Below are 112714 nucleotides of genomic sequence, written 5' to 3' on the forward strand. Positions count from 1 at the left end.
CCAACTCGGCCTTCGGCCACCGCCACCCCTACCCCGAATATTAGAAGCGACGGTCTACTAGGGTCTCAACGGGATCTGTCGGTCGGCCGCAGCGGAGCCACAGCCTCAGCGGGCCAGAGCGCGGCATTAAGGCACTGGACATCACACCTAGGCTTTGACCTCGCCCCGGTAGCGCACCCAGCCCTCATCGAGGAGTCGAAACCCTGCATCGATGGTCGACTCCGATCGGTGTCCCGGGTCGCGTTGAGCTGTAGCTGGAGGGCGAACCGGACCTAGAAGCGGATCTCATCGCTCGGCTCGGTGAGCCCGTGCTCTTGGGTGATCGCCGCGATCAGGGCGGTCAAAGTCTCCGGTCCTGAGACGTTGAACTCCGGCAGGTGTCGTCGACTGAGCCGGAGGTCGCTGAGTGGCGTTTGTGAAAGACCAGTGGACCAAAGCCGTCAGGCAACCCGACGGACCAGATCGTGGAAGAGCGGGCGGTTGAGCTGACGGCCATCAAACGTCGCCGCGGTGCGCGTGGCTGGCTCGCCTCGGAGAGCTGGGAGATCGGCCCCGAGCGCCGGCTGATCGACCGAGGGCATTCACACCGAGTGGTCGAGAAGGTGTTCGGCGAGAACTTCGTGCGCTACGCCGAGCGCGTATGGCGCTGAAGTCACGCCACCGGGCCGGGCGGCGGGGGAAGACGGCCGGTCGCGAAGACCGCCTCGTGACCCGTAGAACCATCGTTCACGACACGGCCGCGGCCGGATCGTCGCCAGAAATGCACACGCGCCGGCCGCGGGAGGATTCATGACAGCTCGGTCCACGCTACAGGTCGCCGCGGCCCAGGTGCTGACCACGGCCGACCCAGTCACCAATCTGACCCTCTCAATCAACGCAATCCGGCACGCCGCATCCGCGGGCGCCGAGCTGATTGCCTTGCCCGAGGCGACGCTGGCGGCGTTCGGCAGTGATCTGCGGGCAGCGGCCGAGCCGCTCGACGGACCGTTCGCGACCGGGCTTCGAAGGGTCGCGAAGGAGACCGGCGTGGTCGTCGTCGCGGGACTGTTCGAGCCGGCGCCCGATGGGCGGGTCCACAACACACTGCTGGCGACCGGGCCGGGTGCCGAGGCGTCGTACCGAAAGATCCACCTGTACGACGCTTTCGGATCGCGGGAGTCGGAACTGGTCGCTCCGGGCGACGAGCTGGTGACGTTCGAGGTCAAGGGCATAACCGTAGGGTTGGCGACTTGCTACGACCTGCGGTTCGCGGACCAGTTCACCGCGCTGGGACGGCTGGGCGCGGAACTGGTCGTCGTACCGGCGTCATGGGGTGCTGGACCGGGCAAGGAAGAGCAGTGGGACCTGCTGACCAGGGCACGCGCGTCGGACGCGCAGGCCTGGCTGCTCGCGTGCGACCAGGCCCGGACGGCGCCGGTGGGATCTGTCCCGCTGGGGATCGGCCGGAGTGTGCTCGCCAACCCGCTGGGAAGCGTGGTCGTCCGACTGGGCTCTGAGAGCGGACTGCTGCTCGGCACGATCGACACCGACCTGGTGGCGACGACGAGGCAGCGCGTGCCCATCCTCTAGCAATACGCGACCAGCCCTATCAGGTTGCGACGGTCCGACGTCAGGTTGGTGCTTTGCCGGTTCCGTAGGCGGCCAGGAACACCCGGACCGCCTCGTCGGCGAAGTGGTGCAGTCGTTTGCGCCCGTAGGGCTTGTGTACGGCGAACATCGCCTCGTTCAGCGGCACCGACAAGATCAGGTAGTTGAGGTGTTGTGCGGCGAGGAGTGGGTCATCGATGCGCAGGACGCCTCGCTGTGCGAGCCGCTCGAGCTGCGCGGCCAGAGCGGCATGCCCGCGCTCGGGGCCGGCGCGATGCCAGGCGCGGGCGAGATCGGGGAAGCGGTCGGCCTCGGCGATGATCGTCCGGCGCATCCGGACGAGGTGTGGCTGGGTGACCAGGACCACGTGCCGGCGGGCGAAGGTCCGCATGTCGCGCTCGATGTCTCCGCTCTCACTGAAACCGTGCAGAAGCGACTGGGTACTCTCCTCGGCCTCCCGGATCGCATCGGTGAAGACAGCCACGAACAGGCTGTGCTTGTCGGAGAAGTGACTGTAGACGGTCACTTTCGACACGTCGGCGAGCGCGGCGATCTCGTCGACAGCGGCAGCGCGGTACCCGTGCTGTAAGAACACCTCCCGTGCGGCTTCGAGGATCGCGCGCTGTTTCCGGGCGGTGCGGCTCCCAGGGGCTTTCGGCTGCGCGGGTGTCGGCACCTTCAAGAGTGTACTGGACAGTTCAAATTCCTCAGCCTAGGATCCGTCGCATCAGTCTGTACTGTACTGTTCAGTTCAGAGATTGGAGACAGTCCCATGGCGGCAGAGGTGGAAGTGGTGACGTCGGCGGACGGCACGTCGATCGCGTACGAACGCACGGGGTCCGGGCCGGCCCTGATCCTGGTCGACGCCGCGCTGCACTACCGCGCGTTCAGCTCGTTCGAGGGTCTGATCGGCCTGCTGAAGCAGCATTTCACCGTCTTCCACTACGATCGCCGCGGCCGCGGGGACAGCGCCGACACCCCGCCTTACGCGGTCGCTCGCGAGGTCGAGGACCTGGCCGCGTTGATCGATCGAGCCGGTGGCTCGGCGTGCGTGTTCGGGTTCTCATCCGGCGGCCTGCTCGCTTTGCATGCCGCGGCCGGGGGGACGGCGATCACGCGGCTGGCACTCCTCGAACCACCGATCGCGACTGAGGACGAGCGACCTGCGCAGGCGGAGTTCACCGCCGCGATCACGCGGCTGCTGGCGGCCGGACAACGTTCGGATGCCGTCGACCACGTGCTGCGAAGCGTCGGCCTACCGGAGGAGATGCTGGCGGAGATGCGGGACGGCCCGGCCTGGTCCGCGATGGAGGCCGTTGCGCACACGCTGGTGTATGACAGCACGATCTCCGAACAGATGTCGTACAAGCTCCTTGCCTCGGTGGCGGTTCCGACGCTGGTCCTCGACAGCCGAGGTAGCGGAAGCGAGCTGACTGGGATGGCTGCGACCGTCGCGGCGCGGCTTCCAAACGCCGTCCACCAAAGCCTGCCCGGGCAGTGGCACGGCGTTGCCGACGACGTGCTCGCGCCCGCCCTGCGCGAGTTCCTTGCCGGGGCCTGACATGCCGAGTTCCGCGAGGCCGGCGGGCGGTGGCCACCATCTCGCGCTCCGGCTGGAGACCGTACGCGACCGACTCGTTCGCCTGACCCCCACCGAAGCTCCGCGGGCCCAGCAGACGGGCGCGTTCGTGGTGGACACCCGGCCTGAGTACCAACGACGCGCCGACGGCGACGTCCCCGGCGCCGTTGTGCGGTGAGCTACTCGACCGCGCCAAGCAGGCCGGCGGCATCAGCGATGAAATCACGGTCAACGACATCGCCGCCGCGGTCTGGGCCCTGCGCGGCATCATCGAGACCGGTCGAGTGGCTACTTGCGGACGCGGAAGCGGAGGTGGAGGACGCGGTCGCCTTGGACGACCTCGTCGGGGTTTTCGAGCAGGACCTGCTTGGCGAGCGGGCCGAAGTACCGCTTGCCGGTGCCGAAGACCACCGGCACCATGTCGAGCGCGACCTCGTCGACGAACCCGGCTTCGAAGATCTGTCCGCCGACGTCACCCGCCGCGATCGAAACGGTCCGGTCGCCTGCGAGTTCCTTGGCAAGACGGACGGCATCGGTCACGTTGTCGACGAAGTGGAACGGCGCGGCGGGGTCCCAGCCGTCGGGCGCCGGCCGATGCGAGACGACCACGCAGTGATCTCCGCCCGGCGGCTTGCCTCTCCAGCCGTCGGTCATGTCGAAGACATGCCGGCCGACGATCAGTGCGCCGATCGCCTCCAGCATCGGCCGGTAGTACGCATGGCTCTGCTTGGTGACGCGCGGCCCGTCGGCGTACAGCGGCGTGTCACCGGTCGCGAACCAGTCGAACAGCGGTCCCACCTGGTCGTCCTCGGTCGCGATGAATCCGTCGACCGACACGATCGTCTGCATGATCACCTTGCTCATGCGGGAGATCCTGACTGGTTGTCGCGCGGCTGGCTTGTAGAAAATCAAACCCGCGCTCAGCCGGGCGGCAGCAACCCGACGTCCAGAGCACTGCCGGGATGCTCGGCGGCGAACCGGCGCCGCAGGTCGAGGTACGCCGTGGGCGTCAGACCGGTGAACTGCCGCAACTCGTGGGTGAAGTGCGGCTGGTCGTGGTAGCCGGCCCGATGCGCGACCTCCGCCCAGTCGACTTCGCCGGCGGGGTTGATCGAACGAACCACCTCGGCGAAGCGGTACGTCCGCGCGAGCCGCTTCGGCGTGATCCCGACCAGGTGCTTGAACCGGGCGGCGAGATGGGTGTTGCTGACGCCGGCCGCCTCGGTCAGGTTGGCGATCGAGAGAGTGCCGGCGCTCCGGATGAGCTGGCTGCCGGTGTCCTGGACAAGTCCGAGCCCGGCCACTGGCTGGAGACGAGTCAGGAGCGCGGCTTCGAGGATGTCCAGCATGGCCGCAGGTGTCGCGGCGCTACCAAGCTGGTCGGCCAGATCCTTGGCATCGGCGCCCCAGACCGCCTCAACCGGAACCGGCAGCCCGAACATCGCCGCCGGTACGCCGGTGTGCGGCGCCAGCCCCCACGGCTTCAGATGTACTCCGACCGACCTCGTGTTCCGCGGATACTCGAAGACCGTCGGACAACTCGGCGTCGCCCAAACACACCCGTCCGCGAGGTCCTCGGTCCCACCCGGATGGGTGACTCGGAACGGGTCGGCGAGATTGATGATCACCAATGCCGAGGGCATCGGCGGAATCGTGAGCCGCGGGTAGGGCGGCGCACCGGCGAGGTAGTACAGATCGTCCACGATGCCCTCGAGCGCCGGCGCAGGCCCCCGGGCGAAGTACTCCATCCCCCAATATCACCACCTCCCTACCCACGCGACCAATGCCTTCGCGTCAGGCCGGACCAGAACGTTGGTCAGGGTCGGGCAGTCCCCTGATACTGGCGGGCCGGACGTAGCTCAACGAGAGGATCAGCGGTGCCGGGAGCCGCCGTCGACGTGGACCGTCTCGCCCGTCACCCATCCCGCACCCAGAAGCCACAGGGCGGTGTCGGTCACGTCCTCGAGCGTTCCGACCCTTCCTGCGAGGGAGGCCGTGGCGGCACTGTCGTACAAGGCACGGCGACGCTCGTTCGGAAGCCGGTCCCAGGTGCCAGAGTCGGTGATGCCGGGCGCGATGGCATTGACCCGCAGCGGTGCAAGCTCGACGGCCAGGTGGGTGACCAGCGCGGCCAGGGCAGCGTTCGCAGTACCTTTGACGACGGTGCCTGGCTTGGGCCGCCAGCCCACGATGCCGGAGAAGAACAGGAACGATCCGTCGGCAGGCATCTGTGGAGCGAAGTGCTTGGCCAGCAGCAGCGGCCCGACGACCTTGGCGGAGAACGCGGCCTGGATCTTGTCGTGTTCGAGATCGGGCACCGGCACGTCATGGTGAGCCGACGCGGTGGAGATCACGTGGTCGAAGGCGCCGAGCGACTCCGCGGCCCGGGCGATGGTTGTCTCGTCGGTGACGTCGATCCGGACGCCGGGGCCGGACCGGGTGGCGACGACGACGTCGGCGCCGGCCTGCCCGGTGCGCCGGACGATTTCGGCGCCGATACCGCGGGCCCCGCCGACGACCAGGATTCGCTTACCTCTCACGTTTTCGCTCATGACCGAGACGGTATAGATTTGCTACCGGTATCTTCAACGCTACCGGGAGGACCCCGTGGGCAAGGCGTACAACGTGATGGCGGCGACGTGCCCGAGTCGCACCGTGCTGCACCGCATCGGGGCGCGGTGGACGGTGTTCGCCGTCAACGCACTGGAGGACGGACCGATGCGGTTCACCGAGCTCAAAACGCACATCCGCGGGATCACCCCCAAGGCCCTCACCGAGACATTGCGGGCCATGGAGGCTGACGGCCTGCTCATCCGTACCGACCTGGGCGGCAACCCGCCGCACGTCGAATACGCCCTGACCGATCTCGGCCGTTCCCTGCTGGTTCCGCTGCGTGCCGTACGACAGTGGGCCGAGACGCACGTGCCGGACATCCTCGCCGCGCGCGAACGAGCCGGCGCCGAGGAGACCGCAGGCTGACGACGCCTGTTGCTGACGGATGGACCCGGTGGGAGGCAGGCCGGTCCTCCTGGCGTTGCTGGTGGCAACCGGTTGCCACCAGCAACGACACACCCCAAGCACTTGCCGCGGAATGAGAGCCTCCTGAGTCAGTTGGTGTAGGCCTCTAGTTCTATGAGTCGGGAGTAGCCGTGGTCGTTGGCGTCGTGGATGACGACCTGGACGGCGTCCGCGGGGACCGGGGTGAAGCTGACGCTGACGCGGCCCTGGATGTTGCCGCGGGTTTCGTTGATGGTGATCCAGTTGCCGGCCGTGCGGATTCGGAGGTCGAAGTCGCGGAGGCCCATCGCGGCGGCCGGGTAGCGGGCCGAGTCGAGGGTCTGGAGTTCGATCCGGCCGATGGTGGCCGGGCCGGTGAGGTCGACGCCGTACGTGTCGGGGAAGACGCCCTTGGTGGCGTCGTGCCAGCCGCTGGCGCCCCATTGCGCGGAGTCGCTGTTGCCGTCGACGCCGCCGCAGAGCTTCATGTTGCCGTGGGTCGACGAGGCGACGGCCTGCTCGCCGAGCAGGAGGTTGTCGCCCGGTCCCTTCGGCGGTGCCGGCTTCACCGTCACGGGGGCAGTGAGCCGGTCGCGGCCGGAGGTCAGGTCGACGTTGAAGGTGCCGGGTGCGGTACCGCGCGGCACCGTGACGTCGAGCGGAGCCGTGACGAGTTGGTCGACCGGGAGGTAGCTGGAGAACTGGCGACGCGACAGGATGAGCGGGCTCTCGCCGCTGATCCGCAGGTCGGCAATGACGGGTTTGCGGCCGGTGTTGGTCATTCCGAGCGTCAGCCGGCCGGATGGAAAGCACGGCAGCGGGACGACCTCGACCGGTCGCGGCGTGGCACTGATCGTCACCGACGGGTCCTTGCCGGTGGCAACGGTGGCCGTCGCCGGGACGATCAGCGCGAGCGGTACGGCGAGCAGGGCGGCGCGGTTCATGGTGCTCCGATCCGTTCAGGCCGGGTGGATTCCGGGGCGGTCGTGCTCGACGACCAGGGTGGCGTGGGTGCTGGGCGTACCGCCGGGCGTGGTGACGCGGTCGACGATGCGGAACTCCGACGTCCACCGGTCCGGGTCGAGGCGGCAGCTGAGATAGCCGCGCCGGCCGTTCTGGTACTTGACGTGCGGGTTCTCGGCGAGCAGCGCCCGGCCGGTGGCGTCCAGGTCGACGCCGTCCTTGCCCGACGAGATCGACGTGGTGACGAACTCGCTGCCGACGACCGGCGAGCCGGGGTCGGCGAAGTTCACCCGCAGGTCCGAGGCGACGCTGCGGTGCAGGTCGCCGGTCAGCACGACGAGATTGCGGACGCCGCGGTCCCGGACGCCGGACAGGACTCGTTCGCGGGAGGCGGCATAGCCGTTCCAGGTGTCCATCGGGACTTCCAGCGCCGGTCCGCTCTTGCGGTCCAGCTGGGCCATCGCCACCTGCTGGGCGACGACGTTCCATCGGCTGGCGGAACGGCCGAGATTGTCGAGCGGCCAGCGTTCCTGATCGGCGCCGGTGATCGTGCGGGCCGGGTCGAGGGACACCTCGTCCGGTGGCAGCCAGCCGCCGTCGCCGGGCTGGTCGGACCGGAACTGCCGGGTGTCGAGCACGCTCAGGTCGGCGGTCCGGCCGTACCGCAGGTGCCGGTGCAGGCGGATCGACGGGCCGTCGGCGGACTGGGTGAGGCGCAGTGGCATGTGTTCCCAGTACGCCCGGAAGCCGTTGGCCCGGCGTACCAGGAACTCGGCCTCGGACAACCCGTCCTCGGACAGGTAGCCGGCCCAGTTGCCCTCGACCTCGTGGTCGTCGAGCGTCACCACCCAGGCCGACGCGGCGTGCGCCGCCTGCAGGTCGGGGTCGGTCTTGTGCAGCGCGTACCGGGCGCGGTACTCGTCGAGGCTGAAGATCTCGCCGGCGAAGTCGACCGGCACCGCCTGGTTGCGGATGCCCGCGGTCGGACCGACGCCGACCTCGTAGATGTAGTCGCCGAGGAACAGCACCACGTCGTGATCGCGCCGGGCGACGTCCTGGTACGCGGTGTAGTAGCCGTCGTAGAAGGCCTGGCAGGACGCGACCGCCATCGTCACCGCGGGCTGGTCCCACGGCGCGGGCGCCGTGCGGGTGCGTCCGACCGGGCTGATCTGACCTGCGGCGCGGAACCGGTAGTGGTAGTGCCGCCAGGGCCGCAGGCCGCGGACGTCGACATGCACAGTGTGCGCGTACTCCGGCCGCGCGTGGGCGGTGCCGCGGCGGACGACCCGGCGGAACGCCTCGTCCTCGGCGACCTCCCACTCGACCTTGACCGGTCGGTCGTCGAGACCGCCGAACGGCTCCAGCGGGCCGGGGGCGAGGCGCGTCCAGATCACCACCGCGTCGGGCAGCGGATCGCCCGAGGCGACCCCGAGGGTGAACAGCGGGCGGTGACCGGAGGCGGGCGGTCGACCGGTCTTGTCGACTCCCGGCAGCGTGCCGGTCAGCGCGAGTGCGGCGGCGGCGCCGGTGGCGGTCAGGAAGTTGCGTCGGGTGGCCTTGACGGCGGCCAGGCCGCGAGCGGCGGGAAGCATGCGATGGAGTATTGCGCCGTCGCCGCAGAGGTGACCAGGTGCTCGTTTCACCTGCTGCAACAGGAGATTCCTGCTCGACGGCATGACGCCGGAGCGGGCCGCGCTGGTGCGCGACCCGCTCCGCTGGTCGACGGCTGATCCTCAGCTGCCGGACACCGTCACCTTGCTGAACAGGGGTCGCCCGCTCGGCGGCATCACGAAGTTCTGGACGCGGTTGCGATGGGCGCTGTTGCTGGCCAGGTCGGCGGGGAACACGCCCACCGCGTCGTCGAACAGGATCTGCCCGGCCTGCGTGTAGAGCTTGCTCCGCTCGGCCGGGTCAATGGTGGCCCGGGCGTCCAGCAGCAACTTGTCCAGCGCCGGGTTGCAGTACCCGTTGCGCTTGGCCGCGCAGAGATAGAGCCGGGCCAAGGTGTAGTCCGCGTCCCCGGTGCCGGTGACGTTGGTCTGCAGGTTCATGTCCCAGTTCAGCTTGCCGAAGTCCTCCAGCCACTGTGCCCGTTCCTTCTCCAGCGGCTGCACCTTGACGCCGATCTTCGCCCAGTCGGAGATCATCGCCTGGGCCAGTGCCCGGATGTTCGGTCCGCCTTCGAGCGGCCACTGCATCGAGGTGCTGAACCCGTTGGGGTAGCCGGCTTCGGCCAGCAGTTGCTTTGCCTTCGCCGGGTCGTGGCGGTACGGCGTCAGCTTGGGCGCGCCGATCACGTCCTGGGCCAGCGGAGCCTGGGCGACAGCGGCGAGATCACCGAAGAGGTCCTTGACCGTGCCTTCCAGGTTGAGCGCGTACCACAGCGCCTGCCGGACCCGCTTGTCGTCGAACGGCTTACGGTTGTGGTTGAACCAGTTGAAGTAGTACGTCCAGCTGGGCGTGGTCGCGTAGGTGATGCCTTCGCTGTCCTTGACCCCCGGGACCTGGTCCGGCGGGATCTGGGTCAGCACGTCGACCTCACCGTTCTCCAGCCCGGTGATCCGCCCGGCCACCTCCGGGATGCTGACGAACTCCAGCTTGTCCAGCTGTGGCGCGCCGTCCCAGTACTCCGGGTTGGCGGCCAGCTCCAGCCGCTCGTCCGGCAGGAACGCGGTGACGGTGAACGGCCCGGTGCCGATCGGCTTGCTGAAGAACCCCTCACTGTCGACCTTGCCGGCCGGGCCGATGAACAGCAGCGTCAGCGAGCTGAGCAGGGTGCCGAGTGGCTTGGCGGTCTTCACCGTGACAGTGGCGTCGTCGGTGGCCTCGAACGACTTCACGCTCGCGTACAGCGGGACCAGCGGTCCGTCCAGCTTCTGGTGTCGCTGGTACGACGCCACGACGTCCTTGGCGGTGAACGGCGTCCCGTCGGAGAACTTGACCCCGGAGCGGAGCTTGAACACCCAGGTGTTCGGGTCCAAGTTCTGCCAGGACTCGGCCAGCACCGGCACGATCTTGCCGTCGTCGACCCGGACCAGCGGCTCCATGATCTGCTGGATCGTGGTCTGCACCGCCTCCTCACCGGCGTACTTGTGGGTGTCCAGCGAGACCGGGAACATGGCCGGCGCGTAACGCAGCACCTGGTCGTCGCTGCCTGGTTCGCCGGCCGGCGAACAGGCGCTCAGGCCGGTGGCGAGCAGGGTCAGGGCGGCCAGCGACGCCACCAGCTTTCGCTTCGTCAACACAGTGGTTCTCCTTTGCGGGCAGGGGCCGTCACGCTGTGGGCCGCGTGAAGGTGTAGGTGGCGACGACCGGGTGATGGTCGGACGGCGCGCGGCCGTCGTGGAAGAAGTCGACGACCTCGCTGCAGCGCACCGCGAGCGGGCCGCGACCGAAGATCCAGTCGATCGCCTTGGGCGGTGAGGCGAGCGGTGACAGGCGGGTCCCGATCGGGCCCGGTGCCACCGTCGGCACCACTGGATGGGTGACCGGCGAGTGCCGCCCGAGCGCGGTGAAGCTGTCCAGGAAACCCGCGGTGCCGAGCTCCCACTGCGGTGGGCCGATGTCGTTGATGTCGACGGTGAACAGGCAGGCGCCGTCGCCGGCCAGCCGGTCCAGTTGGGTACCGATCGCCCGGGCCTGCCGGACCCGGCGGTTGCCGAGGTCCGCGCGCTCGTCCGGGTGGCCGGGCCAGGTGAGGTGCGCGGTCGCGAGGAGCAGGTCCGGGGCGGCCGGGTCGCGCGGCCGGAGCCGGACCCAGAACAGCCGGGCGTCGGCGGCGAGGATGCCGACGTCCTCGGCGCCGTGCTCCAGGGGCTCGAACAGGTCGCGCCGCCACCACAGGTTGCTCTGCGTCTCCCAGCCGGTCCCGCCGTCGACCCGGTCATGGGTCGGCAGCACGTCGTCGATCAGCTTGCGGGTGCTGCCGCGCAGTTCCTGGACCGCGAGCAGGTCGGGCGGCCGGGTCGTGAACAGCGCGGTCAGCGCATCGCGCCGCTGGTCCAGGAAGAAGTCGGCCCACAGGTTGTACGTCATGGCGGTGAAGCTGAAGGTGCCCAAGGCAACTGTCATGCCGGCTGCTCCTCGGCGGGCTCGGTGGTGGAGGTCGGGACGTTGTACGTCGTCAGGCTGGTCGCGGTGAGCCGCGGATCGACCCGCAGAGTGGTGAGCGAGCAGTTGACCGGTGGATCCAGCAACACCTGGCCGCCCGGTGGCAGCCGGAGCGCCGCGGCGGCCGCGACCCGGATCGGTCCGCCGTGCGTGCCGACCAGGACCCGGCGGGCGCCACCGGCCGCGAGGTCCGCGACCGCCGCCCAAACCCGGTCGCGGAGTTGGGCGAAGGTCTCGCCGCCGCCACGGGCGACGTCCTCGCCGCGGGCGAACGCGGCGACCACCTCGGGCTCCTCGGCGAGGACCTCGGCGAAGGTCCTGCCGCCCCAGGTCCCCACGTCGATCTCCCGCCAGCGCGGATCCACCCGCACCGGTGGGCAACCGCCGTCGACGTACGGTCGCAGCGTCTCGGTGACCCGCTGCAGATCGCTAGCGACGACGACGTCGAAGCTCGAACCGCGCAGATACTCGGCCGCCAGCTTGGCTTGGTGCCGGCCGAGCGGGCTGAGGCCGGTGCCCTGCTGACCCTGGTACCTGTCCTCGGCATTCCACCGCGACTCACCGTGCCGCAGCAGGACCAGTTCCACCGTCATCCGCCCACCACCTCGGCGACGTCCGCGGCGAAGTGGCAGGCGGCCGGGTGCCGCTCCAGCCGGATCTCCAGCGCGGGCTCCGTGGTGGCACAGCTGTCCTGGGCTTTCCAGCAACGGGTCCGGAACCGGCAGCCCGACGGCGGGTCGGCCGGCGAGGGGACATCGCCGCCGATGATGATCGGCCGGCGCGGCGGCCGGTCCCACGGTTTCGGATCCGGTACTGCGGACAGCAGCGCCTGCGTGTACGGATGCAGCGGCCGGGTGAACAGTTCGTCCCGGGAGGCGGTCTCGACGATCCGGCCGAGGTACATCACCGCGACCTGGTCCGAGATGTGCCGGACGACGGACAGGTCGTGCGCGATGAACAGGTAGGCCAGCCCGAGGTCGCGGCGCAGGTCCTCCAACAGGTTGAGCACCTGCGCCTGCACCGACACGTCGAGGGCGGACACTGCTTCGTCGCAGATCACCAGCTTCGGCCGCAGCGCCAGCGCCCGGGCAATGCCGATCCGCTGCCGCTGACCGCCGGAGAACTGATGCGGATACCGCCGGGCGTGATCGGGGTTCAGGCCGACCCGTTCGAGCAGCTCGCGAGCCTCGGCGCCGAACCGCTTCCGGGGTACGACGTCCGGGTGGATCTCCCAGGCCTCGGTGATGATCTGCTCGACCGTGGCGCGCGGGTTCAGCGACGCGTACGGGTCCTGGAAGATCATCTGCAACTGTCGGCGGACCCGGCGCATCGCGGCCGGGGCCAGCGTGGTCAGCTCCTCCCCCTCGAAGAGGATGTTGCCGGAGCGGGCTTTCTCGAGCCCGACGATGGTCCGCGCCACGGTGGACTTGCCGGAGCCGGACTCGCCGACCAGGCCGAGCGTGCCGCCGGCCGGGACGTCGAAGGAGACGCCGGCGACGGCCTGGACCTGCCCGACGGTACGCCGCAGCAGTGCCGAGCGGAGCGGGAACGACGTGTGCAGGTCGCGGACGGACAGCAGTGGTGTGTCAGGCATCGTGCAGCATCCCCTCAGCATCGAGCAGCACCCGCTCGGCGAAGTGGCAGGCCGACCGGTGGTCCACGGGCCGCCCGGGCGAAGGGACAAGTGGTGGTTCCTGTTCCGCACACAGGGGCTCGGCGTACTGGCAGCGGGGGCGGAACGAGCAGCCGGACGGCAGGTGCAGCAGGTCGGGCGGTGCGCCCTGGATGGGGGTCAGCCGCTCGCGCGGACCGTCGATCACCGGCACCGACCCCATCAAGCCGGCCGTGTACGGATGTGCGCTGTGCTCGTACACCTCACGGATCGAGCCGGTCTCGACCACCCGGCCGGCGTACATCAGCACCACCCGGTCGGCCACGTCGGCGACCACGCCGAGGTCGTGGGTGATCAGTACCAGCGACATGCCCTCCTCGGCCTGCAGCCTGGCCAGCAGGTCCATGATCTGCGCCTGGACGGTGACGTCGAGCGCGGTCGTCGGTTCGTCCGCGATCAGCAACCGCGGCGACAGCGCGAGGGCCATCGCGATCATCACCCGCTGCCGCATGCCGCCGGAGAACTGGTGCGGGTAGTCGTCCAGCCGCTTGTCCGCCGCCGGGATGCCGACCCGGCGCATCAGCTCCAGCGCCTCGGCCCGGGCCTCCTTGCGGGACGCGCCGCGGTGCCGCCGGAACATCTCCCCGATCTGGGCGCCGACCCGGAACACCGGGTTGAGCGAGCTCAGCGGGTCCTGGAAGACCATCGCGATCTCGCGGCCGCGCAACCGCCCCGCAGTACCGGGGGCGAGCAGGTCCTGGCCGTCGTACTCGACGGTGCCACCGGTGACTCGGCCGGCCGGCTTCGGCACGATGCCCAGCAGAGCCTGCGCGGTGACGCTCTTGCCGCTGCCGGACTCTCCCAGCAGCGCGACGGTCTCCCCCGGACGGACGTCGAAGGAGGCGCCGTCCACAGCGGTCACCGGGCCGGCCGAGGTGGCGAACTCGACCCGCAGATCCCGGACGGTCAGCAGGGCGGCGGGGTCGGTCGCGGCCATCACAGGCTCCTCAGTCGCGGGTCGTAGCGGTCCCGGAGCGCGTCGCCGAGGACGCCGAGCGAAACCACGAGGAAGGCGAGCCCGATGCCGGGCACGGTCGAGATCCACCAGGCGTCGGCCAGGTAGTTGCGGCCGTTGGCGATCGTCACGCCCCAGCTCGGCGTACTGGCCGGCGTACCCAGGCCGAGGAAGCTGAGCGACGCCTCGGCCAGGATCACGTGACCGATCTCGACCGTGGCGACCACCAGGACCGGCGCGATCGAGGCCGGCAGGATGCACCGGCGGATCAGCCGCCAGGTGCCGGCGCCGAGCGTGCGGGACGCGTCGACGAACTCGCGCCGCCGAGTGGTCAGCGCCTGTCCGCGGGCGACCCGGGCGAACGTCACCCAGTTGGACACCGCCAGCACGATCACCACGTTCACCACGCTCGGACCGAGCAGCGCGGCGATGAAGATGGCCAGCAGGATCGACGGGAACGCCAACTGGATGTCGGCCAGCCGCATCAGCACGCTGTCCAGCCAGCCGCCGAAGTACCCGGCGGCGATGCCGACGGTGACGCCGATGCTGCCGGCCAGCAGCAGCGTGGCCAGTCCGACCGCGATCGAGATCCTTGCCCCCTGCAACATCTGGGCGAGCAGGTCCTGGCCGACCTGGTCGGTGCCGAAGATCGCCAGCGAGCCGTCGGACAACCGGCTGCCCGGCGGTTTCAGCCGGTCCTGGGTCCTGGTCGCGACGGAGTCGTAGCCGACCAGCCACGGGCCGGCCACCGCCGCGACGACGTACAGGCCGATCACCGTCAGGCCGAACCGGATCCGCGCCGTCCCGGCCCGGCCCCGCCGGGTCCGGACGGCGGGCACCGGGTCCGCCGTGGTGGTCAGGTCGAGATCGGTCGTCGTCATCGGTCACCAGCCAGACGGACCCGCGGGTCCAGGAAGCCGTAGAGCAGGTCCACGAGCAGGTTGATCAGGACGAAGATGGCGGCCACCAGCAGGATCGAGGCCTGCACGACGCCGTAGTCACGCCGGCCGATCGAGTCGATCAGCAGGCGGCCGACGCCGGGCCAGGCGAAGACGGTCTCGACGATCACCGTGCCGCCGAGCAGGGCGCCGAACTGCAGGCCGACCACCGTGACGATCGGAATCAGCGCGTTGCGCAACGCGTGCACCAGGATCACCGCGGTCTCGGCCAGCCCCTTGGCCCGCGCGGTCTGCACGTAGCCCTCGTGCACCACCTCGAGCAGGCCGCTGCGGGTCAGCCGGACCAGGATCGCCAGGAACGGCAGTGCCAGCGTGACGGTCGGCAGCACCAGGTGCGCCCAGCTGCCGGAGCCGGCACTCGGCAGCAGGGTGAGGCCGCGGGCGAAGACCAGGATCATCACGATGCCGAGCCAGAACGACGGTGTCGACTGACCGAGCAGCGAGAAGACCGAGATGGTGCGGTCCACCCAGGTGTTGGCCCGCAGCGCGGCGACCACGCCCAGCGGCAGGCCGATGACCAGCGACAGGAGCAGCGCGCTGGTGGCCAGCTGGATGGTGGCCGGCACCCGTTGCAGGACCAGGCTCATCGAGTCCGCGTTGAGCCGGAACGACTGCCCGAAGTCCAGGTGCACGACGTTCACCAAGTACGTCGCGTACTGCTGCGCCAGCGAGTGGTCGAGCCCGAGTTGCGCGCGCAGAGCGTCGACCTGCGCCTGGTCCGCGTCCGGGCCGAGCATGATGTACGCCGGATCGCCGGGCACCAGCCGGAGGACGACGAAGATGATCGTGACGGCGCCCCACAGGACGAACACCGAGAAGAACAGCCGCCGGGCGACGTACGCCGCCATCAGGCGCCCCGCCGCTGTCCGGCCAGGGCCTTCACTCCTGTGGTCGGACGAACCGGCGCCAGTGGAGGTGCGGGCCGCGGTTCAGGTACTGCGAGCCGGCGGGCGTCCTGCCGCAGCGCCGGTACCAAGCGGCGGATCTCGTCCAGCGATCCCGGTGCGCCCAGTTCGGCGCCGAGCGCGCCGACGCACCGGTTGCCCGCGTCGCGGACCGGTACGGCGACCATCCGGGGAAGCGAGGCGACCTGGCGGGCGTTGTGGGCGAAACCGACCTCGCGGACTTTGCGCAACGCCTCAGCCAGCTCTGGGGTCGGGTCGACCTCGGCCGCCGGCAGCGCCGACAGGTAAGCCCTGCCCAGCGCGCTGGCGCGGAGCGACACGGCATCACCCGGCTGGACCGGACCATGACCCGCAACATCCGCCACTTCGAGCACTGGACCAGCGGTCTGGCGCAGCGGCCGGGCCAGCACGACCAGGCAGCCGAGTCGGTTGCTGAGCCCGGCCAGCACCCGCTCCGGAGCCGATGGGATCTCGGTGGTCCGCCGGTGCGCGATCAGGCCGTCGGCGGCGCAGTACAGGTGGTCGTCGACCCGGCGGGCCAGGCCGTGTTCGCAGAACGTCGTCAGGATCCGGTGCACGGTGCTCTTGTGCAGCCCGACCGCGACGGCCAGCTCGGTGACGCCGTACGCCCGGTCCTGCCGGTTCAGCTCGGCCAGAACGGTGAGGGCTCGGCTCAGCGACTGCATGGCGACCTCGTTTCAGACGGATGAGAGGGCCGCTACATGAACGTTAACGGTAGCGTTAATGCACCGTAGAAGTGTGATATTTGAGTGTCAATAGCCCCGCGTTGCTCAGGGCGGAACAGTCGATTGACGGCCAATTCCCGTGAACGTTAATGTCACCGACCATCCACTCCACCCACTCCTCTGGGAGGCATGCGTGACCATGCCCGCGACATCGCCCGACCTCCGGGCCGCGCTGCTGGCCGCCGATCCCCGCCTGTCCAAGTTCTCGCCGCTGCCGCGCATCCTGGCCTTCGACGACTTCGACAGCGGGACGCACGGCTGGTGCGAGCTGCTCGGCAACTACAACGGCCGGGGCGACCTCAGCACGGTCGACGCCCACATGCGCGACTTCCGGCCGCCGCAACTGTCGGCCTGCAACTTCTTCGATATCGGCACCCACGGTGCGCTGAGCGGAACCTACGCGCTCAAGCTGGCCACCCGTCCGTACAAGGGCCACACCGCGGTGGCCATCCGCCGGCTGACGATGAGCGGCCGCGGCCTGGTCCAGCTGGAGACGTACTTCGCCTTCAAGTCCGAGGCGACGCTCGGCGGCGGTGAGGAACTGGACCACTTCGGCGACGTGCGGTGGGACGGCAACACGCACCCGTCGGAGGCGCAGTTCGGAGCTTTCACCGTCGCCACCGACCTGTGTGGCGACGGCGGCCTGCGATACCACACGGTTGCGCGGTACCAGAACACCGACCTGGACAACCACTTCACCCGGCGCTGGATGGCACCGACCGTGCCCGAGCCGACGCCGCGGGAGCACTTCGAGGGCAAGGTGAAGCTCGAGTACGCCGCCGACTTCACCGCGCCCAACCCCGAGGACTGGCAGGCCTTCGGGGAGCCGCAGGAGCTCTGCTACAACGAGGTACCGACCAAGGTGAACTGGCACTACCTGCGCTGGCTGGTCGACACCGACGCCCGGCGGAACGTGGAGCTACAGGTCAACGACCGGGTGATGGACATGCGCGACGTCCCGGTCCCGCCGTACGAGGAGCGCTACGAGACGCTCGAGAACCTGCTGAACTTCTACTTCTCGGTCCGGACCCATTCGGCGGTGCGCAACTTCCTCTTCCTCGACTCCGTTCTCATCTCGGTTGATTGGTAGGCGACATGCGACAGTCCATGACGGCGGTGCTGGAACGCGACACCGAGTTCGCGGGCGGCTTCGCCACCGAGCCGTACGAGGTCGCCTGGGCCGGTGAGGCGCGCTGGTTCGTGCAGCACGTCGGCGGCGACGGTACGGCCGGCTACATCACCCAGGTCTCCCCCGACGGCATCACCTGGTGCGACCTGGACAGCAGCGAGCACGTCGCCGTACCGGGCAAGCTGGTCTCCTGGCCGGTCACCGGCTTCGGTCACTGGCTCCGGTTGCGCGCCGTGGTCGAGGGCACGGTGCGGGTGCGCATCCACCTCGCCGTGAAGGCTTAGTCTCGTCAGCCTGATGGTGGGTTCAGGGGAGGACCGATGACGGAGGCCCGGCGGCCGACCTTGCGCGACATCGCTGCTGCGCTCGGGCTGTCGATCAACACGGTGTCACGTGCACTGGGCGACAAGGACAGCGTCAGTGCGGCCACCCGGACCGCCGTTCAGGCCGAGGCGGCCCGGATCGGGTACGTGCCCAACTCGCTGGCACGGTCGCTGGTGCTCGGGTCGGCCATGACGCTGGGCCTCGTCATCACCAACCCGTCCAACCCGTTCTACGCCCAGCTGATCAGCAGCATCGAGCTCCGGGCCCGGGCCGAGGGGTACTCGTTGCTGCTGCTGGTCACCGACGAGAGCGCGGAGAACGAGCAGCGGGCCACCGACGCACTGCTGCGCTCGGCGGTCGACGGCGCCGTGGTGGTCCCGGTCCAGGCCGAGTGGGACCACTGGCGCCGGGTCCGCGACGCCGGTATCCCGATGGTGTTCGTCAACCGCGACGTGCCGGAACTGGATTGCGACATGGTCGGTGTCGACAACGAACGCGGCGGCTACGAGGCCACCACCCACCTGATCACCGGTGGTGCACGGAAACTGCTGGTACTGGAGGAGGACCTGCCGATCACCACCACCGCCGACCGGGTGGCCGGCTTCCACCGGGCGATGGCCGACGCCGGCCTGGAAGTCTCGGCGGAAAGTGTGCGTGCCGTTCCGACCAAGCGATACGACTCCCTCGCGCTGCCGTGGCAGCCGGAGGAGGCGTACCGGTTCGCCGCCACGCTGCTGGCCGGCGGCGAAAGGCCGGACGGGATCGTCACCGGCAACGACTACTTCGCGCTCGGCCTGCTGCGCGCGCTGGCCGAACTGGGGTTGTCAGTCCCCGGCGACGTGGCAGTGACCGGCTACGGCGACCACCCGTACGCCGGATACCTGCAGACGCCGCTGACCACCGTCCGCCTCCCCGCGACCGAGGTCGGCCGAACCGCGGTGGAGATGCTGGTCCGGCGGATCAAACAGGACAGCACCGAACGCCCCCGCAAGATCCTGATCCGCCCCGAACTCATGGTCCGCGCGTCAACGACTGGCTGACGAGCCGGAAACCGCCGGGTCGCGCAGACGTACGGCGTTTCGTGCGGACCGCTGGTGACCGGCCCGATGGACGCCGGGAAGCTCGGGTTGTCGCCAACCCATCCCGGACCGCCGAGCCCACGTACGGCATGGCCGACAAGCCATGGCTCGTCGCCGCGAACAGTCCGGACATCGCCGCCTGCGCCCGCCGCAGCGACCAGTTCGCCCTCTTCAGCGGAGCCAGGACGCTTCCCCGGGGCGGGGAAGGTCAGGACTTGAGGTTGGCGAACCAGGTGCGGGTGTTTTCGGGGGTTCGCGGCGAGGTCCGCTCGACGTCGGCGACGAGGTCGGCGATGGTTCGGGCCGCAAGTTCGCGACGGTAGGCCAGGTCAGCCCTGCGCATGGCTCCGGAGACCAGGCAGGTCTTGCGATAGTCCTCGCGCGGATCGCCGCCCGGGCCGGCTTTCAGGATCGCGGTACAGCGGAAGGCATCGTCCGGTCCGTCGATGGCGATCACGATGTCGAGCAGGGTGATCTTGTCCGGCCTCCGCGCGAGCTGGAAGCCGCCCTTCGGACCGGAGGTGGACGAGAGGATGCCGGCCCGGGCCAGGGCCTGGAGTTGCTTGTTCAGATAGGCGGTCGGCAGATCGTAGAAGGCGGCGAGGCGCTTGGCGGTCATCGGCTCACCGGGCACCCAGCACAGGTTCACGCAGCTGTGGATCGCCCACTCGACGCCCTCGTTCATCTTCACAATCTGGATATTAGGAATCCAGAACCTGCGAGTCAAGCCTGCCAGGGAGTGGCTCTCATTTGGCGTGCGCTGCCCGGACACCGCCGGGGCGGGAGAGGCGCCATCAGGTCTCGCCGGGGTCGTCCGATTGCGACCACCTCGCACGCGCCAGCACGGCCCGGGTCAGTTCGGGCGCGGTCCGGTGGCTCGCAATATCGTCGGGCCAGCCCTCCACCTCGGCCGCCGCCCACTCGGCCCACTGCGCCACCAGCGCGTAGAAGTCGGTCAGGAACGCGCCCACCAGCAGGGTGGTGGCGCGGCGCTCCTCGTAGCGGCCCTGGCCCTCGGCGAAGCGTTCACCCGCGGCGACGCTGTCGGCGTTCATCTCGACTGCCCAGGCCCTGGCCCGCGCGATGGTTTCGAGCGCGTCGGCCCGGCTGCCGTGTTCGGCGAACATGAGCTTGACCAGCCCCTCGAACTCGAGCACCGGCCCGTCGCCGGGTTCGGCGAGCCAGGCGGCCACGGCTCGTCGGCCGGCGGCTGTGATCGAGTAGATGGTCCGCGGGCGCCGCCCGACCGTATCCTCGCGCGCCCTGGCGTAGCCGTGCTCCACGAGCTTCTTGGGCTCTTCGAACAGCTTGCTCTCGGCGCGCGGCCACACCCGGCCGACGCTGAGCCCCATCGCCTTGGCCAGCTCGTAGGTCGAGTACGGACGGACCGCGAGCAGTCCGAGCACGCCGAATGTGGTCGTGGTGAGAACCCTTGACATAACCCTCCCTTTGGGAGTAAACCTACCATATACTCTCTTTGGGAGTATATGAGGCCAGGGAGATGACCCCGATGATCAAGGCCATGGCATTCGATGTCGACCCGAGCAACAGCCGCCAACTCCGCGACTGGGACGGCGAGCACGGCAGCTACTGGGCCGAATACGCCGACTTCTACGACCGCGGCGTGGCCGACTACCACCCTGCCCTCCTGGCCGCCGCCAACCCTGGTCCGGGAGACCGGATCCTGGACGTCGGCTGCGGGTCTGGTCAGGTCGCGATCGACCTGGTCCGCGCGTCACCGGGTTCGCGCGCCCTAGGGGTCGACCTCTCCACTGCACAACTCGAAGTGGCCCGCCAGCGCGGGGCCGGGCTGGCGGTGAAGTTCGCCCAGGCCGACGCGCAGGTGCACGACTTCGGGGCAGCGGCGTACGACCTGATTGTCAGCCGGACCGGGACGATGTTCTTCGGCGATGCGGCGGCAGCATTCGCCAACCTGGCCACAGCCACGAAGCCGGGCGGTCGGCTCGCGATCCTCGTGTGGCGCGGCCTGGCCGAGAACGAGTGGCTCCGCGAGATCTTCGAGGCGTTGCGAGTCGGCCGCGATCTGCCGATGCCGCCGCCGGGCGCACCCGGGCCGTTTGCCCAGAGCGACCCGGCCATGGTCGAGCCAATGCTGGCCGCCGCCGGCTGGTCCGACGTCGCCTTCGAGGCCCTCGACCAATCGATCTGGCTGGGCCGCGACGCCGATCAGGGAACCAGGTGGCAACTGGGCCAGTCAGCCTGGCTCCTGCTCGGTACCGACGAGGCGCAGCGCGCCGCGGCCACCGCGAACCTCTGGGCGCTGTTCGCAGCTCGCCAGACGCCCGATGGCGTCCGACTGGCCTCGGGGGCCTGGCTGATCACCGCCCGTCGAGCACGCTGAGCGGGTCGCTGCAGAGGGGACCCACAGGAAGCCCAGTCCTCGGCAGATCCGGTAGCCGGAGCGGCGTGTGTCACGCGAGTCTGAACATTGCCTTACCCAGTGGTCGGTTTGAGTGAAATAATGCGCGAGACCTGAGACCGACACGCTCGCGTAGGGGCATCCATGCGAATCGAGGCCGTGCTCCCCGACCTGGCTGTGGGCGACCCCCAGCACGTTGTCGAGCACGATGAGGTGCGAGCGCGGGCAGCGGCCGCGATGCACGCCCTGCGCGAACTGATCCCATGGAGCGGGTACGCCCTCTCGGCGTGGGATGCCGGATCGGGGACGCACCGCCACATCACGCTGGCCAGCGAGGGATACCCCGCCGCGGTGCAGGACCACATGAACGACGCCTTCGTGGAGCACAACCCCGGTTTCCGTCTGCTCCACACTCGCGTACCGCGTGCCCTGCGGTGGTCGGACCTGGATCGTGACTGGCTGGTCAAGTTCGCCCAGACGTACTCCGCCGAGGTCTTCTTGATCCCTGCCGGGTTCAAGGAGGGGGCCACGATGTGCCTCCGGCTCCCGGACGGGAGATACACGGGTGCCCTGCACGTCAGTTGGGCGAGGGCCAGGGACGCCAGCGACGGGACACGCGACATCATCGAGGGATTTCGTCCGTTGCTCGCGAACGCCTGTGACCTGCTGAGCCACGCCCGCCTCGGAGTGCATCGGATGGGTCCTGACGTGCACGCTGTGCTGGTCTCGGCTCAGGGAACGGTCTCGGAGATGCCGGGTCACCTCGCCGGTCCGCTGCTCCGCGACGGCGAGCACGTGAGGTCGTTGGTCGCTCGGCAAGGCAACTCGTTCGGCCGGCGACGTTACCTGTGGACAGGTCCGGAAGGTACGTGCCACCGGATCGAGATCGTGCCTTGCCACGGTGAGGCGAGCCTCGTCATCGAGCGGCAGATCTCCTGGCCGTTCGGCCTGAGCGGCCGTGAGGCGCAGATCCTGCACTGGGTGGCCATGGGCTACTCCAACCCGCAGATCGCCGCGCGGTTCTACATCAGTTCCAGAACTGTGTCGACGCACGTCGAGCACATCCTCGACAAGCTCGCCTGCGAGTCCCGTGCTCAGCTCGCGGCGCTCGCGGTGAACGCAGAGCTGTTGCTCATCGAGGAGATCGACGCCGGCGCGGCGTGAAGCGCGTTGCGCCAACACCAGCGGTAGAGGTCGACGAGTACCTCGAGGCCACCAACGTCGCCATGGACTGGTAGCGACTCCCGCCGTCCAGGACCCGGAGTTGCGGCGATGTCCGGCCCAAACCAGGGCTGAGCTCTACTCGACGCCGGTGTCGCTCAGAAGTTTGGCCGCGGCCAGCAGATTGGCCTCGGCGCCGGGTGGTCCGACGAGCTGGAGGCCGGCGGGCAACCCGTCAACGAGGCCTGCGGGAACCGAGACGGCCGGCAGGCCCAGGACGCTCCATGGGCTGGTGAGCGCGAGCAACGCCCCACGAACGTCGAAGGGTGCTCCATCGATGTCGGCCTCGCGGCAGTTCAGGGGTGGCGGAGGCAGCGGGATCGTCGGCAGGGCGAGGAGATCGTGGTGGCGCAGCAGGTTCGCCACGATCACGGGGGCACGGTCACATACGGCCAGGGCGCGGCCGTACTCCGAGTCGGTGACCTCGCCGCCCGCGCGGAGGCGGTCGCGGACCTCTGGGTCGTAGAGCTCGGGAGCGATGGCGAGCCGCTCGGCGTGCACGGCGTAGGACTCGCGGCCTTGGATGAACCGGTACGCCGTCCGGAGTTCCTCCGCCTCCGGGACGACGACCTCACCGGTGACAAGGTTTGCCACCAGCTCTCGCGCCGCGCGCGTGATAGCGGGGGTCGTGGGGTGGACGGAGTCCGGAGAAACCCAGCCGATGCGGGGCGTCTCCGAGGGCGTTCCCGGGTCAGCGGTCAGAGCCGTCCACAGGAGACGACAGTCGGCGGCGCTCCGGGCCAGAAGACCGACCGTGTCCAGGGAGGGAGCCAGCGGGAGGACGCCGTTCGTGCGGACAGAGCCCTGGGTCGGCCTGAGACCGACCACGCCGCAGCACGCGGCGGGGATGCGGGCAGAGCCTCCCGTGTCCGTGCCAAGCGCGAGCGGGACGATGCCGGCGGCGACCGCGGCCGCGGACCCGCTGCTCGAGCCCCCGGACATCCGTCCAAGCGCGTACGGGTTTCGTGTGGGGCCGGTCGCGGCACGATCCCCCGTCGGTCCGTTGGCGAACTCGTGCGTGGTGGTCTTGCCGAGCACGATCGCCCCGGCCGCTCGGAGTCGCCTGACGCACGCCGCGTCCTGCTGGGCGACGCGACCGGTGAGGTGATGGGAACCGGCGGTGGTCGGCATACCGCGGACGTCGATCATGTCCTTGACCGCGATCGGGACACCGTGCAGCGGCCCTCGGTCCACACCATCGGCCAACTCCCGCCCTGCCTGCTCGGCGGCGGCCCGTGCTCCCGTCTCGTCGAGGTGGACGAACGTGTTGAGAACCGGTTGCCACCGAGCGGCCTCGCCGAGTGCGATCTCGACCAGCTCAGCCGGCGACACCCGACCTGCGCGCAGATCGGTCGCAAGCTCGGCGACGCTGATGCGAGCGAAGTAGCTCGCGCCCGAGGGGACGAGTTCGGCCCCGGAGGAGGACGACACACCTGCTCCTTCTGTGCCTCTCTCGCGAAGCTGACCACAGCGCGGGCGCGGGGTCCTTCGCGGGGACGATGAGGCCTGTTGACGGCGGGACGAGAGCGACGCTTGCCAGCCTCACGCTGTGGGAAGCGCGCCCTCCAACACGTCGACAGCCTCGCGGAACGGCTCGACGGGAGCGACCAGCACACCGGCGCCGGCGTGGCCACCCTCGCGCAGGGCCGCGCCCATGTGAATGCTCGGGGCGATGCCGGTCGAGGCGACGCGCGCCGCGTCGATGCCGAAGGGAACGCCGCGGAACCCCAGGGAGGGAATCTTCCACAGCGGGTGCTCGACTTGGGTGATGCCGTACATCGCCTCGGTGGTCCGCACCATGTGCTGGGCCGACCCACCGCTGTAGTCCTGGAGGGAGAACGCGGCCGCGGCTGCGAGCCCACCGAGGCCGACGGTCTCGGTGATCAGGCTCTCGCCACCCATGAAGGCGGTGTCCTCGACTCCGATGTCGTCGAACAACTTCGCATCCAGCGCCGGGATCGGGGATCGGAACCAACGGTCACCAGTGCCGGCGGTTCGGATGGCGAACTGCTTCTCGTTCAGCGCCATGGCGGTGACGATGCTGCTGTGCGGTGTGCCGGCCGCCACGTCCGCGATGCACTTCCCGGTCGCCATCGCCACGTGCAGGAAGAACAGATCGTTCTGACTGAGGAAGGCGAGAACCTCCCGCGTAGATGTACTGAGCCCGTTCGCGTCGAGGACAGCTCCGTACAACTGCTGGAACAAGACGGCCGTCGCCGCGGTGTTCCGGCTGTGCAGGTCGTCACCCATGCCGAGAGCGCGCCGGATGATCGGGTTCACCCGCAGACCACCCGTGCTCCGCAGCGCAGCTGAGAGCTGTGGCGACAGCACGTCCCTGACCCAGACCAGGCGCTGATGGACTGTCTCGTTCCACACTCCGTAGGTGAGCCGCTGGCGCTCGCTGCCCTCGTAGAGCAGGCAGTGCCCGCGGCTCCCCGTCGAGGCATCTGCGACGACCCACACCGGCATCGAGGCCGAGGTCACCCCCGTCACCGAGCCGACACACGCGTAGTCGTGGCACGGGCGGACCAGGATCCGTCCCTCGTGGAGGAGACTGTCGGCCTCCTCCACCGATGCAGCGAGGCCTTCGTACACGGCTGCGCCGAGGATGGCACGGCGCTGGCCGCCCACGTACTCCGGCCACTCCATGGGTGCCCCGGATGTCAGGATCGTTTGGGGGGTCATCCCCGGCAGCGCGATCAGCGCCGGTACTACATCGGTGAGGACCGGATCGGTTCCCAGCATCGCCGTCACCGCGGTGTCGTTGGCCGTGGAACGCTGACCTGAGGTTCCTTCCACCATTCTCGTCCCATCGTTGAGTGAGTTGTCCGTACGTGGCAGCACGCGCACAGGGCGGGTCACGTCCAGCGACCTACGAACTCTGCCACCGCGGCATCGACCTCGATCGGCTTCGAGGCGCTCAGGAAGTGATGCCCGCCCTCGATGACCTGCAGACGCGCCTCGCATGAACGGGTGAACAGCTTGATCTCCTCTTCCGCGTTGGCCACGGAGTACACCTGGTCCGCCGTGCCATGCAGCCACAGGATCGGCGGGCTGACCTCGTCCAACCTCCCGTGCAGGCCGTCGCGGTCCCGCAGGTTGAGCGTGCAGAGGCGGAGCCGCTGGCGACCGGCGTCACCGGCGTAGTTGGCCCGATAGGTGGCAAGCCAGAACGCGCGTTCCTCATCCGACAAGCCGCCTAACGCCGCGTCGAAGGTGTCGTCCACGAACCCGTCGGGCACGGTCCAGTCGTCGCCGACCGGCTCGCCGAAAGCATCGATGAAAGGGCTGCAGAACCCGACCCCGTCCCAGCACCCCAGGTCCCGGCTGCGCTGGCTCTCGGTGTCCATCGACGTCCCAAGAGGGATCAGGCCCTTCACGACATCAGGAGCCAACAGGGCCATACGGACCGCGATCCAACCGCCCTGAGAGGTACCCAGCACGAAAGCCTCGCTGATGCCCAGGACGGAGAGGGCCTGCAGGTTCGCGGTCGCGCTGTCCCAGTAGCTGAAGTGCTGGTACGACGCTCGGGTGCGGCCGTGTCCGTAGGGCTCCAGCGCGAGCAGGTTCACCGCGTCGGTCAGCGCCGGGTCGGCGAACTGTGGTCGGTACAACTCGGCCGAGGTCGTATAGGAGTTGATCATCACCAACGTCGGGAGCGCGGGGTCGTAGGGTCTGCCGAAGGTGGCCCCGACGGACGACCCGCCCAGGTGCGGGATCTCGACGGTCTGCTCGATCTTGGTCATGGTGTTCCCTCTGGTTTGTGGCTGTAGGAAGGCTCGGAGGGTCGAAGTCGCCGGCCGGAGCCGCTCGTGCTCGCGTCACCGCGGCGCGAGCGCCGGGATGGCGACGGATGGTCAGACCGGGTCGGGGACCGGATCCGAGGCGCCTGCCGGGCTCTCCGGGGTGCCGGCCGACGAGATCCGGGTTCGCGCAGCACGGAAGAGTTGGTCAACTTGATCGAGTTCGGCGCGATCGCTGGCTCGGACCAGGCTCACGGCGACGAAGACGACCAGGTTCGCAACCAGACCCACCAGACCGGAACCGAGACCTGCGAGCCAGGGCACGGCACCGCCGATGTCCATGTAGGGCAACGTCAGCGTTAACGCCACCGCGGCGCCGACCAGGAGCCCGCTGATCGCGCCGGCCCGGTTGCCTCGACGCCAGATGAGGCCGCCGAAGATCGGGACGGCCAGCTGGATGATGGCTTGATAGGCGAGCTGGGTGACACCGGCCAGGTTCGGCGAGTCGTAGATCCGGTAGGCGACGACGGCGGCGATCACCGCGGAGACCGCCATCGCGCCCTTGGCCAGGTAGAGCTCTTGCTTGTCGCGCAGCGGACGGACCACGCCAACGATGTCGTTCGCGACCTGGGTGCCGATGGCCTGAGTGATGCCGTCGACGAAGCCCATGCCGGCCGCGAACACGATGACCAACGCGAACGCCAGCAACCAGGTCCCGCCGGCGTCCTGCGAGATCGCGAAGAAGGCGGAGCCGGGGTGCTGCGCGGCGAGCGGAAGCGGCGCGGAGCAGAACGCGACAGCCACCAGCAGCACGAAGAACACGAAACCGATGACCATCGTCTGCAGCGAACCCTTCTTGACCTCCTGCACGCTGGCAGCGGTGTAGATGCGGGTGAAGATCATCGGCCAGCACAAACTGCCGATGATGCCGGCCGCGACGATGCCGAAGTAGTACAGACCGCCGCTTTCGGACCCGAAGTCGGGCAGGCTCAGCTGGCTTTCGGTCAACCGCCCCAGGTTCGAGACTCCGCCGAAGTAGAAGAACAACAAACCCAGGCACAACAGCGCGGAACCGAGGTAGGCGACGATCCCCTGGACCATGTCGGTGATGATCAGGCCCCGCATGCCCATCTGAACGGTCCAGAACTGGCGGACCACGAGCACGACGATGCCGATCAGGATCGATTCCGCGACCGAGAGACGACCGAGGGATGCCCACTGGATGACCGCCCCCATGGCGACGAGTCCGAGGATGAGCCACGGCAGCAGAGCCACCACGCTGATGGCGCTGGCGACCAGCTTCAGTGGCGGGCTGTCGTAACGCAGCGACAACAGGTCGGCCTGGGTGCGCAGGTCGAACTGCTTTCCCCACTTCCACACCGGTCGGGCGATGAAGTACATCGCGACGACGCCCAGGACGGAGTACACGAGGAAGTAGAGGCCGATCACGCCGCCGGCGACCGCCAGGCCGAAGACCGCGGTGAACGTTGAGCCCGGCCACCAGGAGTTGGTGTAGGCCATCGACACGAACCAGCTGGAGAAGGAACGCTCGCCCACGGCGTAGTTGCTGAACGACGACGCGACGTCGCGGCGGTGCTTCGAGACGTGCAGCACGGAGACGATCACTACGAAGAAGGCGCCGAGAGCGCCGAAGGTGACGATCATCAGTCCAGGGCCCCCTTCCGGCGCTCCAGCCCGAAGGTCACCGCGATCGCGGCGGCCGAGACCAGGAGCAGGTACCAGATCGATGCCGGAACCGCCGCGATCAGGCCGTGCTGCCTGGAGAACGCGATGTAAGCCGGTGGCAACAGCGCGATCGCACAGACCAGCGCGAACAACGCCCCGAACACACCGTGGGCCGACGACCGCTGATCATCCTCTGCAAGTCCCATGGAACCCTCACCTCGCCGATATCTCTGTGAATTCCTTGCGCTGTAGGCGTTGAGAGTAGGTGTGGCGCTGGACCGGGGACATCGGTCAACTGACGTATCTGACTCAGGTGACCGCGACGAGGCTCGTCATCGCGGCCGTGCCGGCGCCGGTGGCGCGGGGCTTCAGAGTGCGGCTTTCAGTTGCTCGTGATGCTCGGCAAGCCAGTCTTCGAGGGTCTGGAGCCGGGGATTGATCGTGCGGATCAGGTCGCGATCACGATTGCCGACGAACGTCTCCGCCGCCTCCGTGAAGAACTGGAACATGTTGCCGAGTTCTTCGGCCTCCGGGAATCCGGCCGCACGCAACTGCTGGTGAGTCATCGGCCGGTAGACGACCGGCTCGCCGAGCACCTTGGCGAAGAGGTCGGCCAATTGCTTGCCTGTGGCATGGGTACCGGCAAGACCGACCGTACGGCCGACGAATCGAGCGCCGGCCTGGAAGATGCCGTACGCGGTACGCCCGATGTCCTCAGCGGCTACGAGCGCCATCACGCTGTCACCCATCGGCAGGGTCAGCGCCGCCGTGCCCGTCGAGTCGCGGCGCGGGCTCAGTCCGGCGGCGATGAACATCTCGTAGAAGAACGAGGTTTCCAGGAAGGTCGTGGGCACGCCCAGGGCGATGAAGCCGGCGTTCGCCTCGTGCTTGGCGTCGAAGTGCGGCACCTTGTAGCCGTCGCCGATGGTAGGGGGCTCGCTGCCGAGGAACTCGAAATGCGGGCGGGTGTCCTCCAACGTCGACCACACCACGTGCTTGAGTCCAGCGGCTTTGGCTGCCCGCGCGGCGTTGGCAGCGTGATCCAGTTCCATTCGCGCGCCGCCACGCAGCGCCTCCTGCTCGGGAGTGAGTTGCGCCCAGAAGTTGGTGACGACGAACGCGCCGTAAGCGCCCTCGAACGCGGTACCCAGGCCCTCCTCGTCATCAAGGTCCGCCTGGACGACCTCGGCACCGCGCGCGGCGAATTCCTTCGCCTTGACCGAACCCGGGTCTCGGGTCAGTACTCGCACCGAGAACGGCCCGTTCCAGTCATCCAGGATGGCGCGTACCAGGCCGCCACCCTGCGATCCGGTCCCGCCCACCACTGCGATGATCTTCTTGCTGGTCACGGTTTGTGTGTCCCTTCGTTGGTTGAATCGTCGATGCGTAAGACCGGCGCCTGAAGGCGCCTCAGCCGGCGCGGAACGCCATCACGTTCCGCCTGACCCAGTCGGTGAAATGGTGTGGAGACCGGCCGAGGAGGGCGTCGCCTCCGGCCCGGTGAGCACGTACACCTTGCCGCCATGTCCCGGTTGGCGAAGTACGACGGCCGCCGTCTCAGCGATGTCCTGCGGGTCGGACGGCGGGTCCGGAAGATCCACCCGAGCCACCCACGCGACACCGCGGTCACCTTTCACCGGCATCGGTCAGCACTTGCACCAGCGGGTGGCCGACGTTGCCTGTCGCTCCCGTCACAACAATCACGATCAAGCTCCGTTCGGTGTCTGCTTCGGCGCATGCGGCAGTAGAGATCGTGCTGATGTTTCCTTGCCTGGTAGCCGCTATTTGCTTGGCTAGTAGCCGACCGCGAGCCAGCCGCGATGGGTGCTCGGTTTGTCGAGTTCGTCGGCGAACGCGATGGCATAGTCCTCCACGCCGATCACCGAACGACCCTCTTCATCGGTGACCTGCGCAGTGGTGCTGGTGCGATAGGAACCCGTACGAACGCCGGGGTGGTGGGGACCGAAATCCGCCGCTGGAACGAAATAGCCAATCGACGCCGCCTGGTGCGGAGTTGAGCAACTCCAGCGTCCGTGCGTGAGCCTCGGCGCGCGGAACGAGCCAGGCGGGGAAGTCGGCTGTGTCGGCCTGACGAGGCCCACCTTCGACGACCGGGAGAATCGCCGAACCGCCGACAACCCCGAAGCGTGCTCCGATTGCCTCGGCGGACCGGAGGAGGACCGCCACGCCCGCTCCCGGCCCGTCGGCATCGTCAAGGGCAGGGAGCGCCGAGACAATGACCTTCGCACCGGAGGTCACCTCCTGGAGAAACGCGGGATCGTGCACGCTCCCGGTGACATTGCTGACCTCTTCCGGAAGATCGGTTCTGGGGCGCCGCGAGACAGCGATCACCTCGTACCGGCGGGCGGCAAACCCCCGCGCCAACGCACTGCCGACGAAACCAGCGCCGAATATGACGACCTTCATCTATGCCTCGTCTACTGCTCAGAAATCGAAAGGGACGGCGACGGTAGTTCCCCATAGTTACCCAGTTCTCGAAAAGAACCGTCGTGATCTATCCTGTGGGCGATCCATCAAGGCGTCAATCAGGCACATTCGCGTGACCAGGTCCCATGGAGGTAACCGTGAATACCCCAGATACCCGCACCGAGGCGGCCACCTGCGACGTTCGCGAAGTCCTGGATCTGGTGGCCGACAAGTGGTCGCTGTACATCGTTTCCAACCTCAGCGACGGTCCGTGGCGCTTCACCGAACTCAAACATGCTGTCGACGGCATCAGCCAGCGAATGCTGACCGTCACGCTGCGACGCCTCCAACGCGACGGCATCCTCACCTGCACCGTTCACGAGGTCATGCCGCCCAACGTCAGCTACCAACTCACCCCGCTCGGCGCCAGCCTTCTGCACGCTGCCGCCCCGCTCATCGCGTGGAGCAACGGCCATCTGACCCAGATCGCAGCCGCGCGCACGGAGTACGACCAAAGCCTCAGCCAGTCCAACCGAACGAACGGATAGATCGCGAGGATGAGGCCCTGCGTTCAGAAGGAACGAAAAGGCCCGCGGCCCGGGGTACGGGGGTTGTCGCGATCAGGCGCCGGGGCCGCCGTCGACCGGGACGATCGCGCCGGTCACCATCGCGCGATACTGACGAGCTCCTCGAAAAGCGGCGTCATCGTCGGCTCGAGACCAAGCGCCACGTTCAGCACGATGCTGATCTGAGGTCCCTTCGAATCCGAGGTATTCGGGTGAGCGAGTGCAGGTCGTCGTTCAGAGGGCGGTGCGATAGGCGCGGTTGGTGGCGATGAGCTCGTCGAGTGAGTCGCGGGTGCGGACCAGTTCGGCGATGTGCTCGCTCAGCCGATCGCGTTCCCGCAGCATCCGCTCCGCGGCCGAGTCGGCGGTGTCTTCGCCGGGGTAGTCGACGCACGGAAGCAGGTCGGCGATGGTGCGGCTGGTGAGGCCGGCGGCGAACATGCGCCGGATATAGCCGACGCGCTCGATCGCGTTCTTGGTGTAGTTCCGCTGCCCGCCGGTACTGCGGCTGCTGGTCAGCAGCCTTTGCTGCTCGTAGTAGCGCAGGGACCGGACGCTCACCCCGGTCCGGGCGGCCAGCTCGCCGATCCGCAACTTCGTCCTCCTGGTGTCATACGAGCCGTGATCGCGGCTCTTCTCCACGCCGGTGCCTCCCATGCACCCCGATAGCCGCGCCGACGGCTCACGACGCCGGCGGCACGGCCAGGAGGCACTGTTTCCGTTCAAGCGATTTGCGCGCCGTAGAATTCCCGCGGATCCCGGGCCAGCGCTGCTTTGACGTCGGCACTCCACTGGTCGACCAGTACTTCGATCTTGCCGGCTTCGAGTCCGTCGAGTGCTGTGCCGGCCACCATCGAGGTGGGTAGCTTCGGACCGTCGTAGTCCTTCGTCATGTCGGTGTCGACAACGCCGAGGTAGACACCGGTCACGGTGGTGCCCTGGGCGGCCAGCTCCAGCCGCACCCCGTTCGTCAAGCTCCATTCGGCGGCTTTCGACGCCGCGTACGCGTTCGCACCCTTGATGGAGAACCAGGACAGCGCGGACAGCACGTTCACGATGGCGCCACCTCCGTTGCTCTTCAGAACGGGCGCGAAGGCGCGAACCATGTTCAGCGTTCCGAAGAACTGCGTCTCCATCTCGAGGCGGATGGTGTCGAGGTCTCCGGTCACCAGGTCGCTGGCGGTCGACACGCCGGCGTTGTTGATCAAGATGTCGACGTCCGAGGCGGAGGAAGCGGCCTCGGCCGCGGACCGGGGGTCGGTGATGTCGAGGCGAAGGGGTGTGACGCCGTCGAGATCGACGGTGTCGGGATCGCGCGCACCGGCATAGACCTTCGTGGCGCCGCGGGCGAGCGCCGCATGCGCCAAGGCGCGTCCCAGACCACGGTTCGCGCCCGTGATCAGCACTGTGGATCCAGCGATTCTCATGTACTTCCCACCTTGTCGGATCGGTTACGCCGAGAAACGTAAAAGCTGACACCAGTGGCAGGAGCAAGCGCTTGTGGGCGACGTCACTCACCCGACGCCGCAACAGCCCGCCCCGGTCGCTGCTCTGGCGGAACAGGGCTGGTGTCGGCGGAGTGCGAAGTTCGTGGTGGCTGGGCTGCGCGGCGGCTGATCCGGCCGAGAGGTCAGGCAGGGTTTCCAGGGGTGTACAAGCGGAGCTCTGCTGCCGCGACTCGGACGAGTTGTTCCGCGCCGTCGTGGCCGAGGATGTCGGGAAGCGCCGTGGCGGTGAAGACTTGGTAGACGATGTTGCGCCCGTAGGGTCCAGTGGCGGCGAGCGGCTGGAGCAGTTCGGTAGCGGCGGCGTTGAGCGCCAACAGATCCAGACGGCCGTCATGCACGGTGACCGGCATCGTGTCCGCCAGGCCGCGCAGCATTCGCAGGAGCCCGGGACGGATAGTGGCCTCTGGCAACTCGAGTTCGGGAGGTGGCTCGCCGGCGAGCCGGAACAGGTGGTCTCGCTCGGCTTTCGAGAACTCGAATGCTTGCGCCAGCGCCGCAAGGACCTCGCGAGAGGGACGCGGCGCTTTGCCTTGTTCGAGGCGGGTGTAGTACTCGACGGAGATCCCTGCGATGTCGGCCAGTTCCTGACGTCGCAGGCCCGGAACCCGTCGCCGCGACGTACGCACCCTGAGGGGCGGTTCGGGCGGAGTCATTCCCGCCCGTCGACGGCGCAGGTACTCCCCGAACTCCGTCCGGTCGTCGCTGGGCACATCCACCATCGTGCCCGGCGCGGCCGACGGTGCCCGGCTGCGTTGCCTGGCCCTGCCGGTACCAGGCTCGACAAGGTCTTCCCGACCTGCGCGACGTCGCGCAGATTGGTGCGCGGCGACGCTCACACAGGAGGAAAGTCATGACCGAATCGACGTCGACCGCTGAATCCGAAGCGGCGCTGAAGCTGGCCCAGGACTTCATCGACGCGGTCCACGCGAAGGACCTTGATGCTGTTGCGGCGACTTTGGCGGCCGCCGCGCGGCAGTTGTTCATGCATTCGGCCGGGACCAAAACCGCTGACGGTGTCGTGGACATCATCGCCGGCAGACGAAGGGGATTCTGTGTTGCCGATGTCAAGGGAAAGGAGGAAATCCTTGCTTACACGAAGGCGCTGTTCGACAAATTCACCCCGCTGATCTGGCGCGACCCGGGATGGACCGTTTCAGCGCGCGGCAACGAGATCTTCTTCAGCGGGAAGGGGGACATGGTCGTCGCTCGAACGGGCAAACCGTATCGCAACAGCTACGTGACTCGATTCGCTATCGATGATGGCAAGATCGTCAGAATGGCGGAATACGCGGACGCGACCATGTACGCCCGCCTGGGAGTGCGGCCGAACGGGGCAGAATTTCGGGCCCTCCTTCGGGCCGTCGGGCGCTTGGTTTCTCCTGCGCGGTCTTCCCGGTCGGGCAGGTAGCCGAACCGTTCAGCCGCTCCCGGTGGTGCGCGAGTTCTAGCCGAGTACCGCCTGGATCTCCAGGCCGATCTCGATCCGGTCGCCGATCACCACGCCGCCGCCATCGAGGGGCAGGTCGAGGCTGATGCCGAAGGCCTTGCGGCTGAGTTCGCCGGTGGCGGTGAACGCGGCACGCCGGTCGCCGAACCGGCCGGTGCCGAAGCCGTTGACCGCCAGCCGCAGCGGTACTTCGGCGGTGACTCCGTGGCACGTGAGATCGCCGCGCAGCAGGAAGGCGTCGCCGTCGGGTTCCAGCGACGTCGAGTGGTAGGTCATCACCGGGAACGTCTCGATGTCGAAGAAGTTGCCCGAACTCAGGTCGGCGTCGCGCGCCGCGTTGTTCGTGTCGATGGAAGCCATGTCGATCTCTGCGCTCACCCGGGATTCGAGCGGGTTCGCCGCGGTGGTGAGCTGTCCGGAGAAGCGGCTGAACCGGCCACGGATGCGGGTCATCATGAGATGGCGGACGGTGAACGAGACCTCGGAGTGGCCGGGGTCGATGGTCCAGGTACCAGTGAGGTAGCCGGGAATCGTGGGCTGCTGTGTCATGCTGCCCAGGCTGCTGCCGGCCGGCGGAAAAGTGGAGAGGAGCGCTTATCGTGGGTGTGGCACCACCACCTTCGGCCGCCCGCCGCCGCGAGCTGGCCGATTTCCTGCGCACCCGCCGCGCCGCGGTCCGCCCGGCCGACCTGGGCCTTGCCGACGACGGGCGCCGCCGCCGGACCCCCGGGCTGCGGCGCGAGGAGGTCGCCCTGCACGCCGGGGTCGGGGTGTCCTGGTACACCTGGCTGGAGCAGGGCCGCGATGTCACGCCTTCGCCGCAGGTGCTGGACGCGCTCGCCCGGACACTGCGACTGGACCAGGCCGAGCACGTGCACCTGTTCCACCTCGCCGGCGTCACCCGCCCGGTCGGCGGTGGCGGCTACCCGCGCGAAGCACCGCAAGACCTGGCGGAGATCGTCGACGCACTGCGTCCGCATCCGGCGTACCTGCTGGGCCCGCGCCTGGACATCCTGGCGCACAACCCCGCCGCCGCCCTCGTACTGCACGACCTGGTCGCCGCGCCACCGGGTCGCCGCAACCTCCTGTGGTGGCTGTTCGGCACCGAGTGGTCCGAAGCACCCGGCTGGCGCGAGACGGCGCGGGCGAATCTGGCGGACTTCCGCGCGGAGTACGCCCGCCGCCCCGGCGAGCAGTCCTTTGTGGACCTGGTGACCGAACTGTCCACGACCAGCCCGGCTTTCCGCGAATGGTGGGCCGAACACGACGTACGCGCCTACGAGCCGACCCGCAAGACCATCAGGCACGCCCAGCTGGGCGCCTTGGCGTTGCACCAGCTGCAGACCGTTCCCACCGGCCACCCGGAACTGCGCCTGCGAATCCTGGTCCCGGCCGACGAAGCGACCCGCGCGGCGCCGAGGTAGCCGTCCTTGCTGCCGGGTGAGGATGAGACGCGGCCATCTCCGGGAATCGGAGACCGAACGTTCTATCCGGTAAGATGGTCGCATGACCCTAGGCGAACCCGAAACCCGACCCTCTGAGGCGCGGCTGCGGCTGCTCACCACGGCAACCAGGATCTTCTACGCCGAGGGCATCCATTCGGTCGGGGTCGACCGTCTCATCGCCGAGGCGAAGGTGACCCGGGCTACCTTCTACCGGCACTTCCCCGGCAAGGAAGACCTCGTGCTCACCTACCTGCGCGAAGTCCACCAGATGGAACGCGCCGCGGTCGAAACGGCAATCGCCGACAACCCATCAGCGGTTGACGCTCTGCTGGCAATTGCGGGCTCGATCGCTCACTCCATCCAGTCCCCCGGGTTCCGCGGCTGCGCCTTCCTGAACGCCGCGGCGGAGTATCCCGCCACCGACCAACCCGTCCACCAGGAGATCATCGCCCACCGTCAGTGGTTCCTCGACACACTGACCATGATGATGGCGCGGGTCCACGACCCAACGGCGCATGCGGCCGCCCGCCACTTCGTCATGCTGCGCGACGGCGCCATGGCAGCCGGCTGCCTTTTCGATCCCGCGTTGGTGTCCGAGACCTTCCTCCGCGGCATCGAAGGACTCCTTCGGATCAATGCCGAGCGCCAGTCGACCGAATCCGGCCGCTAGAACTACAACAGCGTTTCGTCGTCTTGCTCGGTCTGGCCATGGTGGAACGGATAGAACGTTCGGTCTTGACCCTGGCATGCACAGATGGTTAAGGTCTCTTGTAACAGAACGTTCGTTCCACCAACCTGGTGGTTCGTACGGCAAGCCGCAAGGAGAGCACCATGCCCACCAAGATCACGTTGATCATCGACAACCCCGCGGACCCGAACGAGTTCGAGCGCGCCTACGCGGAGGTGAAGCTGGCCGCAGCGAAGTTTCCGAAGTTGCTGCGGCTCGAATCCGCCAAGGTGTGGCCGAAGGAGGACGGCACTGCTACCCCCGCGTACCGCACGCTCGACCTCTACTTCGACAGCTACGAGGACGCCTCCGCCGCAGTCGCGACGTCCGCTGCCGCTGATCTCTTCGGCACGCTCGTGGGGACCACTGTTCCGTTCAAGGGGTTGTTCTCGGACATCGAGCAGGCGTAGAGATCATGAGATCTGCTGCCGGCGCGGTGGCCTGAGAAATCCGAAGACCTCCGGCGAGTTGTGAGCTGCTGACGCTCATACCCGACCGGAGGTCTTCGTCGCCCCGCAGACGCCGAACGTGATCGGCCGTGGTCATTCGCCGGGCCGGCCCACACCTGCGACCACTGACACCCTTCCAGGGAGCAACCATCTAGGGGCGACGAGATCGTTCTCGGTCCTCGGCGAAACCGCGGACCAGTGCGACGAACGCGGGCACGTGCGACACGTACGTCGTACCGTCGAAGCTGGTGGTCACGGACAGCCCGTCGGTCATCGCCCGGCCGAGCACCGCCAACTGCTCGACGAGCTCCGCGTCCTCCGGGGAGTCCACCGGCGCGAAGACCGGGGTGAGCGCCTCGACCCATGACGTGTGGGCGTAGTCGCGAATCCGGCGTACCGTTCCGCGCACGGTGTCGGCCTCCGCATGTGAACCGATGCTGACCGCCAGCAGCAGCCGGAGGTACTCCGGCCGCTGATCGAGAGCGGTGCAGGCCGCGGTGAACCAGAGCTCGAAGCGCTCGAGGGGCGGGCGGTCGTCGAAGGACGACGGGCTCGGGAACGAAGCGTGCAGGTCCTCGAACGTCCGCTCCAGGAGCGCGACGAGCACGCCCAGCTTGTTCCCGAAGTGGTAGTAGATCGAGCTCGGCGGCAGCCCGGACAGTTCGGACAGGTCGGAGATGACCATTCCGTCGTACCCCTGGCTCGAGATGAGAGTGCGAGCGGTGTTCAGGATGAGGTCGCGGCTGCTGAGCGCACCACTCCCATTCGGCACCGGGCCATCAGAGGTCTGGCGCGCGGCATCGCCGGGACGGCCCCCGGCCGGATGGCGCCGGCGCTCGTAGCGGGTCATCGGTTCCAGAGTGCTCTGAATCGGTCGGCGACGTCCGGGTACGCCGAGAACCCACGCGTGGGATCGAAGGTGATGTCCTCCGGGCGCAGGAACTGGTGCACCAGTGCGTCACCGTTGTCCACGTTCTCCTGCAACTTCTGGCCGACGATCAGGCGCGCCGCGGTGTCCATGGCAGTCCAGGCAAGGGTGTTGAGGTCCGTGCCCAGCTCGACCGTGGACTGCTTGTCCTTCAGGTACTGCAGGTTGGTCGGCAGCGGGTTCGCCCCCACGATCTGGACGTCTTTCAGCCCGGCGACCTTGAGCTTCGCAGGCAGTCCCGTCGCCGCCGCGGAGGACTGGAAGACGATCCCGCGGGTGTCCGGGTGCGCCTGCAGATCGCTGACGATCCGCTCCGGGGCCTTGTTGCCGATCTCTGTGATCGGGATCTGCACGACTCTGACCACGCAGTCGGGGCACAGTTCTTCCAGTTCACTCTCGAACCCCTTCTTGACCGCGGCGGCATAGGCGAGCTCGTTGTGTTCGTACAGCACCGCTTCGAACGACTTGTCGTTGTTGGCCACCAGCCAGGCCGCTTGGAGCCGGCCCTGTCGCTCGAACGCGGCCGCGCCGTTCGGCTGCACGAGCCCGTTGCTCGCGGCGGCCACGGTGCCGAGGGAGACGATCGGAATCTTCGCGGCGATGAGCTGCCGCCTCTGGTTGTCCCACAGCGCGGGGTCGATGGCGGTGTTGATCACCGCATCCGGGCGCTGCTGGACGACGGTGCTGAACGCGGCCTGTACGCCGCTGGCCGAAGTACCTGCCCGAACGGCGTACAGGTCGATGCCGAGTTCCGCGGCGGCCGGCTGCATGAGCCGGAAGATGAGCGAGACCAGCGCGTTCCCGTTGTCGATGTAGGCGATGCGCGTGCCGGCAGGCACCGGCGAACTGAGCTTTTCGGTGACCGGAAAGGCACCAGGCCGGCCTTCGTACGGCGTGACGATCTCCTTGGCCTTCGTCTGGACGTCCACTGCGATGGCGGACGCCGTTCCCGTCTTACTGCTCCCGCAGCCGGCAACCAGCGCCAGGCCAGCCAGCGTCGCGGTGGCGCCGAGGGCGAATCTACGTCTGTTCATGGGGTTCTCCTTGATGCGAAAGGTGGTGCATGAGGCCCGCTGAGAGTCGTTCGAGCGATTGCGCTCAGACGGCACGTTCGGCGGCGACGCGCGTCGCGGCCCTGGCCGAGCGGGCGCGGCGCGCCGAGCCCTGGCGTCGGTTCACCGCCACCGCGACCAGCAACGCGACGCCGTTGAAGAGCTCCGGGATCCAGACCGGAGCGCCGGCGAGCTGGAGTCCTTTGACCCCGGTCGCGAGGACGTAGACCGCGACTACTGTCCCGAGGACGTTGAACCGCCCGTTGCGGAACTGGGTCGAGCCGAGGAACGCCGCCGCGAACGCCGGCAACATGTAGCCGGGCCCGATCGTCGGGTCGCCGGTCGCGAGCGAAGAGCTGAGGAGGATGCCTGCCACCGAGGCGAGCAGAGAGCAGCTCACCAGGCACGACACCACAACCAGCCCGGTGCGGACCCCGGACAGTCGAGCCGCCTCGGCGTTCCCGCCGGTGGCGTATACCGCACGGCCCAGGTGGGTGTTGTCGAGGACGTACCAGACACAGACGGCGAGCACGACCATCACATAGACCGACAGCGGCACCCCGACGATCGGGTGGGTCGCGATCTCCTGGAAGTCCGCCCCGAGGTCGAGGATCTGGGCGTCGTGCGAAATCCACGAGATTCCGGCCAAGATGATGGAGCTCATGCCCAGGGTCGTGATGAACGAGCTGATTTTCGCCTTCACGATGAGCAGGCCGTTGATCAGCCCCACGGCCGCGCCGACCGCGAGGGTGCCCAGTACGGAGATCCACAGGCCCAGATCCTGGACCGACAGCATCCAGGCCACGACGATGGCGGCCAGGCCGAGTTGCGACCCGATCGAGAGATCGAAGGCCCCCGCCGCGAGCGGGAGCACCAGACCGATGGCCAGGATCGCGGTCAAGGCCTGGTCGGCGAGGACGATCCGGACGGTGTCCACCGTCGGGAACGTCTCGGGGACCAGAAGCGAGAACAGGACCACCATGGCGACCCAGATGTAGACCGCGCTGATGTTGTGAAAGGCGAGACTGTGGAGCAGGCCGTGCCACCCACGCTGCGTCTGGCCGGTGCTGTTGGCGGGCATCTGGGCGTGCTCTCCTGACGTCGTGGAACTCTCGTTCGGGGCCGCTTTCCGGCTGGTGTCCGCGGCGCTCATGCGGGCACGCTCGCGTGGAGTATCCGGGCCTCGGTCAGCTCCTGGCCCGCGACTTCGTCGACGACGACCCCGTCGGCCAGGACCAGGACGCGATCGCACAGCTGCGCGAGCTCCTTGGCCTCGGATGAGGCCACCAGCACCGCGGCGCCCTGGTTGGCGGTCCGCACGATCAACTGGTGGATCACCGCCTTGGCGCCGACGTCCACTCCCTGGGTGGGCTCCTCGAGGAGCAGCAGGTTCGGGTGGGTGCGCAGCCACTTGGCCAGCACCACTTTCTGCTGGTTGCCGCCGCTGAACTGGGACAGCTGCATCTCCGGCCGGGCGGGGACCACCCCACACGCGGCGAACCACTCGGCGACCTCGCGTGACTCGTGTGACTTCCGGACCCGCCGCCACCGGCCCTCGACTCCGGGCACGCGGACGGACGCGAGGTTCTCGGTCGCGGTCATCGTCATCACCGCGCCGTGCTGGTGCCGGTCACCGGGCACGAACGCGGCACCCCGCCGAATGGACTGGCGAAGATCTCCGGAGGCGAGGTCGTTGTCCCGGAGCCGCACCGTGCCGCGGGTCCTTCGACGCCCGCCGAAGATCGTGGCGCACAGCTCGTCGCGTCCCGAGCCCAGGATGCCGGCCACGCCGACGATCTCCCCCGCGTGCACGGTCACGTCGAAGTCCCGGATCACCCCGCCCTGCAGAGCATTGACGCGGAGTACCACGTCGCCGCGCTCGGCGGGACGGCGTTGCAGCTCCTCGACGACGCCGCCCGCTACCAGCTCCACCAATCCCGCGTAGTCGGTCTCGGAGCAGGGGAGGTTGCCGACCACGGCACCGTTCCGCAGCGCCACAACGGTGTCGGCGACGCCGAGGACCTCGTCGAGGCGATGCGAGATGAACAGGACCCCGGCTCCCCGCTCGGCCACCCGGCGGACAACGGCCATCAGCCGGTCGACCTCTGCCCCGTGCAGCGCGGCGGTCGGCTCGTCGAGGACGAGGACGACGTCCCGCTCCTCGTTCCAGCCCCGCAGGGCGCGGGCGATCGCCACGATCGTCTGCTCCGCCGGAGAGAGCTCTTGTACCAACGCGTCGACGTCGAAGTCCACCCCGAACTGTGCGACCAGTTGGTCGGCCTGAAGCCGCTCGGCCATCTTGCGGAGGCGCCGCCACGGCGGGCCGTCCGACGTCGAGCCGAGTCCGAGGTTCTCCACCGTGGACAGGGATCCGACCAACCCCAGGTCCTGATGGATGAACCGCAACTCGGTCTCGGGACCGGCTTCACCCTGGAGGCCGATGGTGCCGCCGTCGGGCGTGTGGAACCCGGCCAGCAGCTTGACCAAGGTCGATTTGCCGGACCCGTTGTGCCCGACCACGGCCAGCACCTCGCCGGCGTGAACCGTGAGGTCCACGCGATCCAGAGCACAGGTGTTGCCGAAGTACTTGGTCAGCTGATCGACGCGGACCAACGGCCGGCGCTGCTCGCTCGTCATGCGAAACTCCGGTAGACGTCATCGGGCAGCGGGTGGTCGACCGGCACCACGCGTGAATAGACCGCCGTCAGGCACCCCGGACAGAACAGCTGGCGGAACACGATCTCGGCGTCGACGTAGACCGACGGGTCGCTCCAGATGTGCGGCCCGGCCTCGGTCGGCAAGGAGTCCGTGCGTGCCAGCGCTGACACGAACGCTCCGTCCGCGACCGGTCCGATCACCGTGGCGCAGTGGACGCAGACAACCGAGCCTCCGCTCGCCGAGTCCACGACGGCGAGGTTGTCGTCGAGGCGACGGGCCTGCCTGAGGTCGGGCTCGCCGACCGTCTCCAGATCCACGGCGGAAAGGCCCGATCTCTGCGCACGGCGCTGCCGGATCTCTCGGCGCGCCTCATCGGTCGCGGCCGTATCCACCTCCCCGTCCTCTCCGAGGACGACGCCGTACACGTCCCGGGCTGCTCCCTGGGATACCCGGACCTGCAGCAGGTCCTCCCCCACGCCTGCGGCGGGCCGGAGCAGCGGATCACCGTACCCACCACCTGCCTGCCAGTGCAGGTAGAGCGCGTCGTTGGGGCCGAGCACGGACTCGCCCTCGCAGGGCAGCACCTCCGCCTCGCCGCCGAGCTGGTCCAAGTCGCCGGGGATGCTCTCCGCCCCCACGAGCTGAGGCACGGCGACGTCGCGCACCACGATGTCGAGTTGGGAATTGCCCGGGTATCCCCCGGCCAAGCCGACGTTCTGGTTCGCGGCCTTTCCGTTCCCGGACACGACGAGCGACATCGGGGTGTCCTGGTCCGGGTGCTGCACGTAGCAGACCGAGCCGCTCATACCGCCCCGCTGGCGACCTGGTCCCCCGGAATCGGTCTGCTCCCGACGCCAGAGCGCGACAAGTGGGTAGAGGTACTCGGTCATCTCGACGTCTGGTGCCCGCGCGGAGGGAATGATGAGGCGGCCTCCGGTGTCGACACCGTCGTAGTGGACCTGAGCTCCGTAGCCGCCGGCCATCACGTCGAAGATGGGCGAGACGAAACCCTTGCGGCCACCACCGCGTACGTCGACGCCGGACACGACGCAGAGGTCGGTCGTTCCGTTGCAGATCGACTGGACATCGCGGCGGTGGGCCGGCGCGGCGTCCAGCATCTTCGCGAGTACTTCGGCGACCAGATTGCCCGCTCCCCACGCCGGGCCGAACGGTCCCTTGCCGACGGCCGCCGGGAAGGAGGCGTTGGTGATCGTGTCCTCGTCGGTGATGATCTCGAAGCAGCGCATCAGGCCGCCGGCCGCCCAGGGAATGTCACCCGCCAGCAACGGGAGCACGGTGAAAACGACGCCGGCGCGCAGCCCCGGGTAGGGGCAGTTGATGATGCCGGTTTGTTCAGCCGTGCCGCGGAAGTCGAACACGAGCCGATCCCGTTGCTTGGTCAAAGCCACCTTGATGGCGTGCAGATTACGTTCACCGGTCCGGGACTGCTCCTGGTAGCCGACGGCCGTCCAGGTTCCGTCCGGCAGGTTCTCGAGCTTGGCCCGCAACCGGCTCTCCGCGTCGTTCATCATCCGGCGCATCACCGCCTTGACGGTGTCGGCGCCGTACTTGTCGATGAGCCGCAGGATGCGCTCGGCGGCGTTCTTGTTCGCAGCGATCTTGGCCCGCAGGTCGAGGCCGACCATGTGCGGCAGCCGCGATCTGCGCACCCACGCGTCGGCGACGTCTTGCTGCAGGACGCCGTCGCGAACGATCTTCAGTGGCGGAGTCGGGACCGCCTCGTCGAACACGTCCTTCGCCGAAGGACTGAACGAACCTGGGCGTGAACCCCCCAGGTCGACCTGGTGCGCGATCGCCGTCGTCCAGCCGAACAACCGTCCGTCATGGAAGATCGGAGCCAGAATGGCGGCGTCGTTCTGATGCAGCCCGCCGCCGATCCAGGGGTCGTTGCACAAGAACATGTCGCCATCGGCGATTCCGGGATTGTGACTGCGATGCTGCAGGGTCCAGTAGATCGCCAGGTCCATCGACCCGATCAAACCGATGTTGTACGTCCCGACCTGGACCTGCTCGCCGAGTTCGTCACAGATGGAGAAGTTGAAGTCGTTCGACTCGGTGACGACGTGCGAGCCCGACATCCTCCGCAGCGTCTCGCCCATCTCCTGGGTGATCGCCCACAGACGGTGCCGGACGACCTCGTAGGTCAGTGCGTCGACCTGACCGACCCGCTCGTCGTCGACGTGATGCAGGTGCAGGTCGGGTGAGATCCGGCTCAGCAGCTCTTCGGGGGAAATCGGCCGGCTGGTGAACTTGTCCGAACCGGGGATGGTGGTCTTCATGTCCGACGTCCTCACTGGTAGCTCAGAACGAGATTGCCGAGATGGTCGACACGACCCGTGACGCCGGCCGGCACCACCACCACGGTGGTCGGCACGTCGACCACCGCCGGGCCGACCAACTCGTGACCGGCGCGCAGAAGTGCGTAGTCGTACACGGGAGTGGGCTGAAAGCCGAGTTGGGAGTCCAGGCACACAGACCGCTCCTCGATGAGCGCCTCGGAGGGGTCGGTCCCGGCCGCGTCCCCGATGCGCGGAAGCTCGACCGGGAAGCCCAGGTTGGCCTTGGCCCGAACCCGGTAGGTGATGGCCTGGACGCCGGCCGCACGGTAGCCCGCCCCTGATCCGTTGATGCGCTCGTAGTGTTCTTCGAAACGCTCGAGGATCTCTTCGCCGGTCTCCGCGGTGAACCGGGTGGCAGGCACCGGCGTGGTGAGTTCGGAGACCTGCATCGAATAACGCAGGTCGATCTCACGCTGCAGCGTGACCGATTGGAATTTGACCTGCTGCCGGTCCAGTGCGCGCTGGAGGTCGCTCTCCAGCCGCTCGTAGTAGGACTCCAGCACCGTGTGGTCGATCGGGAACGCCGAGGGGTCGGAGAACTCGGCGCTGATGATCACGTCCGAGGCGGCCAGCCCGTACGCCGAGAAGGCGGACGCGACGGGGCCGAGCGGCACGATCACCTCGCTCACACCGAGGTCCTGGCAGTAGCCCGCGCAGTGGGCGGGGCCGGCACCGCCGAAGGCGTAGACGACGAAGTCGCGTGGGTCGTAGCCCGCCTGGACCACGGCCCGGCGGAGCAGGTCGCCGGCCTGGGCGTTCTGCACCTCGTGGATGGCGATGGCGGCCTCCTCGACGGTGAGGCCGAGCGGCTCGGCCACGTGCTGCCGGATCGCCAGCCGCGCGAGGTCGGCCCTGAGTGGCTTCTTCCCGCCGAGCAGGCCGCGCTCGCTCATGATCCCGAGGACCAGGTTGGCGTCGGTGTTGGTGGGTCGGGTGCCGCCGTTGCCGTAGCAGGCGGGGCCGGGAACAGCTTCGGCGCTCTGCGGGCCGAGCCGAAGGTTGCCTCCGGCATCCACCGACGCGAGCGCACCGCCGCCGGAGCCGATCGTGTGCACCTGGATGGTGGCGGCATTGATGGGGAACTGGTTCACGATCGAGCCGGCCGCCATCACCGGCTCGCCGTCGACGATGAGCCCCGCGAGGAAGGTGGTGCCGCCCACGTCGGTGGTGATCACGTTGTGATGCCCGAGCTGCTCGGCCAGGCGCATGCCACCGATGACACCGCCGGACAGCACCGATCCCACTGTCGTGATGGCGTGCTCCGGTGCCCGGTCGGCGGTGATGGTGCCGCCCTCGCTCTGCATGACCAGCAAAGGGCCCTTCAGACCGCCTTGCTCCAGTTTCTCCTGAAGCGGGGTGAGGTAGGTACGCAGCCGAGGACCGATCTGGGCGTTCATGATGGTGGTCGAGGTTCGTGCGAACTCCCGGATGCGAGGACTGACGTCCGAGGAGAGAGTCACGTACATGTCCGGGGCGATCTCGTGGATCAACTCGCGGATCCGGCGTTCGTGGACGCCGTTCTTGAACGACCACAGGAGGCACACCGCGATGGCCTCGACGTCCTGGTCCACCAGTTGCCGCGCGACCCGCCGCACCTCGTCTTCGTCGAGGGGGACCAGAATCTGACCTGCGTAGTCGATCCTCTCGGTGACTTCGAGCGCGCGGTACTTCGGGATCAGCGGTGCGGGCTTGCGCCCACGCAGGGTGTCCTGGATCTCGTGGGCCGACCGGCCGAGCGTCCGGCCCTCGGCGTTCATGATGTAGATCGCGTCGCGGTGCCCTCTGGTGGCGATGAGCCCGACGTCGGCCACCGACCCCTGGACGAGAGCGTTGATGGACGCCGTCGTGCCGTGAGCGATGTAGTCAGTCCGCGAGAGCAGTTCTCCGACGCCGATCCCGAGTTCGCCGGCCAACTCCTCGATCGCGCGCATGACGCCGACCTCGCGGCGGTCCGGGGTCGTCGGCGTCTTCGCCGAAACGATTCTGCCCGCGCCGTCCGATGCGACGGCGTCGGTGAAGGTGCCGCCGACGTCGATGCCGAGTGCGTATGGCATGTGCCTTCTCCTGGTGATCTCTTAAGACTGACGGGGCGCCGACGCGCCCAGTGACTGTGTGCAGCATCTCGCCGGGCCGAGGGAGGCGTCCGCTATCTCGGACTCCTGTATGTAACGTTCCCTAAGTAGATGTAACGTCCACTACACAGTAGAGCACTACGCTGCCGCTGTCACTCCTCAGATTTTCCGCTTGCCGCCCACCTTCGGGGGCAAGGTGCGCTGGTGTCTCGGCCCGGTGGGATCGGCCCGGTGGGATCGGCCCGGGGCGAGACATCAGCCGGACCAGTCAGCGGCCGTAGGCTTCCAGCAGCCGCAGCCACACTTCGCTGACGGTGGGGAAAGCCGGGACCGCGTGCCAGAGGCGGTCCAGCGGAACCTCGCCGACCACGGCGATCGTCGCCGCATGCAGCATCTCCGCGACGTCCGGGCCGACGAGGGTGAACCCGACGATCACCTTCCGTTCCTCGTCGACGACCATCCGGGCGTGACCGCGGTAGTCCTCGGCCTGCAAGGAAGATCCGGCGGTGGCGGCCAGGTCGTAGTCGATGACCCGGATCCGCAGCCCGGCGGCCTCGGCGGCGGCCGCGGTCAGTCCCACGGACGCGATCTCCGGATCGGTGAACACCACCTGCGGCACCGCGCGCTCGTCGGCGGTCGCCGCGTGCCGGCCCCACTGGCCGTCGTCGACCGCTTCACCCTTCGCGCGCGCCACGATGACGTCGCCCACCGCGCGGGCCTGGTACTTGCCTTGGTGCGTCAGCAAAACGCGCCGGTTCACGTCTCCGGCGGCGTACAGCCACCCGTCGCCGATCGGCGCGCCGTCGTCCCCGACGACCCGCATCGTGTCGTCGACCGTGAGCCACGCACCCGGCGTCAGGCCGACGGTGTCCAGTCCGACGTCCTGTGTGTTCGGAGTGCGGCCGATCGCGACGAGGAGTTCGTCGGCGTCGACCTGCTCGCCGTTGGTCAGCGTGATGGAGACCGTCCCGTCGTTGTTGCGTTTCACGGCACCGGCTTCGGCCCCGATGCGCACCGAGACGCCCTTGTCCCGCAACGACTCCGCGACTCGCTCTCCCACGAACGGTTCCGCCAGGTGCAGCACGCCGTCGCGAGCCAGCATCGTCACCGACGACCCCAGATCGGTGAACGCGGTCGCCATTTCCGAGGCCACGACCCCGCCACCGATGATGGCGAGCCGGCCCGGAATCTCCCTCGCCGCGACCGTTTCCCGGCTGGTCCACGGTGCAGCCTCGCGGAGGCCTTCGATGTCCGGAACCAGCGCGCCACTACCGGTAGCGACGACGACCGCGTGCCGTGCGGTCAGCGTCGTCGTGGTGCCGTCCTCGCCGGTCACCTCGACGACCCGATCAGAGCTGAACCGGCCGTGTCCGCGGTACAGCGGAACGCCCACCGATTCGAGCCAGGACACCTGTCCTTCGTCCTGCCAGTTCGAGGCGAAGGAGTCGCGACGGCGGAGCACCGCGGCCACGTCCAGGTCACCCGTCACCGCTTCACGTGCGCCGGGCACCTGCCGGGCCGTCCGGAGCGCCGCCGCGCTCCGCAGCAACGCCTTGGTCGGCATGCATGCCCAGTAGGAGCACTCGCCCCCTACCAGTTCCCGCTCGACGATGGCGGCGCTCAGGCCGCCCTGCACGAGTCGGTCGGCGACGTTCTCCCCGACCGGACCCGCGCCGATGATGACGACGTCGTAAGTGGTGGTCATGTCAGTTCCCCTTGGTAGCGCGGCCGAGACGGATCGCCGAGACAAGGAAGAAGATGCCGCCGAGGACTGCGTAGCCGCCCACGTTGGTCAGCGCCGGGTTCGACGCGGAGGCACCCGCGAAGAACGACCCGCCGGCCAGCACGGACAGACCCCCGCTGAGGATCATCGGCACCTGGCCACCCATCTTGCGACGGCTGACGGCCACGATCAGTTGGATCAGCCCGGCGACGATCGCCCAGGCGCCCCACACGCGCAGGACCGCCGGCACACCGGAGGCGCTGGCGATCGCCAGACCGACGGTGGCGAGCAGGCTGATCGCGATGTTCACGTACAGGCCACGAGCCGGCCCGTTGGCACCGGACGAACGAGCGTCCACGACGGCCGCGGCGACGTCGAACAGGGGATACAGGACGAGCAGAGTGACGGCGAGAGGCCCGAGGTGAGGCTTGGTGGTGAACAGCAGGACGGCCCAGACGATGGCGAACGCGAACCGCACGAAGTACAGCCGGCGCAGCGCCGCCGCGATTCCTCCGGCGGTAGGTGAGTCAACGGTGGTCACGATGATCCTTCCAAGTATTTGAAGAAGTGGATGCGCGATTCAGCAGGTAGACTGAACGTTCGTTCCACAGCATGACCGGTTCACTCGACGCTGTCAAGACAGAACGTTCTATCTGTCCATGGGCGCGGTGGTCCCCTGCCCGCCGACGCGACGCCGGCGGCCTGCGAGCTCAGGTGCGTATTGCGGTTTCCTGGTGATCTCTACCGCTGGTGGGCGGTGACGCGCCCGGTGACTGTGTGCAGGAGTTCGTCGGGACGAGCGTCCGCTCCGCCCATCCATGCGACGTGCTGGTCGGGGCGCACGAGCAGCAGTGCAGCGGGATAGCGGTCAGGCCACTGACCGGACAGGTCGACCACGGCGAGAGGAATCCCGAGCTCCCGCGCCGCCGAGGTCCAGTGCTTCACGCCGAGACTCGGGTCCGTCCGCAGCAGGGTGAAGCCGGGGCCGAGTACGTCGAGCACCGACAGGCCACCGCCGAGCCAGACGTGCGGCAACCGGAACCCCGGCTGCGCTCGATCCTGGAAGTCACCCATGGTGATCGCGGCCTGGTCCTCGCCGCCGACCACCAGGGGCGAGTCCGCGTAGTGGTAGCCGAAGCTGAAGCCGTCGGGGGAATACCGGTGCCGCTCCGTGGCCGCGAGTCGGTCGGCGAGCTCCGCACGAGCGCGCTCCCCCTCCGGTCCGGGCAGGTGGATGTCCGGCGAGACGTCCGCGAACGAGCCGCGCGCGGTCGAACCCACCGCGTTGGCGAACTGCTCACCCACCGGCTTGCGCTCCAGCTCGTACGCGTTGAGCAACTCCGGTGGCGACCACCCGTGGTGGACCGCCGCCAGCATCCAACCGAGGGTCGCCGCGTCCTGGATGCCGGCGTTCATGCCGAACCCGCCGACGGGGATCCAGACGTGGGCGGCGTCGCCGGCCAGGAACACCCGTCCCGCGCGATAGCGCTGGGCGACGAGCCGGCGTCCGGTCCAGCGCACCACGCCGAGCACCTCGTGCTCGACGGGACGCCCCACCGCCTCCCGCAGGAGTTCTTCGGGGTCTTCACCCTCGGTGTCGTGGTCGGGAGCGAAGGCGACGTGGTTGAGCCACAACGATTCGCCGTCGATCGCGATCAACGAAGCGATCCGGCGGCCGTAGGTCCAGTACGTCCAGGCTCGATCCCGTGCGGCCAGCCGCCCCAGCTCGGGCGATCGGACGAATGTCGACACGAACTGCTGGATCGCGTCGACACCCTCGTAGCGGATGCCGAGCCGGCGTCGGACCGCGCTATGGGCGCCGTCGCATCCGACCACGTAGGCGCAGTGCAGAGTACGACGCGCGCCGGCGGTCTCCACGACCGCCTCGACGTGGTCGTCGTACTGCTGAAATTCGACCAACCGGGTGCCGCGCTCGAGGGTCAGCCCGGGAAGCTTGCTCGCATGCCGCTCCAGGATGGGCTCGAGGAACAGCTGAGAGATCCGGTGCTGCGGCTCCGGCGTGGGCCAATCCTCCTTGCCGGCACCGGCCAGCACATCACGAGCCGAGGGCAGGTCGATGCGGAAGATCTCCTCACCGCTCAGGGTGGTCCGGTAGTGGATCGAGGTCGGGTAGTCCGGAGGTAGCCCGGCCCGTCGGATCTCGTCGGCGAGCCCGAGCCGCCGGAAGATCTCCATCGACCGCGCGGACGTGGTGTTGCACCGGGGATTGACGCCCCGTTCCTCGGTCGCCTCCACGACGTGACACGCCACGCCACGCCTGGCCAGGTCGATGGCGAGGGTCAGGCCGGCAGGGCCGGCGCCGACGACCAGGACGTCGACTCGGTTCGCACTGTTGCTGATGGGCTGTGTCATGCGCTCAGGAACTCTCCTACCAGTTTGCAGAACTCATCCGGCCGGTCGACGTGGATCCAGTGCCCCGCCCCAGCCACGACCGCGAGGCGGCCGTGGGGCAAAGCGTCGACGAGCCGCTCGGAAACCTCGACGGGCGAGACCCGGTCGAGTTCCCCGTGCAGCGCGAGGACCGGGTTGACGATGCTGATGAGATCGATGGGTGGGGGGCCGCCCTCGATGTCGGCGAACATCGACCGGAACGCCGACTCGGCGCCAGGGCGTAGGGCTTGCCGCATCCGGACATCGGCGAGTTCGTCGAGCAGTTCACCGTGGACGCTCTCGTCGGCCACCAGCCGGCCGAGCGTGGCCCGCATGGACTGCTTGGTCGGATCGTCGTAGAAGGGGACCGCCGGAGGCAGCGGTCCGGTACCTGCTCCCCCCATGACGACCGCGCGGTCGATCCGGCCAGGCGCCAACGACAGGAGAGCCAGCGCCGCAGCCCCGCCCGCGGCCGAGTTGCCGACCAAGTGCACGCGGTCGAGGCCGTGGCGGTCGAGAACGTTGAGGATCTGTCGTGCCCGGGCCATCGCCCAGGCCCGCGGCCCTTCGATCCCGCCGGTTCCGGCGATCCGCGTGCCGAACCCGAGGAGATCGGGAGCCAGGCAGCGGAACTCGCTGTCGAACCTGGAGCGCACGCTCGCCCAGTTGCTCACGGCATCGACGCCCGGCCCGCCGCCATGCAGCAGCACGAGCGCCGGGCCTGCGCTTGCCTCGGCGGCATTCTCCGGAGTGGCCAACACCTGGAGCCTCCTCGCTGGATCGTACGTCGGGTCGAAGTTCACGGCAGCCGGGAGAGCAACTCGTCGGTGCCGATCAACTGCGAAGAGGTCAGGGACATCACCCGCAACGCAGCCAGGTGCACTGAAGCGGCCGGTTATGGCCACCTCATCGTGTGTATGTAGCGCTCACTCTACAACTTCGCTGATGTCTTGACTACCGCCCGACCCGCTTGTTCAGGGAGACCGGCCGCCGATGCTTTCGCGAAGTTCGAGGTGTAGTCGGCGGAGATTTCGGCGGGAGCGGAGCGGTCGCCGTCCAGGCGGTTCAGGAGGCGCTCCAGCCTCCATCGAGGAGCAGTTCGGTGCCGGTGACGGATGTCGCCTCGGGCGAGCACAAGTACGCCACCGCGCCGGCGACCTCGTCGGGCTCGATCAGGCGTTTCACCGAAGATCGGGCCAGCAGTACCTCCGACAGCACGTCGTCGGTGGTCAGCCCGTGCGCCGCCGCTTGGTCCACCAGTTGGTTCTCGACCAACGGGGTACGAACGTACCCGGGGCACACGCAGTTGCTGGTGATCCCCTTGGCCGCACCCTCGAGCGCGATGACCTTCGACAGTCCCAGCAGTCCGTGCTTGGCGCTGACGTAGGCGGACTTGTAGGCGCTGGCCCTCAGGCCGTGGATGCTGGAGATGTGGACGATCCGTCCCCAACCGCGTTCGTACATGTGCGGGAGGACGGCACGGCTCAGCAGGAACGGCGCCTCCAGCATCAGCCGCAGCATGAACGCGAACCGTTCGGGCTCGAACCGCTCGATGGGCGCGACGTGCTGAACCCCGGCGTTGTTGACCAGAATGTCGGCTTCGAACTCCCGCTCGGCCAGGTCGGCGGTCTTGCTGAGATCGATGGCGAGGACCTCGCCACCGATCTGCTCGGCCGTTCGCTCTGCCCCCTCGGCGTCGATGTCGCACACCGAGACGTGGGCGCCGAGTCGGGCGAGCCGGGTCGCCACGGCAGCGCCGATCCCGCTCGCCGCGCCGGTGACGACGGCGCGGCGACCGGACAGATCGGGCCCGGAGACGGTCTTCGTCATGACTCGGGGGATGCGAAGGGGCTGGCGCCGGCGTGGTGGTGTCCCCACTCGTCCGAGCGGCCGAAGTCGTGCGGGACCCAGTCGTCGCCCACCTCGATGCCACCGCAGCCGATTTCCAGGTGGAACCCGCTGGGATTCCGGACGTAGAAGGAGATCGCCTTGTCGTTCATGTGCCGGCCGAGGCTGATCGAGATCGGCACATCATTGGCCTTCGCCCGGTCGTACGCTCGCCCGACGTCGTCGATCGAACCGTGTTCGAACTCGAGGTGGTGGATCGACGGCGTCTCCGCGTTCGCGAGCGCGATGCTGTGATGAGTCCGGTTGCAGCGGAAGAAGTACAGCCCAGGAGCGCGGTAGTCGGTCAGTTTGAACTCGAGTACCGACTCGTAAAGATCGCGAAGTTCCTGGAGCTTGGGGCTGGCCAGGACGAAGTGTCCCAAGCCGGTGACGCCGGGACCGCCGGCCGGGCGATCGGCGCCGAGGCGCACCTTGGCTTCGCCGACCGCCAACTCCACGCGGTAACCGACCGGATCGGTGAACCAGCGGAGGTGGGTTGCGCCGCGCAACTCCTTCTCCTCCACAAATCCGTCCTCGACGGCAAAGCCGGCGTCCGTCAAGCGCTGGGTGAGGCGATCGAGCTCCCATGGTGAGTCGACGATCCATCCGAGCTCGCGCGGAGTGTCCTCAGTGGACGGATACAGAGCCACGCGGTACTTGTACTCGTCGAGCTCGGCCAAGGTGACTTTGTCCGTGCCGGCCTTCGCGTGGTTGACACCGATTCCCAGCGTCTGTCCGAGCAGGTCGGTCCACGCCTCGACGTCGGTGACATTCAGTCCGACGTAGCCCAGCTTCCTGATACCCACGATGGGTCATTCCTCCGATGCGGCGGCTGCTCCGCCCTGCAGAAATTCGCGGACAATGTGGTTGAACTCGGGCGCGCGCTCGTACTGAACCCAGTGCCGGCAGTGCGGGAGCACGCGCAGCTCCGCGTTCGGGATCCCCTCGAGGATCTTGGGCGCCCAGGTCAGGGGAACGGTCTGGTCCTCCCGGCCCCACACGAGCAGCGTGGGGGCGCCGATGCCGGCCAGGTCGGGGGTCAGGTCGCCGAAGTTCGGGGGGATCGGCAGTTCGGGGTGGGCCCGAAGACTCGATGCGTACCGCTCGTCGATGAGCTCCTCGGTCGCCAGGGACTCGTCGAAGACCATCAGGCGTACGAACTCGGCCATGGCCTCGCGCGAAGGCTTTTCCGCGGCCATGTAAGCGAAAAGATGCTCGAGCCCGACGGGCCAGGGCGGCGCGTTCGCCGGGAGGACTCCGCCCGGCGCCATCAGGACCAGCCGGTCCACGTGGGCCGGGTAACGCATCGCGATCCGCATGGCCACAGCGCCCCCGTAGGAGTTGCCCACCAGGTGGGCTCGTTCGATCCCGAGCGCCGTCATCGCGCGGCGGACCCGGTCGGCGGCGTGGAAGATCAACGGCTCGTCCGTTTGGGGCCGCGGGGACTGGCCCCAGCCCGGCAGGTCGATCACGATGTTCCGGTAGTCCTCGAAAGCAGGCAGGTTCCCGCCGAAGTTGCTCATCCCCGTAGCGCCCGGTCCCGAGCCGTGCAGCCACACGACCGGGCTGCCCGAACCGGCATCGGTGTAGGCCAGTTGCGCGTCTCCGACATCCAAGATGCTCGTCACTGCGCCGCTCCTCACTCCGTGTATGTAGCGCTCACTATACAAGGAACGACGGTGTAAGCAAGGTCAGCCTGCGACCAGGCGATGATCCGGGTGCGGCTGGTCCGCCTTCAGCGTTTACGCTTTGCCGCGCCGCCTCGCTGCTCCGCCAAGCCGCGGATCAGGGAGACGAACGGGGCGACCTGCGAGCTGTAACTCATGCCGTCGAAGCTGTTGGTCACCGAAAGGCCGTCCGTCAGGGCGCGTCCGAGAACAGCCAACTGCTCGACGAGGGCTTCGTTGCTCTTGCCGCCGTTCGGCGCGAAGACCGGAGTGAGCGCCTCCACCCAGGACGCGTGGGCGTAGTCGCGGATGCGGCGCACGGTCTGCTGGACCGCCTCGGCATCTTTGTGCGGGCCGACGCTGATCGCGACCAGAAGCCGAAGGTAGTCGGGTCGCTGATCCAGGGAACGGCACGCCGCGGAGAACCACTCTTCAAGACGCTCGAGCGGAGCCAGGTCGTCGAACGACGACGGATTCGGGAACAAGGCGTGCATCTCCTCGAAGGTCCGTTCGAGGAGTGCTGCCAGGACACCGAACTTGTTCCCGAAGTGGTAGTAGATCGAACTCGGTGGCAACCCGGACTGCGCCGACAGGTCCGAGATGGCCATGCCGTCGTACCCTTTTTCGCCGATGAGGGTGCGAGCCGCGTTCAAAATGTTCTCTTGGCTGCTCAAGCCGGCAGCAGCCGGCGCAGAGCCGGATTCCCTCACCATGCGGTCATGATAGGTCCGCCTCGGCGTCCCTCCCCCACCGGGCGCGGGGCCGCCGGGGTTCTCAGTCGGCTACCTCAGCGTGCGGGACAAACCGAGCGCGGCTGTCCGCACTGCCGGGGCGAGGTGCGCCGGCCGGAACTGCTCGCGCGGGACCGCCACCGACACGGCTGCGACGGCCACCGCGCCGGAGAACACCGGGGCGGCGATGCAACTGACGCCGAGCGCCGCTTCCTGTTCTTCGTACGCGAGCCCGGACACCTGGGTTTGTTCCAGGGCGGTTCGCAACCGGACCGGGTCGGTGATCGAGAAGGAAGTCAGCCGCGGCAGCGGATCCGCGAGGATCGCCTCCGTCAGTTCGGGCAGGGAGAACGCGAGCAGCGCCTTTCCGATCGCCGTGCAGGTGAGTGGCAGCCTGCCGCCGATCCGGGACGGCAGCGGGATGGCATCGTGGCCGTGGATGCGCTCCAGGTACACGACATCGCGGTCGTCGCGAATTCCGAAGTGGACGGTTTGGCGGGTGCTTTCGAACAGGTCCTGGAGAAACGGCAGCGCGGTTTCGCGAAGGTCGTGTCGACGCGGCACGAGTGACCCCAACTCGAACAGGGCACCGCCCAGCCGGTACCGCTCACCTTCGCGTTCCAGCAGGCCGAGCCGGACTAGGTCGCCGACCAGGCGGAAGGCCGTGGTCTTGGTCAGCCCCGCCTTGGCAGCGAGTTCCGTAAGACGGAACGATCCACCGTCTGGCCGATAGGAACTCAGGATCGACATCGTCTTGTCGAGCATGTTGCCAGTCGGCCTGTTCCGTTCCACGGAACAAACTTTGGCATACCTCGACTCTCCGACCTATACCTGAGAAGTCCTGGAGAAGTCACAGTCACGCCTTCGGAGGTCCACTGATGTCCTCGATCCGGAATCGCGGAGAGTCATGATGAGCACTGCCGTGCACAAGGCCGCGGAGCTGCTCGCGACCGCGGCCGACACCGGCACACCGTGCCCGCCGGTTCGCGATCTCTTCGCCGACGGTGACATCGACGCCGCCTACGCCGTCCAGCGGCTTCACGCCGAGCGCGAGCTTGCGGCCGGGCATCGCCTGATCGGACGCAAGATCGGGCTGACATCGCCGGCTGTACAACGGCAGCTGGGGGTCGACCAGCCCGACTTCGGGGCGCTGTTCTCCACCATGGCTCTGGCCGACGACGGGTCGGTGCCGGCTGGGCGACTCCTGCAGCCCAAGATCGAAGCGGAGATCGCGCTCGTCCTCGGCGCCGACCTCACCGGTCGCGACTGCACCCCGGCCGACGTACGCGCCGCGACGGCGTCCGTCTCCCCGGCCCTGGAGATCGTGGACAGCCGGATCGCCGACTGGGACATCACGATCGTCGACACCGTGGCCGACAACGCCTCCTCGGGCCTGTTCGTCCTCGGGGATGCGCGCGTGTCCATCGGCGACGTCGAACCGGCCGCAGTCGAAATGCGGCTGTACCGTGGCGCCGAGCTCGTCTCGGAGGGCAGTGGCCGCGACTGCCTGGGCGACCCGCTCAACGCCGCGGCCTGGCTGGCCTCCACGCTGGCTCGGCGCGGGGAGCCGCTGCGCGCCGGCGACGTCGTCCTCACCGGAGCCTTGGGGCCGATGGTTCCCGCCGTAGCCGGCGACGTCTTCACCGCCCGGATCTCAGACCTGGGTTCCGTCCGGATCAGCTTCGCCCCGGACGGGAGCGCGTCATGAGCGGCCGCACGAAGGTGGCGATCATCGGTTCGGGCAACATCGGCACGGACCTCATGATCAAGGTGCTGCGGCTGTCGGAACACCTCGACATCGCCGCCATGGCCGGGATCGACCCCGACTCCGACGGCCTGGCCCGGGCCCGCCGGCTCAAGGTCGCTACGACGCACGAGGGCATCGACGGTCTCGTGCGGCTGGACGAGTTCGCCGACGTCGATTGCGTCTTCGACGCCACCTCGGCCGGTGTACACCGGCGCCACGACGAAGTCTTGCGCGCCCTGGGCCGCACCGTCGTCGACCTCACCCCCGCGGCGCTCGGGCCCTACGTCGTACCGCCGGTCAACCTCGACGAACACCTCGACGCCCCCAACGTCAACATGGTCACCTGCGGTGGGCAGGCCACCATCCCCATCGTGGCCGCGGTCGGCGCCGTCACCCCGGTGCACTACGGCGAGATCATCGCCTCGATCTCCTCGCGCTCGGCAGGTCCCGGTACGCGGGCCAACATCGACGAGTTCACCGAGACCACCGCGTCCGCGATCGAGCAGGTCGGTGGCGCCGCGCGCGGCAAGGCGATCATCGTTCTCAATCCGGCGGAACCTCCGCTGATCATGCGCGACACCGTCCACTGCCTCGTGTCCGGCGCCGACACCGAGGCCATCACTGCCTCGATCGAGGCGATGGTGGGGCGCGTGCAGGCCTACGTGCCCGGCTACCGGCTCAAGCAGAAGGTCCAGTTCGAACCCGTCAGCCCCGACGACCCGCTGCACCGGCTGATCCCAGTCGGCGCACCCGCCGACGCGGTCAAGGTATCGGTGTTCCTCGAGGTCGAAGGCGCCGCGCACTACCTGCCCGCCTATGCGGGCAACCTCGACATCATGACCTCGGCGGCCTTGCGAACCGCCGAGCGCATCGCCGCCCACCGGCAGGAGAGCCTCCGATGAACGACCTGTACATCCAGGACGTGACCCTGCGAGACGGCATGCACGCCGTCCGGCACCGCTACACCGTCGAGCAGGCGCGGACGATCGCCGGGGCACTGGACGCGGCGGGCGTAGCCGTGATCGAGATCGCCCACGGCGACGGATTGTCCGGCTCCAGCATCAACTACGGCGTCGGCGCGCACACCGACTGGGAATGGATCGAAGCGGTCTGCGACGTCACCCGCCAGGCCATCCCGACCACCTTGCTGCTGCCCGGCATCGGCACCCTGCACGATCTGCGGCAGGCGTACCGCCTCGGCGTCCGATCGGTCCGGGTCGCCACGCACTGCACCGAAGCCGACATCTCCGCTCAGCACATCAGCGCAGCCCGTGAAATGGGCATGGATGTCGCCGGGTTCCTGATGATGTCCCACCTGGCCGAGCCCGCCGAGCTCGCGCGGCAGGCCCGGCTCATGGAGTCCTACGGTGCCTGGTGCGTCTACGTGACCGACTCCGGCGGCCGCCTGACCATGGACGGCGTCCGGGACCGCGTACGCGCCTACCGGGACCTGCTGGAACCGGAGACCGAGATCGGCATCCACGCCCACCACAACCTGGGCCTGGGCGTCGCCAACAGTGTGGTCGCGGTCGAGAACGGCGCCGTTCGAGTGGACGCCTCCCTGGCCGGACAAGGCGCCGGAGCCGGCAACTGCCCGATCGAGGCGTTCATCGCCGTCGCCGACCTGATGGGCCTCGACCACGGCTGCGACCTGTTCCCGCTGATGGACGCCGCCGACGAGTTGGTGCGCCCGCTTCAGGACCGCGAAGTCCGGGTCGACCGCGAGACCCTGAGCCTCGGCTACGCGGGCGTCTACTCCAGCTTCCTCCGCCACGCCGAAGCCGCGGCAACGCGCTATGGCCTCGACACCCGCACGATCCTCGTCGAAGTCGGCCGGCGCGGCATGGTCGGCGGCCAGGAAGACATGATCACCGACATCGCTCTCGACCTCGCGGCCTCGGGGAACTGACTCACGTCAACACCACTTCCAACGCCCCGAACTCCGAGGCACCTTGGCTCGTGCCAACGTCCACGACCCGCAGCCCTGGACCGACAGCCCCGCAGGACGCCGGCCGGTTCGAGTGGGTCATTGCCTCGGTGCGTGCCGCCGAATCGGCTGTGCCTATTCATGCCCAGCGCCGTCAGGCCGGCCTCCACGATGACGTTGAGGTAGCGCCGGCGCGCGTTTCGCTGGTCGCGAGCGTCGCTGAAATCACTCTGCTCACTGGCCTCCACCACCCGAAACCTGGCTGGATCGCTGCCCGATCCGCTGCTCGGCCACCGGTCCACGTCACGGACCTTCGCCAACGCGTCCTCCATCGACGGCGCGTGCAGCTCGTGCACCCGTCGCACTCCCTCATCGGGGCCCTCCAGCTCGATCCGATACCGCGACAAATCGTCTTTCATCAGCACTCCTTGGGTAATGGGCCGCGGCGCGACCTCGCAGCTTGATGACCGTGCCGGCCTGGACCTACTCACCCGCTCGACCGCGTGAGCAGGTCCAGGCGGTTGCGGTTCAGCCGAGCTGGGCTCCAGTCGGAAAGTCGGTGCTGATGGTGAGCTTCTGCCACTGATCGATCTCGGCGTCGACGCTGCGCGGCCGGCCCGGACCAGTCGCAGGGCGTCGGAGCCGAGAACCAGGTGTGCGGGCGGCTCCGGGGAGTTGAAGACCTCCAGTACGGCGGCCGCCGCTTTGGCCGGGTCGCCCAACTGGTTTCCGCTGGCGGCTTGGCGGGCGGCTCGGATCGGCTCGAACAACTCGTCGTAGTCGGCGATCGTCCGCTCGGCGCGGACCATCGACCGGCCGGCCCAGTCGGTGCGGAACGAGCCCGGTTCGATCGCGGTCACGTGGATGCCGAAGCCGGCGACCTCCTTGCCGACGGCTTCCAGGATGCCCTCGACGGCGTACTTGCTGCCGCAGTAGTACGACAGCCCGGGCACGGTCATCAGTCCACCCATGGAGGAGACGGCGAAGATGTGCCCGGCGCGGCGGCGTCGCAGATATGGCAGGACGGCCTGCACGGTCGCGACCACTCCGAAGACGTTGACGGCGAACTGGTCGCGCAGTTGCGACAGTGGCGATTCCTCGAAGACGCCTTCGTGGCCGTAGCCGGCGTTCGCGATCACCGCGTCGATCGGGCCGATTTGGGTCTCGATCTCCTCGACCAGCGCGAACACCGCCTCGTCGTCGGTGACGTCGAGCAGCCGGCCGTGGGCCCTGGACGGGTGCAGCGCGGTGAAGGCCTCGGCGTCCGCGGGTCTGCGGACGGTGCCGATCACGGTGTGGCCGGCGGCCAGTGCCCCTTCGGCGAAAGCGCGGCCCAGGCCGCTGCTCACACCGGTGATGAAGAATTCAGACATCAGTGGTCCCTCGGATCGTCGCGCACCAGATCTGTGCGCAGGTTTCGGCGGTGCGGTCGAGGTCGTCGCCGTTGACGCTCGCCCAGTAGAAGGTGCGCTCGGTCATCCAGCACAGCGCCTCGGCCATGGCCGGATCGGGACGGCTCGCCCGGGACAGCACCTCGGTCATGGCCGCGGCGTACCGAGTGACGGTTCCGGTCCACAACCCGCGGATCTCCGGTGCCCCGGACGCGAGGTCGACGGCGGCCCGGAGTACCAGACCGTGCTCGCGCCACAAGTCGGCCGTATGCCGCACCGAAGCCGTGATCACGTCGTCGGCTGAGGATTCCGCGGCCTGGGCGACGTCGGCCTGCTCGGCCATCGCGTCGACGGTCCTCTTGACCAGCGCCGTCAGGACGTCCAGCTTCGAACCGAAGTAGAAGTACAGAGCGGCCCGCGAGATCCCCGCTCTGTTGGCGATCGACTCGACGGTCATCAGTTCGATGCCGTCGCGCCCGAGCAGTTCCTCGGCCGCGTCGAGGATCGCCTTCTCCCGCAGGTCTCCCTTCCGTGGCCCGTGTCTCCGCTTACCACTGGTTGCCGCAGCCATACAAAGAAGTCTACACACCGTCGATAAAAATCAACGTGCTGTCGATAACAGATCAACCTATCATTAGTAGGGTAGTTCCTAATGGTATTAGGATCGGGGTATGGACAGACCCCAGCTCACCCGGACCGCGGTGATCGCACGCGGAGCCGAAGTCGCCGACACGAGCGGCTTCGACTCGGTGACCCTGGCCGCGATCGCCCGATCGTTCGGGGTACGAACCCCCAGCCTGTACACGCACGTCCGAGACCTGGCAGCGCTACGGGACGGGATCACCGTGCTCGCACTGGACGAACTCGCGGAACGGATCGGGGACGCCATCGCCGGGCGATCCGGATACGACGCGCTGGTCGGGTTCGGAGCCGCGCATCGCGGCTATGTCGAGGAGCACCCCGGTCGATGGGAATCGTTGCAGCGGCATGCGGGGGCCGACGCGGTCGCCGCACCGGCCGCGCGCCGCATCGTGCGAGTCACCGATGCGGTCCTGCTCGGCTACGGGATCAGCGGCGAGGACCGTACGCACGCCACCCGAATCGTCGGGAGCGCGCTCAACGGGTTCCTCAACCTCGAGCGAATCGGGAGCTTCGCGCACAGCACCCCGAGGGCCGAGCAGTCCTGGCACGAACTGATCGACGCCCTGCACTTCGTTCTTGCCCACTGGCACGACCGCGAAAGACTTCGTACGAAAGAGAGATCATGATCACCACGCCGCTCACGGCGGAACTCCTCCACGGCGCGATCGAACTCGAACCGACCGACCGTGGAACGCGTCCCCACCGGCTTCCGCGACTCGTCCGCGAACGATTCGCTGATTCGCAGCTCCAACTCATGGAGGCGCAGCCGTCCGGTGTGCGGGTCGTAGTCGTGACGACTGCTCGAAACCTCAGCCTGGAGGTCCACGCCACCCGCATCACCTACCGGGGCCTGAAACGTCCCCGCGGCGCGCTCGATGTGGTTGTCGATGGCTGTGTCCAGGCCTCCCACACCCTGACTGAGGGGGACAGCGTCGAACTGGATCTGGCGACCGGCACGAGTACGTTCGCGCCGGGCAAGTCCGACCACGTCACCGTGGCGGAACTTCCCACCGGGGAGAAGACGATCGAGATCTGGCTTCCCCACAACGAACAGGTCGACCTGATCGCCCTCCATTCCGACGCACCAGTGCGGCCCGCTCCTCAATCCGGACCTGTGTGGCTGCACCACGGCAGTTCGATCAGTCAGGGCTCGAACGCAAGCAGCCCCACCGGCATCTGGCCGGTAGTCGCCGCCCGGCGCGCCGGCGTACGGTTGCACAACCTCGGCTTCGGCGGCAGCGCGCTGGTGGATCCGTTCATGGCGCGGGTCCTGCGCGACACCCCCGCGGACCTCATCAGCGTGAAGCTCGGCATCAACGTCGTGAACCTGGACGCGATGCGGCTTCGCAGCTTCGTGCCCGCGATCCATGGCTTCCTCGACACCATCCGCGACGGCCATCCCACTACCCCACTGCTGCTCATCTCGCCGATCTTCTGCGCAGTTCACGAGAACACCTCCGGTCCGGGCGCGTTCGATCCGACCACGCTCGGCACCGACGCGGTCCAGTTCATGGCGACGGGACAACCAGGAGACACCGCCCACGGCCGGCTGACCTTGCGGGTCATCCGTACCGCACTCCAGGAGATCGTCGAGGCACGGGCCGACGACGCGAACCTGCACTATCTCGACGGCCGATCCCTGTACGGCGAAGCCGATGCTGATGCCTTCCCGCTCCCCGACGGGCTCCATCCGAGTACCGAAACCCACGCCCTGATGGGGACGCGGTTCGCGGAACTCGCCTTCACACCAAGTACCTGCGAGACCGCGGCCCCCTGAGTCATATTTGACACATGTGTTGACTTTTTGTCGCTACCGTCGAATCCTAGGAGGGAGACGAGAGGATTCGCATGGATCAGGTACGCGTCGGGCTGGTGGTGCCCAGTTCGAATGTCACTGTCGAGACCGAGTTACCGGCCATTCTGGGCCGGCATCCGTCGGCCACGTTCTCCTTCCACGGCAGCCGGATGCGGATGGCCAGGGTGTCGCCCGAGCAGCTCGCCGCGATGAACGCGCAGCGGGAGCGTTGCGTGCTGGAGCTCGGGGACGCGGATCCGGACGTGATCCTCTACGGGTGTCTCGTGGCGCTGATGTCCGTCGGTCCAGGAGAGCACCAGCGGGTCGAGGGTCTGATCGCCGAGCAGCTCGCCACCGGCGGGTCCCAGGCCAAGGTCCGATCGAGCGCGGGCGCGCTGGTGGAGGGTCTCCGGGCGATCCCGGCCCAGCGGATCGCGATCGTCACGCCGTACCTGAAACCGCTGGCCGAGAAGGTCGTGGCGTACCTCGAGGCGGAGGGCTTCGAGGTGGTCGACTGGCGCGCGCTCGAGGTCGAGGACAACCGCGAGGTCGGCTGCATCCCCGGCGCGCGGGTGATGGCCGCGGCACGCTCGCTGGAGCTCGGCCGCGCGGATGCCCTCGTCATCTCGGCCTGTGTACAGATGCCGTCCCTGCCGCTGATCGACCTGGCCGAACAGGAGTTCGGGCTTCCGGTGGTCTCGGCAGCGAGCGCCGGTGCCTACAGCATCCTGCGGTCCGCGGGCCTGTCCCTCGAACTTCGCGGCGCAGGTTCGTTGCTGCGTCGCGATGCACCCCAGCCGTCAGGAGGACTGACCCGATGAACGAGCTCGCCGGCCGCCACTTGGCCCGCGGTGTCGACCACGCCGCCTTCCCCACCTACGACCCGGCCGGAACCGTCCGCTTCTACCGTGACGTCCTCGGTTTCCCGGTGGTGCACTCGATCTGCGCCGCCGGCTGGGGACCGGACGACCACCCGGACTTCATCCACTTCTTCTTCGACATCGGCAACGACGACCGGATCGCGTTCTTCTACTACTTCGGTCTGGTCCAGCCGCCGCCCGCCGCCAAGGGCGATGTCTACGCACGTTTCGAGGCCGGTACGCCGGACTGGTTCGTCAGGTCGCGGCATCTCGCGATCCACGTCGACTCCGAGGACGCCCTGCTGGAGTACCGCCGCCGGCTCGACACGAGTGAATGGCCGGTCGAGATGCAGATCCAGCACGAGACGATCGAGTCCATCTACACCCACGACCCGAACGGCTACATGGTCGAGGTCACCCGGGCCCTCCGACCGGTCACGCCGCAGGAGGACCTGGACGCCAACCTCACCATCGACGCGCTGGTCGACATCGTGCGGCGCGAGGGACACACGATGGACGATCTGCTGACCCGCAAGGCCGAACTGATCGTGGAACGGGCCCCGACCTGGCAGAGTGCTCCCGAAGGCCCGGTGCACGCATGAACCGGCTGTTCGTCCTCGACGTACCGGAGAACACCCCGGTCGCCAAGGTCGCCGGGCAGGCCGACGGCGTCCTGGTGGACAAGCTCGGCCCGTACTTCGTGATCGCGTCCGATCGCTCGATCGTCATCGACCGTCGCGCCACCGGGTGCCGCCATGCCGTCTGGTACAGCTGTGTCGCCGGACTCGCCGGCGGCCGGATCGTCCAGTGGGACAAGGACGCGCTGCGGGTGGATCCGCGATGACGGAGACGGCGACGCGGCTCGGGTCCGGCCGTCTTTCTCCGACGATCGAAGCTCCCGCAGGCGTCACGACGAGTGTGCATGAACTGGGTACCGCCGACGGCGCCACAGCGACCGGCGTACTGCGAACTCCGCGCGGGGCGAAGGCGGTCGTCACGCTCATGCACCCTCGGCAGGATGTCACTCACCACCCGCTGGTGCCCTACCTGCTCACGATGGGGTACGCCGTCTGGACCCAGGGCTCACGGTCGCCGAACAACGACCTGAATCTCCTGCATGAGCAGGCGATCATCGACTTCGCCGCCGGTCAGGTCCTCCTGCGCGAGACCGGCTTCACCAAGGTCTACACGCTCGGCCACTCCGGTGGCGGCACGCTGGTCGCGTTCTACTGCCAGCAGGCCGGCCTCGCCCCTGGTGCGCGTCTGCGTGCGACACCGTCGGGGCGGCCGGTTCCGCTGGCCGATACCGAGATGCCGATGCCCGACGGCTGTATCTTCCTGGCGCCCCATCCCGGTCAGGGTGCGCTGCTGCGGCGGCTGATCGACCCGTCCGTGGTGAACGAGTCCGACCCGCTCTCGCTGGATCACGACCTCGACGCGTTCAACCCCGCCAACGGGTTCCGAGCCGCTCCTCAGTCGAGCAGCTACGACGATGCGTTCATCACCCGGTACCGGGTCGCTCAGGAAGCCCGGGTACGGCGCCTCGACGAGCAGGCCCGGCAATGGGTGGCGGATGCGCGGGAGGCGAATCGCGCCTTCAAGTCCCACGGCGAGGACGGAGACCGACGACGAGCGATCGCGCCCAGGCTGCTCACCGTCTTCCGCACCGATGCCGACCTGCGCACGGTCGATCTGTCGCTGGACCCCAGCGAGCGGCCGTACGGCTCGTTGTTCGGGCGCCGCCCCGACCTGACGAACTACGGCCTGGTCGGCTTCGGCCGGTTGTCGACTGCCGAGGCGTGGCTCTCGACCTGGTCGGCCCTGTCGACGAACGCCGACTTCATCCGCTGCGCGCCAGGCGTGACCATCCCGACCCTGCTGCTCGAGTTCACCGGCGACCAGGCGTGCTTCCCCGCCGACATCGCGCGGATGCGCAGCGCCCTCGGAGCACCCGAACTCACCGTCGACGCCGTACCGGGCACACACTTCGGCGGACCGATCACAGCGGGCCGGCCGAGCGGAACGTCGTTGGCCGCGGCCAAGATCGCCACCTGGCTGGCAAATCACCCCTGACCGGCCCTGCCTTCGCGGCTGACCGCCGGTAGCCCGCGGCGACGCTGCGGTACGCCGATCAATCCTCGGTGGCGAGGAGGCGTTCGAGGTGGCGGACGTCTTGTTTGAGGCGTTCGAGGGCTCGGATGCGCGGGTCGGCTTCTACTTCGGCGGCGTCGGAGGAGGCGACGGATGCGACCGCGAGGTCGGCGATGGTGCCGGCGACCCGGGCATTGTCCTCGGGGGTTCCCGGACGATGCCACCAGGCGACCCAGTTGCACTGGCCGATGATGGCCAGTGCGGCGACGCGGGCGTCAACCGGGCGGAACTCGCCGGACTCGACGCCGGCCTCGATGACCGCCACGATCTCGCTGAGAACCTCGCGGCGGCTCGTGTCGTACGGGCCGACCAGTTCCTCCGGCAGGTCCGCCTCGGAGCGGATCAGCAGCTGGAACTTCGCCGGTTCGGTCGCCTGCTGCAGCGCGATGGCGTGGGCGATCCGCCGAAGCTTCTCGGCGGCGCCGAGCTCGCTCTGCCGGCGGATCGCGCGCAGCGCGCGGGCCGGGCCCTCGGCGAGCTCACTGACCAGCTTGGCGAGGATCTCGTCCTTGTTCTTGACGTAGTGGTAGAGCGCCGGCCGGGTCAGACCGGTGGCGTCCGCGATGTCCTTCAGGCTGGTCCCGGCGAACCCCCGCTCGGCGAACAACCTGGTCGCCTCGGCGATGATCTGACTCTCCACCAGGTCACGGCGGGTATTGCTCCGGCCGCGTTCCGGCCCGTCGGCGTCGACGGCCTTCTTACGCGGCTGCCGGGTCGAAGTCATGCGCAGACTCTAACCGTCCAGGGAGCCGGTACCGGCTCCCAACACCGCGGCGACTCGATCGCGCAGCAGCGCCTTGTCGACCTTGCCGACGTTCGTCCGGGGCAGCTCACCCACCTGCTCGACCCGCTCCGGCCACTTGAACTTCGCGACGCCCAGCGAATCCAGGTAGTGCCGGACCAGCGGAAGATCGACCGGTGCGCCGGCCACGACGTACGCGCAGGACCGTTCGCCGAGCCGAGGATCCGGCATGGCGACGACCGCGGCCTGGTCGATGGCCGGATGACTCAGGAGCAGCAGTTCGATCTCCCCGGCGTTGATCTTCTCGCCGCCACGGTTGATCACGTCCTTGATCCGCCCCTCGATCAGCAGTTGCGGCCGGCCCTCGTAGCTCTCCCACCGAGCCAGGTCGCCGGTGCGGTAGAACCCCTCGGAGGTGAAGGCGAGTGCGTTGCGTTCAGCGGCCGCGTAGTAGCCCGGGATCGTGTACGGGCCACGACAGCACAGCTCACCGATCTCGCCGTACGGCGCTTCCGCCTCGGTGCCCGGGAGCAGGATGCGGATCTCGTCGAGCTCACTGAGCGCAGTACCGACGGTGCGCAGCCGTGCCTCCCGCGGGTCGTCGAGCCGGCTCATGACGAACAGCCCCTCGCCCATGCCGAACAGCTGTCCCGACCAGATCCCCCGCCGTTCGAGCTCGTCGAACAAGGGTTCGGGGATCTTGGTCCCGGACAGCAGCACCTGACGCAGAGCTGGAAGCCGGTCGAGGAAGCCCGTCCGCAGGAGAGCGCCGAAGTGCCCGTGTCCGATCAGCGCGGCGTCGACGCCGGCGCGCGACAACAGACCCACCGAGGCGGCGGCATCCGGCGTACCGAGCACCAGGGTCGCGCCACAGCTGTGGGCGGCGTGGATCGCGCAGGTGACGCCGGCATTGTGGATGACCGGGATCAGGTGGCCCACCTTGGTCGCCGTCGTCCATCCGAGGCGCCGCGCATAGGCGGCGGCGTTGTACCAGTACTCCGCGTGCCGCCGCGGGATCAGCTTGGGCACCCCCGTCGTGCCGCCGGAGAGTTGGAGAGCCGCCAGGTCGTCAGGCCCGACCGCGCTCTGCGCGTCGTCGATGCGGGACCGAATCGCTTCGGCGTCCAGCCCGGAACCGAGGGTCTCGAGCGCGACTGTGTCCGCGGACGGCTCCGTGCCGATGGTGATCACCTGCCGCAGACTCGGGTGATTGGCGGCGATGTCGCGCGCGAAGGCGACCAGATCGAACGTCAGACCGGCCTCGACGAGATGAGCCGCCGCCTGACAAAGCCGACTGATCTCGCCGATCTCATGCGCACGGTGAGCAGCCAGCGTCGCGACGGGGACCAGCCCGGCCTTGAGGCAGGCGTACCAGGCGACGACGGTCTCCAGCCGGTTGGTGACCTGGAAGATCACCCGGTCGCCTGGCCGGAGACCTAGTTCGAGCAGACCCGCACCGATCCGGTCGGTCCGCTCGTCGAGCTCCGCGTAGGTCAGGCTGCCCTGCTCGGCGACGACAGCGAGGCCGCCCGGGTGCCGCGCCGCGACCGCGCTGAACTCGCGGGCGATGGAACTGTCGCCCCAAAGCCCGTCGGCCCGGTAGCGCTCGGCGAGTTCCGGCTGGTAAGGCGGCATGAGTTCGTGAGTGATCATGCGGCTCGCTCCGTCAGCTCGACGAGGTCGACCCGTTCGCTGACCAAGGCCGCGACGGCGAGCTCGGTGTCACCTGCGTCGAGTTGCGCGACCACGAGTGCACCGACCTCCCGCCGGATCCGCTCCGCGACGTCGAACATGGTCAGCACTGAACCTGACTCGGGGGCTGCGCTGAGGAGGACGCCGGACCAGGCCTGATCATTGCCGACGGCATCCGCTACCCCCTTGACCAGGGCGTCGGCATCCGACCCCCAGGGGTCCGTCAGACGCACCTCCACCGGGCGAAGACCAGGGATGTCCGCGGCCTGCACCCGCCGTGACCCGAACCGGTGTCCAGCCCTGGTCAGCGGCTGCCGCAACGCCCAATCGGTCAGGGCACTGACGTCGACCTGCGATTCACCGCAGCCTGCATACCGGGCGAGCGCGGTACGGACAACGTCGGGCGCCGAGGACGCGAAGCGATCGACAGAGACCTTGCCGGCCCGGGTCATGTAGGAGACCAGGAGCTGTTCCACCGGCAGGTCGAGCCGGGTCGGGAACGAGTCCCACCAGTTCATGCTGCGGGTCGCGGTCTCCTGGAGATGCTCCACGGCCGGGCGGCGTCCTTGCTCGTACCGGACCAGCGCCTCCTCGAGGTCGCCTGCCGCCGCGATCGCCGCGTCCAAAGCGATACCGCCCTCCATCGCCAGCTTGGTGCCGGACCCGATCGAGTAGTGCGCGGTGTGCGCCGCGTCGCCGAGGAGGACGAGGTTGCCGTCGTGCCAGCGGTCGCAACTGACGGTGCGGAACCGCAGCCAGCGGGTCCGGTTCCCGATCAGCCGATGCCCCTGGAGATGCTCGCTGAAGGCATCGCTCAGGTAGGCCAGCGAATGCTCGTCGTCCGCGTCGAAGGGCAACCGCTCGGTACTGACGTCGAAGCCGGCCCGGCGCCAGGTCTCCTCGTCGGTCTCGATCAGGAATGTACTCCGGTCGCTCGCGTACGGGTAGGCATGGGCGACAAAGCTGCCGTACTCCGTCCGCACCGGCGTGAACACCGCCCTCGGCAGGGCGACATCGGTCCCGGCCCACAGGTACAGACCTCGATGAACGTCGACGCGTGCGCCGAAGACCTCCGCACGCGCCTCGCGGGTGCCGCTGCTGACGCCGTCGGCCGCGATGACCAGATCGGCGTCGAGGTCGTCAGCGCCGACGCGTACGCCGTACCTGAACTCGACGCCGGCCGCGGCCGCGTGCCGGCGCAGGATGTCCAGCAGGGTCGACCGGCCGATCGCGAAAAGGTTGTCGACGGCAAGGATCACCTGCCGTCCCCCGACCGACATCGACAACTCGTGCGGCCAGGAACCGGCAACGATCGCCGCGAACGTCTCCGGGTCCGCCGCGTCGAGGTTCCGCTGGGTGCGGGTGGCCAGGCCGACGCCGAACCCGAACGTGGCGGCTGGCTCCGACTGCTCGAAGACCCGCACCCGGCATTCGGGGTGTCTGAGCTTGAGAAGCCGGGCGGCGTACAGGCCGCCCGGCCCTCCTCCCAGCACGTCCACCGACTGAAGCCTCACCGCAGCCCGCCCGCGAGCGCGAAGCGGCCGAGGTCCGACACGTGGTCGGCGTGGCCTCTGGGCACCACCGCGGAGTACACGGCCGTCCAGCAACCCGGACAGCACAACTGCCGGAAAACAACCTCGTCATCGACGTACGTCGTGGGGTCGGAGGTGATCTGTGGGCCTGCGTCGGTCGAGGCTCCCTCGAACATCGCCAACCGAAGCCGCATACTCGTGGTGAGGTCGGCCAACTGATGGCCGCAATGCGCACACCCGACCGCGCTGCCGGCCACGACGAGGTTGTCGTCCAGCCGCCGCGCGCGATCCAGGTCGATCCGGGATGCCTGATCGCCTTGCGGGCTGACTGAACGGTGTCGACGTTGCTCGCGCATTCGCGCGCGAGCCACCGCGGTCTCCTCACCGTCGGCCAGGCCGTCGTGGAGGACCACGCCATACACCTGGGCCGCTGCCTCCGGCGAGACCTTCTGCTCGCGCACGTCCTCGGCGACGGCCGCCGGATCGCGGTGCAGGGGATCGCCGTACCCGCCGCCGCCCTGCCAGCTCAGGTACAGCACCTCCCCCGGGGCGAGATAGGACTGCGCGTAGCAGTTGCCGATTTCAACGTTCTCGCCGAGGTTGTCCAAGGACTGGGGAACCCTGCCCTGGTTGAGCAACGAGTGGACATCGGCGCCACGGGCAACAGCATCGAGGCCGGTGTTGCCGGGATAACCACCCGCGAGGCCGTTGTTCTGCGACACCGCCTTGCCGGCCGAGGCGAGCACCAGGCCTGCCGGGCTGTCGGAGCCGTAGAGGGTCACCGCGACGGAAGCGCTGACGCCACCGCGCTGGCGCCCGGGGCCACCCGAGTCCGGCTCCTCCCGGCGCCACAAGGTGAGCAGCGGATAGAGGAACTCCGTCATCTCGACGTCCGGGATCCGCCCCATCGGGATGCAGAACAGACCGCCGGTATCCATGCCGTCCGCCTGCGGCCGGGCGCCGAAACCACCGGCCATCGGCTCCATCATCACGTTCAGGAAGGGCATCGGGACCTCGCCGCGCTCGTCGAGCCCGGCCACCACCGCTGTGTCCCAGGTGCCACAACACGCGGCCTGGACGCTCTTGCCCAGGTCGACGGACTGGTCGAGCAACTGCGACAGGCATTCCGCGACCAGCGTGCCGGTCAGCCAGGCCGGACCGATCGGGCCACGGCTGACGGCCGCGGGGAAGGTGGCGTTGTTGATGGTGCCTTCCTCGGCGACCAGGTCGAAGCAGCGCATCAGGCCCCCGGCCGACCAGGGGATGTCGTGGGCGAGGATCGGGAGCAGCGCGAGCATCACACCACCGCGCATCCCCGCATAGGTGCAGTTGATCACCCCGGTCTGCGGGTCGGTGCCGTGGAAGTCGAAGGTCAGGTGGTTCCCGGCCTTGGTCATCGCGACGGTGATCTTGTGCACGCCGCGATCGCCCTCGTGGGACTGGTCCTGGTAGCCGGTCGCCCGCCAGGTGCCGTCGGGGAGCCCGGTCAGCTTGCGCCGCAACCGGCCCTCGGCGTCGGCCATCATCCGCTTCATCACCGCCTTCACGGTGTCCGCGCCGTACTGCTCGATGACCTCGAGGAGACGTTTGCGGCCGACGGAGTTCGAGCCGATCTTGGCGCGCAGGTCGAGGCTGACCAGCATCGGCACCCGGGAACGCCGTACCCAGGCGTCGGCGACGTCGTCCTGAAGTTCGAAGTCGCGCACCACCTTGATCGGCGGGGTGGGCAGCGCCTCGGCGAAGACATCCTCCGCGGCCGGCGAGAACGAGCCCAGCCCGACGCCACCCAGATCCGGCTCATGGCAGATCGCGCTGGTCCAGGCGAAGAGCCTGCCCTCGTGGAAGACCGGCTGGAACACGATCACGTCGCTCTGGTGCAGGCCGCCGCCGACCCACGGGTCGTTGCAGAGGAACATGTCGCCCTCGCGGATGCCTGGGTTGGCGGCCCGGTTCCGCAGGGTCCAGTAGATCGCCAGGTCGACGGCGCCGACCAGCATCGTGTTGTAGAGGCCGACCTGGACCTCCTGGCCGACCTCGTCGCAGATGGCGAAGTCGAAGTCGTTCGCGTCGGTGACGATCGGGGACCCCGACATCCGTTTCAGCGCCTCCCCCATCTCCTCCGTGACGGACCAGAGGCGGTGCCGGATCACTTCGTACGTGAGCGGGTCCAGGTCGTCGATCTGCTCCTGGGTGACGCTGTGCACCGGAAGGGATCCGGGCAGCCCGGACGCCAGCGCCGTAGGGTCGATCGGGCGGCTGGAGAAGTACTCCGAACCGGGGATCTGCAGCGACATTTCAGGACCTCTGCTTCCGCTGGGTGTCGATCGTGAGGTTGCCGAGGTGGTCGACGACGCCGCTCATCCCGGGCGGTACGACAACGGTGGTGGTGGGCACCTCGATGACGGCGGGACCGGTGATGACGTGGCCCGCCCGCAGGGCGCGGTAGTCGTAGATCGGCGTGTCGACGTACCCGGTCCGGGCGTCGAGGCAGACCTTCCTGACCGAGTGCGAAGCCGCCGACGGATCCGGTCCGTCCGCGTCGGCGAGTTTCGGCAGGGCCGGGGAGAACGGCAGCACGCCCGTGCCGCGGACGCGAAAGGTGATCGCCTGGATCCCGGCCGCGCCGAAGCCCGTGCCCGCGCCGTACAACTCGGCGTACCGCTTCTCGAACGCCGAGACCGTGTCGGCCATCGCGGTCGCGTCGAGCGGCCCGTTCGGGACCTCGACCGACACCTCGGCGAGTTGGGCGGTGTAACGCAGATCCAGCGACCGCACGCACTCGATCCGGTCGAAACTCAGCCCCTGACGATCCAGCGCCGCCCGCACCCGCTCCTCGAGCGCGGAGAAGTTGCCCTCGGCCCGTTCCGGGTCGAACGGCATCGGCCCGGGGTCGGAAAGCTCCACCGCCAGCACGACGTCCGAGGACGCCAGACCGTACGCCGAAAACGCCGAGGCCACCGGACCGAGCGGTACGACGACCTCGCGGACGCCGACCTCGGCGGCATACGACGCGCAGTATGCCGGGCCGGCCCCACCGAAGGCGTAGAGCACGAACGAGCGCGGATCGTGGCCGGCCCCGACCACCGTCTTGCGCAGCAGGTCGCCGGTCTGAGCGTTCTGGATCGCGTAGATCGCTGCCGCGGCATCCTCGACCGACAGACCGAGCGGACCGGCGATCCTGTCCCGGATCGCGCGTCGGGCCGCCTCGACGCTCAACGCCTTGCGACCGCCCAGCAGGCCGGACTCCGGGAGGATGCCGAGTACCAGGTTCGCGTCCGTGTTGGTGGGCTCGGTGCCGCCCGCGTCGTAGCAGGCCGGACCAGGGACCGACTGGGCGCTGCGCGGGCCGACCTGGAGGTTGCCGCCCGGGTCGATCCACGCGATGGCGCCGCCGCCCGAACCGATGGCGTGCACCTCGAGCGTGGGCACGTTGACGGGATGGTGGTTGATGATCGTGGTGCTGGCCCGGACTGGCTCGCCGTCCACGACCAGGCCGACCAGGAACGTCGTACCGCCCACGTCGGTGGTGATGATGTTGCGATGGGCAAGCTGTCGTCCCAGCGACACGGCCCCGACGACGCCGCCGGTGAGCACCGAGCCGACCGTGCTGATGGCGGTGGAGGGAGCCTCGCTCGCGGCGATCGCGCCGCCATTGCTCTGCATCACCAGCAGTGGACCCGTCAGGCCCTGCTCGCCTAGCCGCCCCTCGAGCGCACCGAGGTAGTCACGCAGGCCTGGACCGATCTGCGAGCTCATGATCGTCGTCGCCGACCGGGCGAACTCGCGGATCCGCGGACTGACCTCCGACGACAGCGCCACGAACACGTCGGCGTCGAGTTCGTGGATGAGCTCGCGGATCCGCTGCTCGTGCACCGGGTTCTTGAACGACCACAGCAACGACACCGCGATCGAGCGGATCCCCTCATCGAGCAGGCCGCGCACCGCGGCACGCACCGAGTCCTCGTCGAGGGGTACCACGACGTTGCCGTCGCGGTCGATCCGCTCGACCACCTCGAGCGCGTGCCGCTTGGGGATCAGGCCGTGGTTCTTGCTCTGGCCGAGGACGTTCTGCAGCTCGTCCGGGGCCGAGCCGAGGTAGCGGCCCTCGACGTTCATGATGAAGATCGAGTCGCGGTGCCCGACCGTGGTGAGGAAACCGACCGGCGGCACGTTGCCCATCACCAGCGCGTTCAGCGACGAGGTCGTTCCGTGCGCGATGTGATGCGTCCGGGCCAGCATCTCCCCCACCGGCTGGTCGAGCTGCTCGGCCAGCCCGGCGAGCGCGTCCATGACTCCCCGGGAGTAGTCCGGCGGCGTCGACGGCGCCTTCGCCGCGACGATCGTGCCGGCGTCGTCGTCCAGCACCGCGTCCGTGAACGTCCCGCCGACATCCACCCCGATGACATAAGCCATGGTGTCCTCGCTTCCTCGACCGTGAGAACACCAACGTAAGCAATACTTACACCATCGTCAATAGTTTGACACTTGCGTCAGCTACCGTGCTCGGCGACACGGGCGGCGGCCTCCGGGGTGACCGGAGTGAACAGGTTGACCAGGTTGCCGTCCGGGTCGCGGAGCAGCAACGACCGGTTGCCCCACGGCATCGTGGTCGGCTCCTGGACGAACTCCAGATCGCGCAGCCGGGCGAACTCGGCGTCGACGTCCGGAACCAGGAACTCCAGGAACACCGTGTGGTTGTCAGCCGGGCGGGCGATCTCCGCGCCGTACAGCGGCTTCGTCGTCTGGCTGCTGGAGATCGCGAGAGTGCCCGCGGTGGTCCGCACCTCGGCGAACACCGGGGCGGGTCGGCTCGCAGTCAGGCCGGTGACGTGTTCGTAGAAGGTGGTCAGCCGGTCGATGTCGTCCGTCACGACGCGGACGGAAGCGAAGATCGTCATCAGGGTCTCCAACTCTCTTTGGAATCGATGTCGTTCCCGACGCTATAGTCAATACCGGACAACATCCGCCCGGTATCCGTGAGATTCTGGAGATCATGACGAGGCCGACCTCACGGGTGCTGGCGCTGCTGGAGTTGCTCCAAGGCGGCGGCACCCGTCGCGTCGCGGACCTGGCCGACCGGCTCGGCGTCGACGAGCGGACCGTCCGGCGATACGCCGAACACCTGGTCGACCTGGACATTCCGGTCAGCTCAGTCCGCGGCCGGTACGGCGGCTACCGGCTCGCGCCGGGCTACCGGATGCCGCCGCTGATGCTCACCGACGACGAAGCGGTCGCGGTGGCGATCGGGCTCGTGGTCGGCCGGCGGGCCGGGCTGGTGCCGGAGTCCACCGCGTCGGAGAGTGCGCTGGCGAAACTCCTGCGGGTCCTCCCCGCCCGGCTGGCAGACCGGCTCGGCGCGTTGCTCACCACCTCGTCGTTCACAGCTCCACAGCGATCCGCCGCGCCCACCGACACCGGCGTCCTGCTCACCATCGCCGAGGCCGCGCGGGACCGGCTGATGGTCGAGATCGCCTACACCGACCGCCGCGGACAGCGCAGCACCCGCACGATCGCGCCGTACGGCGTGGTCGGGCATGCCGGGCACTGGTACGTCGCCACTGCCGACCGCACCTTCCGGCTGGACCGGATCACCTCAGCATCGTTGCTGACGGCCACCACAGAAGAGGCCCCAGGCAACGATCCGGCCCGCGCCGTGCTGGAGTCACTGGCGACCGCCCCGTGGACACACACAGTCTCGGTACGCGTGCACGGCACGGCGGATGACGTGCAGCGTCGGCTCCCGCTCGGCCTCGCCCTCGTCACCCCACTCGACGCCGACCCGGTGCAGGTGCGGGTCCAACTCCGAGCCGAGCGGCTCGACTGGGTGCCCGCGCTGCTCGCCGGCCTGGACCGGCCGTTCGTGATCGAGGAGCCGGCCGATCTGCGGCAGCAGGTGGCCGACCTGGCGAGCCGGCTCGCCACCTGGGCCGACGGCTGAAAGCACAGCTCTGCGTTCGAGACCCGGGCGGCGAACCACCACCAAGGCCTAGGCAGACATCGCAATCTGCTTTCGGGCCTTCGTGTTGTCTACGCACCCTTTCGGGCCGGCTCTCCCAGAAATTTGGGAGAAATACCGCTCCACCACTTACTGACAGAATGCGAGCACAGCCGTAACGCCTGAGAACGGGCTTGGCGGCGTACTCGTGGACAACCAAGGAAAGGTGACATGAGGCTTCTTCTCACTTCCATTGGCATCGAGAACGCGAGCATCCACGACGCGCTGGTTGAGCTGCTGGGCAAACCGATCGCCGAGTCCAACGCCCTCTTCATCCCCACCGCCCTCTATCCCTTCCCCGGCGGGCCCGGCATGGCGTGGCGGGCGATCAGCGGCAAAGCTCCATCGCCGATGTGTGAGCTCGGGTGGAAGTCGTTGGGGATCCTGGAGTTGTCGGTGCTGCCGAGCATCGAGGAGGCTGCTTGGGTGCCGACGGTCCGAGACGCCGACGCACTGCTGGTGGGGGGCGGCGACCCCCTGTTTCTCGCCAACTGGATGCGGCGCTCCGGTTTGACCGATCTCCTGCCGACGCTGCGCTCCGAGGCGGTCTACGTGGGGGTGAGCGCCGGGAGCATGGCTGCTACCTCCACCTTCGTCGAGACCTACCGCGAACCACCCCGCGGGAACGCCGAGCCGCTGAAATCGGAGGACGTTGTCTTTGCCACGCCCCAAGGTGACGTCGACAGGACCCTGGTCACGGGACAGGGAGCCGGACTCGTTGACTTCGCGGTGATCCCGCACCTGGAGCACCCGCACCACCCCGACGCTTCCTTGGCCAACGCAGAGAAGTGGGCGGCACGGATTCCTGCGCCGACGTACGCGATCGACGACCAAACCGCCATCAAAGTGGCCGATGGCACCGTCGAGGTCATCTCCGAGGGCCGCTGGAAGCTGTTCACCCCGTAGTACACGAACGGCCGCGCTAGAGCCGCTCTGTCATGCGATGGCGATACAACGTGCCGGGCGAACAGACGGAGCCTGCCAAGATCGGTGATAACGGATTCCTGTTATCATCGATTCATGGGTGAGCGGGAAGAGATCCGCGGGCGCATCGTCGACGCCGCGACCACGCTGCTTCGCGACGGCGGCCGGGAGTCGGTGACCACGCGAGCAGTCAGCACAGCGGCCGGCGTGCAGGCTCCCACGCTCTACCGCCTCTTCACGGACATGAGTGGGCTACTCGAGGCAGTCGCGGCAGACGGGTTCGCGCGGTACCTCGCGCAGAAGCACAGCCAAGCGCTCACCGCGGATCCCGTTCAAGACCTGCGCCGAGGCTGGGACACCCATGTCGGGTTCGGGCTGGAGAATCCGGCCCACTACCTGCTCATGTACGGTCATCCCGCTCCGGGATCACCAAGCCGCGCCGCAACGCAATCGCTCGATCGCCTTCGCCTGCTGGTCGAACGCATCGCCGTCGACGGCCGACTGGTTGTCAGCGTGGAGACTGCCGTCGCCATGGTGCACTCCGCCGGTGTAGGCCTCACCCTGAACCTCATCGGTATTCCCCCCGAGGATCGCGACCCCGCCCTGTCCGGCCGGCTGCGAGAAGCCGTCATCGCCGCGATCACCGCTGCCTCGCCAACGAGTCCGCCGAACCTTTCGGCACGAGCGGTCGGCCTCAAGGCCGTACTGGACCAGGTCGGAGGCCTGTACAGCGCGGGCGAGCGCGCGCTCCTGGACGAGCTCCTCGATCGAGCCGCCGGCGCACCGCCTGGTTCGTGATCGGCCGACGAAAGGTGGTTGCGGTGTATCAGGCTCTGGATCTCGATCATGCGGGAAACTCGCGTCAGACCTTCTGCAGCTGGACCGATACGTCTTGGCGGTCGCTGCTGCTGCAGCTCCATGAGGCCGCTTTGATCGTGGAGGACTATTACCTGCCGCCGATAGGTGAGCAGCATCTGGTGCTGGTCACTGCGGGCGATACCTGGGTCGAGTCCCAGACGAACGGCAGGTGGCGAGGAGCCCGTTACACGCCTGGTCAGATCGGGCTGACCGCACCAGGTCGGCCGACGCTGCTGAGATGGCGCTCGGAGGTCGGCCAACGGACCCTGCACCTCTACCTGCCGGGCAGCCTTATGCAGCGGGTCGGCCTCGAACTGTGGGACCGCGACGGCATCGGCTCGCGTCAGGCGGACGCGCTGGCGGTCGCTGACCCGGTCGTCGAACAGATCCTCCTGCAGTTGGCCAAGGTGGCAGCCGAGGGCAGCGACGACCTGTACGCCGAAGGTGCCGCCGAGTTCCTCGCGGTGCATCTGCTGACCCGGTACGGCGGAATGCCACAGGTCGCGTCACCGCGGTACGAGGATGCCCGGGTCCGCAAGGCGATCGACATCATGCGGGACAACTTGCACGCGCCATTGACGCTGAGGGATATCGCCGACGAAGTCTGGTTGAGCGTCTACCACTTCCTCCGGGTGTTCAAGTCGGCGACCGGGCAGACCCCGCGCCGTTACCTCACCTCCCTGCGGGTGGACGCCGCGCGCCGGCACCTCGAGCAGGGAGACGCCTCCGTCAGTGAGGTGGCGCACCTGTGCGGGTTCAGCAGTCCGGCCCATCTGTCCACGGCCTTCGCCCGGGAGACGGGAATGTCGCCCTCGGCCTATCGACAGAGCCGTCGTCGGCGGGCGTGAACTGATCCACCGCAATCCACGGGCGACGGCAGCAATCTCACGAATGCGGGGACTGGTGGAGATTCGTAGCGTTGCCGCATGGACAACGCCCGATCAACCGCGGCCACAGACGTAGCCTTCACAGTGAATGGACGCCCGACTCGGCTCTCCGTGGACTCGCGGGAGTCTCTGCTCGACGTCCTGCGAGAGCGGCTGGCCCTGACCGGTACGAAGAAGGGCTGCGATCACGGCCAGTGCGGCGCGTGCACAGTCCACCTCGATGGCCGCCGGGTGGTCTCCTGTCTCACCCCGGTGGTCAAGGTGGACGGCCGGTCGGTGACGACCATCGAAGGTGTCGGCGGCCCCGACGGTGAGCTGGATCCGCTGCAGCAGGCCTTCATCGACCATGACGCGCTGCAGTGCGGCTACTGCACGCCGGGACAGGTGATGGCCGGGATCGCCTGCATCCGCGAGGGCCATGCCCGCGACGACGCCGAGATCCGCGAGTACATGAGCGGCAACCTGTGCCGGTGCGGTGCGTACGGCGGCATCGTGGCCGCGATCCGCCAAGCCGCTCGGCGATAGGAGGCGGACTGATGCGATCGTTCAGCTATACAGCTCCCCGCACGGTCGACCAGGCCGTCGAGGCTCTGGTCGACGGCGGTCCGGGCAGCAAAGTGATTGCTGGGGGCACCAATCTCTACGACCTGATGAAGCTGCGAATCGAGAGCCCGCAGTCGGTCGTCGACATCAGCAGGATCCCGGAACTCCACCGGATCCGCACCACCGGCTCGGAGATCAGTTTCGGCGCCGGAGCCCGGATGGCCGACGTCGCCGACCACCCGGTGATCCGGCGCGACTACCAGGCACTGTCCGAGTCGTTGTGGCGGGCGGCGTCTCAGCAGCTGCGCAATATGGCCACGGTCGGCGGCAACCTGCTGCAGCGCACCCGGTGCAGCTACTTCCGCGGTGGGCGCCGCATTCCCTTGTAACAAACGAGAACCGGGCAGCGGTTGCGCCGCGCAGGACGGTATCGACCGAGGTCACGCGCTGTTCGGGGGTAGCGCCTCCTGCATCGCGACGTACCCCGGCGACTGGGCCGTCGCCCTGCTGGCCTTCGACGCACAGGTGGACGTGGTCGGCCCCAACGGACAGCGCACGATCGCCTTGGCCGACCTGCACCTCGAGCCGGGCAGCACGCCGCAGCGTGAACACACCTTGGCTCCCGACGAGATCATCCTGAGCATTCGTGTCCCGAAGACCGAGGCCGGCCGCGCGTCGACGTACCACAAGATTCGCGATCGCGAGTCCTACGCGTTCGCCCTGGCATCGGCGGCGGTCGGGCTCACCGTCAGCCGCCGAGAGACCGTGCAGGAATGCCGCATCGCCCTCGGTGGGGTGGCGACCCGCCCATGGCGCGTCCCGGCCGCGGAGCAGGCGCTGATCGGCACTCGATTGACGGACGAGACCGCCCGCCGTGCGGGCGAGGTCGCCTTCGTCGGTGCCCGCGCCGGCAGGCACAACGGGTTCCGGATCGAGCTCGGCATCCAAACGGTCACGGACGCATTGCTGATCGCCAGAAGCCGGGCCACCCGATGACTACAGGAGGCTGTTGACGATGCCCACACGGCGTACTTTCCTGGGTGGGGCGGGTGCCCTCACCGCCCTGGCCGGGGTGGAGACCATCGGCGCTCCCCCGACGGCAGCGGCCGAGACACCGCAGAAGCAGACCTACCTGCGCCGGGTGGACGCCCGCGACAAGGTCCGCGGCGCGACCCGCTTCGGGGCCGACCGAACGCTCCCCCGGATGGCCCATGCCATGCCCGTGGTCGCCACTATCGGCAAGGGCCGGATCATCGAGCTGGACACGACCGCGGCGGAAGCCGTTCCCGGCGTACGGCTGGTGCTGACCCGATTCTCCGCGGACGAGCTCCGGCCGGCGCCGTTCTTGCTCGCCGGTGGATTCGCCGCCCAGAGCCTGCAGCCGATGCTGTCCGACCGCGTCGCGTACGCCGGACAGCTGATCGCGCTCGTGGTGGCGGACACGTTGGTGGCCGCCGCCGAGGCCGCGGCGCTGGTCACGGCCCGGTACGAGGTCGAACCCTTCGCCGTCGAGCTGGACGCGGACGGTGCCGAGACCCTCCTGCAATCCGCGGCCCTCCCCCACCTGCCGGACATCGACGTGGGTGCGGCCGACACCGCCTTCGCCGCGAGCCCGGTCCGGCTCGACGCGACGTACGACGGACCGCCGCAGCACCAGGTGCCGATGGAACTGCTGGCCAGCACCGTGGAGTGGCAGGGAGAGAACCTTCTGGTGCACGAGGGCACCCAGAACGCGAACTCGGTACGGAACGGCGTCGCGTTCCAGCTCGGCATCTCCCCGGACCGGGTCGAGGTCGTCTCGCACTACGTCGGCGGCGGCTTCGGGCAGAAGAACTCGCTTCAGTCGCACCTCGCCCCCCTCGCCATCGCCGCTCGTCGCCTCGGCCGGCCCGTCAAGCTCGTGATCCCCAGAACCCAGACGTTCCACGCCGCCAGCTTCCGCCCTGCGAGCCGGCAGCGGATCAGGGTCGGCGCCGACCGGACGGGGCGGCTGCTCGCGGCGATCCACGAGGTCGACCAGCAGACGTCGCGGCACGACCTCTTGCCGATGCAGTACACCGAACTCACCGCCCGTCTCTACGGCATCGAGAACTTCCGCGGTCGGCACCAGTTGGTCCGAACCGATACTCAGACCCCGGGCTACATGCGGGCGCCGTACGAGAACATCGCCGCGTTCGCCTTCGAGTCGACCGTCGACGAACTGGCCTACGCGGTCGGACAGGATCCGGTGGCCCTGCGACTGGCGAACGACACCGACACCGATCCGGTCACCGGCAACCCGTTCTCGTCACGTCATCTGGCCGAGTGCCTGCGGCGGGGTGCGCATCGGTTCGGCTGGGCGGATCGCCGGCCCGCACCCGGCTCGATGCGAGCGAAAGACGGCTCGCTGATCGGCTGGGGCGTCGCGATCGGCGGATACAAGGCTGCCACCGCACCGGCCACCGCCGAACTGCGCGTCGAAAGTCTCGGGCGGAGCCGCTGCCGGGTCACGATCGGTGTCGACGGGCACGAGATGGGCCAGGGCATCCGGACCGCCATCGCCAACCTGGCAAGCAGTGACCTCGGCATCTCGACGCAGGACGTGGTCATCGTCGTGGGCGACACCCGGGGCGCGTCGCCGCAGCACAACACGGCCGGCTCCTGGGGCACCGCGACGGCGCTGCCGGCGGTCCATGCGGTCCTGCGGAGTCTCCGGGAACAGCTCGGCCTTCCCGCCACCGGTCCGGTCGACCTGCCGGCGGCGATGGCAGGTCGCCCCGCGGTCGAGGTCGCGGCGAGGACGAAGGCTCCCGGCCAGCCGGACAGTGTCTTCGACCGGGTAGCCAACGGCGGGGTGGCGGCAGCAGGTCCGGCGTACCCCGAATTCACCGCCCTCAGCTACATCGCCCACTTCGTCGAGGTGAGGATCGAGCCTCGGACCCGGCGGATCCGGGTACCGCGGGTGGTCAGCGTCGTCGACTGCGGCCGGGTCGCGAGTCCGGTCACCGCCGTCAGCCAGGTGCGCGGTGGCGTGGTCTGGGGCATCGGTTCGGCGCTGCGGGAACGCAGCGAGGTCGACCCGCGCTTCGGCGGGTTCCTGACCGCGTCGATGGAGGAGTACGCCATTCCGGTGAACGCGGACATCGGTGACATCGACGTCAGTTTCGTCGACAAGCCGGACCTGCTGCTCAACGTCGTCGGCGTGAAGGGCCTCGGCGAGGTGTCGATGGTCGGCGTCGCACCCGCGGTCGCCAATGCCGTCTTCCATGCCACCGGCCGGCGGGTGCGCCACCTGCCGATCCGCATCGAGGACGTGATCTGACGAGATGGCCGCCACCGCCGTGGAGCTCTCCAGGATCAGTACTGCGTGGCGCCGGGCGGATCCCCTGCCGTTGGCCCTGGCGACGCTCGTCGAGGTGGAAGGGTCGTCGTACCGACGCCCCGGCGCCAAGCTGCTGATTCACGCGGACGGCAGCACCGTCGGCAATCTCACCGGCGGATGCCTCGACCAGGAGATCGTCGAGGCCGCTCAGACGACCCACCAGACCGGTACCGCCCAGGTCGTCGGCTACGACCTGCGCGGTGAGGACGAGGCGATCCTCGGATGGGGCATGGGCTGCAACGGAGTACTGCGCGTTCTCGTCGAGCCGGCGGGTCCGGAGAACAGCATGCTCCAGGTGCTGGAAGCGGCAGTCCGGCTCCGCAGGCCGGTCCGGATCCTGACCGTGATCTCAGGTCCACCGGGAACCATCGGCCACCGATGGTGGCAGGTCGACGGGGACGAACCCGGCAGCACGATCGCGGTGCCGGTGCCGGCGCCGGTGCCGGTGCCGGTGCCGCCGAGCATCCACGCGGTACTGGCCGACCGCACCGACGGCGTCGTCACGGTCGCCGATGGATCGACCGAACTGCGGGTCTTCGCCGAGTCCTTGCTGCCCACCCCGCGACTCGTCGTCTGCGGCGCCGGAGACGACGTACCGCCGGTCATCCGCGCAGCGACCGCCCTGGGATGGGAAGCGGTCGTCGTGGATCACCGTCGACACCTGCTCGACCCTGACCGCTTCCCAGCCGGCACCAGATTGCTCCGTGCGGACCCGGCGCAGGACCCGGGACTCGACATCGACGGCTTCAGTTGCGTCGTAGTGATGACCCACAACTTCCTGCAGGACTGCGCGTACCTGGCCGCCGCGCTGAAGACACCCGCCCGGTACGTCGGCGTACTGGGGCCTGAGCGCCGGCTCCAGCGCATGCGTGACTTCCTCGCGGCCGATGGCATCCATCCCACGGCGTCAGACGAAGCCCGACTGCGGGGGCCCGCCGGGCTGGATCTCGGTGGCCAGGGACCCGACGAGATCGCAGTGGAGATCATCGCCGAAGTACTCGCTGCCACCCGTCGTCCCACGGCTAACCAGACGACTGGCGCACGGGTTCCTCGACGCACACCTTCGACCGCCTACGCGTCCTGATCGCCTCCGACAGAACCCCGCTCCTACCGACGAAGACCACGGCCGCTGGAGTCGGTGACAATCTTGTCCACGATGACCCAGGACAACCGACTTGGTGATGCGATGATCAGACTTCGGCGCCGCCCTTGTCGTTGCCTGAGGCAAGATCTTCGCAGCGCACCTCGCGACAACCGATCGCCTCGCCGCTGACCCAGCGCCGTGTTGGTCTTCTGCTTCCCGGCCGAGCGTCAGGCGGCGATGCGGCGGCCGGTGACCTTGCCGGTGGCGGTGTCGATGATAGTGGTGTCGCTGCCCGGCGCGAAGACCGTGACTCGGTAGGTGCCGGAGAGCTTGCCCTTCACCACTGTGCCGACCAGGCGCACCCGGACGGTCGGGCCGAGTGACCCCGGTCCCTGGTCACCGGGCAGGCCCGACCAGAAGGTCGCGCGGAACCACTTGCCGTGACGAGACCACGTGCCCGTGAACGGCGGCCCGGCGGGGCTGATGTCGTGCGACACGAACACGCCACCACCGGCAAAGCTCAGGACCAGCCGGATCTTGTCAGGACTGCCGTTGTCCTGCCGCACGCACAACCAACTGCCGAGCAGCCCGCCGCCGTCATCGTTCGCCAGTGCCGGCCCGCTCGCCAAGCCGGCGATCGCCACACCACCCGCGGCGATTCCCGCACCCCTCATTGCCTGCCTGCGCCCCATCGCGTTCTCACTCATGATCCCCTCCCAGAGTTCGCAATTCCCTCCACGTTGCACCCGAAACCCCAACGTGGCAAGGGGAAAGCACCGTGCATGCAGTCAGTTCTCCTCCGTGATCGGCCCAGTCCGGGTGACGTCAAGGGTCGCGATGCCGCTGAGCACCTGCGCTGCGGCGTCGGTCAGCTGGGCTTGAACCTCGATCCGTCCTGCGGTGCAGCACTGCCGCGGCCGCCTGGTGACGGGTCCGCGAGGGCGCACAGTTGGTTCCGGCGGAAGCAGCGGTGTTCCCGCAGCCGACTTCTCAGGCCCGGCGAGTTCTTGGGCGGACAATCGTTACTTGCCTAGGACAACCATCTGCCGCCCGTCCCCCACCCCGGCTTCGGCCACCGCGCTGGCAAGCGAGAAGGTGATGCCGAACAGCAGCGCCTTCTGCTGATTCTCGCGACGAGGTCACGCTGAATTCCAGCCGGCCGCAAGCCCCGTTTCCCGCTCCGATACTGCACCTCGAAATATCCACCACTCGGAGGCCCTCGACGCCTCGCACCCACTTGGTGAACGTGACGCAGCGTTGTCTCGGCCTCACGAGCCCGAACGCCCACACCATTTCGCATCGTTGTTCCGAGAGCGGCCGCTCAGTTCCTGGTGGGCGGACAACGTCGTACGGCGCTGCTCCTCGAACTCCTCCTGCGAGGCGGCGCTGATCACCACGCGATGCCGGTAGTCGGTGGCATGGCGAATTCCCCCCGGTAGCGCTGCCGGGGTGGCGGCGTAGCTCACCAGGCCTGGAACACGGCGCCGGAGCTCATTCTCCAGTTCCGGGGGGTACTCGTCGGACAGCAGCCCGATGACTCCACAGACTGTGTCAACGGCACTTTTGGGCGGGGATTCGAGGGCGCCATCGCCGGCCTGAAGCCGGACCGCGGCCCGGACGAGGTTGACCCCTGTGGTGCGCTGGACACATTCGTCGATCCCGCCACCTCCGGGCCGCGCGGCAGCCTCGCAGAACACCAGCCCGCGCTCGTCGTTGCCGAAGAACTCGATGTGCGTCACCCCGTTCTGGAGGCCCAGGCCGGCGATGACAGCCGCGTTGTGCTCCAGCAGTTCGGCTCGCGGCGGATCGGTCGGCCGCAGGGTCACAGTGCCGAGGTGGTCCGACGTTCCGAAGCTTCCTGGATTGCGCAGATAACGCGACGCCGAGACGAAGATGATCCGTCCGTCCTCGACCACGCTGTCGCAGTGGTACATGGGACCCTCGATGAACTCCTCGATCTCGCCGTCCGCCGGGCTCAGGCGAAGGTCGGTCACCGCGGCCGCGACGGCCGAGTTGCTCCACGGGAGCACCCGTACTTCGGATGCACCCAGCCCTCGGCGAGCTTTGACGACGAGTCGGGTCCCACGCCACGGCAGTTCGTCGACAGAGGTGAACGCGCTCAACGGGAGGTAGCGGGGTAAGGCCGTGTAGCCGGCGGCGACCAGCCGGTCCTTCATCGTGATCTTGTCCCGGAACGGCAGAGTTTCCGCCTCGGTGGGACCGGGGAGACCGAGCACGGCCCGGACTCGGGCGGCCAGCAGAAGGTCCTTCTCGTGCAGGGCGACGATGTGTCCGGCGGAGCGGGTCGTCGCAACCCAGGCGACCACTGCTTCAAGTCTCGCCGGATCCAGCATGTCGCACACGACCACGTCCGGAAACGCGCTCGGGTCGAAACCGTCGAGGCCACCACCGAAGGTCCTGGTGACCAGACTTCGATGACTGGGTGGACCGGGAAGATACTGACCACCCGCACCGGCAGCCCACCGCAAGACATGCCGGTTCAGCATCACCGTCGTCATGGCTGTCCCTCGTCCGTGACGACGACGTCCAGGCCGAGAAGCGCGTCGACCGCTGCCGCACAGGTTTCGGTGGACTCGGCCGTCAGCCGAACCGCCCCGAGTCGATCCTTGGAGCTGCGCAGCGGGCCGACCACATCGCCCTCCGCGACGTCGACGAACCAGCCCTCAATGCCGACGCCAGGAAGCACCGGTGGCTCGGAGCGGGTGGCTCGTACCACGCCCGGTGGGGCGGTGAAGAAGACGATGGCGGCGGCAGGCGCCGTGGGTTCAGGTTCGGGCAGGGGACGGCCCAGCGGCCAGGTCGTACAAGCCAGACGCCAGTCGATGCCGACGGTCGCCCTGACCAGGTCGGCGATACCGTCGCCACCCGGCCGGGTATGGGACTCGATGATCGTCACCCGGTCCGCGCCGACCATGAGCTCGGTGTGGGCGGGTCCGTCGGTGATCCTCAGCGCTGTGAGGGCTTCGCGGACGGCCCTGCGGACAGACTCGAGCTGGTCGTCGCTCAAGGACACCGGCGGCATTAGGTGAGCGACTTCGACGAAGGTGTCCGAGGTGCGCTTCTCCGCGATCGCGACGATGTCGTGATCGCCGCCGGAGCTCATCGACTCGACGCTGACTTCCACGCCGGTGACGTACTCCTCGACGATGAACCGCCGCAGATCCTGGGTCGCCGCCCTGTAGTCGGCCGGGCTGGTCAGGAGATGAACGTCGGCACTGGCGGTGCCGTCCACCGGCTTGAGGACGGCGGTGCCTGCCTCGGCCAGGAGCTGAAGCACGCGGTCCGATTCGTGGGCCGGCACCGCCCGTACGGTCAGCCGTGGGGTGGCCGCGCCGAGGACGGAACGCATCTCCAACTTGTCCCGGGTCGCACGCACACCGACGGTCCCGAGTCCGGGAACGCCCAGGTAGACGGCCAGTCTGGCGGCGGGCAGCAGACCCTCTTCGGTCACGGAAACCACGCCGCGGATGGTGTCACCGGCCTTCATCCAGATGTCGGCCAGACCGAACAGGGCCGCTTCGTCGGTGTAGTCGCAGGTGAACAGTTCGTCGATCTGTGGACGCAGCGATGCCGTCAGCAGTCCGACCTTCGGGCCGACGAGAACCAGCGGCTCAGCTCCCTGTACCGCGGCGCGCACGATCCCTGCCGATGGACCGATGATCACAAGCGCCATCAGGGCATCACCACCCTGAGGCGGTACGCCCGGCAGGTGCGCGACGTCCACCTCATCGGCGGGCCCGCCCAGACTCGTCCTGCCCCGATCCGGGACAGGCTTCCCCGTCTCCCAGGAAGTACTGGTCGATCTCCCGGGTGTCAGGGTTGGCGTAGGCGCCGAGCGCGCGGTGGACCGGCGCGGAGTCGTAGTCGCTCAGGCGCTGCCTGATGTTCGCGCGCACCCGCGGTTCGCTGGGCGCTGGGGCGTCGAAGGTCGCCCGAGCCTGTGCGATGACTGCGATCGCGTCGCCGACGTTCCGGCTCCGACGTCGCGTGTGCCGTGGGGTGCTGATGTTCAGGAAGAAGCCCACGTCGTCGATCCACAGCGTCCAGCGTGGATCCGTGGTGTCACGCGGAGCGTGGTCCGGCCATCGGTCGGCACCCGCTGTGATCAGGTGGGCGAGGAGCTTGTCGGCGAAAGCTGCGTCGTCGTCGATGGTGACGCAGTCGTCGACATCGATCAGCAGAACTCCGGTCAACTCCGGCTCCACGCGGATGTGCGCGGCCAGTTCGCGCAGCGCGAGCAGGCAGTCGTCCAGGACCTGGCTGCCGGCTCCCGCCGCGTACGAGAAGGTGATCTGCCCCTTGTCCAGAGCCTGCCTGGCGAAGAAGCACGGAAAGCCTGGCGACGAGATGATCTCGGAGAACTGGGTGACCAACTCCTTGAGCCGCCGTTGGTCGGCGGGCAGTCGGGCGATCCCGGCGGGACGAAGCCAGCATGCGCTCGTGCCCGCCCGGGCGGGCGCGCGTCGCCGACTCGCTGCCGGGCCCGGCCTGGCCGTCGAGGCATGACGGTTCGGCGACGACGTCATCGGTCGACGAGGTCTCGGAGGAAGGACAACTTGGATCGGTACCCGGCGTCCGCCTCGATGCCGATCGCTTTCAGCTCCGCCAGGACCAGGTCCTGCAGCCGGAACAGCTCGGACTCGATGTCGTCAGGATTCACGCACGGAATCCGCCGGGACTTGTGGTACTCGATCTCGACCTGCCGCATCACGTGATCGCCGGCGACGACCTCGTCGGTCTCGATCCCGAAGAAGTGCCCGGTGGCCGTCGACTCGAGGTTCACGTCGAAGCGGCTGCGGGAGAACGCCGGCAGGCGCCGGAACCGCATCTCCGGGAAGGTCGCGGCCAGATAGCCCTCGAAGCCGCTCGGTTCCGCCTCGATCCCCCGATGGAACACCTCGCGCCGGCGAAGGGTGTCCTGCGGGAACGTCTTGTGCCGGATGACGTAGGTGCCGTCGGCCTGGGCGACGAAACCCATGTAGCCCTTCTCATGATCGGGCGACAGGATCTCGAAGGTCGTCTGGCTGTACTCCCAACGTTGCAACTCGTTCCCGAGGTCCGACACGAACCCCGGCAGGCCGTCGCGTTCGACCAGGCTGACGAAATGGTCCGCGACGGCGGCCGGAGAGGTCTCGGTGGTGAGCGTCAGCTTCACCTCGATCTCGGTGTTCTTGTGGAAGTTGGTGAACTGGTGGAGCTCGCTAGAGATCTCTCGCCGTTCGCCGGCCAGCAGTTCGAGTCCGGGCGCGATCAGCTCCTCGAGTACGACGGAGGCCCTTTCCACCTCACCGATGCGTACCCAACTCGTCCCCGAACGACGGACCCGAGTACAAGCGAAGTAGCTGGACCGAACTGTCCGAGCCCCCTGTCGTACGCCGATGAGCAGAAGGGGAACGGGCACCAGTGAAGCGCCCGCCTCCGCGGTTCGGGACAGTCGGAGCAGAGCCGCGAGTTCAGGGTGGATGGCCGCTCCGCTCCAGATCGGCAGCACCTGCCCTGGCTCCAGCCTCACGGCGGGCTCGCCGTCGCGCAGCGTCCAGAGCGTCGACGCGGCGGGAGCCGCCGAACTCAGTTGAACCGACTTCCCGTCGGTGGCCGCCGGATCGTCGGTGTCGAGCCGGAGCACGATGAACGGCTCGGACGATCTGGTGACAGTGGGGAACTGGTGTTGCGGATCGGACAGCACCAGGTACAGGCCCTGCCGCACGTCGTGGCCTGCCGCTCGGTCGCTTCCTGCCGGCATGGCCAGAGGTCGGTCTTGCGTACGGTCCGTCATGAGACTGGTGCCGTCGCCGTCGAGACGGCCTCGAAGCGTTCCGGCCAGGTCGCGTCGACGAGCGACCTCAGCTCCGCGTACGAGGAGGTGAGCTCGGCGAACTCCGCATCCGTGCCCCACCAGTGATCGTCGTTGTGGTGAATGTGGTACTTGCTCCAGTCACCGTTCCAGTCCGGCGCCTTGTCGGTCCCCCGCAGGCCGAACTCGAGCGGGTTGTTGTAGACGTACGTGCCCGGCAGCGGAACGAAGCGGAACAGCGCGACCCGGGTCACCATCGGCGCGAGTTCCTCGAGCATCCGCATGGTCTCCTGCGTCGACTCGCGGTTCTCGCCCGGGTAGCCGTGGATGAGGAACAGCTTGACGTTGATGCCGGCCTCGTGCGCCGTCCGCACGGTGTTCCTGATCTGGTCCTGCTTGATCCGCTTGCCCATGGCCTTGAGCATGCGTTCGCTGCCGGACTCCATGCCGAACTTGATCTCGATGCAGCCCGAGTCGCGCATCGACCTCAGCAGCGGCTCGTCGACCGTGTCCACTCGCGACAGGGCGGACCAGGTGAGGGACAGGTCCTTGATCGACTCGCACACGTCGGCGACCTTGCGCTTGTTGACGATGAAGTTGTCGTCGACGACGGCGAAGCCCTCGACCCCGTAGGTCTCCTTCAGGTGGATCAACTCGTGCCGGGCGCTGGCCCCGGACCGGTACTGCATCCGGGTCTGGGCGGCCGCGCAGAACCGGCACGGAAAGGGACAGCCGCGGCTCAGCATGATGTGAGCCATCTGGAGGTCCGTGGTGGACAACCGGTCGGACATCACCAGGTCCTCGGCTTCGAGCAGGTGGCGCGCGGGCAGTGGCAGGTGATCGATGTCCTTGATCATCGCGCGCATCGCCGTCCTGACCAGGCCGTCCTTGGTGTTCACGATCAGGCCCGGGACATCGACGAGTCGCTTGCGGTCCCGGACCTTGAGCAGGTCCAGGAAGGTGTCCTCGCCTTCACCGACACCGACGACATCGGCGGCGAAGTCGGCGAGGGTCTCCTCGGGGTAGAAGTTGGGATGCACACCGCCGACCGCGATGATCGGATCGCCGTCGTAATGGCTGCTGAAGCGTGCCTCCTTGGCGATGCCGTACGTCGCCGACGAGGGAACCGAGAACGCGACCAGATCCGCCCCGGAGAAGTCGAGCCGGGTGTGGGACGGGGAGACCTTCTCGATAGTGACCTCGTGCCCTTCGAGCTCGGCCACCGCGGCGAGGTAGAGCACCCCGAACGGAGGGAACTCCTTGCGCTTCTCCTTGAACCGTGCCAGGTCGTAGACCTCCGGATACACGAGCACAACTCTGGCCATGACGCCTCACCCCATCTGTGTCGTCGTTGCACCTGCCGAGCGGTCTGAACGTCAGGGGGCGTTGGCGGACGCCGGCCTTCCACCGCTCGGGTGGTGTTCGTGGCTTGAAGTCGGTCAGGTGGCTTCGCTCACCTCACGCCTGCGGTCGTCCTGCTCGAGACCGAACCGGAGCAGGACGTTGGTCCCGGTACGGGTGGCCAGGAGCAGCTCGCCCCAGTGGTCGTCGAGTGCTCGTTGCGCGGCAAGCGATCCGTCGAAGCCCGTCGGATATCCGACGTTCGGCATCGAGCCGAAGAAGGTCAGGCCGGTCGAGGTCTCGACCCGGCCCCGCAACTCCGGAAGCTGGTGGTCCTGCAGGACCTGGTTGAGAATGAACCCCGCGACAGGGAGGCCGGCGGCCCGGGCGATGTGGTACGAGCCGACCAGGGCCGGGATGTGACCCTCCTTGCCGGCCTTGGCCACCAGGACCGCCGGGAGCTGCGAGATCCGGGACGCGAAGAAGTTCGCCAGGTCGGCCTCCGGTGCGATGGCGCCGGCTCCGCCCGCCCCTTCCTGAAGGACGACGTCGCCGCGCCGCGCGCACTCACGAAACGCCAACTCGATTGCCTCGACGGCCTGCTTGCGTACGACGTCCGAGACCGCGGAGAAGTCGATCTGGTCCGCACCCGCGATCGGCACCTCGCCGGCCGGTGAGCCGGCGATGTAGATCTCGCCCTCCCCGCCTCCTTCGGAGGGGACCACCGCCACGGGTGAGTTCCACCAGGAGACCGGCTGGTCGGCGGCGTTGCAGTTGTAGAACGCGCCACGCCGCCACAGTTCCGGCTCGGGGCAGGTCGTGTCGGCGAGATTGACCACGCTGACCGGCTTGAAGGCCTGGACCTCCAGTCGCCGCGATCGCAGGATCCGGGCGAAGCCGACGGACAGCCCCGACTTTCCGGAGCCGGCTGCCGCACTCAGGATCGTGAAACCTGACGTTGTCGTGGTCATGGCGCCGGCATCACCTTTCGATGGTGTGGAGTCGGAGAAACCGCTCGGCATTAGCCGTCAGTTCGCGGATGTCGCCGCGCGAGCGTTTGTCGACGCTGCGGACTTGTTCGACCTCGACCTTGCGGCGCGGCCGGTTCCAGGTCCAGATGGCCGCGACCGAGCCGCCGACCAGGACCGATCCGCGGGCTTCACCGATGGAATTGAAAAGGCGGTCGTAGGCGTCGTCGGAGACATATCGCCGACGCGACTCGTGATATCCCTTGAGGCTCGGGTCCTCGTAGGCGGTCAGCACGGTGTGCGTCGGCGGAAGTTCAGCGGTCCGGCGTAGTGCGTCCTCGTCGGAGGCTCGCGCATACATCACAGACTCGTGAGATTCAAGCCGAATCGATGTCAATAGTGGCAAACACACCTGCAAGGCTGTTCGGGCATCGGACATTTTCACCCCGCTCCACCAGACGAAATCGCGAAAGGTGGCGGGACCGTAACATCCGAAGTATCGCAGGATCAAGCGTTGGATCGCCTCGTGATAAGACAGCCCGGGGATGGTCAGGTCGATATCCGGATGGTGATTACTGGCCAGCAGGAAAACCTTCACCTCGTGGTGCATCGAGGCCGACTCGTTGAGGGCGGAGAGGGCGCCGTCCTCCCACAACGACTTGACCGCGAGGACCGCCAGTTGCTTCGCGACCGTGCTGCCACCCCGTACCCGGTGCTCCTTGGGCACCGTCGCGACCAGCGTCCGGTACTCCACCGGACCGGTCGCCAGCACCTCGAGAGCAGCCGCTCGGTACCGGTGCCAGGCCGTGGTCGACAAGCCCTGGCGCCTGAGTTCGGCCAGGTATGCACCGCGGCGCTGGGGAAGCGTCGCGGTGTGCGCGATGAGCGCGTCCTCAGGCGTGAGAATGTGCAACGTGCGCCGCATGCACCTGAGCTTGATGAGGCTTCGCCGGGTCCTCAGGGCAGCCTGCAAATCTTCGGGGAGGAACGTCCGGTCGCGGGCATGCAGACTCACGTACGGAGTCAGCAATCGCGCGGCGTGGAGGCCCATGTGCCGCTCGGCGGCGTCCTCGGAGCCGGCCGCCGGCAGCGACCCGAACCCGTGTCTCGACAGCGTCCACTGACGTTCCTGTCCCGGTGTCAACTGAATGTGACGTGGTGACGGCATACATCACCTATCTGTGCGCTTGGGGTGGATGGGCGGACTTTAGCGCACGTCCGGCGAACCCGCAGAAGGTCAGCGTGTTCTTCGGGCTGACGATCCGCCACGAAGCGCTTAGGGTTGGCGGGCCACCTGATCTCGCACGTTGAGGAGCCCGCGCTCGTGAGAACCGACGATCATGCCGGCGAACGCCGGAACTTCCGGCTGCTGGTGCTTTCGTCGGTACTGGCGAAGCTTGCCGACTACGGATTGCTCCTGGTGGTGCCGTTGGCGGTTCTGCAGCAAACCGGGTCGGTAGCATGGTCGATTGTCGCGATTTCGCTCCGCGGCGTCGCCTACGCGGCTTCTCCGCTGATCGGCGCACTGATAGACCGTTATGACCGACGTACCGTTTATGCCGCGGCAATGGTTTTGCAGTGCCTTTGCGTTGTCGTTGTCGCGGTGTGGACGGATAATGTACTGGTTTTGTCGCTTGCGGTGTTCTTGTCCGGTCTGGGTGGCGTGACGAGTTCCATCTCCGGACAATTCGTCCTGGTTCCGGCGCTGGTACGCAAGGACAATCGGCCGGAGGCGGTGTCGAAACTCGCGTTCGCCGTCGACCTTGCCAAGCTGGCCGGGTTCCTGGTGGGTGGTGTGAGCCTCGGAGCGGCCGGCCAGAAGGTCGCGCTGGCCGTGGTGGCGTCCGGTTACGCGCTCGCCGCCACTGCCGCTTACCTTCTGCCTCGCCTGCCGGTGGAGCGCCGGAAGGCGAGGCTGTGGGCCGATCTGTTCGTCGGCTTCGGTTGGCTGAAGCAACGAGATCTCGCTTTTCTGGTCGGCACCATGGCGCTTTCCAACCTGGCGATCGGCGCGTTGGCCTCGGTGCTCGTGACGTTGCTCGGTGACCGTGACATCGATCCGACGCTGATCTCCGTTGTCCTCGCGGGAAGCCTGTTGGTGGGCGCTCTGGGTTCGAGGCTGGGATCCCGGCTTCCACGACACTGGACGGCACCCACCCGGATCCTGCTCTGCCAACTCCTCTTGGGGGGTGCGTTCTTCGTGCTGGTCGGCGCCCCGTCGATCTGGGTGCAGGTGCTGTGCTTCGGGGTCGTCGAGTTCGCCGCGGGTTTGAGCAACGTCGCTTCCATCACCTTCCGGCAGGACGTGATCCCCGCAGAGGTGGCGGGCCGGGTCAACAGCGTGATCCGGATGTTCATCGCCGGCGCGATCCCACTGTCCGGGATGATTTACGCGACCGGCGAAGGGCTGCACCTTTCCTTCTGGGGACCGGCAGTGGTCCTGGAGATCATGTCGCTGGTTGTCTGGGTGATCTTCGTCCTCCTCAGCAGGCGCTCCACTTCCGCCACGCTCCATCCCGCAGTGCATCACCGCGAAGAGGCCTGACCCCAGAGCCTCGTCAACTGCCGTCGCGCAGGGCCGGCAGGAAGGACTGCTCTGCGCAGGCGACAGACACGTCGTAGTGGCCTTGTTCGAAACCGAAGTTGCCCGCGAGGCCGCAGCAGCCTTCGTCGATGCTCTCGAAGTCGATGCCCAGCCGAGCAAGGAGCCGCCGCTGTCCGCTACGGCCGCCAGGCGGCCCGTGACGGTGACGCTGTCGGCGACTTCCTCGACAGCTTCAGCGCGGAGCCTGGTGCCACCGCCGAAACGGTCGAGGCCATGCTCAAGATCGATCTACCCGGGCCAGGGGTGCGGCCCAGGGAGTCGACTGGCGCGATGTGCTCGGCCGGTGCGCGAAGGTGAGGGAGCATCCAGTCGAAAGGGATCCTCATGAGTTCGTCATCCACCAGCCCGTCCGGACCGGAACCGTCGTCACAGCTCTCCCGATACCCACTCGCGCGTCGCGTCTTGCTCAGTGGAGCGGCTGCTGCCGCGACCGCCGTACCGCTGGGCAGCGGACTGATCCAGCCCGCTGCCGCTGCCGGTGTCCCCACCGCGGCCTCCGGCCGTACGCCCCCCGCTCCGCGAGGTGCCGGCTCGGTCTCCGGGGCTCCGCACCTCCCAGCGGGGTTCCGGGACACGTTCACCAGCCGGTACGTCGACGCCAACGGAATCCGCCAGCATGTGGTCATCGGCGGCGACGGACCGCCGCTGCTGCTCGTACACGGCTGGCCCCAGACCTGGTACGCCTGGCGCCTGATCATGCCGACCCTGGCCAAGCACTTCACGGTGATCGCGGCCGACCAGCGCGGGATCGGGTTGTCGAGCAAACCCGCCGACGGGTACGACTCCGGCACTCTTGCCGACGACCTGGTAGCGCTGATGGACGCGCTCGGCCACCAGCGGTTCGCCCTGTACGGGACCGATGTCGGGTTCCCGATCGCCTACGCCCTGGCCGCGGACCACCGAGAGCGGGTGGCTCGCCTGGTGGTCTCGGAGGCCATCCTGCCGGGCGTGGGTAACCCGTTGCCCCTGCTTGTCGACCCGGGGCGCAACGAGCGGCTCTGGCACATCCAGTTCAACCGGACCGCGGAGGTGAACGAGCGACTCGTCAAGGGACGCGAGGACATCTACTTCGGCAACGAGTTCCATGTCGCGGCCGCGAAGCCACTACCCCGCTACGCGGTCGACTACTACATCCGGATGCTCAGATCCGACCCGCACGCCTTGCGCGGCAGCTTCGGGTGGTACCGCGCCCTCGACGTCACCATTCCGCAGAACGAGCAACGCATGACCAATCGGCTGACCCTGCCAGTCCTGGCAATCGGCGGAGAGTTCAACACCCGTGACGGCATCGGCATCACGATGAAGATGACCGCGGATGACGTACAGACCCTCATCCTGCCCGGTTCCGGCCACTGGGTCGCCGAGGAGTCTCCAACAGAACTGCTGGCCGCCCTTGCTCAGTTTCTCGCCCCGTATCGCCGGGGAGCGTAGCCCGGCTCAACCAGACCTGGCCCCCACGGGTTGTGTCCTTGTCCCAGGATGTCGATTCGAGTCGAACGCCGGCCGGCGCGCGGCACTCTTTGGTGCGATTCGCGGTTACGAGCGCCATCGAGGGGTACCGCGGCGAAAGCGATTTCGACGAAGGAGACTCTGATGGCTCGCAACACGATGGCTCGCTCGATGCACGACGTGGGACTCGCCGCCTGGTTCGGCGGGACCCTGGCGAACGCGGTCGCCCTGAACGCCGCGGCAGCACAGGCCGACAACCCTGGTAAGACAGGCGCCGTGGCCAATGTGGGGTGGGACCGGTGGACGCCGGTCAACGCTGCTGCCATCGGCTCCCACCTGGTCGGGTCCGTCGGCCAGCTTGCGGGAAATGCCCCGCGGGTGGCGGGCCAGCGGGGCGTCGGCTCGATGGTGCTGGTGAAAACGACACTGACGGTGATCGCGCTTGGAGCGACCGCCTACAGCCGTGTACTGGGGAAGAAGGTCTCGGCGCAGACCGACGTACCGGCGGAGTCCGGCACCGAACCCGCACCGACCACGCCGGATGACGTCGCGGCAGCCCAACGCCGGCTGGCAATCCTGCAGTGGGCGGTTCCCGCTGTCACTGGTGCTCTGGTCGTCGTCAGCGCCTTTGCCGGCGAACAGCAACGTGCAAGCGAGGTTCACAAGGGGTTCCTGCACCGCATCCTCGCCTGATCCGACGCCGCATCCACTGAAGGGACGGACCGCAAACCGGGCTCACCCACACGCATGGGGCACGCTGACCCCCGACGGCGTGACCGGGGTAAGGTCTGCTCTCGGCCGGACGAGCGTGTCCGGCGGGGAGGATGGAACAACAGATGATGATGCGTGCTGGCTTCGCCCTGCTCGCCGTGCCACTGCTGGTCAGCTGCGGCGGCTCCGCCGAGCAGAGCGCGCCGCCACCGACGGTGTCGGCGACGGCTTCGGCGACCCCGGCACCGCGAGCATCGGCACCCGACCCGACACCATCACGAGCCGTGTCGCCGCGGCCGACCGCGCCGACCGCGCCGACTGCCACGCCACGGCAGGACGACCTTGCCCGGCTGGTCGTCCCCTCCGCCACCTTCACCCGAACGTCGTCGCGGGACTGGGACCGGCAAAGGGTCGGTCCGTTCGGCGTGGAGCGGTTCGTCAGCAAGCTGTCCGGGACACCCAAAGAGGATCGGCAACTGCTCGCCCGGACCGGATTCGTCCAGGGGTACGTCAGCATCCGCATGTCGTCTGACGACCGACGCCTGGTCGTCTACCTGTACCGGTTCCGTTCTCACGCCGGCGCGACGGCGCTCCAGAAAGGCTTCTGGGGACAGTACGAGCACGGCGACACGTTCACGGTCCGGGGCATCTCGCGCACCTGGACGGACTCAGGACTGAAGAAGGTCTCGTCTCCCACGCGCTACTCGGCAACCGCGAACGTGAACTTCGTAGTCGGCAACCTTCTCGCCCAGGTGACAGTGACCGAGTCCAGCAAGACCATCGACGGCCTCCGCCCCGACACCCGGCTCGCCGCCACCATCGCAAAGCTCCAGCACGACCTCCTCGTCAAGGCCGCCGCCTGATCCCTCACCACAGCGGTACGCCCAGCACGCTGGTAACAGCTACGCCCGTCGGGCGTCCGATTCCGACCGAATCAGAGGCGAGCTCGACGACCGAGACCTAGGGCAGCTGTGACCTACTTCCACAGCATCACGGGCGCCTTGGGTGATCGCAACCGCTATGGATCTCATCTCGCTGCGGTGCTGAAACCTTGGCCTTAGGCGTGGGTTTGAGGAGCGCCGTTATCGACAATGACCGAGGAGAACCGGGCCGCCCACGGTTCGAGTTCGACCCCGGTCGAAACCAGAAGCTGCGAGATCACCCGATACCACCCCACGACCACGATCAACTCCAGGAGTTGGTCGTCTGACCACTGACTGTGCAGTTGCGCCCAGAACTCGTCTGAGACATGGCGTCCGTCATGCAGATCATCCGCCAGGCGTACCAGCAGCCGCTCCCGTGGCGACCACACCGGATCGTCGGCCGCACCTCGTACCGTTGCGGCCAACTGAGCCTCGGTGAGTCCGAGCGGGCGGCCGAACACGACCGCATGGACGCCCCACTCGTACTCGGCGCCGACGAGCGCGGTGACGCGCGCGATCACGATCTCCCGTTCTCGAGGGTCCAGCCGTGGACGCTCCAGCAGCAAGGCACCCAACCGACCCATGCTGCGAGCCAGATCAGGGTGCACCGCCAAGGTGCGGAACAACTGCAGCGGCTCCTTCTCCGGGACCGCAGCCATGGATCTCGCCAACCATGACGCCACGTCGGGCGGGTACGGCGCCGAAAGCGGTTCGATCCGCACCGGTGATCGAATGGTCATGCGCGCTGCACCTCGTTTTCGAGTTCAGGGATGGGGGGCCAGTCGGCAGTCAGTTCGGCAGCGGCGTGCCGGCGCCCGCCCGGCCTGGCATCCTCGGACCACTTCTGATTTCGAAGCAGCCTAGTGCTTCGGGAACAGAAGCACAAGAACCAGCGGCAAGAGGTTGCCCTGGAGGATCCGTTCGTGATTCGCTTTTCGAAGTAGCCACAATGCTTCTATAATCGAAGCATGAGTAGAGTACAACCGGGATCCTCGGTGCGCGGGTCCAAGACGGGCCGGCCAGTGATGGCTGTCCTTGACGTGCTGGGGAGACGATGGGTGCTGCGCATCCTGTGGGAGTTGCGCTCGCCGGCGACGAGCTTTCGTGACCTCCAGTCACGGTGCGGAGGCATGTCCTCAAGTGTGCTCGCGGAACGCCTCACGGATTTGCGGGATATGGGAGTCGTGCACGACCTACCTGAAGAAGGTGGCTACGGCCTCACCGATCAGGGGCATCAACTACTCGAGATCATGTTGCCGCTCGATGATTGGGCCAATCGCTGGGATCGGCGGCAACGAAAAGACAACAAGTGAGCCTGACCACACGGACCGCCGCGAGCGATCGATCGCAGTGCTGATCGGACCGGAGCAGGCTCTCGTCAGAGCAACGACCACCGTCACAACGTTCGGCCACCACCGAAGCATCGCCGGCCTGGCGCCTCGCTGTACCGCACACCCGATCGGAGTAGCCGCTTCGAAACGGACCTCGATGCACGGTCCTGACGACACTTCGGCCGACCGATCTGGTGACCCGCTTCGCGGGCTTGATCCCCAGCGACCCACAAGTCGACCGCGAGTCGGATCAGATGAGGTATGCGGCCCCGATTGTCGCGGTACCACCGACTCGGACCGACAGGCCCTCAGGACCGGGTCGAGTGGTGGCTGTGACGGTGGAGGGCTCCCAGAGCGAATCGCCCATGTCGACGGCCAGTGCGGAGAAGCCCTGGTCTGCGAGATATGCGGCCAGGCAGGCGGTGCTGTTGGCGTTGGCGATGTCTTCGGGGACGCCGATCGAAGGGGCGAACATGCGCGCTGCGGCCCGCCCGTCCGGCGAGGGCGTGCTGTAGACGTAGCAGCCCAGCAGTCCCAGTCGGTCACAAGCTTCTCGAAGGTGGGGCAGGTCAGGTGCCAGTTTCCCCAGCGCCTCCCGATCGGCAACGTGCACCAGCATCCGCGGCCGTCCGACCGAGGCGATTCGACACCGGGCCGACGCGTTCGTACGGTTGAGGCCCAAGGCAAGGAGAATCGCTTCCCCCTCTCCTGTGCCGGGGACGCGCAGGTCGACGGGTCCGGGATCGAAAGCAGCTTCGTACCGACCGTTGCTTCCGGCGGCCCGGCCGAGGAAGGTCCGACCTCCAGACCGCAGACCAGCCTCGTACTCCGGCGTGCGGGCTTGTGCGGCGAGCACCGCGAGCGCGGCCACGGTGCCATGCCCGCAGGCGGGCAGTTCACCGGCCGCGGTGAAGAAGCGCAGCGATACTGCCGGGCGACCGAATCGGTCGCCCTCGGGCGAAATGAACACGACATGCGACGTGCCCGCCGCGATCGGCACCGCCCGACGCTCGGCCTCGGTCAACGATGTCTCATCGACCACCGCGGTAGGACTCCCGCCCCGTCCAGCACGCTGGCAGGCGTGGACGACCGTAACTCGAAGACTCATGGAACCTCACCAGCCTCTCGGGATGAGCACGGCGTTGCCACTCGTCTCGGGTACGCCCCGTCCAGCGGTAGCCATACGAGTGGCAACTGTACGAATCGAGCTGAGCACACATGACCGATCCTGATCTGTCCATCACCGACTACGACACCTGGGTGATGGATCTCGACGACACCCTCTATCCGCCGGACAACGGGCTCGCGGAGCAGATGAAGGCCCACATCCGCGACTACCTCCGCGCGTTCTACGGCACCGACGAGGCCGGCGCACGGCGGATCCAGTCTGATCTGATGGCCAACCACGGCACGATTCTCCGCGGCCTGATGGTCACGCGGAACATCGACCCGGCCGATTTCCTGGCCTTCGAACGACGTATCGACTACTCCGCCCTGAGGTCCGATCCGCCATTGGCCGAGGCGCTCTCGGTGTTGCCCGGCCGGAAGTTGGTCTACACCAACGGATCGGCGTGGCATGCCGAACAAACACTCAGCCGGCTCGGGCTTTCCGAACACTTCGACGGCGTCTTCGACATCCTGGCCGGCGGACTGGTGCCCAAGCCGCACCCGGACAGCTATGCGCGGTTCGTCGAGCGATATGCCATCGACCCCACCCGCGCCATGATGTTCGACGACCGTAGCGCCAACCTCGCCGTCCCATCACAGTTGGGAATGGCAACCGTCCTGGTCAGTGGGCCGGCCGGGTCCCGGCCGGCTCCGTACGAGTTGCTCGGACCAAGGCGATGGCGGACGTGGGACGTGGTCGGACTGCTTCGTTCCTTGACTGGAGAGGCGTTGAGACCTTCCACAACACAGGAAGCAATTCACCGCACGAGTAGCCCGAGTGTCAGCGAGGCGACGGCCAGTACGAGGAAGCCCAGGGCCAGACCGAACTGAGGTGAGTAGTCGCCGGCGAGAACGTGGGTGTAGACGGCGCAGACGAAGAACAGGGTGAGGCCGGCCGCGGCGGCGATCCCGATCACCGGCCCTCCGAGCAGGCCGATCAGGAGGCCGATCGCGCCGGCCGTCTTCAACGTACCGATCGGGAAGCTGAGCCACGACTCCGGGACGCCTGCCTTGCGCATGCCGGGGCGGATGGGTGGGAAGTGGAAGAGGGCGGCGACGCCCGAGAAGGCGTTGGCGGCAACCGCCAGTACGGTGATGCAGAGGTATGCGGTGAACACAAGAACTCCCATTGTCAGGTCTGCTGGGCCGCCCGAGCCCGGCGGGCTCAGGCGGCGCGACCCGCCCGGAGGCGGGCCGCGATCTCGGTCGCGCGCCCAGCCTGGTAGCGGGCGGCTTCGAGGGCGGCCTCGTCAGGAAGGCTGCCTTGGGCAGCGTGGAACGAGGTGCCGTAGGGGTTGCCGACCTGGAACTGGATGGGGTCGGTGTAACCGGGCGGAACCAGAATGCCGCCCCAGTGGTAGAAGATCTGAGCCATCGCGAGCAAGGTGCTCTCATGGCCCCCATGGCGCGTGCCCGCGGCCGTGAACCCGCCGTACACCTTGTCGGCGAGCTTGCCCTGCTGCCAGAGCGGCCCTGTGGTGTCGATGAACTGCTTGAGTTGGCTGGCCATGCTGCCGTACCGGGTGGGCGTTCCGAACAGCACGACGTCGGCCCACTCCAGGTCATCGACGGTGGCCTCGGGGATGGCGGCGGCCTGCTCGCTGTGCGCCTGCCAGGTCGGATTGCCGGCGATCGCCGCGGCTGGTGCGAGTTCGGCGACCCGGCGAAGCCTCGTCGTCGCGCCCGCCTTCGCCGCGCCTTCGATCGCTGCCTGTGCGAGCGCGTGGACGGTGCCGGTAGCGCTGTAGTAGATCACTGCGACCTTGGTCTGGTTCTGCATGGTGGAGTTCCGTCCCTTCAGTGCGTTACGTGGATTGGTTCGGGACCTGCAGGGTCGATGCGTCGCGGCAGAGGCAGAGCAGCGCGAGCACACCCAGTACGACGGCTATGACCATCGCTGTGCGCATGCCGACTGCGGTGTAGCCGGACAGCGCCCACACCGTGGTGGCAAGGCCTGGCCCCAGCGAGAAGCCAAGTTGCCGAGCCATGCTGGTCGTCGCCCCCGTGGTTGCCAGGAGCGCCTGAGGCGCCGACGACATCACCGCTGACTGGTTGGGTCCGCTGAACAACCCCGCACCGGAGCCGATGACCGCCAACCTCCAGGCGAGGTCACCAGCGCCCCACTCGGAGTTCAGCGGAAACGTGGCGAGAAGGCCGATGACGAACAAGGCGATACCCGACAACGCGGTGTGACGTCCGCTCCACGCATCGGCCAGCAATCCACCGACAGGGGCCAGGAGCAACGTTGCCAACGGGAACGCCAGGATCGCGACCCCAGCGGCCGTAGCGGACATCCCCAACGTGTTCTGCAAGTAGAACGGGATCAGGAATACCAGGATCCCGACAGCGGTAGTCTGGCCCACGAGCGCAACGTGAGGTGCTCCCACTCCACGCAACCGCAGCAACCGTCGTACGCTTTGGCTGGCGCGCATGCGTAGCCACAGGTGCAGCAACGGAAGACTCGCAAGAGTGAGCGCCAACCAGCCGAGCCCTCGACTGGCCGAGAGCGCCAAGCCACCCAGCAGCGCGAGCGCCGCCGCACTCAGTACTGCGACCTCGGCGGTCATCGGTCGATCGGGCCGGCGCAGTGGCCCGTCGGCGGGGAGTTGGGCGAGGCCGATGCAGATCACGGCCAGGCCAACGGGAACATTCAGGTAGAACGTCCACGGCCAGCCAAGGTTGTCGACCAGGAATCCACCCAGTACCGGCCCGCTGACGCCACCCAACGGGCCAACAGTCGCCACCACGCTCAGGGCACGGCCCCGCGCCTCAGGTCGTACCGCAACAGCGGCCAAGGCAGGGCCGAGCGCGAACAGGATCGCCCCGAAGAAGCCCTGTGCGATCCGGGCACCGACCAACCAGCCGAGGTTCTGGGCAAGGCCCGCGGCCACGCCGGCGAGTACGAATCCAGCGGTGGAGAAGACCAGGGCGGGCCGCTTGCCTACCCGGTCGAGCCACGGGCCGACCGGCAACGTCACTCCGAGCAGTGGAAGCAGGTACCCGAGGAGCACCCACTCGGCCGCGGCCGGAGACGCGTCGAAGTCGGCCCGGATGCTGGGCAACGCGATACCCACGATGCTCATGTCCAACATCGCCATGAACACCGCGAGCCCCACCGCGAGCACGAGCCACCAGCGATTGTCTTCGGTCCGCAAGCGGACTCCCGCTGTCGTGTCGTCGTCCATGGATCCTCCCGGGTCCTCCGCTAAACTTCACTGCGACTGCACTTTTAAACTACAGCGCCTCTGCAGTAAAGTTCAAGGGAGGAGTGTCGGTTCCACAGTTGCCGCGCTTGAGACGCAGACCTGGAAGGAACGTAGAGCCCCATGAGCACACCGATCCCGGTACCGCGGAACGCACGCAGCCGACGTACTCGGGAGGCTCTGCTCGACGCCGCCCGATCCCTGATCGAGGAGGAGGGGTTCGACGTGATGACCCTCGCCGCGGTCGCCGAGCGGGCCGGCGTCTCACCGCGCGCGCTGTACCTGCACTTCCCTTCGCGATCCGACCTGCTCGCCGCTCTGTACCGGCACCTGGGCGAGGCCGAGGACCTGGCCGCGTCGCTGACGAACGTCTGGGAACAGGAGAACGCTGTCAGCGCACTGGACGAGTGGGCTCACCACATCGCGCGATCACATCCGAGGATCTTGACCATCAGCCGCGTGATCGAGCGGGCGCGCAACGCCGACGAGGATGCGGCTGAGCTCTGGCGGCTCACCATGGCCAACTGGCTGACCAGTTGCCGCCGGCTGGCCAAGTGGCTGGATGAAGAGGACCAACTCGCTGAACCGTGGACCCGAGCGACCGCCGCCGACATGTTGTGGGCCCTGATGTCGTGGGACCTCACCGAACGGCTGACCGTCGACCGGCGCTGGTCCCGCGAATCCTACGGATGGCGCTATGCCACGATGCTGCAGGCGACCTTCGTACGGGACGGTTCCCGTCACTCACCCGCCTGAGTTGTGGACTTCGTGAGGTGCTGACACCCTGCTGACCATCACGGCGTTCAGGTCGGCGGAGCCGCTTGAGCGAGCGCAGCAGGGTGCGGCGACAATCCGCAGGAGCCTCGCCGACTTCGGTGGAACACAATGCTCCGACGATGACGGCCTGCCTGACGCCGGTGGCGACCGCTTCATGGACACCGCGGCGGATCAGGGCTTCGAGCCAGTGCGGCGCTCCAGGGTTTCGATGACGGTTGGGCAGACGTCGATCTCGTAGAGCCTTTCGACGCTCTGCATCCCGCCCGGGCTTTCCGCGTTGATCTCCACCACCTTGTCGCCGATCACATCGATGCCGACGAAGTACATGCCATCGGCCACGAGTTTCTCGGTCATCGCTTCGACGATGCCGAGTTCCACGTCACCGATCTCGAGCGGGACCGAGCGTCCGCCCGCGCTGATGTTGGCCCGCGGGTCGTTGCCCGTGGGCACTCGCCGGAAAGCGGCCGGCTTCCCGTCGCGCTCGAGGATCTGTCCCTCGAGCAGGAAGATCCGGGCATCGCCGTACTCGCCGCCGTCGACGAACTCTTGAACGACCGCGTAGCCGTCCTGCAGTACCGCCTCCGTGATCTGCGCGAGGTTCGCCTCGCCCTCGTCCTCGATCATGAACACGTTCCGGCCCTTGGCTCCGTACAGGGGCTTGACGACGGAGTGGCCGACCTCGCCAACGAATCGCTCGATCGCTCGCGGGTCGCGCGTCACCAGCGATCGCGGGCGGATCTTCTCGGGGAACTCCTCCAGATAGAGCTTGCTCGTTGCGCGGATGAGGGACATCGGGTCGTTCACCACCGTTACGCCCCGAGCCTTGAGCATCTGGCCGAAGACGACACCCAGTGGACTTGCCCACGGTCGTTTCTGCAGATCGTCGATCGATTCGTTTCGCAGGAACAAGGCATCGAGGTCGTCCATGACGAGCCGTTCGGCGTCGCGCTCCTTGATGCGCTCCATGAAGGCCTCGAGCGTGTCGTCCTTCCCGAACTCGGCGGCCTGAGCCCGGGCCACCAACTGCCCATCACTTTCCCCGAGCTCGACATCGCCGACCCCGACGTACCAAACCTCATGCCCTGCCTGTACCGCGGCCCTCGCCAGCCGCGTAGTCGTGTACTCGTCTACCTCGGTAGCTACATCGTTGACGAAGAAGGCAAGCCTCATGCCGACACCTCTCCTTCGTACAGATCCGTGACCGCCAGGCCCGCGCGCAGTCTGTCGAGGCGCTCCTGGGCGCCGGGCACGTCGAGCCAGCGTGGACGGACCCACGGTGCTTCGAGCACCTCGCGGTCGAGCAGGTCCTGGATCAACGGGATGTGGTCCAACGCGAACTTGCCGACAAGGAGCACCTCGAGGCTGCTGCCCTCCGCGAGGGCTTCGAGCAGGCGCGTGATTCCGCGAAGGTAGATCGCGTCCTTCACGTTGCCGCCCCCGACGACGACCCGGATGGCAATGGTCCAAGCGGTTTTCGTCGGGATCCGATGGTCTGCCCGTAATGATTCGAAGATCTCGAGGAAGTCGGCGCCGTCGAGCATCTTGCCGATGGCAACAACCCTCGCCGCGAGCACGCGGAGTCGCCGCGGGTCCAGTCCGCCGGTCAGGTACTCGGCGAGGACGGCAAGGCCCTCCTGGGTCTCGTCGTAGCCGGGCAGTCCGATCGTCAGCAGCGTCAGGGGTTGCCTGGCGCCGTTCTGGTAGGTGACGACATGGGTGCCGACCTCGTGATGCAGCAAGGGCTCGACGCGGTCTGCCCTGAAGACGGCGGTTTCGGGGATGAGCAGCCGCCCGAACGACACCATCAACTCGGAGATGTCGTCGCGCACCGCGATGTGCGCCGGGAAATCCGGATACACGGCACGGTATCGATCGAACTCCGCACGAGCCGCCTCCGCGAACGCCCCGGCCGTAACGGTTCGGGTGCTCGGAGCTTGGGCTGGGATGATCCTCAGCAACTCCTCCGCAGCGGACGCGAGAGGCTGGGCGATCCCTCCGTACAGCTGCAGCGACCCGTACACGAACCGTGAGGTGTCGCGATCCTCCAGGACGGTGATCTGCCTGGCTATCTCGTCCCGCTTCGCCCGCAAGAGTGTGTGCAGCGCAGGGTCGGTGACATTCTCGACCTCGAGGCTGTAGAGGTCACGTCGCACCAGGTCCGGCTCGAACTCCAGCGGTCTGAGCCGGAGCGTGGGGACCGTCCCGAAGTCACACCGTTCGAAGTCCGCCCATGCCTCGGCTGCGTTGACCGGCGTGGTGTTGAGCAGCAGGTTCAAGCTGCGCTCGATCTCAGTGAGGCGGGCGTCGATGTCCAGAGCGGGCGCAAGCTGCTGAGTCGGTGAGGTCACCTCGACAGACGTACCCACCAACCGTTGCAGGCAATCCCGGCTCGGCAGCCGTCCGCCGACGAGCGGCCGGACAACCGCTATCCCAGTGTTCCTAGCCGAGTCACCTACCCATGAGTTACCACAAGCCGTGACACCGCGATCACAGTGATTGGCCGCAAACACCAAAAAACAAAGGAATCCCGAGCGACTCTGCGGTCCGCATCGGCGAGAGGCAGTCCTTGGCGGGACGACCAAGCACCGCCCCAACTGATGGGTCACGCGACGGCGGTGCCGGCGATGTGGGTATTGAACGGCAGGAAGAGCGAGTGGATTCGGTACCGCTCGATTTCCACACTGGAGAAGCCCGCCGACTCGATCGCGCTCGCCAGATCGCGCTCACAGGAGCAGCCTTCGAACGCCCACGCCCACGGCCGGCGCAGCGCACGCTGCATCCACCGCGTTGGCGTGTGTTTCCTCGCCACGACATGCTCGGCGAAGCTGAACCGTCCACCCGGCCGCAGTACGCGCCGCACCTCGGCGAACACCGCGGCCGTGTCCCCCACGGTGCACAGGACGAGGCTGGAGATGATGGCGTCGGCACTCGCGTCCGGCAGGTCGATACGCTCAGCGACGACCTGGCGGATCTCGAGGTCGACTCCTCGCTTGGCCGCCGCACGCCGGAGCCGGGCGTGCATGAACGGGTTCGGCTCGATCGCGATCAGTCGCGCCCCCGTCGGCAGGTAGCGCAGGTTCGCGCCTACACCAGACCCCAACTCGACCACGGTCTGAGGTAGCCCGGCGAACACCGCCCTCTTCCGCTTGTGCATGTGCAGATTGATGTAGCCGCCCATGACCGCGAAGAACACCGAGTTGAACCGACCGCGAAAGGGGTGCGGGTCGAACCCGTCGATCGCATCGCGGTGGACCACCGAACTCGTCATGACGTCATCTTGACGCCACCAGAGGCGCCGAGTCAGCCGTGGAAATACCGCACATCAGCCTGTGGGTACGAGGCGACGTACCACGCCGCTATCTGCGCCCGAGAGCGAAAACCCAGGCGCAACCTGATCCGTTCCACGTGCGACTCGGCCGAACGCTCGGTGAGGACCAACTCCTCGGCGATCTGACGATTCGACAGACCTTGGGCCACGAGCGCCGCGACCTGCACCTGCCGCGGTGTCAGGGTGCGCCGCGCCGTCCGCTGCAGCCTCGGTAGTCCGAGACCGGCGCGAATCTCGTTGACGAGACCCTCCGCATCGCCGGCGAACGGCACGTGCGTCCGTCCCGGCAACACTTTCAGGGTCGCGCCGGCGATCCCGTCCGCCAACCGCTTGCCCTCGGCGAGCGGCGCGGCGCGATCGTCAGCACGGTGGATCACCGTGGTCTGCGCACGAATGCGGCCGAGATCCTCGCTCACGTCGATCTCGTAGCAGGTTGCGAGCAACCGCCGTGCCGTCGCGGAGGACGCTGACTCACGTTGGTAGGTCGAGAAGGTGGCGCGGAAACCGGCGTCGGCGTCGGGCGCGAAGATCTCCGTGAGGACATCAGAAGCGAATCCCCAATGCTGATCGACGAGCCCGAGCACGTGGTGGCGAACAGCCGGCGCCGCCAGCTCATCACCCTGCACCCAGCCGCCGTACAGCACCAGCCGATTGACCGACTCGGGGTGGCGAGCCGCGAATCTCGCCGCGAGCGGTGCTCCCAACGAGGCACCGATCAGATCAAATGCGTCCATGCCAGCCGCCGCGGCGACCGCGCGGATGACCTGCAGTTCGAGTTCGACGAGGTCGGAACGGTCCGTCGCCTCCGACAGCCCGCACCCGGGACGGTCGTAACGGACGAGCGTGCGCCCGCTCGAGAGACCCTCGTAGAACAGGCGCTCCGCGGGTATCGCCCAACCGAGCTCAAGATGGGACACCCACCCCGGCACGTAGAGCGCGAACGGACCCGAGCCGACGACCGCGAACCGGATCGCGGTCCCATCGAGCAGGGTCGCCGTGCCGAGGCGTTGCTCCACGGGCGAGATTGTGGCACAGCGGCCGGCCGACGAAGGTGGCTTCGTGATGGGAGGGTCCGGCGTAGTCATCCGTTCACTGGTTGAACTGAACGCCTGAGGGCTCTTCGGACGCGGGCTGCAGGGCGCGGGAGGTCTTCCGGGGCCGCGGCCAGCACGGGATGGTTGGCGCTGACGACACCGGTGGCTGGACTGTCACATCCGGATTCCAGCTGATCGCCCGTCTCCCTAGCCCGGTCGGCACCAGCAAGTCGATCGCGGTGGGTGGTGGCCCGCTGCTCTGGAGCAGTACATTGCCCGGCACGGCAGGCCTTCGAGGGGAGAACAGATGAACTTCGTCGACGAAGGGGCCGCGATCGCTCCCGGCATCATCGCCTTACGCCGCGTGCTGCACCAGAACCCCGAGCTCGGGCTGGACCTGCCGAAGACTCAGTCGATCGTGCTCGACGAACTGTCTGGGCTGCCGCTGGAGATCACCATCGGCAGGGAGCTGACCTCGATCGTCGGTGTGCTCCGAGGTGAGCATCCCGGGCCGACCGTGCTGCTGCGGGGTGACATGGACGCGCTGCCGGTTGTCGAGAAGACCGACCTGGCATATGCCTCGACGAACGGCAGCATGCATGCCTGCGGCCACGATCTGCACACCGCCGGACTGGTCGGTGCTGCTCGCTTGCTCAGTAACCATCGCGGCGAGCTGCACGGCAACGTCCTGTTCATGTTCCAGCCCGGCGAGGAAGGACTGGGCGGTGCCGGGCGGATGATCAAGGAGGGTCTGCTGCAGGCCGGCGGCGAGAAGCCGGTCGCCGCGTACGCCGTCCACGTCTGGTCCCAGGCAGCCAAGGGCCTGTTCATGACCCGGCCCGGAACGATCATGGCCGGCTCCAACCAGCTCCACATCGTCGTCCGCGGCAAGGGTGGGCACGGCTCAGCGCCACACACCACGGTCGATCCCGTACCGGTCGTCGCCGAGCTCGTACTGGCCCTGCAGACCTATGCCACCCGCAAGGTGAACGTCTTCGATCCGGTGGTGATCACGGTGACGCAACTGGCCGCCGGGATGGCGCTCAACGTCATCCCTGACACCGCGACCCTCGGCGCCTCCGTCCGCACCCTCTCGGACGCGACGTGGGACCAACTGGCCCGGGAGCTGCCGCTACTGGCCCAGGGAATCGCCTCGGCGTACGGCTGCACGGTCGATGTCGACTTCAGCAAGCAGTACCCGGTGACGGTGAACGACGTGGACAGCACTGCCGGGGCGACCAGCGAGCTCGCGAAGCTGTTCGGCGCCGAGCGGTCCCTGCCACTGGAGAATCCGCTGATGGGCTCGGAAGACTTCTCGCTGGTACTGAAGGAAGTGCCAGGGACCTTCATCATGCTGGGTGCACGGCCCGATGACGTCGGCGAAGACGGACCGTCCAACCATTCGAGCGAGGTTCGCTTCGATGACGCAGTACTCGGTGATCAGGCCGCCGCGCTGGCTCAGCTGGCCGCGAGCAAATTGACCGCCGCTGCCCGGTAGACAGATGGGCTTTGGAAGTACGTACATCCCCCGTCAGGCGAGGTGGGCGTGCAGCTGGGACAGTGCGGACGCGGACAGGGCGGTCAACAGGAGAAGGCGGGCCTTCGAGGCGGGAAGGGCGCCGGCCATGAGCGCGCCGGTACGGACGAGGTCGACGCCCCCGCCCGCGCCGTAGATGGCCGCGGTCGGGCCACCGGTGCAGCGGCTGGTGACAAGGACCGGGAGACCGGCCGCGGTGGTGGCTCGGACCTCGTCCAGGAGCCCGGGCGTGGGGTTGCCGGCGCCGAGGGCCTCGAGAACGACCCCGCGAGCCCCGGCCGCACGGCAGGCAGCCAGCTGGACTCCGTCGGCGTCGACGTACGAAGTGATGATGTCGACGCGCGGCAGTGGTGTGCGGAGTCCGGCGAGGTGAAAGCCGGGTGGCCTGATCGGCGTCGACCAGAAACGCACGATCCCGCGCCGTACCTCGCCGACCGGGCCGCCGCTGAACGAACCGAACGCGTCCGGGGCGAGCGTGTGGACCTTGATCACCTGGCGTGCAGCGTGGATCCGGCCGTCCATCACGACCAGTGGACCGAGCCCGCGCGCCGCCGGTGAAGAAGCAACCAGTACCGCGTCGGCGACGTTTCTCGGGCCGTCCGAATCCACCTCGCCCGCGTGCCTCTGCGCTCCCGTCAAGACCACCGGCACCTGCTGCTCTTCCGGAGTCAGCAGGTCCAGCAGATAGGCGGTCTCCTCGAGTGTGTCCGTGCCGTGCGTGACGACGAGGCCGTCGTGACGGGTGGCCTCGGCCAGAATCTGGGTGACGAGTTGCAGGAGGTCAGGCAGCGAAAGGGCGAAGCTGTGACGGCGCATCAGTTCCCGGACGGTGACGGGCTCCGGGAGGTCGGCAATGCCGGCCAGGGCGAGACCGCCGACGCTGACGCTGACCGAGCCGTCTCCCCTGGGCGTTGAGGCGATGGTTCCACCCGTGGTGAGGATGCGGATGGTCAACGGTTCTCCAGACTGCGCGCTGCCACCGGCAGAGAACTGCTGCGCCGTCCCACCAGATAGTAGAGACCACCGGCCACCACTGATCCCGACAGCCACGAGAAGTCCGTGTTGTTCGCCGCGACTGCCAACGGCCCCTGCATGGCAGACACCAGCCCGTACTGCCAGGACCACCCGGCGACCAGTCCGAGGAACAGACTCACCAGTGCCCCCTTGTTCCACAGCCCGTACGGCGACGTAGCGGCGTACAGGCTCGGAACATCGAGGTGTCCGCGGCGGAGGATGAGGTAGTCGACGCCGACGATCGCCGCCCAGGGGCTGATCCACACCAGGATCGACACCATCCAGTTGTCGAAGGCATGCGCGAAGCTGTCCGCCTGGACGAAGACCAGCAGCACGCCTGAGGCCACCAGGCCGGCCGCCAGCGTCACCTTCCAGCGAGCGACCCTGATCCCGATGGAGAGGACGGCGAGCGAGCACGAGTAGAGGTTCAGGATGTTCGTGGCGACCGGACCGTGCATGATCAGCAGGAGCACCGGCAGAGCCATGACGCCGAAGGTGCTGATCACCAGCGCGGACGGATCACTCCCGGTGCCCGCGCTGGCGAGACAGGCGCCGAGTGCGGCCAGCCAGACGGTTGGCACGTACACCCCGAGCGCGGAACTCCAGAAGACCGACTTGCTGGACGCCTCGCGCCGGACGAAACGGCTGTAGTCGGCCGAGTAGGGCAGCCAACTGAGACCCCAGCCGACACCGATCGCGGTCATCAACTGGGTGACAGCGGTGAGCTTGTCACCCGGATTGACAGCTGTCGCGGCAGTCCAGTGGAGTTCCGCCTGGCCGAGCGCCAGCACGGTCATCACAGCCATCACCAGGACGGTCAGCGGCACGGTGTACTTCTCAAAGCTGCGGATGGCGTAGAAGCCGTAGAGTGCCAGACCCAACTGGGCCGCCATGATGAGCGCCGCGACCAGGTACTCGAGTGCAAGCCCACCATGCAGACCGAGCTTGGCGAGGATGGCCATCACCAGGTCGAGCACGACCCACGTGTTCACTCCCACCCAGGCCATGGTCAGCACGCACTGGACGATGCCGGGGATGATGGCGCCCCGGCGACCGAACGGCGCCCGGCCGAGCACCATCTGATTGACGGCGGTGCGGTGGCCGATCACGTTGAACAGGCCGAAGACCGCGCAGCCGACCAGGTTCCCGGCCGCGATCACGATCAGGGTCTCCAGCAGGCTGAGTCCCAGGGTGATGCCGAGCGCGCCCAGCACCCAGTTGATCGGTGCGAGGTTCGCGCCGGCCCAGATCCAGAACTGCTCCCTTGGCGTGGAGTCCCGTCCAGACGGCGGGATCGGCTCCACACCGTGGGCATCGAAAGGTACTGCCTCGGTTTCGGCGCTGCTCATGACGACTCCAGGGGCTTGTGGCCTGCGACACACGGCCAAGGTGATGGCTTAGGAAACCAGGCGGGCCTTTCCGAGGTCAGTGGATAAATCTCTAGTGAAATCGCAGAGGCATGGATATGTTCACATCATGCTCAGTCTTGCCGCACTCCTGCAGGATTCCTCTCTGGAGCTCGAGCTGCTCGTGGCCGGCCCCACGGGGGAACTTTCGCGCGAGGCGCTCTGGGTGCACAACACCGAACTGCCCGACCCCTCGCCGTACGTGCGAGAGGGCGAGATCGTGCTCACGAACGGGCTGTGGCTGCACGAGACGACCCCGGCCGACTTCACCCGGAACGTACGCCGGGCCGGTGCCGTCGGCATCATCTTCGGCCTCCGGGAGCAGACGTCAGAAACCCCGCCGGACCTGATCGACGCGTGTGAGCAGTTGGGCCTGCCGCTGCTGGAGATCTCCGTCGAGGTGCCCTTTACGGCGGTCACCCAGGCGGCTTCGGCGATGCATGCGGATCAGCGCCGAGATGCTCTGGTCGGCATGGTGAGACGTGGTGACGCCCTGGCCGCGGCGATCTCGCACGGCGCCGGCGCGTCCGGAGTACTGGCGGTGCTGAAGAGAGAGCACGATCTGCCGCTGGTGGTCGTCGACCGGATGGCTCGTTCGCTGGCGTCGGCGGGAGCGGAGCTGTCGCAGGAGCAAAGACGCCGGGTCGCCGAGGGACTGGCTCGGCATCCACCGCCCCTGGAGGTCGACCTGGGCGGTGAGGAGGGTCGGGCCACGCTGTTCCTGGTCGGCGCGGTGGGAGATACCGATGCCGCGCTCCTCTGCCTGAAGCCCGTCTCCGAACTGACTCGCCAGGAGCAGGAGGCACTGGAACAGTCGGCGCGGTTCCTGAGCCTGGAAGTGGCGAAGCAGCAGGCCGTACTGGCGATCGAGCTGCGATTCGCCCATGAACTGCTCGACATGATCCTGTCGGGAACACAACGCGCAGCGGAAATACCGGACCGGCTCCGGGCTTTCGGAGTCGACCCGACCGGTGAGCTCGTCTTGCTGACAACAGCCTTCGCGGACGGTGACGAGTCGACGCTGCCGGGATTGTCCGACGCGGTGGCGGGCTTCTTCCTGGACCAGAGCCTCGCGGTGGTGGTAGCCGCGGGAAGCCAGGACGTTGTGGCCGTACTGCAACGGCCCCGCCAACAGCACCACGAGCTCGCGGAGGCGCTGCTACGAGCGATAGCGAAGCGGTTCCCCGGCCGACGTGCGGTAGTCGGCCTGGGGGAACCCGCAGCGACAGCACAAGCGCTACGGCAGCCGCTGATCCAGTCACGTGAGGCATGTCAGGTGCTCAGGCGTCGACAGGGTCAGACTGTGGCGTCCTTCAAGGACCTGGGGACTCACCGGCTCCTCTTGGGCCTCCAAGACACCGAGACCCTGCGCAGCTTCGCCGATGGCGTGTTGCAGCCGCTTCGCGAGTACGACCGTCGCCGCGATGCCGAACTGGAGCCCACCCTGCGGGCCTTCCTCCAGTACGACGGCCAGTACGCCGCCACTGCGTCCGCGCTCTACGTTCACGTGAACACGTTGCGCAACAGGCTCGCCAAGATCACCGAACTCACCGGACGCGACACTGGCCGCACCGAAGACCGAGTGGACCTTTACCTGGCCCTTGAAGCCGACGGGCTGGCTCAGGGATAGACAGCAGGTAGCGACACCGGCCGCACTGGCAGGGACGCGTCAGCCCCAGCCCATACTGCGATGTCGCGGCACCGGGCGAAGCTGACATCACCGCACGATCCAGGTCCCACGGAGCCGCGCCGGTGAGCCCGCCCGCACGGTCTGGACCGACCCGACGCCGGGGACCAGGGAGACTACCTCGGTCACCGGAGACGAACCCTGTCGGTCACTGCGGTGTTCTCGATGAGTGGCGCTCCCGCCGCGCAGGCCAGTGACGTTCCACCCCCGATCT

Annotated in this window: 112 protein-coding genes; 42 read left to right on the forward strand and 70 right to left on the reverse strand. The window is 68.0% G+C overall.

The window, feature by feature from the left end; genetic code table 11:
• The first annotated feature begins 464 nt into the window (after nt 1-464).
• Nucleotides 465-650 carry a hypothetical protein gene (locus tag ABD255_RS42340; protein WP_344222525.1) on the forward strand — a complete coding sequence of 62 codons (186 nt, stop codon included), beginning with the start codon at nt 465-467 and terminating at the stop codon, nt 648-650.
• A 139-nt stretch (nt 651-789) separates the two neighbouring features.
• Nucleotides 790-1569 (forward strand): carbon-nitrogen hydrolase family protein, encoded by a 780-nt coding sequence (locus ABD255_RS42345; protein WP_344222526.1) that lies wholly within the window; start codon nt 790-792, stop codon nt 1567-1569.
• A gap of 40 nt (nt 1570-1609) precedes the next feature.
• On the opposite strand, the gene ABD255_RS42350 is transcribed toward ABD255_RS42345, so the two are convergent.
• Nucleotides 1610-2263: a TetR/AcrR family transcriptional regulator gene (locus tag ABD255_RS42350; protein ID WP_344222527.1), complete on the reverse strand. Its 654-nt coding sequence runs from the start codon at nt 2261-2263 to the stop codon at nt 1610-1612.
• 96 nt (nt 2264-2359) lie between these two features.
• Here ABD255_RS42350 and ABD255_RS42355 point away from each other — a divergent pair, with 96 nt between their 5' ends.
• Both ABD255_RS42355 and ABD255_RS42360 read left to right on the forward strand, forming a co-directional pair.
• Entirely contained in the window at nt 2360-3148 is a 789-nt protein-coding gene (locus ABD255_RS42355) for an alpha/beta fold hydrolase (protein ID WP_344222528.1), read from the forward strand.
• A 1-nt stretch (nt 3149) separates the two neighbouring features.
• Nucleotides 3150-3344, forward strand: a complete 195-nt coding sequence (locus tag ABD255_RS42360; RefSeq protein ID WP_344222529.1) for a hypothetical protein — start codon at nt 3150-3152, stop codon at nt 3342-3344.
• A 110-nt stretch (nt 3345-3454) separates the two neighbouring features.
• On the opposite strand, the gene ABD255_RS42365 is transcribed toward ABD255_RS42360, so the two are convergent.
• From ABD255_RS42365 to ABD255_RS42375, 3 genes are all read right to left on the reverse strand, one after another.
• Complete coding sequence (locus ABD255_RS42365) at nt 3455-4030, reverse strand: dihydrofolate reductase family protein (protein WP_344222530.1); 576 nt, start codon at nt 4028-4030, stop codon at nt 3455-3457.
• 56 nt (nt 4031-4086) lie between these two features.
• Complete coding sequence (locus ABD255_RS42370) at nt 4087-4914, reverse strand: helix-turn-helix domain-containing protein (protein ID WP_344222531.1); 828 nt, start codon at nt 4912-4914, stop codon at nt 4087-4089.
• Between the two features lie 123 nt (nt 4915-5037).
• Nucleotides 5038-5718, reverse strand: coding sequence for an SDR family oxidoreductase (locus ABD255_RS42375; protein ID WP_344222532.1), 681 nt, complete (start codon nt 5716-5718; stop codon nt 5038-5040).
• A 55-nt stretch (nt 5719-5773) separates the two neighbouring features.
• On the opposite strand from ABD255_RS42375, the gene ABD255_RS42380 reads away from it, so the two are divergent.
• Nucleotides 5774-6145: a winged helix-turn-helix transcriptional regulator gene (locus ABD255_RS42380; RefSeq protein ID WP_344222533.1), complete on the forward strand. Its 372-nt coding sequence runs from the start codon at nt 5774-5776 to the stop codon at nt 6143-6145.
• Nucleotides 6146-6273: 128 nt separating this feature from the next.
• Here the strand turns inward: ABD255_RS42380 and ABD255_RS42385 are convergent, their stop codons facing one another.
• The 10 genes from ABD255_RS42385 to ABD255_RS42430 form a co-directional block, all read right to left on the reverse strand.
• Complete coding sequence (locus ABD255_RS42385; RefSeq protein ID WP_344222534.1) at nt 6274-7107, reverse strand: galactose-binding domain-containing protein; 834 nt, start codon at nt 7105-7107, stop codon at nt 6274-6276.
• Nucleotides 7108-7122: 15 nt separating this feature from the next.
• On the reverse strand, nt 7123-8718 hold the full coding sequence (locus tag ABD255_RS42390) for an alkaline phosphatase D family protein (protein WP_344222535.1): 1596 nt from the start codon (nt 8716-8718) through the stop codon (nt 7123-7125).
• A 141-nt stretch (nt 8719-8859) separates the two neighbouring features.
• On the reverse strand, nt 8860-10371 hold the full coding sequence (locus ABD255_RS42395; protein WP_344222536.1) for an ABC transporter substrate-binding protein: 1512 nt from the start codon (nt 10369-10371) through the stop codon (nt 8860-8862).
• A 28-nt stretch (nt 10372-10399) separates the two neighbouring features.
• The gene (locus ABD255_RS42400; protein ID WP_344222537.1) at nt 10400-11197 is read right to left on the reverse strand and encodes an endonuclease/exonuclease/phosphatase family protein; all 798 of its coding nucleotides are present in this window, start codon (nt 11195-11197) and stop codon (nt 10400-10402) included.
• Nucleotides 11194-11829, reverse strand: a complete 636-nt coding sequence (locus tag ABD255_RS42405) for a histidine phosphatase family protein (RefSeq protein WP_344222538.1) — start codon at nt 11827-11829, stop codon at nt 11194-11196. Before ABD255_RS42405 ends, ABD255_RS42400 begins: the two co-directional genes overlap by 4 nt.
• Nucleotides 11826-12830 (reverse strand): ABC transporter ATP-binding protein, encoded by a 1005-nt coding sequence (locus ABD255_RS42410; protein WP_344222539.1) that lies wholly within the window; start codon nt 12828-12830, stop codon nt 11826-11828. The genes ABD255_RS42405 and ABD255_RS42410 overlap by 4 nt, the downstream gene beginning before the upstream one ends.
• Nucleotides 12823-13845 (reverse strand): ABC transporter ATP-binding protein, encoded by a 1023-nt coding sequence (locus ABD255_RS42415; protein ID WP_344222540.1) that lies wholly within the window; start codon nt 13843-13845, stop codon nt 12823-12825. Before ABD255_RS42415 ends, ABD255_RS42410 begins: the two co-directional genes overlap by 8 nt.
• Nucleotides 13845-14744 (reverse strand): ABC transporter permease, encoded by a 900-nt coding sequence (locus tag ABD255_RS42420; RefSeq protein ID WP_344222541.1) that lies wholly within the window; start codon nt 14742-14744, stop codon nt 13845-13847. The genes ABD255_RS42415 and ABD255_RS42420 overlap by 1 nt, the downstream gene beginning before the upstream one ends.
• On the reverse strand, nt 14741-15670 hold the full coding sequence (gene nikB / locus ABD255_RS42425) for a nickel ABC transporter permease (RefSeq protein ID WP_344222542.1): 930 nt from the start codon (nt 15668-15670) through the stop codon (nt 14741-14743). Before nikB ends, ABD255_RS42420 begins: the two co-directional genes overlap by 4 nt.
• Nucleotides 15670-16413 (reverse strand): IclR family transcriptional regulator, encoded by a 744-nt coding sequence (locus ABD255_RS42430; RefSeq protein ID WP_344222543.1) that lies wholly within the window; start codon nt 16411-16413, stop codon nt 15670-15672. The genes nikB and ABD255_RS42430 overlap by 1 nt, the downstream gene beginning before the upstream one ends.
• 199 nt (nt 16414-16612) lie before the next feature.
• Between ABD255_RS42430 and ABD255_RS42435 the strand changes: the two genes are divergently transcribed.
• Genes ABD255_RS42435 through ABD255_RS42445 form a run of 3 tightly spaced genes read left to right on the forward strand, consistent with a single transcriptional unit; the run spans nt 16613 to nt 18966 of the window.
• A complete protein-coding gene (locus ABD255_RS42435; RefSeq protein ID WP_344222544.1) occupies nt 16613-17563 on the forward strand; it encodes a DUF6772 family protein in 951 nt (316 codons plus the stop codon).
• Nucleotides 17564-17568: 5 nt separating this feature from the next.
• Nucleotides 17569-17886 (forward strand): hypothetical protein, encoded by a 318-nt coding sequence (locus ABD255_RS42440; protein WP_344222545.1) that lies wholly within the window; start codon nt 17569-17571, stop codon nt 17884-17886.
• Nucleotides 17887-17922: 36 nt separating this feature from the next.
• The gene (locus ABD255_RS42445; RefSeq protein ID WP_344222546.1) at nt 17923-18966 is read left to right on the forward strand and encodes a LacI family DNA-binding transcriptional regulator; all 1044 of its coding nucleotides are present in this window, start codon (nt 17923-17925) and stop codon (nt 18964-18966) included.
• Between the two features lie 247 nt (nt 18967-19213).
• Here ABD255_RS42445 and ABD255_RS42450 read toward each other — a convergent pair whose 3' ends face one another.
• On the reverse strand, nt 19214-19690 hold the full coding sequence (locus ABD255_RS42450; RefSeq protein WP_344222659.1) for an RrF2 family transcriptional regulator: 477 nt from the start codon (nt 19688-19690) through the stop codon (nt 19214-19216).
• Nucleotides 19691-19799: 109 nt separating this feature from the next.
• Nucleotides 19800-20444, reverse strand: coding sequence for a PadR family transcriptional regulator (locus ABD255_RS42455; RefSeq protein WP_344222547.1), 645 nt, complete (start codon nt 20442-20444; stop codon nt 19800-19802).
• Nucleotides 20445-20527: 83 nt separating this feature from the next.
• On the opposite strand from ABD255_RS42455, the gene ABD255_RS42460 reads away from it, so the two are divergent.
• The gene (locus tag ABD255_RS42460; RefSeq protein WP_344222548.1) at nt 20528-21367 is read left to right on the forward strand and encodes a class I SAM-dependent methyltransferase; all 840 of its coding nucleotides are present in this window, start codon (nt 20528-20530) and stop codon (nt 21365-21367) included.
• A gap of 162 nt (nt 21368-21529) precedes the next feature.
• Nucleotides 21530-22549 (forward strand): helix-turn-helix transcriptional regulator, encoded by a 1020-nt coding sequence (locus ABD255_RS42465; RefSeq protein WP_344222549.1) that lies wholly within the window; start codon nt 21530-21532, stop codon nt 22547-22549.
• A 135-nt stretch (nt 22550-22684) separates the two neighbouring features.
• On the opposite strand, the gene ABD255_RS42470 is transcribed toward ABD255_RS42465, so the two are convergent.
• The 8 genes from ABD255_RS42470 to ABD255_RS42505 all read right to left on the reverse strand — a co-directional run bounded on the left by ABD255_RS42470 (nt 22685) and on the right by ABD255_RS42505 (nt 30462).
• On the reverse strand, nt 22685-24037 hold the full coding sequence (locus tag ABD255_RS42470; protein ID WP_344222550.1) for an amidase: 1353 nt from the start codon (nt 24035-24037) through the stop codon (nt 22685-22687).
• A gap of 111 nt (nt 24038-24148) precedes the next feature.
• Nucleotides 24149-25408, reverse strand: a complete 1260-nt coding sequence (locus tag ABD255_RS42475; RefSeq protein WP_344222551.1) for a YlbE family protein — start codon at nt 25406-25408, stop codon at nt 24149-24151.
• 56 nt (nt 25409-25464) lie between these two features.
• On the reverse strand, nt 25465-26352 hold the full coding sequence (locus tag ABD255_RS42480) for an alpha/beta fold hydrolase (protein WP_344222552.1): 888 nt from the start codon (nt 26350-26352) through the stop codon (nt 25465-25467).
• 111 nt (nt 26353-26463) lie between these two features.
• Nucleotides 26464-28014 (reverse strand): sodium:solute symporter family protein, encoded by a 1551-nt coding sequence (locus ABD255_RS42485; RefSeq protein ID WP_344222553.1) that lies wholly within the window; start codon nt 28012-28014, stop codon nt 26464-26466.
• Nucleotides 28014-28241, reverse strand: coding sequence for a hypothetical protein (locus ABD255_RS42490; protein WP_344222555.1), 228 nt, complete (start codon nt 28239-28241; stop codon nt 28014-28016). Before ABD255_RS42490 ends, ABD255_RS42485 begins: the two co-directional genes overlap by 1 nt.
• A gap of 162 nt (nt 28242-28403) precedes the next feature.
• Nucleotides 28404-29384: an NmrA family NAD(P)-binding protein gene (locus ABD255_RS42495; RefSeq protein ID WP_344222556.1), complete on the reverse strand. Its 981-nt coding sequence runs from the start codon at nt 29382-29384 to the stop codon at nt 28404-28406.
• Nucleotides 29385-29465: 81 nt separating this feature from the next.
• Nucleotides 29466-29678, reverse strand: a complete 213-nt coding sequence (locus ABD255_RS42500) for a hypothetical protein (RefSeq protein ID WP_344222557.1) — start codon at nt 29676-29678, stop codon at nt 29466-29468.
• Nucleotides 29679-29931: 253 nt separating this feature from the next.
• Nucleotides 29932-30462, reverse strand: coding sequence for an NAD(P)-dependent oxidoreductase (locus ABD255_RS42505; RefSeq protein ID WP_344222558.1), 531 nt, complete (start codon nt 30460-30462; stop codon nt 29932-29934).
• Nucleotides 30463-30608: 146 nt separating this feature from the next.
• Here ABD255_RS42505 and ABD255_RS42510 point away from each other — a divergent pair, with 146 nt between their 5' ends.
• The gene (locus ABD255_RS42510) at nt 30609-31010 is read left to right on the forward strand and encodes a winged helix-turn-helix transcriptional regulator (protein WP_344222559.1); all 402 of its coding nucleotides are present in this window, start codon (nt 30609-30611) and stop codon (nt 31008-31010) included.
• 252 nt (nt 31011-31262) lie between these two features.
• On the opposite strand, the gene ABD255_RS42515 is transcribed toward ABD255_RS42510, so the two are convergent.
• The 3 genes from ABD255_RS42515 to ABD255_RS42525 all read right to left on the reverse strand — a co-directional run bounded on the left by ABD255_RS42515 (nt 31263) and on the right by ABD255_RS42525 (nt 33246).
• Complete coding sequence (locus tag ABD255_RS42515; protein ID WP_344222560.1) at nt 31263-31670, reverse strand: MerR family transcriptional regulator; 408 nt, start codon at nt 31668-31670, stop codon at nt 31263-31265.
• 80 nt (nt 31671-31750) lie between these two features.
• Nucleotides 31751-32455, reverse strand: coding sequence for an SDR family oxidoreductase (locus tag ABD255_RS42520; protein ID WP_344222561.1), 705 nt, complete (start codon nt 32453-32455; stop codon nt 31751-31753).
• 203 nt (nt 32456-32658) lie between these two features.
• Complete coding sequence (locus ABD255_RS42525; protein WP_344222562.1) at nt 32659-33246, reverse strand: helix-turn-helix domain-containing protein; 588 nt, start codon at nt 33244-33246, stop codon at nt 32659-32661.
• A gap of 140 nt (nt 33247-33386) precedes the next feature.
• Between ABD255_RS42525 and ABD255_RS42530 the strand changes: the two genes are divergently transcribed.
• Nucleotides 33387-33944 (forward strand): nuclear transport factor 2 family protein, encoded by a 558-nt coding sequence (locus ABD255_RS42530; protein WP_344222563.1) that lies wholly within the window; start codon nt 33387-33389, stop codon nt 33942-33944.
• A gap of 36 nt (nt 33945-33980) precedes the next feature.
• Here ABD255_RS42530 and ABD255_RS42535 read toward each other — a convergent pair whose 3' ends face one another.
• Complete coding sequence (locus ABD255_RS42535) at nt 33981-34532, reverse strand: YceI family protein (protein ID WP_344222564.1); 552 nt, start codon at nt 34530-34532, stop codon at nt 33981-33983.
• A gap of 50 nt (nt 34533-34582) precedes the next feature.
• Here ABD255_RS42535 and ABD255_RS42540 point away from each other — a divergent pair, with 50 nt between their 5' ends.
• From ABD255_RS42540 to ABD255_RS42550, 3 genes are all read left to right on the forward strand, one after another.
• Entirely contained in the window at nt 34583-35407 is an 825-nt protein-coding gene (locus ABD255_RS42540) for a helix-turn-helix transcriptional regulator (RefSeq protein ID WP_344222565.1), read from the forward strand.
• An 82-nt stretch (nt 35408-35489) separates the two neighbouring features.
• On the forward strand, nt 35490-36098 hold the full coding sequence (locus ABD255_RS42545) for a TetR/AcrR family transcriptional regulator (protein WP_344222566.1): 609 nt from the start codon (nt 35490-35492) through the stop codon (nt 36096-36098).
• A gap of 161 nt (nt 36099-36259) precedes the next feature.
• On the forward strand, nt 36260-36565 hold the full coding sequence (locus ABD255_RS42550) for an EthD domain-containing protein (RefSeq protein WP_344222567.1): 306 nt from the start codon (nt 36260-36262) through the stop codon (nt 36563-36565).
• Nucleotides 36566-36755: 190 nt separating this feature from the next.
• On the opposite strand, the gene ABD255_RS42555 is transcribed toward ABD255_RS42550, so the two are convergent.
• From ABD255_RS42555 to ABD255_RS42625, 15 genes are all read right to left on the reverse strand, one after another.
• Nucleotides 36756-37454, reverse strand: coding sequence for a TetR/AcrR family transcriptional regulator (locus tag ABD255_RS42555; protein WP_344222568.1), 699 nt, complete (start codon nt 37452-37454; stop codon nt 36756-36758).
• Complete coding sequence (locus tag ABD255_RS42560; RefSeq protein ID WP_344222569.1) at nt 37451-38566, reverse strand: sugar ABC transporter substrate-binding protein; 1116 nt, start codon at nt 38564-38566, stop codon at nt 37451-37453. The genes ABD255_RS42555 and ABD255_RS42560 overlap by 4 nt, the downstream gene beginning before the upstream one ends.
• Nucleotides 38567-38630: 64 nt before the next feature.
• The gene (locus ABD255_RS42565; RefSeq protein WP_344222570.1) at nt 38631-39737 is read right to left on the reverse strand and encodes an ABC transporter permease; all 1107 of its coding nucleotides are present in this window, start codon (nt 39735-39737) and stop codon (nt 38631-38633) included.
• On the reverse strand, nt 39734-41221 hold the full coding sequence (locus ABD255_RS42570; protein WP_344222571.1) for a sugar ABC transporter ATP-binding protein: 1488 nt from the start codon (nt 41219-41221) through the stop codon (nt 39734-39736). The genes ABD255_RS42565 and ABD255_RS42570 overlap by 4 nt, the downstream gene beginning before the upstream one ends.
• The gene (locus tag ABD255_RS42575; RefSeq protein ID WP_344222572.1) at nt 41218-43542 is read right to left on the reverse strand and encodes a hydantoinase B/oxoprolinase family protein; all 2325 of its coding nucleotides are present in this window, start codon (nt 43540-43542) and stop codon (nt 41218-41220) included. The genes ABD255_RS42570 and ABD255_RS42575 overlap by 4 nt, the downstream gene beginning before the upstream one ends.
• An 11-nt stretch (nt 43543-43553) precedes the next feature.
• The gene (locus tag ABD255_RS42580) at nt 43554-45656 is read right to left on the reverse strand and encodes a hydantoinase/oxoprolinase family protein (RefSeq protein WP_344222573.1); all 2103 of its coding nucleotides are present in this window, start codon (nt 45654-45656) and stop codon (nt 43554-43556) included.
• A 286-nt stretch (nt 45657-45942) separates the two neighbouring features.
• Nucleotides 45943-47379 carry a dihydrolipoyl dehydrogenase family protein gene (locus ABD255_RS42585; protein ID WP_344222574.1) on the reverse strand — a complete coding sequence of 479 codons (1437 nt, stop codon included), beginning with the start codon at nt 47377-47379 and terminating at the stop codon, nt 45943-45945.
• Between the two features lies 1 nt (nt 47380).
• Nucleotides 47381-47938: a hypothetical protein gene (locus ABD255_RS42590; RefSeq protein ID WP_344222575.1), complete on the reverse strand. Its 558-nt coding sequence runs from the start codon at nt 47936-47938 to the stop codon at nt 47381-47383.
• Between the two features lie 200 nt (nt 47939-48138).
• Nucleotides 48139-49770 carry an FAD-dependent monooxygenase gene (locus ABD255_RS42595; RefSeq protein WP_344222576.1) on the reverse strand — a complete coding sequence of 544 codons (1632 nt, stop codon included), beginning with the start codon at nt 49768-49770 and terminating at the stop codon, nt 48139-48141.
• On the reverse strand, nt 49767-50549 hold the full coding sequence (locus ABD255_RS42600) for an alpha/beta fold hydrolase (protein WP_344222577.1): 783 nt from the start codon (nt 50547-50549) through the stop codon (nt 49767-49769). The genes ABD255_RS42595 and ABD255_RS42600 overlap by 4 nt, the downstream gene beginning before the upstream one ends.
• 304 nt (nt 50550-50853) lie before the next feature.
• Nucleotides 50854-51618, reverse strand: coding sequence for a 3-hydroxybutyrate dehydrogenase (locus ABD255_RS42605; RefSeq protein WP_344222578.1), 765 nt, complete (start codon nt 51616-51618; stop codon nt 50854-50856).
• Nucleotides 51615-52481 (reverse strand): VOC family protein, encoded by an 867-nt coding sequence (locus tag ABD255_RS42610; RefSeq protein ID WP_344222579.1) that lies wholly within the window; start codon nt 52479-52481, stop codon nt 51615-51617. The genes ABD255_RS42605 and ABD255_RS42610 overlap by 4 nt, the downstream gene beginning before the upstream one ends.
• Before the next feature lie 6 nt (nt 52482-52487).
• A complete protein-coding gene (locus ABD255_RS42615) occupies nt 52488-53303 on the reverse strand; it encodes an alpha/beta fold hydrolase (protein ID WP_344222580.1) in 816 nt (271 codons plus the stop codon).
• 107 nt (nt 53304-53410) lie between these two features.
• Nucleotides 53411-54055: a TetR/AcrR family transcriptional regulator gene (locus ABD255_RS42620; RefSeq protein WP_344222581.1), complete on the reverse strand. Its 645-nt coding sequence runs from the start codon at nt 54053-54055 to the stop codon at nt 53411-53413.
• 69 nt (nt 54056-54124) lie between these two features.
• Entirely contained in the window at nt 54125-54865 is a 741-nt protein-coding gene (locus ABD255_RS42625; RefSeq protein WP_344222582.1) for an IclR family transcriptional regulator, read from the reverse strand.
• A gap of 118 nt (nt 54866-54983) precedes the next feature.
• On the opposite strand from ABD255_RS42625, the gene ABD255_RS42630 reads away from it, so the two are divergent.
• The 3 genes from ABD255_RS42630 to dmpG are packed head-to-tail and all read left to right on the forward strand — an operon-like array spanning nt 54984 to nt 57729.
• Nucleotides 54984-55781, forward strand: a complete 798-nt coding sequence (locus tag ABD255_RS42630) for a 2-keto-4-pentenoate hydratase (RefSeq protein ID WP_344222583.1) — start codon at nt 54984-54986, stop codon at nt 55779-55781.
• Complete coding sequence (locus tag ABD255_RS42635) at nt 55778-56722, forward strand: acetaldehyde dehydrogenase (acetylating) (protein WP_344222584.1); 945 nt, start codon at nt 55778-55780, stop codon at nt 56720-56722. The genes ABD255_RS42630 and ABD255_RS42635 overlap by 4 nt, the downstream gene beginning before the upstream one ends.
• A complete protein-coding gene (gene dmpG / locus ABD255_RS42640) occupies nt 56719-57729 on the forward strand; it encodes a 4-hydroxy-2-oxovalerate aldolase (protein ID WP_344222585.1) in 1011 nt (336 codons plus the stop codon). The genes ABD255_RS42635 and dmpG overlap by 4 nt, the downstream gene beginning before the upstream one ends.
• Here the strand turns inward: dmpG and ABD255_RS42645 are convergent.
• The gene (locus tag ABD255_RS42645; RefSeq protein ID WP_344222586.1) at nt 57615-59120 is read right to left on the reverse strand and encodes an oxidoreductase; all 1506 of its coding nucleotides are present in this window, start codon (nt 59118-59120) and stop codon (nt 57615-57617) included. The genes dmpG and ABD255_RS42645 overlap by 115 nt on opposite strands.
• Nucleotides 59113-59709, reverse strand: coding sequence for a TetR/AcrR family transcriptional regulator (locus ABD255_RS42650; protein WP_344222587.1), 597 nt, complete (start codon nt 59707-59709; stop codon nt 59113-59115). The genes ABD255_RS42645 and ABD255_RS42650 overlap by 8 nt, the downstream gene beginning before the upstream one ends.
• A 100-nt stretch (nt 59710-59809) precedes the next feature.
• Here ABD255_RS42650 and ABD255_RS42655 point away from each other — a divergent pair, with 100 nt between their 5' ends.
• From ABD255_RS42655 to ABD255_RS42680, 6 genes are all read left to right on the forward strand, one after another.
• The gene (locus tag ABD255_RS42655) at nt 59810-60406 is read left to right on the forward strand and encodes a TetR/AcrR family transcriptional regulator (protein ID WP_344222588.1); all 597 of its coding nucleotides are present in this window, start codon (nt 59810-59812) and stop codon (nt 60404-60406) included.
• Complete coding sequence (locus ABD255_RS42660; protein WP_344222589.1) at nt 60403-61557, forward strand: GDSL-type esterase/lipase family protein; 1155 nt, start codon at nt 60403-60405, stop codon at nt 61555-61557. The genes ABD255_RS42655 and ABD255_RS42660 overlap by 4 nt, the downstream gene beginning before the upstream one ends.
• A gap of 71 nt (nt 61558-61628) precedes the next feature.
• Nucleotides 61629-62396, forward strand: coding sequence for a maleate cis-trans isomerase family protein (locus ABD255_RS42665; protein ID WP_344222590.1), 768 nt, complete (start codon nt 61629-61631; stop codon nt 62394-62396).
• Nucleotides 62393-63037: a VOC family protein gene (locus tag ABD255_RS42670; protein WP_344222591.1), complete on the forward strand. Its 645-nt coding sequence runs from the start codon at nt 62393-62395 to the stop codon at nt 63035-63037. Before ABD255_RS42665 ends, ABD255_RS42670 begins: the two co-directional genes overlap by 4 nt.
• The gene (locus ABD255_RS42675) at nt 63034-63279 is read left to right on the forward strand and encodes a hypothetical protein (protein WP_344222592.1); all 246 of its coding nucleotides are present in this window, start codon (nt 63034-63036) and stop codon (nt 63277-63279) included. The genes ABD255_RS42670 and ABD255_RS42675 overlap by 4 nt, the downstream gene beginning before the upstream one ends.
• The gene (locus tag ABD255_RS42680; protein WP_344222593.1) at nt 63276-64508 is read left to right on the forward strand and encodes an alpha/beta fold hydrolase; all 1233 of its coding nucleotides are present in this window, start codon (nt 63276-63278) and stop codon (nt 64506-64508) included. The genes ABD255_RS42675 and ABD255_RS42680 overlap by 4 nt, the downstream gene beginning before the upstream one ends.
• A gap of 58 nt (nt 64509-64566) precedes the next feature.
• Here the strand turns inward: ABD255_RS42680 and ABD255_RS42685 are convergent, their stop codons facing one another.
• From ABD255_RS42685 to ABD255_RS42710, 6 genes are all read right to left on the reverse strand, one after another.
• Nucleotides 64567-65310: a TetR-type transcription factor C-terminal domain-containing protein gene (locus ABD255_RS42685; RefSeq protein WP_344222594.1), complete on the reverse strand. Its 744-nt coding sequence runs from the start codon at nt 65308-65310 to the stop codon at nt 64567-64569.
• 9 nt (nt 65311-65319) lie between these two features.
• The gene (locus tag ABD255_RS42690; protein WP_344222595.1) at nt 65320-66981 is read right to left on the reverse strand and encodes a (2,3-dihydroxybenzoyl)adenylate synthase; all 1662 of its coding nucleotides are present in this window, start codon (nt 66979-66981) and stop codon (nt 65320-65322) included.
• On the reverse strand, nt 66978-68519 hold the full coding sequence (locus ABD255_RS42695) for an FAD-dependent monooxygenase (RefSeq protein ID WP_344222597.1): 1542 nt from the start codon (nt 68517-68519) through the stop codon (nt 66978-66980). Before ABD255_RS42695 ends, ABD255_RS42690 begins: the two co-directional genes overlap by 4 nt.
• An 11-nt stretch (nt 68520-68530) precedes the next feature.
• Nucleotides 68531-70846 carry a hydantoinase B/oxoprolinase family protein gene (locus ABD255_RS42700; RefSeq protein ID WP_344222598.1) on the reverse strand — a complete coding sequence of 772 codons (2316 nt, stop codon included), beginning with the start codon at nt 70844-70846 and terminating at the stop codon, nt 68531-68533.
• Nucleotide 70847: 1 nt separating this feature from the next.
• Nucleotides 70848-72965, reverse strand: coding sequence for a hydantoinase/oxoprolinase family protein (locus tag ABD255_RS42705; protein ID WP_344222599.1), 2118 nt, complete (start codon nt 72963-72965; stop codon nt 70848-70850).
• Between the two features lie 77 nt (nt 72966-73042).
• Nucleotides 73043-73450, reverse strand: a complete 408-nt coding sequence (locus ABD255_RS42710; RefSeq protein ID WP_344222600.1) for a VOC family protein — start codon at nt 73448-73450, stop codon at nt 73043-73045.
• 95 nt (nt 73451-73545) lie between these two features.
• Between ABD255_RS42710 and ABD255_RS42715 the strand changes: the two genes are divergently transcribed.
• The 9 genes from ABD255_RS42715 to ABD255_RS42755 all read left to right on the forward strand — a co-directional run bounded on the left by ABD255_RS42715 (nt 73546) and on the right by ABD255_RS42755 (nt 82204).
• Nucleotides 73546-74490: a helix-turn-helix transcriptional regulator gene (locus ABD255_RS42715; RefSeq protein ID WP_344222601.1), complete on the forward strand. Its 945-nt coding sequence runs from the start codon at nt 73546-73548 to the stop codon at nt 74488-74490.
• 228 nt (nt 74491-74718) lie between these two features.
• On the forward strand, nt 74719-75453 hold the full coding sequence (locus ABD255_RS42720; RefSeq protein WP_344222602.1) for a Type 1 glutamine amidotransferase-like domain-containing protein: 735 nt from the start codon (nt 74719-74721) through the stop codon (nt 75451-75453).
• Between the two features lie 114 nt (nt 75454-75567).
• A complete protein-coding gene (locus tag ABD255_RS42725; RefSeq protein ID WP_344222603.1) occupies nt 75568-76269 on the forward strand; it encodes a TetR/AcrR family transcriptional regulator in 702 nt (233 codons plus the stop codon).
• 23 nt (nt 76270-76292) lie between these two features.
• Nucleotides 76293-77177, forward strand: a complete 885-nt coding sequence (locus ABD255_RS42730; protein WP_344222604.1) for an AraC family transcriptional regulator — start codon at nt 76293-76295, stop codon at nt 77175-77177.
• Nucleotides 77178-77255: 78 nt separating this feature from the next.
• Entirely contained in the window at nt 77256-77741 is a 486-nt protein-coding gene (locus ABD255_RS42735) for a (2Fe-2S)-binding protein (RefSeq protein WP_344222605.1), read from the forward strand.
• Between the two features lie 11 nt (nt 77742-77752).
• Complete coding sequence (locus ABD255_RS42740; protein WP_344222606.1) at nt 77753-78148, forward strand: FAD binding domain-containing protein; 396 nt, start codon at nt 77753-77755, stop codon at nt 78146-78148.
• Nucleotides 78126-78755, forward strand: a complete 630-nt coding sequence (locus ABD255_RS42745) for an FAD binding domain-containing protein (protein WP_344222607.1) — start codon at nt 78126-78128, stop codon at nt 78753-78755. Before ABD255_RS42740 ends, ABD255_RS42745 begins: the two co-directional genes overlap by 23 nt.
• Before the next feature lie 19 nt (nt 78756-78774).
• Nucleotides 78775-81060 (forward strand): xanthine dehydrogenase family protein molybdopterin-binding subunit, encoded by a 2286-nt coding sequence (locus ABD255_RS42750; protein WP_344222608.1) that lies wholly within the window; start codon nt 78775-78777, stop codon nt 81058-81060.
• Between the two features lie 4 nt (nt 81061-81064).
• Entirely contained in the window at nt 81065-82204 is a 1140-nt protein-coding gene (locus ABD255_RS42755) for an XdhC family protein (RefSeq protein WP_344222609.1), read from the forward strand.
• Between the two features lie 227 nt (nt 82205-82431).
• Here ABD255_RS42755 and ABD255_RS42760 read toward each other — a convergent pair whose 3' ends face one another.
• The 8 genes from ABD255_RS42760 to ABD255_RS42795 all read right to left on the reverse strand — a co-directional run bounded on the left by ABD255_RS42760 (nt 82432) and on the right by ABD255_RS42795 (nt 91496).
• Complete coding sequence (locus tag ABD255_RS42760; protein WP_344222610.1) at nt 82432-82911, reverse strand: hypothetical protein; 480 nt, start codon at nt 82909-82911, stop codon at nt 82432-82434.
• A gap of 561 nt (nt 82912-83472) precedes the next feature.
• Entirely contained in the window at nt 83473-84723 is a 1251-nt protein-coding gene (locus ABD255_RS42765) for an ATP-grasp domain-containing protein (RefSeq protein WP_344222611.1), read from the reverse strand.
• Nucleotides 84720-85898, reverse strand: coding sequence for an ATP-grasp domain-containing protein (locus tag ABD255_RS42770; RefSeq protein ID WP_344222612.1), 1179 nt, complete (start codon nt 85896-85898; stop codon nt 84720-84722). Before ABD255_RS42770 ends, ABD255_RS42765 begins: the two co-directional genes overlap by 4 nt.
• A gap of 52 nt (nt 85899-85950) precedes the next feature.
• On the reverse strand, nt 85951-86598 hold the full coding sequence (locus tag ABD255_RS42775) for a YqcI/YcgG family protein (protein ID WP_344222613.1): 648 nt from the start codon (nt 86596-86598) through the stop codon (nt 85951-85953).
• A gap of 149 nt (nt 86599-86747) precedes the next feature.
• Nucleotides 86748-87968 (reverse strand): hypothetical protein, encoded by a 1221-nt coding sequence (locus ABD255_RS42780; protein ID WP_344222614.1) that lies wholly within the window; start codon nt 87966-87968, stop codon nt 86748-86750.
• Between the two features lie 29 nt (nt 87969-87997).
• Nucleotides 87998-89344: a B12-binding domain-containing radical SAM protein gene (locus tag ABD255_RS42785; RefSeq protein WP_344222615.1), complete on the reverse strand. Its 1347-nt coding sequence runs from the start codon at nt 89342-89344 to the stop codon at nt 87998-88000.
• 114 nt (nt 89345-89458) lie between these two features.
• Complete coding sequence (locus ABD255_RS42790) at nt 89459-90331, reverse strand: AAA family ATPase (protein ID WP_344222616.1); 873 nt, start codon at nt 90329-90331, stop codon at nt 89459-89461.
• A 10-nt stretch (nt 90332-90341) separates the two neighbouring features.
• Complete coding sequence (locus ABD255_RS42795) at nt 90342-91496, reverse strand: DNA glycosylase AlkZ-like family protein (RefSeq protein WP_344222617.1); 1155 nt, start codon at nt 91494-91496, stop codon at nt 90342-90344.
• A 156-nt stretch (nt 91497-91652) separates the two neighbouring features.
• Between ABD255_RS42795 and ABD255_RS42800 the strand changes: the two genes are divergently transcribed.
• The 4 genes from ABD255_RS42800 to ABD255_RS42815 all read left to right on the forward strand — a co-directional run bounded on the left by ABD255_RS42800 (nt 91653) and on the right by ABD255_RS42815 (nt 95956).
• Entirely contained in the window at nt 91653-92873 is a 1221-nt protein-coding gene (locus tag ABD255_RS42800; protein WP_344222618.1) for an MFS transporter, read from the forward strand.
• A 384-nt stretch (nt 92874-93257) separates the two neighbouring features.
• Nucleotides 93258-94364 (forward strand): alpha/beta fold hydrolase, encoded by a 1107-nt coding sequence (locus ABD255_RS42805; protein WP_344222619.1) that lies wholly within the window; start codon nt 93258-93260, stop codon nt 94362-94364.
• A 162-nt stretch (nt 94365-94526) separates the two neighbouring features.
• The gene (locus tag ABD255_RS42810; protein WP_344222620.1) at nt 94527-95075 is read left to right on the forward strand and encodes a hypothetical protein; all 549 of its coding nucleotides are present in this window, start codon (nt 94527-94529) and stop codon (nt 95073-95075) included.
• A 143-nt stretch (nt 95076-95218) separates the two neighbouring features.
• Entirely contained in the window at nt 95219-95956 is a 738-nt protein-coding gene (locus ABD255_RS42815) for an RAD23 family protein (protein ID WP_344222621.1), read from the forward strand.
• A gap of 194 nt (nt 95957-96150) precedes the next feature.
• Here the strand turns inward: ABD255_RS42815 and ABD255_RS42820 are convergent, their stop codons facing one another.
• The gene (locus tag ABD255_RS42820; RefSeq protein ID WP_344222622.1) at nt 96151-96756 is read right to left on the reverse strand and encodes a carboxymuconolactone decarboxylase family protein; all 606 of its coding nucleotides are present in this window, start codon (nt 96754-96756) and stop codon (nt 96151-96153) included.
• A gap of 285 nt (nt 96757-97041) precedes the next feature.
• Here ABD255_RS42820 and ABD255_RS42825 point away from each other — a divergent pair, with 285 nt between their 5' ends.
• Nucleotides 97042-97329, forward strand: a complete 288-nt coding sequence (locus ABD255_RS42825) for a winged helix-turn-helix transcriptional regulator (RefSeq protein ID WP_344222660.1) — start codon at nt 97042-97044, stop codon at nt 97327-97329.
• Nucleotides 97330-97597: 268 nt separating this feature from the next.
• Here the strand turns inward: ABD255_RS42825 and ABD255_RS42830 are convergent, their stop codons facing one another.
• A complete protein-coding gene (locus tag ABD255_RS42830) occupies nt 97598-98455 on the reverse strand; it encodes a PhzF family phenazine biosynthesis protein (protein ID WP_344222623.1) in 858 nt (285 codons plus the stop codon).
• A 110-nt stretch (nt 98456-98565) separates the two neighbouring features.
• On the opposite strand from ABD255_RS42830, the gene ABD255_RS42835 reads away from it, so the two are divergent.
• Nucleotides 98566-99345 (forward strand): pyrimidine 5'-nucleotidase, encoded by a 780-nt coding sequence (locus ABD255_RS42835; RefSeq protein WP_344222624.1) that lies wholly within the window; start codon nt 98566-98568, stop codon nt 99343-99345.
• Here ABD255_RS42835 and ABD255_RS42840 read toward each other — a convergent pair.
• Genes ABD255_RS42840 through ABD255_RS42850 form a run of 3 tightly spaced genes read right to left on the reverse strand, consistent with a single transcriptional unit; the run spans nt 99273 to nt 101699 of the window.
• Nucleotides 99273-99644, reverse strand: a complete 372-nt coding sequence (locus ABD255_RS42840; RefSeq protein WP_344222625.1) for a DoxX family protein — start codon at nt 99642-99644, stop codon at nt 99273-99275. The genes ABD255_RS42835 and ABD255_RS42840 overlap by 73 nt on opposite strands.
• 35 nt (nt 99645-99679) lie before the next feature.
• Nucleotides 99680-100294 carry an NAD(P)H:quinone oxidoreductase gene (wrbA, locus tag ABD255_RS42845; RefSeq protein ID WP_344222626.1) on the reverse strand — a complete coding sequence of 205 codons (615 nt, stop codon included), beginning with the start codon at nt 100292-100294 and terminating at the stop codon, nt 99680-99682.
• Between the two features lie 25 nt (nt 100295-100319).
• Nucleotides 100320-101699, reverse strand: a complete 1380-nt coding sequence (locus tag ABD255_RS42850; protein ID WP_344222627.1) for an MFS transporter — start codon at nt 101697-101699, stop codon at nt 100320-100322.
• 141 nt (nt 101700-101840) lie between these two features.
• On the opposite strand from ABD255_RS42850, the gene ABD255_RS42855 reads away from it, so the two are divergent.
• Complete coding sequence (locus ABD255_RS42855) at nt 101841-102473, forward strand: TetR/AcrR family transcriptional regulator (RefSeq protein ID WP_344222628.1); 633 nt, start codon at nt 101841-101843, stop codon at nt 102471-102473.
• Nucleotides 102474-102665: 192 nt separating this feature from the next.
• Here the strand turns inward: ABD255_RS42855 and ABD255_RS42860 are convergent, their stop codons facing one another.
• The 4 genes from ABD255_RS42860 to ABD255_RS42875 form a co-directional block, all read right to left on the reverse strand.
• Nucleotides 102666-103664, reverse strand: a complete 999-nt coding sequence (locus ABD255_RS42860) for an ATP-grasp domain-containing protein (protein ID WP_344222629.1) — start codon at nt 103662-103664, stop codon at nt 102666-102668.
• Nucleotides 103661-104842 (reverse strand): peptidase MATCAP family protein, encoded by a 1182-nt coding sequence (locus tag ABD255_RS42865; RefSeq protein ID WP_344222630.1) that lies wholly within the window; start codon nt 104840-104842, stop codon nt 103661-103663. Before ABD255_RS42865 ends, ABD255_RS42860 begins: the two co-directional genes overlap by 4 nt.
• A gap of 254 nt (nt 104843-105096) precedes the next feature.
• Complete coding sequence (locus ABD255_RS42870; RefSeq protein WP_344222631.1) at nt 105097-105762, reverse strand: class I SAM-dependent methyltransferase; 666 nt, start codon at nt 105760-105762, stop codon at nt 105097-105099.
• 32 nt (nt 105763-105794) lie between these two features.
• The gene (locus ABD255_RS42875; RefSeq protein WP_486336056.1) at nt 105795-106838 is read right to left on the reverse strand and encodes an alpha/beta fold hydrolase; all 1044 of its coding nucleotides are present in this window, start codon (nt 106836-106838) and stop codon (nt 105795-105797) included.
• 325 nt (nt 106839-107163) lie between these two features.
• On the opposite strand from ABD255_RS42875, the gene ABD255_RS42880 reads away from it, so the two are divergent.
• Nucleotides 107164-108354 (forward strand): M20 metallopeptidase family protein, encoded by a 1191-nt coding sequence (locus ABD255_RS42880; protein WP_344222633.1) that lies wholly within the window; start codon nt 107164-107166, stop codon nt 108352-108354.
• A 33-nt stretch (nt 108355-108387) separates the two neighbouring features.
• Here the strand turns inward: ABD255_RS42880 and ABD255_RS42885 are convergent, their stop codons facing one another.
• Both ABD255_RS42885 and ABD255_RS42890 read right to left on the reverse strand, forming a co-directional pair.
• On the reverse strand, nt 108388-109347 hold the full coding sequence (locus tag ABD255_RS42885) for an asparaginase (RefSeq protein WP_344222634.1): 960 nt from the start codon (nt 109345-109347) through the stop codon (nt 108388-108390).
• Nucleotides 109344-110756 (reverse strand): purine-cytosine permease family protein, encoded by a 1413-nt coding sequence (locus tag ABD255_RS42890; protein ID WP_344222635.1) that lies wholly within the window; start codon nt 110754-110756, stop codon nt 109344-109346. Before ABD255_RS42890 ends, ABD255_RS42885 begins: the two co-directional genes overlap by 4 nt.
• A 127-nt stretch (nt 110757-110883) precedes the next feature.
• On the opposite strand from ABD255_RS42890, the gene ABD255_RS42895 reads away from it, so the two are divergent.
• Nucleotides 110884-112443, forward strand: a complete 1560-nt coding sequence (locus ABD255_RS42895) for a PucR family transcriptional regulator (protein ID WP_344222636.1) — start codon at nt 110884-110886, stop codon at nt 112441-112443.
• The last annotated feature ends 271 nt before the right edge of the window (nt 112444-112714 follow it).

The organism is Kribbella sancticallisti, from assembly GCF_039530625.1.
In the GTDB taxonomy this organism is placed as follows: Bacteria; Actinomycetota; Actinomycetes; order Propionibacteriales; family Kribbellaceae; genus Kribbella; species Kribbella sancticallisti.

Coding starts and splice junctions, on each gene's coding strand:
- ABD255_RS42345 (WP_344222526.1), top strand. CDS start 790: ATGACAGCTCGGTCCACGCTACAGGTCGCCGCGGCCCAGGTGCTGACC.
- ABD255_RS42355 (WP_344222528.1), top strand. CDS start 2,360: ATGGCGGCAGAGGTGGAAGTGGTGACGTCGGCGGACGGCACGTCGATC.
- ABD255_RS42360 (WP_344222529.1), top strand. CDS start 3,150: ATGCCGAGTTCCGCGAGGCCGGCGGGCGGTGGCCACCATCTCGCGCTC.
- ABD255_RS42365 (WP_344222530.1), bottom strand. CDS start 4,030: ATGAGCAAGGTGATCATGCAGACGATCGTGTCGGTCGACGGATTCATC.
- ABD255_RS42370 (WP_344222531.1), bottom strand. CDS start 4,914: ATGGAGTACTTCGCCCGGGGGCCTGCGCCGGCGCTCGAGGGCATCGTG.
- ABD255_RS42375 (WP_344222532.1), bottom strand. CDS start 5,718: ATGAGCGAAAACGTGAGAGGTAAGCGAATCCTGGTCGTCGGCGGGGCC.
- ABD255_RS42385 (WP_344222534.1), bottom strand. CDS start 7,107: ATGAACCGCGCCGCCCTGCTCGCCGTACCGCTCGCGCTGATCGTCCCG.
- ABD255_RS42390 (WP_344222535.1), bottom strand. CDS start 8,718: ATGCTTCCCGCCGCTCGCGGCCTGGCCGCCGTCAAGGCCACCCGACGC.
- ABD255_RS42400 (WP_344222537.1), bottom strand. CDS start 11,197: ATGACAGTTGCCTTGGGCACCTTCAGCTTCACCGCCATGACGTACAAC.
- ABD255_RS42405 (WP_344222538.1), bottom strand. CDS start 11,829: ATGACGGTGGAACTGGTCCTGCTGCGGCACGGTGAGTCGCGGTGGAAT.
- ABD255_RS42410 (WP_344222539.1), bottom strand. CDS start 12,830: ATGCCTGACACACCACTGCTGTCCGTCCGCGACCTGCACACGTCGTTC.
- ABD255_RS42415 (WP_344222540.1), bottom strand. CDS start 13,845: ATGGCCGCGACCGACCCCGCCGCCCTGCTGACCGTCCGGGATCTGCGG.
- ABD255_RS42420 (WP_344222541.1), bottom strand. CDS start 14,744: ATGACGACGACCGATCTCGACCTGACCACCACGGCGGACCCGGTGCCC.
- nikB (WP_344222542.1), bottom strand. CDS start 15,670: ATGGCGGCGTACGTCGCCCGGCGGCTGTTCTTCTCGGTGTTCGTCCTG.
- ABD255_RS42430 (WP_344222543.1), bottom strand. CDS start 16,413: ATGCAGTCGCTGAGCCGAGCCCTCACCGTTCTGGCCGAGCTGAACCGG.
- ABD255_RS42435 (WP_344222544.1), top strand. CDS start 16,613: ATGCCCGCGACATCGCCCGACCTCCGGGCCGCGCTGCTGGCCGCCGAT.
- ABD255_RS42440 (WP_344222545.1), top strand. CDS start 17,569: ATGCGACAGTCCATGACGGCGGTGCTGGAACGCGACACCGAGTTCGCG.
- ABD255_RS42445 (WP_344222546.1), top strand. CDS start 17,923: ATGACGGAGGCCCGGCGGCCGACCTTGCGCGACATCGCTGCTGCGCTC.
- ABD255_RS42450 (WP_344222659.1), bottom strand. CDS start 19,690: ATGAACGAGGGCGTCGAGTGGGCGATCCACAGCTGCGTGAACCTGTGC.
- ABD255_RS42455 (WP_344222547.1), bottom strand. CDS start 20,444: ATGTCAAGGGTTCTCACCACGACCACATTCGGCGTGCTCGGACTGCTC.
- ABD255_RS42460 (WP_344222548.1), top strand. CDS start 20,528: ATGGCATTCGATGTCGACCCGAGCAACAGCCGCCAACTCCGCGACTGG.
- ABD255_RS42465 (WP_344222549.1), top strand. CDS start 21,530: ATGCGAATCGAGGCCGTGCTCCCCGACCTGGCTGTGGGCGACCCCCAG.
- ABD255_RS42475 (WP_344222551.1), bottom strand. CDS start 25,408: ATGGTGGAAGGAACCTCAGGTCAGCGTTCCACGGCCAACGACACCGCG.
- ABD255_RS42480 (WP_344222552.1), bottom strand. CDS start 26,352: ATGACCAAGATCGAGCAGACCGTCGAGATCCCGCACCTGGGCGGGTCG.
- ABD255_RS42485 (WP_344222553.1), bottom strand. CDS start 28,014: ATGATCGTCACCTTCGGCGCTCTCGGCGCCTTCTTCGTAGTGATCGTC.
- ABD255_RS42490 (WP_344222555.1), bottom strand. CDS start 28,241: ATGGGACTTGCAGAGGATGATCAGCGGTCGTCGGCCCACGGTGTGTTC.
- ABD255_RS42500 (WP_344222557.1), bottom strand. CDS start 29,678: ATGCCGGTGAAAGGTGACCGCGGTGTCGCGTGGGTGGCTCGGGTGGAT.
- ABD255_RS42505 (WP_344222558.1), bottom strand. CDS start 30,462: ATGAAGGTCGTCATATTCGGCGCTGGTTTCGTCGGCAGTGCGTTGGCG.
- ABD255_RS42510 (WP_344222559.1), top strand. CDS start 30,609: ATGGAGGTAACCGTGAATACCCCAGATACCCGCACCGAGGCGGCCACC.
- ABD255_RS42520 (WP_344222561.1), bottom strand. CDS start 32,455: ATGAGAATCGCTGGATCCACAGTGCTGATCACGGGCGCGAACCGTGGT.
- ABD255_RS42530 (WP_344222563.1), top strand. CDS start 33,387: ATGACCGAATCGACGTCGACCGCTGAATCCGAAGCGGCGCTGAAGCTG.
- ABD255_RS42535 (WP_344222564.1), bottom strand. CDS start 34,532: ATGACACAGCAGCCCACGATTCCCGGCTACCTCACTGGTACCTGGACC.
- ABD255_RS42545 (WP_344222566.1), top strand. CDS start 35,490: ATGACCCTAGGCGAACCCGAAACCCGACCCTCTGAGGCGCGGCTGCGG.
- ABD255_RS42550 (WP_344222567.1), top strand. CDS start 36,260: ATGCCCACCAAGATCACGTTGATCATCGACAACCCCGCGGACCCGAAC.
- ABD255_RS42555 (WP_344222568.1), bottom strand. CDS start 37,454: ATGACCCGCTACGAGCGCCGGCGCCATCCGGCCGGGGGCCGTCCCGGC.
- ABD255_RS42560 (WP_344222569.1), bottom strand. CDS start 38,566: ATGAACAGACGTAGATTCGCCCTCGGCGCCACCGCGACGCTGGCTGGC.
- ABD255_RS42565 (WP_344222570.1), bottom strand. CDS start 39,737: ATGAGCGCCGCGGACACCAGCCGGAAAGCGGCCCCGAACGAGAGTTCC.
- ABD255_RS42570 (WP_344222571.1), bottom strand. CDS start 41,221: ATGACGAGCGAGCAGCGCCGGCCGTTGGTCCGCGTCGATCAGCTGACC.
- ABD255_RS42575 (WP_344222572.1), bottom strand. CDS start 43,542: ATGAAGACCACCATCCCCGGTTCGGACAAGTTCACCAGCCGGCCGATT.
- ABD255_RS42580 (WP_344222573.1), bottom strand. CDS start 45,656: ATGCCATACGCACTCGGCATCGACGTCGGCGGCACCTTCACCGACGCC.
- ABD255_RS42585 (WP_344222574.1), bottom strand. CDS start 47,379: ATGACCACCACTTACGACGTCGTCATCATCGGCGCGGGTCCGGTCGGG.
- ABD255_RS42595 (WP_344222576.1), bottom strand. CDS start 49,770: ATGACACAGCCCATCAGCAACAGTGCGAACCGAGTCGACGTCCTGGTC.
- ABD255_RS42605 (WP_344222578.1), bottom strand. CDS start 51,618: ATGACGAAGACCGTCTCCGGGCCCGATCTGTCCGGTCGCCGCGCCGTC.
- ABD255_RS42620 (WP_344222581.1), bottom strand. CDS start 54,055: ATGGTGAGGGAATCCGGCTCTGCGCCGGCTGCTGCCGGCTTGAGCAGC.
- ABD255_RS42630 (WP_344222583.1), top strand. CDS start 54,984: ATGAGCACTGCCGTGCACAAGGCCGCGGAGCTGCTCGCGACCGCGGCC.
- ABD255_RS42635 (WP_344222584.1), top strand. CDS start 55,778: ATGAGCGGCCGCACGAAGGTGGCGATCATCGGTTCGGGCAACATCGGC.
- dmpG (WP_344222585.1), top strand. CDS start 56,719: ATGAACGACCTGTACATCCAGGACGTGACCCTGCGAGACGGCATGCAC.
- ABD255_RS42645 (WP_344222586.1), bottom strand. CDS start 59,120: ATGTCTGAATTCTTCATCACCGGTGTGAGCAGCGGCCTGGGCCGCGCT.
- ABD255_RS42650 (WP_344222587.1), bottom strand. CDS start 59,709: ATGGCTGCGGCAACCAGTGGTAAGCGGAGACACGGGCCACGGAAGGGA.
- ABD255_RS42655 (WP_344222588.1), top strand. CDS start 59,810: ATGGACAGACCCCAGCTCACCCGGACCGCGGTGATCGCACGCGGAGCC.
- ABD255_RS42660 (WP_344222589.1), top strand. CDS start 60,403: ATGATCACCACGCCGCTCACGGCGGAACTCCTCCACGGCGCGATCGAA.
- ABD255_RS42665 (WP_344222590.1), top strand. CDS start 61,629: ATGGATCAGGTACGCGTCGGGCTGGTGGTGCCCAGTTCGAATGTCACT.
- ABD255_RS42670 (WP_344222591.1), top strand. CDS start 62,393: ATGAACGAGCTCGCCGGCCGCCACTTGGCCCGCGGTGTCGACCACGCC.
- ABD255_RS42675 (WP_344222592.1), top strand. CDS start 63,034: ATGAACCGGCTGTTCGTCCTCGACGTACCGGAGAACACCCCGGTCGCC.
- ABD255_RS42680 (WP_344222593.1), top strand. CDS start 63,276: ATGACGGAGACGGCGACGCGGCTCGGGTCCGGCCGTCTTTCTCCGACG.
- ABD255_RS42685 (WP_344222594.1), bottom strand. CDS start 65,310: ATGACTTCGACCCGGCAGCCGCGTAAGAAGGCCGTCGACGCCGACGGG.
- ABD255_RS42690 (WP_344222595.1), bottom strand. CDS start 66,981: ATGATCACTCACGAACTCATGCCGCCTTACCAGCCGGAACTCGCCGAG.
- ABD255_RS42700 (WP_344222598.1), bottom strand. CDS start 70,846: ATGTCGCTGCAGATCCCCGGTTCGGAGTACTTCTCCAGCCGCCCGATC.
- ABD255_RS42705 (WP_344222599.1), bottom strand. CDS start 72,965: ATGGCTTATGTCATCGGGGTGGATGTCGGCGGGACGTTCACGGACGCG.
- ABD255_RS42710 (WP_344222600.1), bottom strand. CDS start 73,450: ATGACGATCTTCGCTTCCGTCCGCGTCGTGACGGACGACATCGACCGG.
- ABD255_RS42715 (WP_344222601.1), top strand. CDS start 73,546: ATGACGAGGCCGACCTCACGGGTGCTGGCGCTGCTGGAGTTGCTCCAA.
- ABD255_RS42720 (WP_344222602.1), top strand. CDS start 74,719: ATGAGGCTTCTTCTCACTTCCATTGGCATCGAGAACGCGAGCATCCAC.
- ABD255_RS42725 (WP_344222603.1), top strand. CDS start 75,568: ATGGGTGAGCGGGAAGAGATCCGCGGGCGCATCGTCGACGCCGCGACC.
- ABD255_RS42735 (WP_344222605.1), top strand. CDS start 77,256: ATGGACAACGCCCGATCAACCGCGGCCACAGACGTAGCCTTCACAGTG.
- ABD255_RS42740 (WP_344222606.1), top strand. CDS start 77,753: ATGCGATCGTTCAGCTATACAGCTCCCCGCACGGTCGACCAGGCCGTC.
- ABD255_RS42750 (WP_344222608.1), top strand. CDS start 78,775: ATGCCCACACGGCGTACTTTCCTGGGTGGGGCGGGTGCCCTCACCGCC.
- ABD255_RS42755 (WP_344222609.1), top strand. CDS start 81,065: ATGGCCGCCACCGCCGTGGAGCTCTCCAGGATCAGTACTGCGTGGCGC.
- ABD255_RS42760 (WP_344222610.1), bottom strand. CDS start 82,911: ATGAGTGAGAACGCGATGGGGCGCAGGCAGGCAATGAGGGGTGCGGGA.
- ABD255_RS42765 (WP_344222611.1), bottom strand. CDS start 84,723: ATGACGACGGTGATGCTGAACCGGCATGTCTTGCGGTGGGCTGCCGGT.
- ABD255_RS42770 (WP_344222612.1), bottom strand. CDS start 85,898: ATGGCGCTTGTGATCATCGGTCCATCGGCAGGGATCGTGCGCGCCGCG.
- ABD255_RS42780 (WP_344222614.1), bottom strand. CDS start 87,968: ATGCCGGCAGGAAGCGACCGAGCGGCAGGCCACGACGTGCGGCAGGGC.
- ABD255_RS42785 (WP_344222615.1), bottom strand. CDS start 89,344: ATGGCCAGAGTTGTGCTCGTGTATCCGGAGGTCTACGACCTGGCACGG.
- ABD255_RS42790 (WP_344222616.1), bottom strand. CDS start 90,331: ATGACCACGACAACGTCAGGTTTCACGATCCTGAGTGCGGCAGCCGGC.
- ABD255_RS42795 (WP_344222617.1), bottom strand. CDS start 91,496: ATGCCGTCACCACGTCACATTCAGTTGACACCGGGACAGGAACGTCAG.
- ABD255_RS42805 (WP_344222619.1), top strand. CDS start 93,258: ATGAGTTCGTCATCCACCAGCCCGTCCGGACCGGAACCGTCGTCACAG.
- ABD255_RS42810 (WP_344222620.1), top strand. CDS start 94,527: ATGGCTCGCAACACGATGGCTCGCTCGATGCACGACGTGGGACTCGCC.
- ABD255_RS42815 (WP_344222621.1), top strand. CDS start 95,219: ATGATGATGCGTGCTGGCTTCGCCCTGCTCGCCGTGCCACTGCTGGTC.
- ABD255_RS42820 (WP_344222622.1), bottom strand. CDS start 96,756: ATGACCATTCGATCACCGGTGCGGATCGAACCGCTTTCGGCGCCGTAC.
- ABD255_RS42825 (WP_344222660.1), top strand. CDS start 97,042: ATGGCTGTCCTTGACGTGCTGGGGAGACGATGGGTGCTGCGCATCCTG.
- ABD255_RS42830 (WP_344222623.1), bottom strand. CDS start 98,455: ATGAGTCTTCGAGTTACGGTCGTCCACGCCTGCCAGCGTGCTGGACGG.
- ABD255_RS42835 (WP_344222624.1), top strand. CDS start 98,566: ATGACCGATCCTGATCTGTCCATCACCGACTACGACACCTGGGTGATG.
- ABD255_RS42840 (WP_344222625.1), bottom strand. CDS start 99,644: ATGGGAGTTCTTGTGTTCACCGCATACCTCTGCATCACCGTACTGGCG.
- wrbA (WP_344222626.1), bottom strand. CDS start 100,294: ATGCAGAACCAGACCAAGGTCGCAGTGATCTACTACAGCGCTACCGGC.
- ABD255_RS42850 (WP_344222627.1), bottom strand. CDS start 101,699: ATGGACGACGACACGACAGCGGGAGTCCGCTTGCGGACCGAAGACAAT.
- ABD255_RS42855 (WP_344222628.1), top strand. CDS start 101,841: ATGAGCACACCGATCCCGGTACCGCGGAACGCACGCAGCCGACGTACT.
- ABD255_RS42860 (WP_344222629.1), bottom strand. CDS start 103,664: ATGAGGCTTGCCTTCTTCGTCAACGATGTAGCTACCGAGGTAGACGAG.
- ABD255_RS42870 (WP_344222631.1), bottom strand. CDS start 105,762: ATGACGAGTTCGGTGGTCCACCGCGATGCGATCGACGGGTTCGACCCG.
- ABD255_RS42880 (WP_344222633.1), top strand. CDS start 107,164: ATGAACTTCGTCGACGAAGGGGCCGCGATCGCTCCCGGCATCATCGCC.
- ABD255_RS42890 (WP_344222635.1), bottom strand. CDS start 110,756: ATGAGCAGCGCCGAAACCGAGGCAGTACCTTTCGATGCCCACGGTGTG.
- ABD255_RS42895 (WP_344222636.1), top strand. CDS start 110,884: ATGCTCAGTCTTGCCGCACTCCTGCAGGATTCCTCTCTGGAGCTCGAG.